The organism is Sphaerisporangium perillae (assembly GCF_023276435.1).
In the GTDB taxonomy this organism is placed as follows: Bacteria; Actinomycetota; Actinomycetes; order Streptosporangiales; family Streptosporangiaceae; genus Sphaerisporangium; species Sphaerisporangium perillae.
Window position 1 is genome coordinate 27,504 of record NZ_JALLPO010000010.1, and the last position, 114,835, is coordinate 142,338.

Annotated in this window: 97 protein-coding genes (1 of these 97 running past the window's edge); 39 read left to right on the forward strand and 58 right to left on the reverse strand. The window is 71.5% G+C overall.

The genetic code is table 11. The annotated features are described in order from the left end of the window. Positions 1-103 precede the first annotated feature (103 nt). Together hflX and MYF83_RS11695 are read right to left on the reverse strand one after the other, a co-directional pair. Complete coding sequence (gene hflX / locus MYF83_RS11690; RefSeq protein ID WP_248960283.1) at positions 104-1,510, reverse strand: GTPase HflX; 1,407 nt, start codon at positions 1,508-1,510, stop codon at positions 104-106. 283 nt (positions 1,511-1,793) lie between these two features. Then, the gene (locus MYF83_RS11695) at positions 1,794-2,492 is read right to left on the reverse strand and encodes a DUF4097 family beta strand repeat-containing protein (RefSeq protein ID WP_248960284.1); all 699 of its coding nucleotides are present in this window, start codon (positions 2,490-2,492) and stop codon (positions 1,794-1,796) included. A gap of 218 nt (positions 2,493-2,710) precedes the next feature. Here MYF83_RS11695 and aceB point away from each other — a divergent pair, with 218 nt between their 5' ends. Genes aceB through MYF83_RS43705 form a run of 5 tightly spaced genes read left to right on the forward strand, consistent with a single transcriptional unit; the run spans position 2,711 to position 9,266 of the window. Next, a complete protein-coding gene (aceB, locus tag MYF83_RS11700; protein ID WP_443729293.1) occupies positions 2,711-4,306 on the forward strand; it encodes a malate synthase A in 1,596 nt (531 codons plus the stop codon). After that, entirely contained in the window at positions 4,303-5,757 is a 1,455-nt protein-coding gene (locus MYF83_RS11705) for an FAD-linked oxidase C-terminal domain-containing protein (RefSeq protein WP_248960286.1), read from the forward strand. Before aceB ends, MYF83_RS11705 begins: the two co-directional genes overlap by 4 nt. Continuing rightward, positions 5,757-7,220, forward strand: a complete 1,464-nt coding sequence (locus MYF83_RS11710; protein WP_248960287.1) for an FAD-binding oxidoreductase — start codon at positions 5,757-5,759, stop codon at positions 7,218-7,220. The genes MYF83_RS11705 and MYF83_RS11710 overlap by 1 nt, the downstream gene beginning before the upstream one ends. A gap of 13 nt (positions 7,221-7,233) precedes the next feature. Next, positions 7,234-8,529, forward strand: coding sequence for a (Fe-S)-binding protein (locus MYF83_RS11715; RefSeq protein WP_248960288.1), 1,296 nt, complete (start codon positions 7,234-7,236; stop codon positions 8,527-8,529). After that, the gene (locus MYF83_RS43705; protein ID WP_248960289.1) at positions 8,526-9,266 is read left to right on the forward strand and encodes an IclR family transcriptional regulator; all 741 of its coding nucleotides are present in this window, start codon (positions 8,526-8,528) and stop codon (positions 9,264-9,266) included. The genes MYF83_RS11715 and MYF83_RS43705 overlap by 4 nt, the downstream gene beginning before the upstream one ends. A 430-nt stretch (positions 9,267-9,696) precedes the next feature. On the opposite strand, the gene MYF83_RS11725 is transcribed toward MYF83_RS43705, so the two are convergent. The 3 genes from MYF83_RS11725 to MYF83_RS11735 form a co-directional block, all read right to left on the reverse strand. Next, positions 9,697-10,506 carry a VOC family protein gene (locus MYF83_RS11725; protein WP_248960290.1) on the reverse strand — a complete coding sequence of 270 codons (810 nt, stop codon included), beginning with the start codon at positions 10,504-10,506 and terminating at the stop codon, positions 9,697-9,699. A gap of 134 nt (positions 10,507-10,640) precedes the next feature. Further along, entirely contained in the window at positions 10,641-11,591 is a 951-nt protein-coding gene (locus MYF83_RS11730; RefSeq protein WP_248960291.1) for an SPFH domain-containing protein, read from the reverse strand. Positions 11,592-11,758: 167 nt separating this feature from the next. Beyond that, positions 11,759-12,256, reverse strand: a complete 498-nt coding sequence (locus tag MYF83_RS11735; protein WP_248960292.1) for a superantigen-like protein SSL4 — start codon at positions 12,254-12,256, stop codon at positions 11,759-11,761. A gap of 93 nt (positions 12,257-12,349) precedes the next feature. On the opposite strand from MYF83_RS11735, the gene MYF83_RS11740 reads away from it, so the two are divergent. The 3 genes from MYF83_RS11740 (at position 12,350) to MYF83_RS11750 (ending at position 14,789) form a co-directional block, all read left to right on the forward strand. After that, entirely contained in the window at positions 12,350-13,030 is a 681-nt protein-coding gene (locus MYF83_RS11740) for a response regulator transcription factor (RefSeq protein WP_248960293.1), read from the forward strand. After that, entirely contained in the window at positions 13,027-14,307 is a 1,281-nt protein-coding gene (locus tag MYF83_RS11745; protein ID WP_248960294.1) for a sensor histidine kinase, read from the forward strand. Before MYF83_RS11740 ends, MYF83_RS11745 begins: the two co-directional genes overlap by 4 nt. A 77-nt stretch (positions 14,308-14,384) precedes the next feature. Further along, complete coding sequence (locus MYF83_RS11750) at positions 14,385-14,789, forward strand: PepSY domain-containing protein (protein ID WP_248960295.1); 405 nt, start codon at positions 14,385-14,387, stop codon at positions 14,787-14,789. A 121-nt stretch (positions 14,790-14,910) separates the two neighbouring features. On the opposite strand, the gene MYF83_RS11755 is transcribed toward MYF83_RS11750, so the two are convergent. The 9 genes from MYF83_RS11755 to miaB form a co-directional block, all read right to left on the reverse strand. After that, a complete protein-coding gene (locus MYF83_RS11755) occupies positions 14,911-15,675 on the reverse strand; it encodes an HNH endonuclease family protein (RefSeq protein ID WP_248960296.1) in 765 nt (254 codons plus the stop codon). A 94-nt stretch (positions 15,676-15,769) separates the two neighbouring features. Next, the gene (locus MYF83_RS11760; RefSeq protein ID WP_248960297.1) at positions 15,770-16,528 is read right to left on the reverse strand and encodes an SDR family NAD(P)-dependent oxidoreductase; all 759 of its coding nucleotides are present in this window, start codon (positions 16,526-16,528) and stop codon (positions 15,770-15,772) included. A gap of 9 nt (positions 16,529-16,537) precedes the next feature. Continuing rightward, positions 16,538-18,826 carry a tetratricopeptide repeat protein gene (locus tag MYF83_RS11765; RefSeq protein WP_248960298.1) on the reverse strand — a complete coding sequence of 763 codons (2,289 nt, stop codon included), beginning with the start codon at positions 18,824-18,826 and terminating at the stop codon, positions 16,538-16,540. Between the two features lie 164 nt (positions 18,827-18,990). Continuing rightward, positions 18,991-19,845, reverse strand: a complete 855-nt coding sequence (dapF, locus tag MYF83_RS11770; protein WP_248960299.1) for a diaminopimelate epimerase — start codon at positions 19,843-19,845, stop codon at positions 18,991-18,993. Positions 19,846-19,856: 11 nt separating this feature from the next. After that, positions 19,857-20,774 carry a tRNA (adenosine(37)-N6)-dimethylallyltransferase MiaA gene (gene miaA / locus MYF83_RS11775; RefSeq protein ID WP_248960429.1) on the reverse strand — a complete coding sequence of 306 codons (918 nt, stop codon included), beginning with the start codon at positions 20,772-20,774 and terminating at the stop codon, positions 19,857-19,859. A 43-nt stretch (positions 20,775-20,817) separates the two neighbouring features. Next, a complete protein-coding gene (locus MYF83_RS11780; RefSeq protein WP_248960300.1) occupies positions 20,818-21,345 on the reverse strand; it encodes a methylated-DNA--[protein]-cysteine S-methyltransferase in 528 nt (175 codons plus the stop codon). Between the two features lie 108 nt (positions 21,346-21,453). After that, positions 21,454-22,233, reverse strand: coding sequence for a class III extradiol dioxygenase subunit B-like domain-containing protein (locus tag MYF83_RS11785; protein ID WP_248960301.1), 780 nt, complete (start codon positions 22,231-22,233; stop codon positions 21,454-21,456). A gap of 53 nt (positions 22,234-22,286) precedes the next feature. After that, on the reverse strand, positions 22,287-23,417 hold the full coding sequence (locus tag MYF83_RS11790; RefSeq protein WP_248960302.1) for a CAP domain-containing protein: 1,131 nt from the start codon (positions 23,415-23,417) through the stop codon (positions 22,287-22,289). 1,146 nt (positions 23,418-24,563) lie between these two features. Further along, positions 24,564-26,060, reverse strand: coding sequence for a tRNA (N6-isopentenyl adenosine(37)-C2)-methylthiotransferase MiaB (miaB, locus tag MYF83_RS11795; protein WP_248960430.1), 1,497 nt, complete (start codon positions 26,058-26,060; stop codon positions 24,564-24,566). A 165-nt stretch (positions 26,061-26,225) separates the two neighbouring features. On the opposite strand from miaB, the gene MYF83_RS11800 reads away from it, so the two are divergent. From MYF83_RS11800 to MYF83_RS11825, 6 genes are all read left to right on the forward strand, one after another. Beyond that, positions 26,226-26,981: an amino acid ABC transporter ATP-binding protein gene (locus MYF83_RS11800; RefSeq protein ID WP_248960303.1), complete on the forward strand. Its 756-nt coding sequence runs from the start codon at positions 26,226-26,228 to the stop codon at positions 26,979-26,981. A 139-nt stretch (positions 26,982-27,120) separates the two neighbouring features. Next, entirely contained in the window at positions 27,121-27,978 is an 858-nt protein-coding gene (locus tag MYF83_RS11805) for a glutamate ABC transporter substrate-binding protein (RefSeq protein WP_248960304.1), read from the forward strand. Between the two features lie 61 nt (positions 27,979-28,039). Then, a complete protein-coding gene (locus MYF83_RS11810) occupies positions 28,040-28,723 on the forward strand; it encodes an amino acid ABC transporter permease (protein WP_248960305.1) in 684 nt (227 codons plus the stop codon). Further along, on the forward strand, positions 28,720-29,595 hold the full coding sequence (locus MYF83_RS11815) for an amino acid ABC transporter permease (RefSeq protein WP_248960306.1): 876 nt from the start codon (positions 28,720-28,722) through the stop codon (positions 29,593-29,595). Before MYF83_RS11810 ends, MYF83_RS11815 begins: the two co-directional genes overlap by 4 nt. Positions 29,596-29,729: 134 nt before the next feature. Next, a complete protein-coding gene (locus MYF83_RS11820) occupies positions 29,730-30,623 on the forward strand; it encodes a substrate-binding periplasmic protein (RefSeq protein ID WP_248960307.1) in 894 nt (297 codons plus the stop codon). A 38-nt stretch (positions 30,624-30,661) separates the two neighbouring features. After that, entirely contained in the window at positions 30,662-32,659 is a 1,998-nt protein-coding gene (locus MYF83_RS11825; RefSeq protein WP_248960308.1) for a S9 family peptidase, read from the forward strand. A 156-nt stretch (positions 32,660-32,815) separates the two neighbouring features. Here the strand turns inward: MYF83_RS11825 and rny are convergent, their stop codons facing one another. Continuing rightward, positions 32,816-34,435: a ribonuclease Y gene (rny, locus tag MYF83_RS11830; protein WP_248960309.1), complete on the reverse strand. Its 1,620-nt coding sequence runs from the start codon at positions 34,433-34,435 to the stop codon at positions 32,816-32,818. A 456-nt stretch (positions 34,436-34,891) separates the two neighbouring features. On the opposite strand from rny, the gene MYF83_RS11835 reads away from it, so the two are divergent. Continuing rightward, positions 34,892-35,857, forward strand: a complete 966-nt coding sequence (locus MYF83_RS11835; protein ID WP_248960310.1) for a TIGR03557 family F420-dependent LLM class oxidoreductase — start codon at positions 34,892-34,894, stop codon at positions 35,855-35,857. 189 nt (positions 35,858-36,046) lie between these two features. Here the strand turns inward: MYF83_RS11835 and recX are convergent, their stop codons facing one another. The 4 genes from recX to MYF83_RS11855 form a co-directional block, all read right to left on the reverse strand. Next, positions 36,047-36,733, reverse strand: a complete 687-nt coding sequence (recX, locus tag MYF83_RS11840; protein WP_372500140.1) for a recombination regulator RecX — start codon at positions 36,731-36,733, stop codon at positions 36,047-36,049. Between the two features lie 16 nt (positions 36,734-36,749). Next, positions 36,750-37,844 carry a recombinase RecA gene (recA, locus tag MYF83_RS11845; protein ID WP_248960311.1) on the reverse strand — a complete coding sequence of 365 codons (1,095 nt, stop codon included), beginning with the start codon at positions 37,842-37,844 and terminating at the stop codon, positions 36,750-36,752. Positions 37,845-38,163: 319 nt separating this feature from the next. Further along, positions 38,164-38,358 (reverse strand): DUF3046 domain-containing protein, encoded by a 195-nt coding sequence (locus MYF83_RS11850; RefSeq protein ID WP_248960432.1) that lies wholly within the window; start codon positions 38,356-38,358, stop codon positions 38,164-38,166. A 137-nt stretch (positions 38,359-38,495) separates the two neighbouring features. Beyond that, positions 38,496-38,984 carry a VOC family protein gene (locus MYF83_RS11855; RefSeq protein ID WP_248960312.1) on the reverse strand — a complete coding sequence of 163 codons (489 nt, stop codon included), beginning with the start codon at positions 38,982-38,984 and terminating at the stop codon, positions 38,496-38,498. A 133-nt stretch (positions 38,985-39,117) separates the two neighbouring features. Between MYF83_RS11855 and MYF83_RS11860 the strand changes: the two genes are divergently transcribed. Then, complete coding sequence (locus tag MYF83_RS11860) at positions 39,118-43,914, forward strand: ATP-dependent helicase (RefSeq protein WP_248960313.1); 4,797 nt, start codon at positions 39,118-39,120, stop codon at positions 43,912-43,914. Positions 43,915-44,256: 342 nt separating this feature from the next. Beyond that, entirely contained in the window at positions 44,257-47,181 is a 2,925-nt protein-coding gene (locus tag MYF83_RS11865) for an AfsR/SARP family transcriptional regulator (RefSeq protein WP_248960314.1), read from the forward strand. On the opposite strand, the gene MYF83_RS11870 is transcribed toward MYF83_RS11865, so the two are convergent. From MYF83_RS11870 to MYF83_RS11880, 3 genes are all read right to left on the reverse strand, one after another. After that, entirely contained in the window at positions 47,143-48,537 is a 1,395-nt protein-coding gene (locus MYF83_RS11870; protein ID WP_248960315.1) for an FAD-dependent oxidoreductase, read from the reverse strand. The two genes, MYF83_RS11865 and MYF83_RS11870, sit on opposite strands and share 39 nt — an antisense overlap. A 231-nt stretch (positions 48,538-48,768) precedes the next feature. Further along, positions 48,769-49,416 (reverse strand): M15 family metallopeptidase, encoded by a 648-nt coding sequence (locus MYF83_RS11875; protein ID WP_248960316.1) that lies wholly within the window; start codon positions 49,414-49,416, stop codon positions 48,769-48,771. Between the two features lie 132 nt (positions 49,417-49,548). Beyond that, positions 49,549-50,757, reverse strand: a complete 1,209-nt coding sequence (locus MYF83_RS11880) for an ROK family transcriptional regulator (protein WP_248960317.1) — start codon at positions 50,755-50,757, stop codon at positions 49,549-49,551. Positions 50,758-50,972: 215 nt separating this feature from the next. On the opposite strand from MYF83_RS11880, the gene MYF83_RS11885 reads away from it, so the two are divergent. The 4 genes from MYF83_RS11885 to MYF83_RS11900 are packed head-to-tail and all read left to right on the forward strand — an operon-like array spanning position 50,973 to position 55,703. Beyond that, on the forward strand, positions 50,973-52,310 hold the full coding sequence (locus tag MYF83_RS11885; protein WP_248960318.1) for a sugar ABC transporter substrate-binding protein: 1,338 nt from the start codon (positions 50,973-50,975) through the stop codon (positions 52,308-52,310). Positions 52,311-52,312: 2 nt separating this feature from the next. Next, entirely contained in the window at positions 52,313-53,326 is a 1,014-nt protein-coding gene (locus MYF83_RS11890) for a carbohydrate ABC transporter permease (protein ID WP_248960319.1), read from the forward strand. Then, positions 53,323-54,174 (forward strand): carbohydrate ABC transporter permease, encoded by an 852-nt coding sequence (locus tag MYF83_RS11895; RefSeq protein WP_248960320.1) that lies wholly within the window; start codon positions 53,323-53,325, stop codon positions 54,172-54,174. Before MYF83_RS11890 ends, MYF83_RS11895 begins: the two co-directional genes overlap by 4 nt. A gap of 47 nt (positions 54,175-54,221) precedes the next feature. After that, the gene (locus MYF83_RS11900; RefSeq protein ID WP_248960321.1) at positions 54,222-55,703 is read left to right on the forward strand and encodes a glycoside hydrolase family 3 protein; all 1,482 of its coding nucleotides are present in this window, start codon (positions 54,222-54,224) and stop codon (positions 55,701-55,703) included. 9 nt (positions 55,704-55,712) lie between these two features. On the opposite strand, the gene MYF83_RS11905 is transcribed toward MYF83_RS11900, so the two are convergent. Both MYF83_RS11905 and MYF83_RS11910 read right to left on the reverse strand, forming a co-directional pair. Beyond that, positions 55,713-57,386, reverse strand: a complete 1,674-nt coding sequence (locus tag MYF83_RS11905) for a PstS family phosphate ABC transporter substrate-binding protein (RefSeq protein WP_248960322.1) — start codon at positions 57,384-57,386, stop codon at positions 55,713-55,715. A gap of 144 nt (positions 57,387-57,530) precedes the next feature. Next, on the reverse strand, positions 57,531-58,709 hold the full coding sequence (locus tag MYF83_RS11910) for an ROK family transcriptional regulator (protein ID WP_248960323.1): 1,179 nt from the start codon (positions 58,707-58,709) through the stop codon (positions 57,531-57,533). 261 nt (positions 58,710-58,970) lie between these two features. Between MYF83_RS11910 and MYF83_RS11915 the strand changes: the two genes are divergently transcribed. The 3 genes from MYF83_RS11915 to MYF83_RS11925 are packed head-to-tail and all read left to right on the forward strand — an operon-like array spanning position 58,971 to position 62,210. After that, on the forward strand, positions 58,971-60,941 hold the full coding sequence (locus MYF83_RS11915; RefSeq protein ID WP_248960324.1) for an endonuclease/exonuclease/phosphatase family protein: 1,971 nt from the start codon (positions 58,971-58,973) through the stop codon (positions 60,939-60,941). A 20-nt stretch (positions 60,942-60,961) separates the two neighbouring features. Next, on the forward strand, positions 60,962-61,411 hold the full coding sequence (locus tag MYF83_RS11920; RefSeq protein ID WP_248960325.1) for an RrF2 family transcriptional regulator: 450 nt from the start codon (positions 60,962-60,964) through the stop codon (positions 61,409-61,411). A 7-nt stretch (positions 61,412-61,418) separates the two neighbouring features. Next, entirely contained in the window at positions 61,419-62,210 is a 792-nt protein-coding gene (locus MYF83_RS11925; protein WP_248960326.1) for a DNA-formamidopyrimidine glycosylase family protein, read from the forward strand. A 90-nt stretch (positions 62,211-62,300) separates the two neighbouring features. On the opposite strand, the gene MYF83_RS11930 is transcribed toward MYF83_RS11925, so the two are convergent. The 7 genes from MYF83_RS11930 to MYF83_RS11960 form a co-directional block, all read right to left on the reverse strand. Continuing rightward, the gene (locus MYF83_RS11930) at positions 62,301-62,666 is read right to left on the reverse strand and encodes a helix-turn-helix domain-containing protein (protein WP_248960327.1); all 366 of its coding nucleotides are present in this window, start codon (positions 62,664-62,666) and stop codon (positions 62,301-62,303) included. A gap of 253 nt (positions 62,667-62,919) precedes the next feature. After that, entirely contained in the window at positions 62,920-63,417 is a 498-nt protein-coding gene (locus MYF83_RS11935; RefSeq protein WP_248960328.1) for a CinA family protein, read from the reverse strand. Further along, positions 63,414-64,019, reverse strand: coding sequence for a CDP-diacylglycerol--glycerol-3-phosphate 3-phosphatidyltransferase (gene pgsA / locus MYF83_RS11940; RefSeq protein WP_248960329.1), 606 nt, complete (start codon positions 64,017-64,019; stop codon positions 63,414-63,416). The genes MYF83_RS11935 and pgsA overlap by 4 nt, the downstream gene beginning before the upstream one ends. Then, entirely contained in the window at positions 64,016-65,428 is a 1,413-nt protein-coding gene (gene rimO / locus MYF83_RS11945; protein ID WP_248960330.1) for a 30S ribosomal protein S12 methylthiotransferase RimO, read from the reverse strand. The genes pgsA and rimO overlap by 4 nt, the downstream gene beginning before the upstream one ends. 122 nt (positions 65,429-65,550) lie before the next feature. Beyond that, positions 65,551-66,300, reverse strand: coding sequence for a helix-turn-helix domain-containing protein (locus MYF83_RS11950; RefSeq protein ID WP_248960331.1), 750 nt, complete (start codon positions 66,298-66,300; stop codon positions 65,551-65,553). A 99-nt stretch (positions 66,301-66,399) separates the two neighbouring features. Then, on the reverse strand, positions 66,400-68,940 hold the full coding sequence (locus tag MYF83_RS11955; RefSeq protein WP_248960433.1) for an FtsK/SpoIIIE family DNA translocase: 2,541 nt from the start codon (positions 68,938-68,940) through the stop codon (positions 66,400-66,402). Between the two features lie 158 nt (positions 68,941-69,098). Beyond that, on the reverse strand, positions 69,099-69,284 hold the full coding sequence (locus MYF83_RS11960) for a tautomerase family protein (RefSeq protein WP_248960332.1): 186 nt from the start codon (positions 69,282-69,284) through the stop codon (positions 69,099-69,101). A gap of 72 nt (positions 69,285-69,356) precedes the next feature. Between MYF83_RS11960 and MYF83_RS11965 the strand changes: the two genes are divergently transcribed. Beyond that, positions 69,357-70,301 carry a sugar kinase gene (locus tag MYF83_RS11965; protein ID WP_248960333.1) on the forward strand — a complete coding sequence of 315 codons (945 nt, stop codon included), beginning with the start codon at positions 69,357-69,359 and terminating at the stop codon, positions 70,299-70,301. A gap of 51 nt (positions 70,302-70,352) precedes the next feature. On the opposite strand, the gene MYF83_RS43710 is transcribed toward MYF83_RS11965, so the two are convergent. The 5 genes from MYF83_RS43710 to dapA all read right to left on the reverse strand — a co-directional run bounded on the left by MYF83_RS43710 (position 70,353) and on the right by dapA (position 76,120). Further along, positions 70,353-71,117, reverse strand: coding sequence for an IclR family transcriptional regulator (locus tag MYF83_RS43710; RefSeq protein WP_248960334.1), 765 nt, complete (start codon positions 71,115-71,117; stop codon positions 70,353-70,355). 215 nt (positions 71,118-71,332) lie between these two features. Continuing rightward, the gene (locus MYF83_RS11980) at positions 71,333-72,115 is read right to left on the reverse strand and encodes an IclR family transcriptional regulator (RefSeq protein ID WP_248960335.1); all 783 of its coding nucleotides are present in this window, start codon (positions 72,113-72,115) and stop codon (positions 71,333-71,335) included. Positions 72,116-72,156: 41 nt separating this feature from the next. Beyond that, positions 72,157-72,924, reverse strand: coding sequence for an NAD-dependent epimerase/dehydratase family protein (locus MYF83_RS11985; RefSeq protein WP_248960336.1), 768 nt, complete (start codon positions 72,922-72,924; stop codon positions 72,157-72,159). Between the two features lie 370 nt (positions 72,925-73,294). Beyond that, positions 73,295-74,980, reverse strand: a complete 1,686-nt coding sequence (locus tag MYF83_RS11990; RefSeq protein WP_248960337.1) for a ribonuclease J — start codon at positions 74,978-74,980, stop codon at positions 73,295-73,297. Positions 74,981-75,205: 225 nt separating this feature from the next. Next, the gene (gene dapA / locus MYF83_RS11995; RefSeq protein ID WP_248960338.1) at positions 75,206-76,120 is read right to left on the reverse strand and encodes a 4-hydroxy-tetrahydrodipicolinate synthase; all 915 of its coding nucleotides are present in this window, start codon (positions 76,118-76,120) and stop codon (positions 75,206-75,208) included. Positions 76,121-76,598: 478 nt separating this feature from the next. Between dapA and MYF83_RS12000 the strand changes: the two genes are divergently transcribed. Then, complete coding sequence (locus MYF83_RS12000) at positions 76,599-77,339, forward strand: GntR family transcriptional regulator (protein ID WP_248960339.1); 741 nt, start codon at positions 76,599-76,601, stop codon at positions 77,337-77,339. A 78-nt stretch (positions 77,340-77,417) separates the two neighbouring features. Here the strand turns inward: MYF83_RS12000 and MYF83_RS12005 are convergent, their stop codons facing one another. Further along, positions 77,418-78,260 (reverse strand): DMT family transporter, encoded by an 843-nt coding sequence (locus MYF83_RS12005; RefSeq protein ID WP_248960340.1) that lies wholly within the window; start codon positions 78,258-78,260, stop codon positions 77,418-77,420. A gap of 130 nt (positions 78,261-78,390) precedes the next feature. On the opposite strand from MYF83_RS12005, the gene MYF83_RS12010 reads away from it, so the two are divergent. From MYF83_RS12010 to MYF83_RS12025, 4 genes are all read left to right on the forward strand, one after another. Further along, positions 78,391-79,809, forward strand: coding sequence for an aminotransferase-like domain-containing protein (locus MYF83_RS12010; protein WP_248960341.1), 1,419 nt, complete (start codon positions 78,391-78,393; stop codon positions 79,807-79,809). A 170-nt stretch (positions 79,810-79,979) separates the two neighbouring features. Beyond that, positions 79,980-80,528: a CGNR zinc finger domain-containing protein gene (locus tag MYF83_RS12015; RefSeq protein ID WP_248960342.1), complete on the forward strand. Its 549-nt coding sequence runs from the start codon at positions 79,980-79,982 to the stop codon at positions 80,526-80,528. Between the two features lie 218 nt (positions 80,529-80,746). Next, positions 80,747-81,331 carry a GNAT family N-acetyltransferase gene (locus MYF83_RS12020; protein WP_248960343.1) on the forward strand — a complete coding sequence of 195 codons (585 nt, stop codon included), beginning with the start codon at positions 80,747-80,749 and terminating at the stop codon, positions 81,329-81,331. Positions 81,332-81,583: 252 nt separating this feature from the next. After that, positions 81,584-82,453: a 1,4-dihydroxy-2-naphthoate polyprenyltransferase gene (locus MYF83_RS12025; protein WP_248960344.1), complete on the forward strand. Its 870-nt coding sequence runs from the start codon at positions 81,584-81,586 to the stop codon at positions 82,451-82,453. Positions 82,454-82,639: 186 nt separating this feature from the next. Here the strand turns inward: MYF83_RS12025 and dapB are convergent, their stop codons facing one another. The 14 genes from dapB to rimP all read right to left on the reverse strand — a co-directional run bounded on the left by dapB (position 82,640) and on the right by rimP (position 98,515). Next, positions 82,640-83,377 carry a 4-hydroxy-tetrahydrodipicolinate reductase gene (gene dapB / locus MYF83_RS12030; protein WP_248960345.1) on the reverse strand — a complete coding sequence of 246 codons (738 nt, stop codon included), beginning with the start codon at positions 83,375-83,377 and terminating at the stop codon, positions 82,640-82,642. An 87-nt stretch (positions 83,378-83,464) separates the two neighbouring features. Then, the gene (locus MYF83_RS12035) at positions 83,465-84,775 is read right to left on the reverse strand and encodes a M16 family metallopeptidase (RefSeq protein ID WP_248960346.1); all 1,311 of its coding nucleotides are present in this window, start codon (positions 84,773-84,775) and stop codon (positions 83,465-83,467) included. Beyond that, positions 84,772-87,105 (reverse strand): polyribonucleotide nucleotidyltransferase, encoded by a 2,334-nt coding sequence (locus MYF83_RS12040; protein WP_248960347.1) that lies wholly within the window; start codon positions 87,103-87,105, stop codon positions 84,772-84,774. Before MYF83_RS12040 ends, MYF83_RS12035 begins: the two co-directional genes overlap by 4 nt. A 413-nt stretch (positions 87,106-87,518) precedes the next feature. Further along, positions 87,519-87,788 carry a 30S ribosomal protein S15 gene (rpsO, locus tag MYF83_RS12045; protein ID WP_248960348.1) on the reverse strand — a complete coding sequence of 90 codons (270 nt, stop codon included), beginning with the start codon at positions 87,786-87,788 and terminating at the stop codon, positions 87,519-87,521. Positions 87,789-87,972: 184 nt separating this feature from the next. Then, positions 87,973-88,923, reverse strand: coding sequence for a bifunctional riboflavin kinase/FAD synthetase (locus MYF83_RS12050; RefSeq protein ID WP_248960434.1), 951 nt, complete (start codon positions 88,921-88,923; stop codon positions 87,973-87,975). Positions 88,924-89,128: 205 nt separating this feature from the next. Continuing rightward, a complete protein-coding gene (locus MYF83_RS12055) occupies positions 89,129-90,235 on the reverse strand; it encodes a threonine synthase (RefSeq protein WP_248960349.1) in 1,107 nt (368 codons plus the stop codon). 45 nt (positions 90,236-90,280) lie between these two features. After that, a complete protein-coding gene (gene truB, locus MYF83_RS12060) occupies positions 90,281-91,264 on the reverse strand; it encodes a tRNA pseudouridine(55) synthase TruB (protein ID WP_248960350.1) in 984 nt (327 codons plus the stop codon). A gap of 48 nt (positions 91,265-91,312) precedes the next feature. After that, positions 91,313-92,350 carry a DHH family phosphoesterase gene (locus tag MYF83_RS12065; protein WP_248960351.1) on the reverse strand — a complete coding sequence of 346 codons (1,038 nt, stop codon included), beginning with the start codon at positions 92,348-92,350 and terminating at the stop codon, positions 91,313-91,315. Further along, positions 92,347-92,847 (reverse strand): 30S ribosome-binding factor RbfA, encoded by a 501-nt coding sequence (gene rbfA, locus MYF83_RS12070; RefSeq protein WP_248960435.1) that lies wholly within the window; start codon positions 92,845-92,847, stop codon positions 92,347-92,349. Before rbfA ends, MYF83_RS12065 begins: the two co-directional genes overlap by 4 nt. A 68-nt stretch (positions 92,848-92,915) precedes the next feature. Then, positions 92,916-93,215, reverse strand: a complete 300-nt coding sequence (locus MYF83_RS12075) for a DUF503 domain-containing protein (protein ID WP_248960352.1) — start codon at positions 93,213-93,215, stop codon at positions 92,916-92,918. Positions 93,216-93,303: 88 nt separating this feature from the next. Further along, positions 93,304-96,543 (reverse strand): translation initiation factor IF-2, encoded by a 3,240-nt coding sequence (infB, locus tag MYF83_RS12080; RefSeq protein WP_248960353.1) that lies wholly within the window; start codon positions 96,541-96,543, stop codon positions 93,304-93,306. Positions 96,544-96,694: 151 nt separating this feature from the next. Then, the gene (locus MYF83_RS12085) at positions 96,695-97,006 is read right to left on the reverse strand and encodes a YlxR family protein (RefSeq protein ID WP_308201435.1); all 312 of its coding nucleotides are present in this window, start codon (positions 97,004-97,006) and stop codon (positions 96,695-96,697) included. Next, positions 96,972-97,973 carry a transcription termination factor NusA gene (gene nusA / locus MYF83_RS12090; protein ID WP_248960355.1) on the reverse strand — a complete coding sequence of 334 codons (1,002 nt, stop codon included), beginning with the start codon at positions 97,971-97,973 and terminating at the stop codon, positions 96,972-96,974. The genes MYF83_RS12085 and nusA overlap by 35 nt, the downstream gene beginning before the upstream one ends. A gap of 23 nt (positions 97,974-97,996) precedes the next feature. Then, positions 97,997-98,515 (reverse strand): ribosome maturation factor RimP, encoded by a 519-nt coding sequence (gene rimP, locus MYF83_RS12095; RefSeq protein ID WP_248960356.1) that lies wholly within the window; start codon positions 98,513-98,515, stop codon positions 97,997-97,999. A 185-nt stretch (positions 98,516-98,700) separates the two neighbouring features. Between rimP and MYF83_RS43715 the strand changes: the two genes are divergently transcribed. From MYF83_RS43715 to MYF83_RS12110, 3 genes are all read left to right on the forward strand, one after another. Next, entirely contained in the window at positions 98,701-99,216 is a 516-nt protein-coding gene (locus MYF83_RS43715) for a twin-arginine translocation signal domain-containing protein (RefSeq protein ID WP_248960357.1), read from the forward strand. Then, on the forward strand, positions 99,213-99,734 hold the full coding sequence (locus tag MYF83_RS43720) for a ferritin-like domain-containing protein (RefSeq protein ID WP_248960358.1): 522 nt from the start codon (positions 99,213-99,215) through the stop codon (positions 99,732-99,734). Before MYF83_RS43715 ends, MYF83_RS43720 begins: the two co-directional genes overlap by 4 nt. A gap of 78 nt (positions 99,735-99,812) precedes the next feature. After that, complete coding sequence (locus MYF83_RS12110) at positions 99,813-100,001, forward strand: DUF4236 domain-containing protein (protein ID WP_248960359.1); 189 nt, start codon at positions 99,813-99,815, stop codon at positions 99,999-100,001. A gap of 140 nt (positions 100,002-100,141) precedes the next feature. Here the strand turns inward: MYF83_RS12110 and MYF83_RS12115 are convergent, their stop codons facing one another. After that, on the reverse strand, positions 100,142-101,908 hold the full coding sequence (locus tag MYF83_RS12115; protein ID WP_248960360.1) for a proline--tRNA ligase: 1,767 nt from the start codon (positions 101,906-101,908) through the stop codon (positions 100,142-100,144). A 245-nt stretch (positions 101,909-102,153) separates the two neighbouring features. Between MYF83_RS12115 and MYF83_RS12120 the strand changes: the two genes are divergently transcribed. Further along, on the forward strand, positions 102,154-103,482 hold the full coding sequence (locus MYF83_RS12120) for an FAD-dependent oxidoreductase (RefSeq protein ID WP_248960361.1): 1,329 nt from the start codon (positions 102,154-102,156) through the stop codon (positions 103,480-103,482). 13 nt (positions 103,483-103,495) lie between these two features. Here the strand turns inward: MYF83_RS12120 and MYF83_RS12125 are convergent, their stop codons facing one another. From MYF83_RS12125 to MYF83_RS12140, 4 genes are all read right to left on the reverse strand, one after another. Beyond that, the gene (locus MYF83_RS12125) at positions 103,496-104,692 is read right to left on the reverse strand and encodes a DUF6986 family protein (protein ID WP_248960362.1); all 1,197 of its coding nucleotides are present in this window, start codon (positions 104,690-104,692) and stop codon (positions 103,496-103,498) included. Positions 104,693-104,702: 10 nt separating this feature from the next. Further along, positions 104,703-105,383 carry a copper homeostasis protein CutC gene (locus MYF83_RS12130; RefSeq protein ID WP_248960363.1) on the reverse strand — a complete coding sequence of 227 codons (681 nt, stop codon included), beginning with the start codon at positions 105,381-105,383 and terminating at the stop codon, positions 104,703-104,705. A gap of 128 nt (positions 105,384-105,511) precedes the next feature. Beyond that, positions 105,512-106,132, reverse strand: coding sequence for a GNAT family N-acetyltransferase (locus MYF83_RS12135; protein ID WP_248960364.1), 621 nt, complete (start codon positions 106,130-106,132; stop codon positions 105,512-105,514). 200 nt (positions 106,133-106,332) lie between these two features. Further along, positions 106,333-107,082, reverse strand: a complete 750-nt coding sequence (locus MYF83_RS12140) for a GntR family transcriptional regulator (protein ID WP_248960365.1) — start codon at positions 107,080-107,082, stop codon at positions 106,333-106,335. Positions 107,083-107,231: 149 nt separating this feature from the next. Between MYF83_RS12140 and MYF83_RS12145 the strand changes: the two genes are divergently transcribed. From MYF83_RS12145 to MYF83_RS12160, 4 genes are all read left to right on the forward strand, one after another. Next, positions 107,232-107,585 (forward strand): hypothetical protein, encoded by a 354-nt coding sequence (locus MYF83_RS12145; RefSeq protein ID WP_248960366.1) that lies wholly within the window; start codon positions 107,232-107,234, stop codon positions 107,583-107,585. Positions 107,586-107,856: 271 nt separating this feature from the next. Beyond that, positions 107,857-108,480: a flavin reductase family protein gene (locus MYF83_RS12150; protein WP_308201436.1), complete on the forward strand. Its 624-nt coding sequence runs from the start codon at positions 107,857-107,859 to the stop codon at positions 108,478-108,480. An 81-nt stretch (positions 108,481-108,561) separates the two neighbouring features. Next, the gene (locus MYF83_RS12155; RefSeq protein WP_248960367.1) at positions 108,562-109,320 is read left to right on the forward strand and encodes an SDR family oxidoreductase; all 759 of its coding nucleotides are present in this window, start codon (positions 108,562-108,564) and stop codon (positions 109,318-109,320) included. A gap of 73 nt (positions 109,321-109,393) precedes the next feature. Beyond that, complete coding sequence (locus MYF83_RS12160; protein WP_248960368.1) at positions 109,394-111,955, forward strand: M14 family zinc carboxypeptidase; 2,562 nt, start codon at positions 109,394-109,396, stop codon at positions 111,953-111,955. A gap of 59 nt (positions 111,956-112,014) precedes the next feature. On the opposite strand, the gene MYF83_RS12165 is transcribed toward MYF83_RS12160, so the two are convergent. Next, positions 112,015-112,791: an alpha/beta fold hydrolase gene (locus MYF83_RS12165; RefSeq protein WP_248960369.1), complete on the reverse strand. Its 777-nt coding sequence runs from the start codon at positions 112,789-112,791 to the stop codon at positions 112,015-112,017. 84 nt (positions 112,792-112,875) lie between these two features. On the opposite strand from MYF83_RS12165, the gene MYF83_RS12170 reads away from it, so the two are divergent. Further along, the gene (locus MYF83_RS12170) at positions 112,876-113,409 is read left to right on the forward strand and encodes a PadR family transcriptional regulator (protein ID WP_248960370.1); all 534 of its coding nucleotides are present in this window, start codon (positions 112,876-112,878) and stop codon (positions 113,407-113,409) included. A 188-nt stretch (positions 113,410-113,597) separates the two neighbouring features. Here the strand turns inward: MYF83_RS12170 and MYF83_RS12175 are convergent, their stop codons facing one another. After that, positions 113,598-114,835: the 3' portion of a tannase/feruloyl esterase family alpha/beta hydrolase gene (locus MYF83_RS12175; RefSeq protein ID WP_248960371.1), read on the reverse strand. 256 nt of this gene lie beyond the right edge of the window; only the last 1,238 of its 1,494 coding nucleotides appear in the window; the start codon falls outside the window, past its right edge; its stop codon occupies positions 113,598-113,600.

The window sequence follows — 114,835 nt, forward strand, 5'->3', positions numbered from 1 at the left end:
GGGGGGGCCGTGCGTGCGCGGGGGCGGGGGGGGGGGGGGGGGCCCGGGGGGGGGCCCCGCCCCCCCGCCGGGGTCACGCGAGACCGGCCCCGCCGGCCGCGGGTCAGACGGTCTCGACCGGCTTGGCGACGCGGTCGAGCTCGGCGTACAGAGCGGCCGGCACGCGCGCGTGCAGGACGGTGCCGTCGGCCGTGTGGTCGAGCGACAGCACCTCCCCCTCCTTGTGCGCTCGGGCGATGAGATCTCCCCGCTCGTACGGGACCAGCAGGTGGACCTCGTGGTCGAGCTGGGGAAGCTCCCGCTCGATGGCGGCGAGCAGGTCGTCGATGCCGGCGCCGGTGCGGGCCGAGACGACGATGCTGTGACGCTCCCGCGTGGCCAGCCGGGCCAGCGCCACCGGGTCGGCGGCATCGGCCTTGTTGACCACCACGATCTCGGGGATGTCGCGCACGCCGTCGATGTCGGCGAACACCTCCCGCACGGCTGCCAGCTGGGACTCGGGATCGGGGTGCGAGCCGTCCACGACGTGCAGGATCAGGTCGGCGTCGCCGACCTCCTCCAGCGTGGAACGGAACGCCTCGACGAGCTGGTGCGGCAGGTGCCGTACGAACCCGACCGTGTCGGCGAGCGTGAACAGCCTGCCGTCGGGCGTACGGGCCTGGCGCACGGTCGGATCGAGCGTGGCGAACAGGGAGTCCTCCACGAGCACGCCGGCACCGGTCAGCCGGTTCAGCAGGGACGACTTGCCGGCGTTGGTGTACCCGGCGATCGCCACCGACGGCACCTCGCGCCGCGTCCTGCGGGACCGCATGGTCTCGCGGGCCGTGGACATGCCGCTGATCTGCCGGCGCAGCTTGGCCATGCGCTCGCGGATGCGGCGACGGTCCAGCTCGATCTTCGTCTCACCGGGGCCGCGGCCTCCGATGCCGACGCCTCCGGCGGCCCGGCCGCCGACCTGGCGGGACAGGTTGCCACCCCAGCCTCGCAGGCGCGGCAGCAAGTAGCTGAGCTGGGCCAGCTCGACCTGTGCCTTGCCCTCGCGGCTCTTGGCGTGCTGGGCGAAGATGTCGAGGATGAGGGCCGTGCGGTCGATGACCTTGACCTTCACGACCTCCTCAAGCTGGCGGAGCTGGCCCGGGGTCAGCTCGCCGTCGCAGATCACGGTGTCGGCGCCGGTGGAGACCACGATGTCGCGCAGCTCCGCGGCCTTGCCCGACCCGATGTAGGTGGCGGTGTCCGGGCGCTGGCGCCGCTGGATGAGCCCTTCGAGGACCTGCGAGCCCGCGGTCTCGGCGAGGAGCTTGAGCTCCGCCAGGGAGTTCTCCGCGTCGATGACGGTGCCGCCGGTCCAGACCCCGACCAGGACGACCCGCTCCAGGCGGAGCTGCCGGTATTCGACTTCGGTGATGTCCTCGAGTTCGGTCGACAGACCGGCCACGCGCCGGAGTGCCTGCCGCTCCTCGAGTTCGTAGTCACCCGTGGCCTGGTCGTCGTAGGACTCGTTGTACATATACGTCTTCTCTGTGGCTATGGTCGCGCTCCTCAGCGCTCGTGGGGCCCATCGCTTTTGGGGCTCACCGTTCATACTGTTCAACACTGAGCCCCCGCCGATGTCTTCCCCGATGGTGCCACGATCGAGCACACGAATTCACCTGGATATCGCCCTCGGAATCCGACACGCCACGGTCCCGCCCCCTCGTACCGTGAGCGCCGCGTCGTGGGCACCTCCCCTCGTACCGTGAGAGCCGCGTCGTGGGCACCTCGTCCGCCCGAGGTCGTGCGCCGTCGCGTCCTCAGGTCTTGAGCACCTTGGCGTCGCCCGATCCGGTCTTGACGACGATGCTGCGGGAGGAGGAGTCGTCGTCGGTGACATCGATCTTCTTCTCGCCGGACCCGGTGCTCAGGTTGACGTCGTAGGCGCCCTGCGGCACGTGCACGACACCGGTTCCCGACCCGGTGCGGACGTCGACGTTGTCGGGGACGGCGGTGAAGCGCAGGTCGACGTCGCCGGAGCCGGTCTTCGCGACCGCCTGCTTGCCGCCCAGCCCGTTGGCGTCGATCGTGCCCGATCCGGTGTCGGCGTCGAACCTTCCGGACAGCGCCCGCAGGGTGATGTCGCCGGACCCGGTCTTCAGCTTGACCTGGACGCCGCGCGGGACCTCGATCGCGTAGTCGACGTCGCACGTCCAGTTCTCATTGGGACAGTCGTAGCCGAGCTTGAGGGTGTCGCCTTCGACGGGGTGCCGGGTGACGGGCTTGTCGCTCTTCCAGTGCAGCGTCTCGGTCACGTGGAAACCGGTGCGGTCGGACTCGGTGACCAGGATCTCTCCTGAGCCGCTCTCGACGTGCAGCACGGGGGTCTTCTCGGTCACGTCGTAGACGTTCTTCTCCTCCTTCGTCGGGGCCGCGATGTCGGTCAGGCCGCAGCCGGTGAGCAGCAGTCCCGCGCCGAGCAGGGCCGCGGCGGCGATCGCCCGTCTGGGCCCCGCCATCTGGCGTGGGGCAACGGTACGAGGGGAGGTATTCACGGGGGGCGTCGTCGGCTTCGTCATGGTCCAAGGTTGCTCCCCGCGGGCGTCCGCGCCCATCGGGGAACGCCCCGAGGCATCCCCTAGGGATCCCTCAGGCCTACCCGGCGTTGACCCCTGAGTTGGGCGTCGAGTAGCGTCGATTCCACAATTCAGAAGCATTTTTCCGCATAGTGGAAAGGATGGCCATGGCAAGCGTTGAGATCACCGGTCCCTCGCTGGACCGCTTCGACGAGATCCTCACCCCGGAGGCCCTGGGCTTCGTGGCCACCCTGCAGCGGGAGTTCGACGGCCGCAGGCGGGAGCTGCTGGAGGCCCGGCAGGCCCGCCAGGCCGAGCTGTCCGCCGGCGGCACGCTCGACTTCCTGCCCGAGACCAAGGCCGTCCGGGAGGACGACTCCTGGCGGGTGGCCGCCCCCGCGCCGGGCCTGGAGGACCGGCGGGTCGAGATCACCGGCCCGGTCGACCGGAAGATGACCATCAACGCCCTCAACTCGGGCGCCAAGGTCTGGCTCGCCGACTTCGAGGACGCCAACTCCCCGCTCTGGGAGAACGTCGTCAACGGCCAGCTCAACCTGCGCGACGCGCTCGACCGCACGATCGACTTCGAGTCCGGGGGCAAGCGGTACGCCCTGCGGCCCGACGAGGAGCTCGCCACGATCGTGGTCCGCCCCCGCGGCTGGCACCTGACCGAGAAGCACGTGCTGGTGGACGGCAGGCCGTTCTCCGCCTCGATCTTCGACTTCGGCCTCTACTTCTTCCACAGCGCCCAGCGGCAGCTCGACAAGGGGCGCGGCCCCTACTTCTACCTGCCCAAGATGGAGTCGCACCTGGAGGCCCGCCTCTGGAACGACGTGTTCACCCGCGCCCAGGAGCTGCTCGGCATCCCGCACGGCACCATCAGGGCGACCGTGCTCATCGAGACCTACCCGGCCGCCTTCGAGATGGACGAGATCCTCTACGAGCTGCGCGACCACTCCGCCGGGCTCAACGCCGGCCGCTGGGACTACCTCTTCAGCGTCATCAAGAAGTTCCGCACCCGCGGCCGGGAGTTCCTGCTGCCCGAGCGCAACGCGGTGACCATGACCGCCCCGTTCATGCGCGCCTACACCGAACTGCTGGTGCGCACCTGTCACCGGCGCGGCGCGCACGCGATCGGCGGTATGGCCGCGTTCATCCCCTCGCGGCGCGACCCCGAGGTGAACAAGGTCGCCCTGGAGAAGGTGCGCGCGGACAAGACGCGCGAGTCCGGCGACGGCTTCGACGGGTCCTGGGTCGCGCACCCCGATCTCGTGCCGATCTGCCAGGAGGTCTTCGACTCCGTCCTCGGCGAGAAGCCGAACCAGCTCGACCGGCTCCGCGAGGACGTCTCGGTCTCGGCCGGCGACCTGCTCTCCGTCTCCAAGACGCCCGGCGACATCACCGAGGCGGGCCTGCGCAACAACGTCGACGTGGCGCTGCGCTACCTGGCCGCGTGGATGGGCGGGAGCGGCGCCGTGGCGATCCACAACCTCATGGAGGACGCCGCCACGGCCGAGATCTCGCGCTCGCAGATCTGGCAGTGGATCCACAACGACATCGAACTCGCCGACACCGGTGAGGTGGTGACCAAGGCGCTGGTGGAGCGCATCATCGCCGAGGAGCTGGAGAAGATCCGCAAGGAGCCGGGCTTCGACGCGTCCCTGTACGAGCAGGCCGCCGAGCTGTTCAAGGAGGTCGCCCTGGACGACGACTTCGCCGACTTCCTCACCACCCCGGCGTACGCTCGGATGCCATGACACCGGCACAGGCCGAGCTGTCCGGCCGCCTCCTGCCGATCCTGGGTCCGAACGGAGTGATCACCGACCCGGTGCGGCTGCGCACCTACGAGTGCGACGGCCTCACCTACCACCGCGCGACCCCCGCCATCGTCGTGCTCCCCGAGACGGCGGAGCAGGTGGCGGCGGTGGTGCGGGTGTGCGACGAGACGGGCACGCCGTTCGTGGCGCGCGGCTCGGGGACCGGCCTGTCCGGCGGGGCCCTGCCGCGCGCGGACGGCGTGCTGATCGTGACCTCCCGCATGCGCCGGATCATCGAGATCGACGTGGACAACCGGCGGGCCGTCGTGGAGCCGGGCGTGACCAACCTCGCCATCAGCGAGGCGGCCCGCCCGTACGGCTACTACTACGCACCCGACCCCTCCAGCCAGCAGGTCTGCTCCATCGGGGGCAACATCGCCGAGAACTCCGGCGGCGCGCACTGCCTGAAGTACGGCTTCACGGTCAACCACGTGCTGGCGCTCGAGCTGGTCACCCCGGACGGCGAGATCGTCCAGCTCGACGCGATGGATCCCGGCTACGACCTGCTCGGCGCCTTCATCGGCTCCGAAGGCACCCTCGGCATCGCCACCAAGATCACTGTACGGCTGTCACGCGCCCCCGAGGTGGTGACCACGCTGCTCGCGGCGTTCAGGGACGTCGAGTCGGGCGGGCGGGCCGTGTCGGCGATCATCGGCGCGGGCATCGTCCCCGCCGCGATCGAGATGATGGACGCGCTGGCCATCGAGGCCGCCGAGGCCGCGGTGCGCTGCGAATACCCCGCCGGGGCGGGAGCCGTGCTGATCGTCGAGCTGGACGGGCCGGAGGCGGAGGTCGCCCACCAGTTCGCGCGGGTCGAGGCCCTCTGCCGCGAGACCGGCGCCTTCGAGCTGCGGATCGCCGACGACCCGGCGGAGCGGGCGGCGATCTGGAAGGGACGCAAGTCGGCGTTCGCGGCCGTGGGGCGGATCAGCCCCGCCTACCTGGTGCAGGACGGGGTCGTGCCGAGGACCGCCCTGCCCAAGGTGCTCGCGGGCATCGAGGAGCTGTCCGCGCGGTACGGCATCCGCGTGGCCAACGTGTTCCACGCGGGAGACGGCAACCTGCACCCCCTGGTGCTGTTCGACGACGCCGAGGAGGGGGCGGGCGAGCGCGCCGAGCGGGTGTCGGGCGAGATCCTCGACCTGTGCATCGCGCACGGCGGGTCGATCACCGGGGAACATGGAGTAGGTGTAGATAAGTCCCGCTATATGCCGAAGATGTTCACCCCGGAGGACCTGGACACCATGCAGCTCGTCCGCTGCGCCTTCGACCCGAAGAACCTGTCCAACCCCGGCAAGATCTTCCCCACGCCCCGGTTGTGCGGCGAGGCCCCCGGCGTGCGCAAGGGCGTGCATCCCCTGGTGGCCTCCGGAGAGGCGGAGCTGTTCTGATGGCCCTTCCCCCCGCGAAGGCCCTGGCCGCCATCGGCGTGACGATCCGCGAGGCCCTCCCCGAGGACGCGGTCGCCGGGGTCGCGCCCCGCTGGGTCGCCCTGCCCGGCTCCACCTCCGAGGTGGCCGCCGTCATGCGGGCCGCCGCCGAGCACGGGCTCACCGTGGTCCCGGCCGGCGGGGGCACCAAACTCGGCTGGGGCCCGCCGCCCCGCCGATGCGACCTGCTCCTGCGCACCCGCCGCCTGGACCGGATCCTCGAGCACGCCGCCGGTGACCTGGTCGCGCGCGTCGAGGCGGGGGTGCGGACCGAGGCGCTCGCCGCCGCCCTCGCCGGCGCCGGGCAGGAGCTCGCCCTCGACATCCCCTTCGAGGGGGCCACCATCGGCGGCACCCTCGCCGCCGCCACCGCCGGTCCCCGCCGCCTGCGGTACGGCACCGCGCGCGACCTGCTGATCGGCATCACGGTCGTCCTCGCCGACGGAACGATCGCCCGGTCCGGCGGCAAGGTCGTCAAGAACGTCGCCGGCTACGACCTCGGGAAGCTGTTCACCGGCTCCCAGGGCACGCTCGGCGTCATCACCGAGGCGACGTTCCGCCTCCACCCGCTGCCGTCCTCGCGCGCGTGGATCGGCCTCACGGCGCCCGGCCTGGACGGCCTCCCCGATCTCGCCGCGCTCGCCGCCTCGCAGGCCGAGCCGAGCGCGGTGGAGATCGACTGGCCCGGCGTAGACGCACCCCTGTCGATCGCCGCCCTGTTCGAGGGCGTCGCCGCCGGCGAGCGCGCCAAGGCCGCCGTCGCGTCGCTGGGCCTTGGCAAGACCGCCGGCGAGCCGGTGGGCGGCACCGGCGGGGAATCGGCGGCCGGCGTCGGCGCGGCCTGCCGGCTCCCTGCCGACGCCGGCGATTCGCGGGGCGGCGCGCCGTCGATCGCCTTCGAGCCGCCCGCCTGGTGGGGGCGGCTGCCCGGCGAGGAGTTCCTGCTGGAGATGCGCGTCCCGCCCGGCGCGGCCGTTCAGGCACTGGCCCAGGTGGCCCGCTCGGCGCGGGAAGCGGGGGACGTCCCCGTCCGCGTCCGGGGGTCGGTCGTCTCGGCGGTCCTGCATGTCGCGCTGCCCGGGGACACCCACGCCCAGCAGGCGGAGCGCTTCGTGTCCGGGCTCCGTTCCGGCCTGGCCGCCCACGGCGGGAGACTGGTGGTGTGGACCGCTCCCCCGGACGCGGCCTCCCGGCTCGACCGCTGGGGGCCGGTCGGGGCCGCCACGCTCATGCGGCGGGTGAAGGAGCGCTTCGACCCCGAGGAGCGCCTGTCACCGGGACGGCTCCCCGGCATACCGCCGTCCAGCGGGAGGCAATCCGGTGGCGGGCCGCCGTCAGCGGGCCGGCCGTCCGCTGGTGAGACGCCGTCAGAGGGCCGGCCGGCCGGTGGCGGGCCGCCGTCCGGGGGCGGAGAACGCGTGTGAGGAGCCGACGGCCATGAACCCCGAGCTGATCAACGACTGCGTGCACTGCGGGTTCTGCCTGCCCGCCTGCCCCACCTACACCCTGTGGGGCGAGGAGATGGACTCCCCCCGGGGCCGCATCCACCTGATGAAGCAGTACGTCGAGGGCACCGCGCTGACCCCGGAGATGGCGGGCCACTTCGACGCGTGCCTGGGCTGCATGGCGTGCGTCAGCGCCTGCCCGTCCGGCGTGCAGTACGACCGGCTGATCGAGTCGGCGAGAGCCGAGGTGGAGCGGGTCCATCGGCGGCCGGTGGCCGACCGCGCCTTCCGCGCGCTGGTCTTCGGGCTGTTCCCCTACCCCCGGCGGCTTCGGGCGCTGCGCCTGCCGCTGCGGCTCGGCGAGAGGCTCACACCGCGCCTGCGCCCCCTGCTGGAACGGCTGGACCCGCGCCTCGCCGCCATGGCCGAGCTGGCCCCGCCGGTCACCCGCAGGGTACGGCTCCCGCGCCGTGTGGCGGCCCGGGGGGAGCGGCGAGCGACCGTCGGGGTGCTCACCGGGTGCGTCCAGGGCGAGTTCTTCCCCGGCGTCAACGCCGCCACGGTGCGGGTGCTGGCGATGGAAGGCTGCGAGGTCGTCATCCCTCCCGGGCAGGGGTGCTGCGGCGCGCTGTCGGTCCACTCCGGGCGGGCGGAGGAGGCGGCGGGTTTCGCCCGCCGGACGATCGAGACCTTCGAGCGCGCGGGCGTGGACACCGTGATCGTCAACGCCGCGGGATGCGGGTCCAGCACCAAGGAGTACGCCGAGTTGCTCGCCGCAGATCCCGCCTGGGCCGCCAGGGCGCGCGCGCTGCGCTTCGCCGACCTCGCCGAGTTCCTCGCGGAGCTGGGTCCGGTCGCCGAGCGGCATCCCCTGCCGGTCACCGTCGCCTACCACGACGCGTGCCACCTGGCCCACGCCCAAGGCATCCGCGCACAGCCTCGGGCACTGCTCGCCACCATCCCCGGTCTCAGGCTCAGAGAGGTGCCGGACGCGGCGATGTGCTGCGGCTCCGCGGGCACCTACAACCTGTTCCAGCCGCTGGCGGCCCGGGACCTGGGCGATCGCAAGGCCGAGCAGGTGCTGAGCGTCGGGGCGGACCTCCTGGTCTCCGCCAACCCCGGCTGCACGATGCAGATCGCCGCCGCCGCGCGCAGGCGGGGCGAGCGGATCCGCGTCGCCCACACCGCCGAAGTCCTCGACGCCTCCCTCCGCGGCCTGCCCCCCACCACCCTCGGCCGCGCCCGGGAGCATACGAGTGGCCCCACGAGCGCGGAGCGAGCGCAGTGAGCACCGTCCAGAGTGTCGACCGGGCGCTGGACGTGCTGGAGGCACTGGCCGATCAGGGTGGTGAGGCGGGCCTGTCGGAGATCGCCGCGCGCACCGGGCTGCCGTACGGGACGATCCACCGGCTGCTGCAGGCCCTGCTGAGCCGCGGGTACGTCCGGCAGGAGTCCGACCGCCGGTACGCGCTGGGCGGTGCCCTGGTCCGGCTCGGCGGCGCCGCGGAGCGCATGGTCGGCGTGTGGGCGCAGCCGCACCTGGAGAAGATGGTCGCGCTGTCCGGGGAGACGGCGAACCTCGCGGTGCTGGAGGGCGATTTCGTGGTCTACGTGGCCCAGGCGGCGTCTCCGCGGCGGCTGCGGATGTTCGCGGAGGTGGGCCGCCGGGTGCTGCCGCACAGCACCGCGGTGGGCAAGGTGCTGCTCGCCGATCGGGTGGACGCGGGGGACATCCTGCGGCGCACGGGCCTGCCTCGCCGTACGGAGCACACCATCACGTCGGTGGAGGCGATGCTCGTCGAACTGGAGACGGTGCGGGCGCAGGGGTACGGCATGGACTTCGGCGAGGAGGAGCTCGGCGTGCACTGCCTGGCCGTGCCCGTCCGCGACGGCAGCCGGGTGATCGCGAGCATGTCGATCTCGGGCCCCGTTGAGCGCATGGAGGCGCTCGACCGGGAGGAGCTGGCCCGGGCGATGCGCAGCATCGCGGCCGACTTCGGCGCCGACGTCTCACCACCCCGCTGACCCAGCCGATCAGACCGCTAGGGGTGCCACGAACGGTCACCAGGTCGCCCACCGTACGACGGCGCCGCCTTCACCACACCACTCCCCGCCGCCCCGGCGCCGAACCCATCAGCCCCACACCAGTCGGAGGAGGAAAGGCACCCCGGTGACGGTGACCGAACAGCGCTAGCTCATGAGCGGCGAGGCACCTACCGGGCGGACTCCCAGGGCGTGAAGGACGCACTAGATCATGAGACCCGGCGAAGGTGACCCAACAGCGCTAGGCCACGAGCGGCGAGGCACCTGCCGGGTGCGCTCCCCGGGCATGCCGACAAATGGCGAACCCGGCGCTGACTTAACCGCACCCCTCCTCGCCGCCGCGGCCCCCGAACATGTCAGCCCACAGCGGGCGGAGAGGGGAAGGCACCCGGATGAAGGTCACCAGACAGCGCTAGAGCATCAGGTGGGAGGTGCCTATGGGGTGGGCGCCGGGGGCGTGTTGGCAGATGGCGAAGTCGGCGCCGAAGGGGTCGGCGACCACGGCGATCGGGCCGTGTGGTGACTCGTGCTCCGAGACGAGCACCGAGCCGCCTCCGCGCACGACGCGGTCGAGTGCCGCGGCGCAGTCGGTCACCCTGAGGTAGAGCTGCCAGTGCGGGGAGAGCCCTTCCGCCTCGTAGGGGACCCGCAGCCGCCCGCAGACCGGCTGGTCGCGGATCACCCACACGACGTAGTCGAAGTCGATGCCGTCGCCGATCTGCACCTGCTGGTACCCGAACAGCGCCCGGTAGAACTGGTCCGTCCCGCGGGCGTTCCTGGCGTTGACCTCGTTCCAGCACATCGCGCCGATGTCCCCGTACAGGCGGGAACCGTAGTGGGTTCCCGCCTGCCACAGCCCGAACAGCGTCCCTTCGGGATCGGCGGCCACGGCGAACCGCCCCTGGTCGGGCATGGTGGTCGGCAGGATGACCAGCTTGCCCTCGTTGGCCTCGACCCGCACGGCCGAGGCCTCGACGTCGGAGGTGGCGAAGTAGGTGTTCCACGCCGGCTCGATGGACTCCAGACCGACCGCGGGAGGGGTGATGGCCGCGACCGCCATGCCGTCCACGAGGCACATCGTGTAGTGCCAGTACCGGGGCCCGAGATCCTGGCAGGTCCAGCCGAAGACGTCTCGGTAGAAGCGGACGGCGCCCGGGACATCTTGAGTGGTCAGCTCGGGCCAGCAGGGTGCCCCATCAGGGTAGCGACCACGTTCCGACATCACAGACCCCCCACCAACGCTGCGATCCCCTATATGGGCATACTTCCACCAGCATGCGCTCCCCGCCCCGGCGGACCCCCAAGCTTGCCGATATCTGGACATATGCCTCTATAACGCCGGGGGGTTGTGCGGGATCAGCGTGACTGCGGAGTGATGTTGATCGCCCCACCCTGCGGCACCGGCACGACCTGGACCCTGCCGTCCTGGATGGCCTTCCAGAGGATCGCCCCCTGCGGCCCGAGCACCTTCACCAGGTCCTTGATGGACTCGAGCTCGGTCTTGACCTTGGTGTTGATCTGCTGCTGCGCGAGGTTCTGCTGCTTGGCGGCCTGCTCGGCGGCGAGCGCGTCGATCAGGGACTGCGGCGGCTCGGGCTTCTGGATGGTCAGCGCCACATCGCCGCACTCACCGGTGCCGCCGTAGTTGGGCTGGCAGAAGTAGTCCTCACCGGCCGTCTCCTTGATGAACTGCCGGGCGAGCTGGCCGACCCGCTGCTCCCACTGCTGCTTGGCGTTCGGGTCGTTGAACAGCTTCTTCCACTCGAACTCCTGCGAGGCCGCGTCCATCGCCCGGTCCAGCGGCTGCTTGAAGTAGAAGTTGAGCATCCGGCGCCAGCCGGTGGACTCCCCGCCGTCGAAATACGCCCCGTACTTCAGCCCGATCTTCTCGTGGAACCGGCGGAGGGTCTCGCAGGAGGTGTTGAGCGTGAACGTCGCCGACCCCGCGACCTGCAGCTCGACGTTGTCCTTGGAGACGATGCTGATCGGCTTGGACTCGGAGTCCTCGGTGCCGGAGAAGTCGAACGTGCGCTGGCCGAAGGGATAGGAGTAGGAGGTGTCGCCCGGGCCGAGGAACGTCGCCCCGCTCGAGGGACTGATGCACTTGGTGAACTTGATCGCCTCGAAGGGGCCGCCGGCGTAGTGCAGCCTGACCTCGTCGGGCGCCGTGCTGACCTTCGTGCAGCCGGTCGCGAGGAAGCCGAGGACCACGATGGCGATGACGGCGAGCAGCACGCCTCTGAGCAGAAGCCGCCCGCCCCGCCTCCCGCCCTGTGCCTGGTCACCGGTGCTCTTGCGTGCGCTCATCGCCATCCGCCTTTACTCGCGCTTTACGGTCGGCCGATCCTAGAGCACACCGCACCATGATCAAGGCCCGTCCGGCGACTCCTGTGGACAGAGCTCCCGAGCCGCCCCAGGCCTGTGGACAGAGAGCGCCCCCTGACCTGTGGACGCAGACCCTGTGGATGGCCAGGTCAGTCGTTCCTGACCGTGGAGACGGGGCGGCCGCCGGAACACCGGATCTCGATCTCGGTCCTGGCGTCGTCCCCCTCAAACCTCACCCGCACCTTGTCGCGGGGCCCCCGCTCCACGTCCTTCACCTCGTACCCCTGGGCGGGCGTCCAGGACTGCAGGGTGACCAGCCCGCCGTCGCAGCGGGCCACCACCACTCCCCCGCGCGCCGGGATGACCTTGCTGCCTCCCGAGCCGGCACCGGTCCCGCCGGACGGGGCCGCCGTGGCGGAAGGGGACCGCGAGGGGGACGCCAGGGAGGACGGTGAGGTGGAGGCCGAAGGTCCCGGGAACGGGGACGCGGCGGCCAGGGCCCGCCGCACCTCGGCGGGCGAGAGCGCGCGGGTCGCCGAGCCGGTGACCACGTCTCCGAGGAAGGTGGTCACGACGACGCCGGCCCCGGTGGCCACGAGCGCGGCGACCAGCCAGCCGGACACGACCAGAAGCGGGCGCCGGTTCATGCGCTGATCCTCTCTGGCCGGACCCTAAAACGGGGTTAAGGGCAAGATAACGGGCTTATGCCGATGTCTCGCGACCCGTTACCCTAACCGCACATGGCCAATGTCCTGCTCGTCGAGGATGACGCGACGATCCGCACCGCTCTCATGCGAGGACTGCGTGACCGCGGTCACGCCGTCTCCTCCGCCCCCACCGCGCTGGAAGGGCTGCGCCTGGCCGTCGCCGAGCGCCCCGACCTGGTCGTCCTCGACCTCGGCCTGCCCGACCTGGACGGCACCGAGATGCTGCGGATGCTCAGGGCCGTCAGCCGCGTCCCGGTGATCGTCGCCACCGCGCGGGACGGCGACACCGAGATGGTGCGCCTGCTGGACGCCGGGGCCGACGACTACGTGGTCAAGCCCTTCAGCGCCGCCCAGCTGGACGCGCGCGTCCGCGCCGTGCTGCGCCGCACCGCCGACAGCCGCACCGACTCCTCGGTGACCGTGGGCCACCTGCGCCTCGACCCGCGCAGCCGCGAGGCCGTCCTCGGCGGGGCGCCGCTGGACCTCACGCCACGCGAGTTCGACCTGCTGCACTACCTGGCCGTCCGCTCCGGCGAGGTGGTGACGAAACGCGAGCTGCTCACCGAGGTGTGGCAGGTTCCCTACGGCGGAGCCGACAAGACCGTCGACGTCCACCTGTCGTGGCTGCGGCGCAAGCTGGGAGAGACCGCCCAGGAGCCGCGTTACCTGCAGACCGTGCGCGGCGTCGGCGTCAAGCTGGTCGAACCGTCATGAGGCGCTGGCTCGCGCTGCTCGTGGCGGCCACCACCTCGCTGGTGCTGATCGCCCTGCTCGTGCCGCTGGGGTTGCTGGTCCGGGCGCTGGCGGAGAGCAGCGCGGTCACCCAGGCCACGGCCGAGGCGCAGTCGGTCGCCGCGTCCGTCGGCACCGCCGACGCCGCCGGGCTCGCGCTGACGGCCGAGCGCACCTCCGCGTCGAGCGGCCACGCGATCACCGTGTTCCTCCCCGGCGGGGAACTCGTCGGGGCCACCGCTCCCCGATCACCGGCGGTGCGGCTGGCCGCGCGCGGGCAGAGCCTCACGGCCGAGACGCCGTCCGGGCTGGAGGTCCTGGTCGCGGTGCAGGGCCTTCCCGGCGGCACGGCCGTGGTCCGCGTGTTCCTCGGCGAGGACGACCTGCGCCACGGGGTGCGCGAGGTATGGCTCGGGATGCTGCTCCTAGGGCTCGCGCTGATCGGGGTGGGCATCCTCGTCGCCGACCGCCTGGCTCTGGCGCTGACCCGGCCGATGAGCGAGCTGGCCCGCGTGTCGCACCGGCTCGCCGCCGGGGACCTGGCCGCGCGGACCACGCCGGGCGGCCCCGCCGAGATACGCGACGTGGGCCTCGCCCTGGACCATCTCGCGGGGCGGATCAGCGACCTGCTGGCCGAGGAGCGTGAGACGGCGGCCGACATCTCCCACCGGCTGCGCACGCCGCTGACCGGGCTGCGGCTGGAGGCCGAGTCGCTGGCCGACCCGGAGGAGGCCGCGCGGCTCGGCGGCCGCGTCGACGCGCTCGAACGCGCGGTGACCTCGGTGATCACGGACGTGCGCCGCCGGTCGCGCGAGCAGGCGAGCTGCGACGCGGCGGAGGTCGTGGCCGAGCGCGTGCGGTTCTGGTCGGTCCTCGCCGAGGACCAGGGCCGGCCGGTGGAGGTCGGCGTCCCGCCGGGACCGCTCAGCGTGGCCGTCAGCGCCGCCGAGCTGTCGGCCTGCGTCGACGCGCTGCTGGGCAACGTCTTCGCCCACACCCCCGAGGGCGCCGCCTTCTCCGTACGGCTGACGCCCGCGGCCGGCGGCGCACGACTGGAGATCGCCGACTCAGGACCGGGCTTCGGGCTCCGCCCGGGGCCTGGGCATCCCCTCGAACGGGGCAGGAGCGGCGCGGGCTCGACCGGGCTCGGCCTGGACATCGCCCGGCGGACCGCGGAGAGCTCGGGTGGCGCCCTGCTGCTGGACACGGCCCCGGGCGGCGGCGCCAAGATCGTGCTGGATCTCGGCCGGCCCAGGTGACCGCGCCTCGGCGATCTTAGGAACCCCTTAACGTCGCCGCAGCGCGCGCTTAGCGGGGCCACGGCGAATCTTGACCCATGACGAACACAAAGCGCATCAGCAAGACGGCCCGGCTCACCATCGCGGGCGCCGGGATCGTCGCCGTCCTCGCCACCGGCACCGTGGCCGCGTCGGCCTCGGCGGCGCTCCAGAGCACGGCGTCGACGACCTCCACCACGTCCACGACGTCCGGCCTCCCCCTGGCCTCCACGGCGACCACGGGCTCCTCGGCCACGTCCGCCACGAGCATCACCTACGGCCAGGCGATCAGGATCGCCAAGAAGCGCGTCCCCGGCGCCCGGGTCACCGAGGTCGAGCGCGAGTGGGAGCACGGCGTACGCGTCTGGAAGGTCGAGCTGCGCAAGCACGGCGCCGAGTACCGCGTCTACATCTCGGTGCGGACCGGCAAGATCGTGAAGTTCCGCCAGAAGCACGACGACTGACAGTGGTGGTCCGGGTCCCGGCGACGGCCGGGACCCGGCGGCCCCCTACGGCGCGGGGACCGGCACCGCCTGCGGGAATGGCCCGCCTATCGACGGCCCGTCCGGGGAACCGGCGGGCCGCTCATTCGCACTGGGTGAGCATGGCCGTCTTGTCGGCGGTCGTGACCGGCAGGTCGTACTTCAGGGAGACCTGGGCGAAGCGCACGGCGTAGGAGCAGCGGATGCCCTTGGACGGGGGCAGCCAGGTCGCGGGCCCGGAGTCGCCCTTGGAGGAGTTGGCCGAGCCGTCGACCGGCATGAGGTTCAGCGGGTCGTTGGCGATCTGGACCCGCTTGGCCTTGCTCCACCGGGACGCGCCCATCTGCCAGTCGTAGGAGAGCGGCATGACATGGTCGATCTGGACCTCGGAGGCGTCCTGCTTGCGCCAGTCGATGGTCTTGGCCGTGTAGGGATCGTGCAGGGTCATCGACACCAGGACGCATTTGGAGCCGGAACGGTACTTCAGGTCCTCGCCGTCACGCGCGAGGATGTCGTTCCTGGTGTCACAGCCGTTGTGCGCGAACGGGATTTCCTCGGCGTTGTCGGCCCACGCGTACCCGAACTCGTCCCGGTCGTAGCCGGTCTTCGGGCCGCGTCCCTTGGTCTGCACCTTCTCGATGATCTTGACCGCCGCGGCGCGATCTTTGGCCGACTTGATCGCGGCCAGGCCCCGCTCGGTGCCCTTCGGATTGTCCAGCGGGCTGACGCCGGTGGAACCGCCGCCACCCCCGTCCGACGCGGTGTCGCCGCCGGCGCCGATGTCCTTGGCCTCGATGGGGCCGCACCCCGCCAGCACGACGGCCGTCATCATCCCGGCCGCGATCGCACGAGATTTACGCAGGCGCACTGCCACCCCCAGGTAAAAGAAAAGTAATACCTAGGTATAGCAACTACCCCAGAAAGCTGCGATTACGGCATAGACCAAAGATCGCCCATTAAGGTCACGAGGTGAGGAATCCGCCGTCCACCGGCAGGACCGCCCCCGTGACGTAGGAGCCGGCGTCGGAGGCGAGGAAGACGGCGGCGGCGACCAGCTCCATGGGATCACCGGCCCGCGCCATGAGCACGCGCTGATCCAGCTGCCGTTCGAGGTAGCCGGGCTGGTAGCTCTCGGTCATCTCCGACTCGAAGAAGCCCGGCTCCAGGCAGTTCACCCGGATGCCGCGCCGCCCGGTCCACTGCTGCGCCAGATCGCGGGTGAGGCCGATGAGGCCCGCCTTGGACGCGCTGTAGGCGGCCTGGGGCAGGCCCGCGGTGGTCTCCCCCAGCACGCTGCCGATGTTCACGATCGACGACCCGGGACGCATGACCTTCGCGCACGCCTGGGCCATCCAGTACGCGCCGTTCAGGTTGATGTCGATGACCTGCCGGAACTCCTCGGGCGTCTCCCGGAGCGCCGGGACCGCGGTGCCGACGCCGGCGTTGTTGATCAGGATGTCGACGCCCCCGAGCCCGTCGACCGCCGCCTCGACCAGGGCCTGGCAGTCCTCCGGCCGGGTGACGTCGGTGGCGACCGCGACACAACGGCGCCCGGTCTTCTCGACCAGACGCCGCGTCTCCGCGAGCTTGTCCTCACGACGGGCGCCGATCGCGATGTCGGCGCCCGCCTCCGCCAGCCCGCGGGCGAAGGCCACGCCCAGCCCCGAGGAGGCCCCGGTGACGATCGCGACCTTGCCGTCGAGCTTGAACCGATCGAGCATCACGACGCCTTAGAGCCCGTACTCCTTCATGATGCGTTCGTGCCGCTCCACCTCGATGCCGGCGCTCCGCGCCAGGTCGAGCCAGGCCAGCGGATGGCTCCACCGCTCGGTGGCGTCGTCTAGCAGGGCGTCGACCTCGACCGGCTCGACGCCGGGCGGCACGGCGATCCAGCCGTAGACGCCCTGGAGCCGCTCGCCGGTGGTGGGGTGGGTCACCGAGTAGTTCTCGTCGCTGTAGACCCACATGGGCCAGCCGCGCTCGGCCATGACCTCGTTGAACTCGGTCCAGTCCTCCTCGCTGGGCGCGGCGCCGTCGAAGAACCAGCTCGTGTAACCGCCCGGGCGGAGCATCGCCACGCCGGCGAACGGGATGACGTAGCTCTCCTGCTCCTCCGCGTTCTCGGGAACCGGCTCGAGCGGGCGGGGGTCGATGACGACGACGTCACCGGCGTTGTAGTCCATGCCCTGGGGCTGCGGGATGAGCAGCCGGGCGGTGGCCGGGCCGGTGCGCACGGCCAGCACCTCGCGCTGGCTGCCGTCGGAGACGGGCAGGACGACGCGGACGAGGTGCCACTCCTCCTCGATCGGACCCTCGGCCGACTCGATCGGCATGCCGAGCTTCTCGGCGCCCTTGCGCACGAGCGGCCAGTCTTCGGCCGCCGTCGCCATGACGATCATGCGCCAGACGTCCTCCTCCTCGCCCTGGTCCGACTCGACCAGGTCGCGCAGGATGGCGGCGCCCTTGGCGTTGTCGCCGATCTGCTGGGCAGCTCCGGCGAGCAGGCGGCGGGCCTCCAGCGCTACGGTGCCCTCCGCGCCGGCGGCGAGCGACCGCTCGGCCTCGGCGGCGGTCTCCGACCAGCGCTCGCGGGCGCGGTGCAGCCTGGACAGCGCCAGGTGGGAGGAGGCGGCGGGCAGCATGGCCGCGAACCGCTCCAGCCGCTCGTCCTGGCCGGCCTCCACCAGCACGCCGGTGAGGTAGGCGACGTCCTCCTCCTCGGCGGTGGCCGGGTCGGCGTCCTCGACGATCGTCTTCCACAGGATGTCGGCGCCCAGCGGCGCGTACCCGAGGAAGCCCAGCGTCGTGGTGTGGCGGCGCGTGGCCTCAAGGTCGGTGCCCGACAGCGGCCAGAGCCAGCCGACCCAGCGCTCGGGGTCGGCGTTGTGGCCGTCGGCGGCGTCGAAGTAGGCGACCAGCTCGTCCTGCGGCCCGGGAGCCGGAAGCGGCGCGGCGGCGTCGGCCGCGGCGCGCAGGGCGGCCACCCGCTCGGGCAGTCCCTCGGTGGTGCGCAGGTCGCCCAGCCACGACTCGGCGAGATCGGCCAGCGCGCGGGCCTGCCAGATGCCCTGCCGCGCGACCGCCAGCTCGCCGGCGATCAGGGCCAGCTCGACCCTGCCGCGGTGGACGCCCATCGTCTCGAAGTACGTCATCCACTGGCGCATGACCCGGCCGAGCTGCCAGGTGTTGCTGATCACCTCGCCGAGCAGCCGGACGGCGCGCGCCCACTCGACCCAGTCGCGCGGGTGGTCGCCGACGACGTCGAGGTCGGGAAGGGCCTCCAGCGCCTCGGCGGGACGGCCGGTCGTGGCGAGCACGAGCGCCCGCAGCACGCCTTCCCTGTGGTCCTTGGCCACCGGGTCGTCCGCCGGGAACTCCTTGGCGGCGTCGAGCTCGGTCAGCGCCTCCTCGGTGCGGCCGGCGGCGAGCAGGGCGCGCACGCCCGAGGCCGCCAGCTCCCAGCTGACCTGCCCTTCCGCACCCCGGCGCCCGGCGACCCCCGACTCGTAGTAGGTGACCGCCTGCTCCACCTCGCCCGCGTCGGACAGGGCGGAGACGTATTGCGTGACGAGCCCGCAGTAGGCGGGAGAGCCGGGCCGCAGGCCGTCGAGCGCGGCGCCGAGGGCGGCCAGCCGCTCGGCGGCGTAGCCGGGGCCGTCGACGTTGGCCTGGCAGACGGCCAGCGCCTCGACGGCCGCGGGCACGGAGGGACACTCCTTGACGTCCTCGCGGCGCGCGAACTCCATCAAAGCCTCGGCGTCGCCGAGGGCGACCGCGCCCTGGGCCCGGTCGCCGATGCGGCTCAGCAGATGCCAGTGGCGGGCGAACAACTCCAGCCAGGGCATCTCCAGCACCTCGGCCTGCTGCGCGACCGCCGGCGCCATCACGTCGAGCTGGGCGTACCGGCCCTCGAAAGCCTGCGCGGGCAGGTCACCCAGCGCGATGGCCAGCCCGGTGTTCCCCGCTTCGTGCAGTTGCCGCTGGGTGTCTGCGACCCAGGCCCAGATGTCCACGTCCATGGCAGGTCAGTCTGCCAGTTCACGGAGCATGACCCAAACATGCGGGCGGTGCGGTGGGGCAGCGGGTGTCCCCGGGTGATCAGAAGTACGGAACGCGACGGATGAGTTCGCGGCGTCCTGACGAGGGGAGACCCTCTGAGCCGGCTCTCCGCCGGCTGGAGGTGTCAGATGAGCGATGTGGCCGGAATGTCGCCGGAGGCGACCAGGACGGCGGGCCCGGTCAGCAGGCTGGTGTGCCTCTCGAGCGTGACCGTCAGCAACCCTCCCGGCACCTCGACCTGCCAGACGCCGGTCTCCTCACCGCCGAGCCGAGCCGCGGCGACCGCGGCGGCGACCGATCCGGTCCCGCAGGAACGCGTCTCACCGGCTCCGCGCTCGTACACCCGCATGACGACCCGGCGCTCGCCCACCGCGTTGAGCAGCTCGATGTTGACGCCCTGCGGGAACACCGCGGGGTCGAAGCCGGGCTGAGAGGTCAGGTCCAACCGGGTCACCGGGTCGCCGGTCACGCAGGCCAGGTGCGGATTGCCCATGTCGATGACGAGGCCGTCGTACTCGTCCGTGCCGACGGTGGCCCGGCTCTCGCCGAGGACCCGCGGCATGCCCATGTCGACCGTGACGTCTCCGTCGCGCCCCAGCCGCACGCGGCGGACGCCGGCGCGGGTCACGACGTCGAACTCGCCGGGGTCGGCCAGCCGGGCGTCCACCAGGTAGCGCGCGAAGACCCGCAGCCCGTTGCCGCACATCTCGGCCACGCTGCCGTCGGCGTTGCGGTAGTCCATGAACCACTCGGCGTCGCCGGGCCGGCCTGCGCCGCCCGCCTCGCGGGCCCGGTCGGCGATCTCGACCGCCTCTGGGCTGAGCTTCGCGGGCACCACGCGCAGAATTCCGTCGGCGCCGATGCCGGTGCGGCGGTCGCACAACGCGGTCACCAGTGACGTGGGGAGGTCCAGGCTCCCGTCACGATCGGGAAGGAGGACGAAGTCGTTATCTGTGCCGTGGCCCTTTACGAAACGCATGTCGCCACATCTTACGCCCCGGCCAGCGCAAGGGCCTGTTCGAGCAGGTCGGGAGCGTCGAACGGCAGCCACCTCACCCTGGGGTCGCGCCGGAACCACGACTCCTGCCGCCGGGCGAACCGGCGCGTGGCCCTGACCGTCTCCTCCCGGGCCTGGTCCTCGGTCCACTCCCCCTGGAGGAACCGCAGCACCTGCGCGTAGCCGAGCGCCCTGCTGGCCGTACGGCCCTGGGGCAGCCCCCGCCCGGCGAGGAGCCGCACCTCGTCGACGAACCCGGCCTCCCACATGCGGTCCACGCGGAGCGCGATGCGCTCGTCGAGCACCGGCCGGGGCACCTGGAGCCCGATCTGCACGCTGTCGTAGATCGCGTCGTAGGACGGCATCGTGGCCGAGAAGGGCCGCCCGGAGAGCTCGATGACCTCCAGGGCGCGGACGATGCGGCGGCCGTTGCTCGCGAGCACGGCCTCGGCCGCCACCGGGTCGCGCTCCTTCAGCCGCTGGTGGAGCACCTCGGGCCCGACCTGCGCCAGCTCGGCCTCCAGCCTGGCCCGGATGCCGGGGTCGGTCCCGGGGAACTCCAGGTCGTCCAGGGCCGCGCGCACGTAAAGGCCGGAGCCGCCCACCAGCACCGGCACCGTGCCCGCGGCCTGCAGGGCGTCGATCAGCGGCCGGGCCATGCGCTGGTACTCGGCGACGCTCGCCGTCTCGCTCATGTCCCACACGTCCAGCAGGTGGTGCGGGACGCCGCGCCGCTCGGCGAGGGACAGCTTGGCCGTGCCGATGTCCATGCCGCGGTAGAGCTGCATGGAGTCGGCGTTGATCGCCTCACCGCCCAGCCGGAGGGCGAGGTCCACGGCCAGATCGGACTTGCCGGCCGCGGTGGGCCCGACCACGGCGACGACCGGCCGCCGGGCTCGCCTCTCGCCCATCGCGCCTTCGCTCACCACGGCTCCCGGCCTTCCCCTCGGTCCACTACAGCTCCCAGTCGAGGGTCGGCGGGAGATAGCCCTCCAGGGTCAGCAGCCAGCGCTTGGAGTCGACGCCGTCGCCGCCGCTGAACCCGCCGAGGCCGTTGCCCGCGACGACGCGGTGGCAGGGCACGATGATCGGGATGGGATTGCTCCCCATGATCGACCCGATGGCGCGCGCCGGCACCCCCGCGCCGCTGCTCGCCGCCAGATCGCCGTACGTCGTCACCTTGCCGTACGGGACCGTGTCGTGCAGCGTGCCGAGCACCCGCCGTTGCAGCGTGGACACCAGCCTCCAGTCGACCGGCACCGTGAACGCCGTGAGCCGCCCGGCGAAGTACTCGGCAAGCTCCTCGCGCGCCTGAGCGGTGCGGCCGGGATCGTCCACGCCCGGAACGCCGAGTCGGTCGAGCAGCTTGCGCCGGACCAGGTCTCCATCTTGGAACGCGGTCGCCACCACGCCGTCCGGGGTGACGGCCGCCAGCACGTCACCGAGCGGTGTCGGCACGCTTCCGAAGGCGACGTCTACCATCTGATCATGTCCATCCGCGCGCTATGGGTCCTCGGCACGGCCGCCGCCGTCCCCCTGCCTTCACCGTAACCACATCTGGAGGCGTCCTCGTCCCGATCGGGCGGGCGGCTAGCCGAGGCTCCAGCGCGCCACAAGGTAGCCGACGCCGTAGGGGGCGTCATCGTAGAGCAGTTCGCCGTGGAACCGGTCCTCCGCCGCGGCGGCGCCGGCGAGGACCTGGAACGCCGCCCGGCCCGCGACCCACAGCTCGGCGGCCTCGGCGGGATCGAGCGCCGCCAGGGCGGGCGCGTCCGCGCCGCCGAGCGCCCGCGCGAGCTCCTCGTCGTATGCCTGGGCGCGCGGATCGTGGTAGCCGGGGGAGTTGGTAGTGAGCTTCGCCGAGCCGTCGCCCATGACCAGCAGCGCGACCCGCCGCCCGCGCACCGCCAGCGCCGCGCCCAGGCGCGCGCAGATCAGGGAGGAGGCATCGGGCGGCACCGCTTCGTACCCCGAGACGGGGCCGGCCCCCGCCAGGTCGGCGAGCCATCGTCCGACGGTCAAAGAGAGCGGGAGCACCGGCCTGCCGGCGCCGACCCGGACGTCGGCGCCCCAGGGCGCGAGGCTGCCGCCCGCGTCGGGTCCGTACCAGACCGCCGCCCGCGACCCCTTCGGCTCGGAGGCCGTCGCCTCAGAAGCGGTCGCCTCCGGCGCCGTCGCGTCCGGCGCCGCCGGGACCTGAGCCGCGTCGGCGGCGCCGATCACGACGAGCACGTCCGGACGCGACCCGGCGAGCGATCGGATGGCCGTCACGCAGGCCTCGCGCAAGCCGTCCAGCTCTGGCGAGGCCGCGCCCGCGAGTTCGGGCACGATCAGCGGAGGATGCGGGCACACGGCCGCGGCGACAAGCACAAGATCAGGCTAACCTCGGCCGGCCGGTCCTCGGGACCGGCCGGCCGCGCGGATCAGTCGGAGCCGAAGTCCTGGGTCCACCAGGGGCCGCCACTGCCGAAGTGCACGCCCACGCCGATGGCCTTGAGCTTGCAGTTCATGATGTTCGCCCGGTGACCGGGACTGTTCAGCCAGCCCTTGACCACCGCTTCGGGGGTCGCCTGGCCGCGTGCGATGTTCTCGGCGAACATCGAGGAGTTGTACCCGGCCGCCTTGATGCGGTCCCACGGGGAACGCCCGTCGGCCGAGGTGTGATCGAAGTACCCCTTGGCCGCCATGTCGTCGGAGTGGCCGCGGGCGGCCTTGCGCAGCTTCTCGTCGATGCGCAGCGGGCCGCAGCCCTGCTCCTGCCTGGCGATGTTCGTCAGGCGCGCCACCTCGTCCTCGGCCGCCACGACGGCCGACGTCTTCGTCGGCTTCGGCGAGGGCTTGGCCGTCGGCTTCGCGCTCGGCTTGGGCTTGGGCTTCGGCGTCGTGGAGGGCGACGGCTTGGCCGTGGGGGTGGCCGGCGGCGCGGCGGTCGGACCGAGGTCCGGCACGAAGTCGGGGCGCAGGCCCGAGAACCGGCCCGGCTGCTGCGGGTAGGGCTCGACGTAGCCGGCCGGCCCGTCCGGCGCGGGGCCGCCCTGTACCTCGGTCTGCATGGTGTCGGTGCCGGCGTTCGGCTTGCGCTTCGCGCTCTCGGAGTCGCCGACGGGCTCGGCCTTGGCGCCGACCGGAGTGCCCGCGCTGTCGCCGGACGCCCCGGAGCCGCCGGAGGAGTCGTTCGACCCGCCCCCCGAGCCGTAGTCGGAGCCGGCGGACCCGGCCGCGGCCTCGGAGGAGGCGTCGTCGCCAGAGGAGGCGTCGTCAGAGGAGGCGTCCTCGGAGCCGGTGGAGGCGTCCTCGGAACCTGCGTCGGCGGCCTCGCCGGAGCCCGTGCCCTGCTCGGAGGACTGCGGCTTAACGGTGTCCGAGCCGCCGGTCAGCGTGATGACCCCTCCGGCGGTGACGGCGGCGGCGAACACGGCGACCGCCGCGCTGATGACAATGGTGCGCTTCCGGGAGCCCGAGGGGGAGGGCGGTTCGGAAGTGAGGTATTCGGGCGGTGGTACGGGGCTGGACTCGTTGTAGCGGCCCGGCGACGGACGGTCGTGCCGATCCATGTAAATGACTCCTGCGGCCTATCGGGGGGAAAGCGCTCCGGCTTCCGCGGGCGGTCGTCACACTAGCCCCACAGGCCGATTTACCGCACCGCAATCACGGAAGAATCACGACTTGTCATCACTTGGACCGATCTCATGTCGAACTGTCGCCGCTCTGGGTGGCGTGACGGCGGTCTTCGCGATTCTGGGGCTCGGCATCGCGCTCGGAAGCGTTCCAGGGGCGGCGGGATCCCCGCCGGCACCGCCCGATCCGGACTCCCGATCACCCCGCCCGGCCGCCCTCGCGGCGACCCACCCGGCGCCCGGGCCCCGCCCAGGAGGACGTCCCGACCCCGGAGAATTATTCGAACAGCGTCAACGCGCAGGTCATCCGGCTTCCAGCCCGTCCGCGGGCCCAGCCGGCCCACCTGGGGGCCGGTGGACGGAGCCGGTGGGACCACCTGATCGCGGGCGGACCGAACGTGATGGGCCCTTCGAGAGCCGGTGGACCGAGCGGGTCCCCGCGCCGGCCGCCCTCGCCTCCGGAGAGGAACCGCACGGGGCCAGGACGGCCGGCGGGCAGCACGCGGGGAGCGGATCCCACGCGGGCGGCCCGTCCTCCCGGAGCCCCCGCACAGGGACGCAAGCTCCCGCGACGCCCTCAGGCAGCCGCGCAGGACACCGGACGCCGGACGGTGAGGACACGCCAGGGGGAAAGGGGAAGCGGCCGCGGCCCGGACAGCCGTCGCAGGCTCCGGACCGGCCACAGGGACCCCCACGGGTCGCCGATCGGCCGCCGGTACCGCGGCAGGACGCGCCACCAGCGCCGCGACGCCCCTCAGGGCCGCCGCGCCAGGTGCCCGACCCCTGCGCGACCTTCACCGACTTCCGCCGCGACTACTGCGACCGCCTCATCCACGGGACGGCCACCCGCCCCCGGAGAGAGTCCACACCGGCGCAGGACCCCGACGCCGAGGACCTGACCGGTCAGGAGCAGCTCAGCGAGTCCGCACCGGCGCGGGACCTCGACGCCGAGGACCTGACGGGTCAGGAGCAGCGCAACAAGGGCATACCGATGGAAGACCTCGACGCCGAGGACGAGACGGGTCAGGAGCAGCGCAGCGAGTCCATGCCGGCGCAAGACCCCGACGCCGAGGACCTGACCGGTCAGGAGCGGCGGAGCGAGGGCATGCCCAGCGACACCGTGGCCGGCTTGCCGGAACCACCGCTCGCGGAGGTGCCGCAGGCGGCGCTCTCTCTGGTCTCCCAGGCGTCACCGGCGCGGGTGCGGCGCAGCGCGAGCGCGGGCCCGTCGGCGACCAGGTGGTGCGGAGCGGCGTAGGTGACCTCGACGGTCGCCATGTCGCCCGGCCGGGGCAGGGCGCCGTCGCCGTCGCGCAGGGCCGGCACGAAGTGGACCAGCCGGTTGTCGGCCGCGCGGCCGGACATGCGGTGGGTCGCCTCGTCCTTGCGGCCCTCGCCCTCGGCGACCAGCACCTCGAGCGTGCGGCCCACCTGGGCCTTGTTCTCGGCCCAGGAGATGTCGTTCTGCAGGGCGACGAGCCGCTCGTACCGCTCCTGGACGACCTCCTTGGGCACCTGGTCGTCCATGGTGGCGGCGGGGGTGCCGGGACGGATGGAGTACTGGAAGGTGAAGGCGTTGGCGAAGCGGGACTCACGGACGACGTCGAGGGTGGCCTGGAAGTCGTCCTCGGTCTCCCCCGGGAAGCCGACGATGATGTCGGTGGAGATGGCGGCGTCGGGCATGGCGGCGCGCACCCGCTCGATGATGCCGAGGTAGCGCTCGGCGCGGTAGGACCGGCGCATGGCCTTCAGAACGCGGTCGGAGCCCGACTGCAGGGGCATGTGAAGCTGGTGCATGACGTTCGGCGTCTCGGCCATGGCGGCGATGACGTCGTCGGTGAAGGCCGCCGGGTGCGGCGAGGTGAAGCGCACCCGTTCCAGGCCGGGGACGTCGCCGCAGGCGCGCAGCAGCTTGCCGAACGCCAGCCGGTCGCCGAACTCGACCCCGTAGGTGTTGACGTTCTGCCCGAGAAGCGTGATCTCCAGGACGCCGAGGTCGACCAGGGAGTGGATCTCGTTGAGGATGTCGCCGGGGCGGCGGTCCTTCTCCTTGCCGCGCAGCGCGGGGACGATGCAGAACGTGCAGGTGTTGTTGCACCCGACCGAGATGGACACCCACGCGGCGTACGGCGACTCGCGCTTGGTGGGGAGCGTGCTCGGGAAGACCTCGAGCGACTCCTTGATCTCGACCTGGGCCTCCTGCGCGACGCGCGCCCGCTCGAGCAGCACCGGCAGCGACCCGATGTTGTGCGTGCCGAAGACCACGTCGACCCAGGGGGCCTTGCGGACGATCTCCCCCTGGTCCTTCTGCGCGAGGCAGCCCCCCACGGCGATCTGCATGCCGGGATTGCGCATCTTGGCCGGGCGCAGGTGGCCGAGGTTGCCGTACAGCCTGTTGTCGGCGTTCTCGCGGACGGCGCAGGTGTTGAACACGACCACGTCGGCCGTCTCCCCGTCGTCGGGGCGGACGTATCCGGCGTCCTCCAGCAGACCGGAGAGCCGTTCGGAGTCGTGGACGTTCATCTGGCACCCGTACGTGATGACCTCGTACGTGCGGGGGCGCTCCTCGGTGGCATTCATCTCAACAGACAAGGGTAGGCGCTCCGCGAGGTGCGCCGCACGCCGCGCCCGCCGGAGAAACCTGCAACGTTCCAGCATGCGGGACGGGTCGTCGTGATCAGGCCGTGATGCGATCGGTACCGCCCGGTTAGTGACCGGTGGCCTCCACCACTTACGTTGTGCAACATGACGGAGAACGGGGACGCGACTCCTCTCGTCAGAGTCGAGAACGTCAATAAGAACTTCGGTGCCCTGCATGTGCTCAAGGACATCAACCTGACGGTCTACCGGGGCGAGGTCGTCGTGGTGATCGGCCCGTCCGGGGGTGGGAAGTCGACGCTGTGCCGCGCCATCAACCGGCTGGAGACGATCGACTCCGGCACCATCACCTTCGACGGGAAGCCTCTGCCCGCCGAGGGGAAGGCGCTGGCCCGGCTTAGGTCGGACGTGGGGATGGTGTTCCAGTCCTTCAACCTGTTCGCGCACAAGACGATCCTCGAGAACGTCACGCTCGGCCCGATCAAGGTCCGCGGCATCTCGCGCGACCAGGCCGAGAAGCGCGGCATGGAGTTGCTGGAGCGTGTGGGCATCGCGACCCAGGCGAGCAAGTATCCCGCCCAGCTCTCGGGTGGCCAGCAGCAGCGGACGGCCATCGCCCGCGCGCTCGCGATGGATCCCAAGATGATCCTCTTCGACGAACCGACCTCGGCGCTGGACCCTGAGATGGTCCAGGAGGTGCTCGACGTCATGATCGGCCTCGCTCGGGACGGCATGACGATGGTGGTGGTGACCCACGAGATGGGGTTCGCCCGCCGGGCGGCGAAGCGTGTCGTGTTCATGGCGGAGGGACAGATCGTCGAGGAGAACACCCCCGACGACTTCTTCACCAATCCTCGCACCGACCGGGCCAAGGACTTCCTGTCCAAGATCCTGACCCACTGATCCGCACGTCCATGTACGAACGCGCGCGGCACGTACGACGCTCTGTACGACGCCACGTGCCGCCGCACACCTTGGCGACCGCTCGCCGCGCCGGTAATGCTCGTCTCGCCCGTTACGAAGAAAGCTGAGGTACACGCATATGCGTTCACGACAGATCGGGGCCCTCGTCCTGTCTGCCGCGGCACTGGCCGGCAGCCTCGCCGCCTGCGGCAACAGCGGCCCGACGACGGCCCTGCAGAAGGCCAAGGACGACAAGAAGCTGACCATCGGCGTCAAGTACGACCAGCCCGGCATGGGCCTGAAGAAGCCCGACGGCACGGTCGAGGGCTTCGACGTCGACGTGGCGACCTACCTCGCGGGCAAGCTCGGCGTCCCGGCGAGCGGCATCACCTGGAAGGAGGCGCGCTCGGCCAACCGCGAGACCTTCCTCCAGCAGGGCCAGGTCGACATGATCGTCGCTACCTACTCCATCACTGAGGCGCGCAAGCCCAAGGTGACCTTCGGCGGGCCGTTCTACGTCGCCCACCAGGACACGCTGGTCCGCGCGGACGACACCTCGATCACCTCCCTGGACAGCCTCAAGGGCAAGCGCATCTGCCAGGTGACCGGCTCCAACTCCTGGAAGAACATCGCCGAGGGCACCAACAAGGAGAGCAAGAAGGTCGACGTCCAGCTCGTGCCGGCCGGCGCCTACGACGAGTGCATCACCAAGCTCAAGGGCGACGCGATCGACGCCGTCACCACCGACGACATGATCCTCGCCGGTTACGCCAAGCGTGAGGGCACCGCCCTCAAGGTGACCGGCGCCCCCTTCACCGACGAGAAGTACGGCGTCGGCCTGAAGAAGGGCGACAAGGAGACCTGCGAGGCCGTCAACAAGGCGATCACCGAGATGTACTCGGACGGGACGATCCAGAAGCTGTTCGACAAGCACTTCAGCGGCACCGGCCTGAAGTTCACTGCGACCGGAGCGCCCCCGGCCGAGGGCTGCAGCTGATCCCCTTCCCCCGCGCCGGTGAGGTCACCTCACCGGCGCTCCCCGTCTCCGGTGGAGCCCGATGGAATCACTTCTCGACTTCAGTCCGCTCGTCGAAGAGTTCGGCACGATCCTCACCGGATTCTGGTCGACGATCCGCCTGACCCTCATGAGCGGCATCCTGGCGCTCATCGCAGGCACGATCCTGGTCGCGATGCGGGTGTCCCCCACGCCCGTGCTCCGCGCCGCCGGGACGATCTACGTCAACACCCTTCGCAACACCCCGCTCACGCTGGTGCTGCTGCTGTGCGCGCTGGGCCTGAGCGACACCCTGCAGCTGCACCTGTCCACCGACTCCCCCACCAACTACTACTGGTGGGCGACGCTCGGCCTGTCGGCGTACACCGCCGCGTTCGTCTGCGAGGCGCTGCGCGCGGGCATCAACACCGTGCCGCCCGGTCAGGCCGAGGCGGCCCGGGCCATCGGGCTCACCTTCCCGCAGTCGCTGCGAATGGTGGTGCTCCCGCAGGCGTTCCGCTCGGTGATCGCCCCCCTGGGCAGCATCTTCATCGCGCTGACCAAGAACACCACCATCGTGATCGTCGCCGGCTACATCGAGGCGTCGTCGGTCATGAAGCAGATGTTCGACGACTACGGAGGCACGCTGCCGATCTTCCTCGGGTTCGCGATCGGGTACATGGTCCTGACGCTGCCCACCGGGTTCCTGTTCGGCCGGCTCGCCAAGCGGATGGCGGTGATCCGATGAGCACGAGCGTCCTGTTCGACGTGCCCGGCCCCCGGGCACGCCTGCGCAACAACGTCCTCACCCTGGTCTCCGCCGTCGTGGTCCTCGGGATCGCCTACCTGCTGATCAAGGGGCTGGCCGACAAGGGGCAGTTCGCCGGCCGGCTGTGGGAACCGTTCCTGCGGCCGGAGGTGTGGACGGGACAGATCATCCCCGGCCTGGTCGCCACGCTCGAGGCCGCCGTCGTCTCCGCCGTGCTCGCGCTGGTCTTCGGCATCGTCTTCGGGCTGGGCAGGCTGTCGGACCACACCTGGATCCGCGTGCCGGCGGGCGCGGTCGTGGAGTTCTTCCGCGCCATCCCGCTGCTCCTGCTCATCTTCTTCGCCCAGGCGGGGCCGGCCACCATCAGCGGCTACACCGTCAGCGTGCCCGCCTTCGCCGCCGTGGTCATCGGCCTGACCCTGTACAACGGCTCAGTGCTCGCGGAGGTGTTCCGCGCGGGCATCCACGCGGTGCCCAAGGGGCAGTCGGAGGCCGGTTACGCCCTCGGGCTGCGCAAGGGCGGCGTGATGCGGCTCATCCTGCTGCCCCAGGCCACCACCGCGATGATGCCCGCCATCGTGAGCCAGATGGTCGTCCTGCTCAAGGACACCGCGCTCGGCTGGGTCATCGCCTACGAGGAGCTGCTGAACTTCGGGCTGAAGCAGATCCCGGCCAACTTCGGCAACCTCATCCCGAGCGCGATCGTCATCTCCCTGGTGTACATCGCGATCAACCTGGCGCTCGGCCACCTCGCGACCGTGCTGGAACGGCGCAGCAGGCGCAGCCGCCGCACGACGGCGACGGTCGTCGGCACCCCGGCGGCCGTGGGGGTCGGCGGCGGCATGGATTGACCTCCTCCCCGGCGTGAACGCCGGGGATTCCCCCACGTCGCCGTGGAGGGCCCTTCTGCGGCTTCCCGGTAAAGGTTCTGCCTGGTAGCGGGCGAGGGCTTCGCGTGGCGGCTTCAATACCAAGAATGAGCAGGATGCCGCCCGCCGGACCCCCGCCCGCGCCACGGAAGCCGTCCCGGCGTGGCGCGAAGGCCCTGGCCGCGGCGGTGTCCGCGGGCGCGTCGCTGCTGCTGGCGGGCGGGGCGGGATGTGAGGGCGGCCACGGCACGCTGGTCGTCGGAGTACGTCCCGGCCGGCCCGGGCTCGTCGAGGGAACCGCGGGCGGCGGCTACACGGGTTTCGAGATCGCGGTGGCCGGCTACGTCGCCCGGCGGCTCGGCTACCGCGACGACCAGGTCACCTACGTGGAACTGGCGTCCCCGCCCGCGAGTGCCGCGCCCCGGCGGATCGACCTGGCCATGGGCGTCCTGATGACGGACGCCGGCGCATCTCCCGGGCCCTATCCCGCCTCCGAGCCGTACCTGCCCTCCGGGCTGTATTCGATCTCCGGGCCCTATCTGGTCTCCGGGCAGGACATCCTGACCAAGGCGGGTGATCTGTCGGTCCGGCGGCTCGGCGACCTGGCCCAGAAGCGGGTGTGCACCGGCTCCCCCGGCCCGCTGGGCGCGCGGTTCGGCACGGCGTGGCAGCGCGTCTTCATGATCGCTTCAACCGTGGAGGACTGCGTGCGGATGCTGGGCTCCCGGCGGGTCGACGCGGTCACCGACGACGCGGCGGCGCTCGCGGGCCTGGCCTCCGCCTCCCCCGGGCGCTTCCGCCTCGTCGGCCACGCCTTCTCCCGCGACCGGTACGGCATAGCCCTGCGCGAGGACGGCGATCTCCACGAGCAGGTGGACGACGCCCTGCGGGCGATGTTCGACGACGGCGCCTGGCGGCGCGCGGTCATCGAGCACCTCGGCCTGCTGGCCACGAAACACACCGCTCCACCTGCTTTGCAGCGGTACGCGAAGACACGATCAGCACCGTAGCCCCTACGCGGGCCGGGGTTTTCCGGCAGGATGCGGCTATGCCCCCCGAGCACACGTCCGGGCACCCCCCTTTGCCCTTCGGTTCCTGGCCCTCTCCGATCTCCACCGCCGACGTCGTCCGCGGCGACCTGCGGCCCGGATACCCGACGGTGCTCGCCGGAGAGATCTGGTGGGAGGAGGACCGCCCCGCCGAGGCAGGGCGGCGCACCATCGTCCACCACGCCGCCGACGGCACGCGGCGGGAGCTGCTGAGGGCCCCCTGGGACGCGCGCACCCGCGTCCACGAGTACGGCGGGCGCTCCTACACCGTGGCACCCGGCGTGGGCGTCGTGTTCGCCAACCACGCCGACCAGCGGCTCTACCTGCTGCCCGCCGACGGCTCCGGCGGGCCGCCGGCCGGCGGCGCCGGGGGCCTGGACCCGAGGGCCATCACGCCCGAGCCCGAGACGCCCAGCGGGCTTCGCTACGCCGATCTGACCGTCCACGGCGACGAGGTGTGGTGCGTCCAGGAGCGCCACGCCGGCGGCGGGAAGGTCATCCGGTCCATCGTGTCGATCCCGCTGCGCGGTGACGCCGAGCCCAGGCAGCGGGCGGCGGGCAGCGACTTCTACGCCTTCCCGTCGGTCTCCCCCGATGGCGAGCACCTCGCCTACATCTGCTGGGACCATCCGAGGCTGCCCTGGGCCGGCACCGATCTCCGGGTCACCCGGCTCGACGGCGGCGGCTCACGGCGGCTCATGGGCGGCGCGTCGGAGTCGGTGCTCGCGCCGGGCTGGAAGGACGCCTCGACCCTCTACGCGATCTCCGACCGGTCCGGGTGGTGGAACCTCCACCAGGTCGGGATCCATGACGCCTCGCCGCGCGCGCTCCACCCCGCCGAGGAGGAGTTCGCGTGGGCGCTCAGCGAGCTGGGCGGCGCGCCGTACGCCGTCCTCGGCGACGGCGGGCTCGCGGTCCTGCACGGCCGCGGAGACCTGCGGCTCTCCGTCCTCGACCCGGAGACGGGCGCCCTCACCGAGCTCGGCCTGCCCTACGACGGCTGGGTCCCCTGCCTCAGTGCCGACGGGTCCACCGTGTGCGGCGTCGCCTACGGGCCGCGCCTCCCCCGGTCGGTCGTACGCGTCGACGCGGCCGCCCGCCGGGAACGGGCCACGCCGGGAGACACCGGCGGCGGGACCGGCCCCCCGCGGCCCGGCGCCTACGGCCGGGCGGAAGTGCTGCGGCGCGGCGCCGGGGCGCTGCCGGACCCCGGCTACCTTCCCGTCCCCCGGCCGGTGGAGATCCGCAGCCGCTTCGGCCGGCGCGTGCACGCCTACGTGTACCCGCCCGCCAACCCATCCGTGACCACCGGGGACGCCGCGCCGCCGTACGTGGTGTCCGTGCACGGCGGCCCCGCGGCGCACAGTGTCGCCGCGCTCGACCTGCGCACGGCGTTCTTCACCAGCCGGGGCATCGGCGTCATCGAGGTGAACCACGGGGGTTCCACCGGCTACGGCCGCGCGTACCGCGACCGCCTGCAGGGCCACTGGGGCGTCATCGACGTGGAGGACACGATCGCCGCCGCCGAGTGGCTGCTGTCCGACGGGCACGCCGACCCCGCGCGCATCGCCATCAGGGGCACCGGCGCCGGCGGCTGGACCGCCATGGCCGCCTGCTGCGCCTCCGGCCTGTTCTGCGGCGGCGTCGCGATCGCGGGAGTCAGCACGCTGTCCGCCCTGGCCGCCTCGACGCACGATTTCGAGTCACGGTACGTCGAATGGCTCGTCGGCCCCGACGATCCGCTGCTGTACGCCTCGCGGGAGCCGCTGGCGAAGACCGGCCAGATCGACTGCCCGATGCTGCTGATGCAGGGTCAGGACGACCCGATCGTGCCCCCGTCGCAGTCTGAGGCGTTCGTGGCGGCCCTGACCGAGCGCGGGGTGCCCTGCACCTACCTGGCCTTCGAGGGCGAGTCGCACGACCTGCGCAGGGCCGAGACCAAGACCGCCATCCTCGCCGCCGAACTCTCGTTCTACCTGCAACTCTTCCGCCCCTGACCCGCCCCGGCCATGCCCCTCGCGCCCTGACCATGCCCCTCGCGCCCCTGACCCCGCCCCGGCCATGCCCCTCCCGCGCCGCCGTGGTCTCTCGGTGCCGGGCGTACTCGCCTTGACCCTTGGTGCCGGTCGATCCCCCGTGCTCTTTCCCCTGGCTCAGCGGGCGAACTCGGTGGCGCGGGACTCGCGGACGACGGTGATGCGGATCTGACCCGGGTAGGTGAGCTCCTCCTCGACCTGCTTGGCGACGTCACGGGCGATCACCTGGGCCTGGATGTCGTCGATGGCCTCCGGCCGCACCATGACGCGGATCTCGCGGCCGGCCTGCATCGCGAAGACCTTCTCGACGCCCTCATAGGACTGCGCGATCTCCTCCAGCCGCTCCAGCCGCTTGACGTAGGCCTCCAGCGACTCCCTGCGCGCGCCCGGACGGCTGCCGCTGATCGCGTCGGCGGCCTGGGTCAGCACCGCCTCGACCGTGCGGACCTCGACCTCGTTGTGGTGGGCCTCGATGGCGTGCACCACGTCCTCGTGCTCGCCGTACCTGCGCGCGATCTCGGCCCCGATGAGGGCGTGGCTGCCCTCCACCTCGTGGGTGAGCGCCTTGCCGATGTCGTGGAGCACCGTGCAGCGCTTGAGCAGCATCGGGTCCAGGCGCAGCTCGGAGGCCATGATGCCCGCGATGTGCGCCGACTCGATGAGGTGCTTGAGCACGTTCTGCCCGTAGGAGGTGCGGTAGCGCAGCTGCCCGAGCAGAGTGACCAGCTCTGGGTGCATGTCGGTGATGCCCAGCTCGACCAGGGCGTCCTCACCGGCCCGGACGCAGAGGTCCTTGACCTCGTCCTTGCTGCGCTCGTAGGCCTCCTCGATGCGCTGCGGGTGGATGCGGCCGTCCAGGACGAGCTTCTCCAGGGTCAGCCGCGCCGTCTCCCGCCGGACCGGGTCGAAGCACGACAGCAGCACGGCCTCGGGGGTGTCGTCGATGATCAGGTTGACGCCGGTCGTCGACTCGAACGCCCTGATGTTGCGGCCCTCGCGGCCGATGATGCGGCCCTTCATCTCGTCGCCGGGGAGGTGGAGCACGCTGACGACCGACTCGGCGGTCTGCTCGGTCGCCACCCGCTGCACGGCCAGGGTGACGATCTTGCAGGCGCGCTTCTCGCCCTCCTTGCGGGCCTCGCTCTCGATCTCCCGGACGATCAGCGCCGCCTCGCGCTTTGCCTGGTTCTCGATGGTCATCACGAGCTCAGACTTGGCCTGCTCCGCCGTCAGCCCGGCGACGCGCTCGAGCACCTCGCGGCGCTTCTCCTCGACCTGGTCGAGCTCCGCGCGCCGGTCGGCGAGCTCGGTCTCGGTCTCGGCGAGCTTCCTGCCTCGCTCGGCATGCCTGCGGGCCTCCTCGTCGAGCCGCTGCTCCCGCTCGGCCAGGCGGTTCTCTCTGCGTTCGAGGTCGGATCTGAGCTCCTTGAGCTCGTTCTTCAGGGCGCGGGTCTCCTCGTCGACCTCCTTGCGCATCTGCAGCGCGCCTTCGGCCGCGACCTCGGCCCGGCGGAGCATCTCTCCGGCGTCGGACTCGGCCTTGACCCTTATCTCGGCGCCCTCACGGCGCGCCTGCTCCAGCTCGGCGTGGACGTCGGCGAGCTCCTCGGCGGTCGGCCCCCGCTCGACGGACCGCTGGCCATCGGTACGGCGTATCAGCACGATGAGCACGACAATCGCGATAATCGCCAGCAGGACAACGGCTACCGCCAGCATGATCACGACTGTCGAATCCATGCGCGCCCACCCCTCCTCGCGTCGCGAGCCCCAGCACGCGAGGTGTTACACGCACAGCACGGATCAGCCCGACCGGGCGATTCTGGTCAGACGAATATGTCCAGCGTCCTGACGCCGGGGCGTCCGTCCACTGGGTGTGATCGGTCCTGATCGTCCGTCGTTCACCGTTATGGCAATCCGCAGTGCGCGGAGTAACTCCTCACTGTGGTCGAGATTAAGCGTCAGAGAGGTAACGAGCAAGCAAAGTCCGCCCGTCAAGCCAGTTTTGTCCGCTCCTGCGATCTAGGAGGTCGCGGCATCGCGCCTGATTAATCCCGCTATGCAGCAGGAAGCGGGGAAAATGATCTTTTGTACGTAGTCGGATAGTTCTCTGTGACCTTGTCTGCTCCTCGCCCGGAATCAGAAGATTTTCGGGGCAGCCGGCACGTTCGCCAGGCGGGCGGGTATGTGGCCGCCATGGCACAGATCGGTTACACGCTAATGTGCGAGCAGAGCCCGCCCAAGCAGCTCGTCGAGGACGCCGTCGGCGCGGAGCGCGCGGGGTTCGACTACGAGACCATCTCCGACCACTACTTTCCGTGGCTGGAGGACATGGGCCACTCGCCGTACGCCTGGTCGGTCCTCGGGGCGGTGGCCCAGGCCACCGATCGCATCCCGCTGATGACCTACGTCACCTGCCCGATCATGCGCTACCACCCCGCCGTGGTGGCGCAGAAGGCGGCGACCATGGGCGCGCTGTCGGACGGGCGCTTCACCCTGGGCCTGGGCTCGGGCGAGAACCTCAACGAGCACGTGGTCGGGCAGGGCTGGCCGCCGGTCAACATCCGCCACGAGAAGTTCGGCGAGGCCATCGAGATCATCCAGGCCCTGTTCGGCGGAGAGTACGTCAGCTATCGCGGCGACCACTTCACGATCGACTCGGCCAAGCTCTACGACCTGCCCGACGAGCCCGTGCCGGTCGGCATCGCCGCCTCCGGGCCGCAGTCGGTGGACCTCGCCGCGGAGTACGGCGACGCGCTCATCGCGACCGAACCCGACCCTGACCTGGTGGCGCGGTTCCGCGCCACCGGCGGCGCGGACAAGCCGGTGTACGGGCAGCTCGTCGTCTCCTACGACAACGACGCCCGCGCCGCCGCAGAACGGGCCCACCGGCTGTGGAAGTGGTTCCCCGCAGGCTGGAAGGTCCTGTCCGAACTGCCGGGACCGGTGAACTTCGCGTCCTACGCCGAGTACGTCCGCCCGGAGGACGTGACCGAGCACGTCCCGTGCGGCTCGAGCGTCGACGCGGTCGTGCGAGCCGTCAAGGAGTTCACCGACGCGGGCTTCACGCACGTGGCACTGGTACAGGTCGGCGCGGACCGCCAGCGGGAGTTCCTCGCCTGGGCCGAAAAGGAACTCCTTCCCGCCCTCCGCGACCTGTGACCTCCCTGCCCGCGCACGGAACACCGCCGATCAGCGAATGTGCCGTCCCAGATCGAGACCGATGTCCACCTCGAGCGGCGTCCCGTCCCGCGGAGGAGAAGGGACCTTCGGCACCTCCAGCGCCAGGCGGGGAGAAAGGACCTTCGGCGTCTCCAGCGCCAGGCGGGGGAGATCGTGTGGGTGGACGGCTCACTCGAAGTCGTCGGGGAGGCCGTCGGCCGGTTGCCCCTCGCTTTCCAGGGCCTCTCTGACGACGCGGTAGGCGAGGCTGCCGGAATATCCCTTGCGGGCGAGCATGCCCGCGAGGCGCCGGACCCGTGCGGCGGGTTCGAGGTGGCGGGTGCCCGGAAGCTTGCGCTCGACCAGCCGGCGGGCGGTCTCCAGCTCCTGGTCGGGGTCGAGCTGGTCGACCGCCTCGCGCACGGTCTCCTCGTCGACGCCGCGCGTGCGAAGCTCGGCGGCGAGAGCGCGCCGCGCGAGGCCCCGCCCGGCATGCCGGGAGCTGACCCACGCCTCGGCGAACGCCTCGTCGTCGATGAGCCCCACGTCGGAGAAACGGGCGAGAACGGTCTCGGCGGCCTCCTCGGGGATGTTCCTCTTGCGAAGCGCCTCGGCGAGCTGGGCCCGCGTACGCGGCGCCAAGGTCAGCAGCCGCAGGCAGACGGCCCGGGCCACCGCCTCTGGATCGGCAGGGGGCCCCTGAGCCGCCAGAGAGCCCTCGACCGGCCCATCGAACCCGCGCGGCTCCCCGGATCGCCTGGACCCGTAGGACCCGCGAGATCTTCGTCTGCCGCGTGACTCCTCGCGCGGAGCGTCTCTCGGTGCTCCCCAGTCCCCTGGCCGCAGGTGGCCAGGGGGGTCATCGCTCGCAGGCATGGGAGATCAGCCCAGATCAGACGTCGCCCGGCTTGGGCGCCTTGCTGCCGCGACCGGCAGCCGCGGCGGCGGCGGGCGCGGCCGGCGGCGCGGCGGCCTCGACGGGGCTGTCGAGGCGAGGCCCGACGCCGAGCTTCTCCTTGATCTTCTTCTCGATCTCGTTGGCGATGTCGGGGTTGTTCTTCAGGAAGTTGCGGGCGTTCTCCTTGCCCTGGCCGAGCTGGTCGCCCTCGTAGGTGTACCAGGCGCCGGCCTTGCGGACGAAGCCCTGCTCGACGCCCATGTCGATCAGGCCGCCTTCGCGGGAGATGCCGAAGCCATAGAGGATGTCGAAGTCGGCCACCCGGAAGGGCGGGGCCATCTTGTTCTTCACGACCTTGACGCGGGTGCGGTTGCCGACCGGCTCGGTGCCGTCCTTGAGCGTCTCGATGCGCCGGACGTCCAGGCGGACCGAGGCGTAGAACTTCAGCGCCTTGCCACCGGTCGTGGTCTCGGGCGAACCGAACATCACGCCGATCTTCTCGCGGAGCTGGTTGATGAAGATGGCGGTCGTGCCGGTGTTGCTCAGAGCGCCGGCCACCTTGCGCAGGGCCTGCGACATGAGCCGGGCCTGCAGGCCCACGTGGCTGTCGCCCATCTCGCCCTCGATCTCGGCCTTGGGCACGAGGGCCGCCACCGAGTCGATGACCACGAGGTCGATGGCGCCGGAACGGATCAGCATGTCGGCGATCTCGAGGGCCTGCTCACCGGTGTCCGGCTGGGAGACCAGCAGGGCGTCGGTGTCGACACCGAGCTTGCCGGCGTACTCGGGGTCGAGGGCGTGCTCGGCGTCGATGAACGCGGCGATGCCGCCCCCGCGCTGGGCGTTCGCGACGGCGTGGAGCGCCACGGTGGTCTTACCGCTGGACTCGGGGCCGTAGATCTCGACGATGCGCCCGCGGGGGAAACCGCCGATGCCGAGAGCCACATCGAGCGAGATGGCCCCGGTGGGGATCACCTCGATGGGAGCTCGCGCGTCATCGCCGAGGCGCATGACAGAGCCCTTGCCGAACTGTCGCTCGATCTGAGCGAGCGCGGTCTCAAGGGCCTTCTCGCGGTCGTTGGCTGCCATGGAGTGCCCCCCTGGAGGGTTGAGTCGAAGTCGTTTCCGTCGCCTGAAAGCTACGGGGTGCCACCGACATTTTCCCGGAGCGGGCCCAGGGCGTCGGCAAGTTCAATATAGCCGAACGACTGTTCGATCGTCTGGCGAACCATGGCGACCTGCCGGGAGCGTTCTGTGGATCTTCCCTGGTCAAGGAAGACGCCCTCCGGCGCACCGAGGCGTCGCGGACGAGCGCGACGACCCGGCCGGCGGGCGCCGCGGGCAGGCCGGTCCGGCCGCCCGCCAAGACTTGACGCCGGAGCGGGTGAGCGCGGTCGGCCGGGGCCGGTCAGCGCAGCCGGGAGTCCACGTCGGTCACCCCGCAGACGGCACGCCACACTTCTTTGGCGGCCACCCCGTCCGCGAGCGCCTGGGTCACGGTGCGACCGCCCAGCTCGGCGATCACATAGTCACGCGCCCAGGACTCGGCGTACCTCTCCCCGAAGTGCCGATTCATCCGGTTCCAGAAGTCCGTCAGGCGCATCACTCCAGTATGGTCCCCGGCCGGACCCGCGGGACCCGAGCCCCTTACCTCCCGGCGACCCACGGGCCTTGAGCGCAAGCGAGCCGAACCCCCGGCGGGAAACCGGGGCGAAGGACGGGCGCCCGCAGGTGTGCGGGTCAGAGGACGCGGGAGCCGTACATCTCGCCGAGAGGGTCCGAGAGCAGCTCGAGACGGGCTCCGTCGGGGTCGCGGAAGTAGATCGACGCGTCGCTTTCGAGCTGGTAGGGCACGCCCGCCGCGTCCAGCTTGCCCTTGAGCATCTCCCACTTCCCGCGCTCGACCGAGATCGCGATGTGGTGCAGGCCGCCCAGCACCTCCTGGTACGGCCCGAGGTCGAGCCCCGGCAGGTCGAAGAAGGCCAGGAGGTTGCCGTTGCCGATGTCGAAGAAGAAGTGGTTGGACCCCTTGTAGTCGCGGTTCTCGAAGATCTCCGTCAGCGGGAATTCCAGGATGCCCTGGTAGAACTCGATGGTCCGCTCGACGTCGGAGCAGATCAACGCGAAGTGGTGAAGGCCACGCGCGCTGCTCTCAGGCCGGCGCGCGTGGAGGTGTTGCCCGCGGATCCGTTCTCGAGTCGCCTCGATGGCCGCGTAGTCGATGTCCATACTTCAGGTGACGTTCCAGGCGTGCCGGATGTCAAGCCCGGACGCCGTGCTGGAGGGCCGTTTCGTCCCATCCGGGCACGTCACCGGGAGGGCGGGGGCGCGTTTTGTCGGTGGCGGGTTGCATGATGAAGCGGTGACCGGATCCGCGCTCGACCATTTCACTCCGGTGACCAGGCAATGGTTCACCGACGCCTTCGCCGCGCCCACGGCCGCGCAGGAGGGGGCGTGGCAGTCGATCGCGCGCGGGGACAACACGCTCGTGGTCGCCCCGACCGGGTCCGGCAAGACGCTCGCCGCGTTCCTGTGGTCGCTCGACCGCCTCGCCGCCGAGCGCATCGCCGCCGGGCCGTCCGAGGCGGCTGCGCCTTCGGGGGGCGCGCGGGCGAGGTCGTCCAAGAGGCGCGCCAAGGACGAGGGCGGCCGGCGGCGGTGCCGGGTCGTGTACGTGTCCCCGCTGAAGGCGCTCGCCGTCGACGTCGAGCGCAACCTGCGGGCGCCGCTCACCGGCCTGAAGCAGACCGCACGCCGCATGGGGCTGCCCGTCCCCGAGATCTCGGTCGCCATCCGCTCGGGCGACACGGCCGCCGAGGACCGCCGGCGCTTCGCCGCCGACCCGGCCGACATCCTGATCACCACACCCGAGTCGCTCTACCTGCTGCTGACGAGCAGGGCGCGCGACGCGCTGCGCGAGGTCGAGACGGTCATCGTCGACGAGGTGCACGCGGTCGCCGCCACCAAGCGCGGCGTGCATCTCGCGCTCACCCTGGAGCGGCTCGACGCGCTGCTCGCCCGGCCGGCCCAGCGCATCGGCCTGTCCGCCACGGTCCGTCCCGTCAGCGAGGTGGCGACGTTCCTCGGGGGCGCGCGTCCGACCACGGTCGTGCAGCCGCCTTCGGAGAAGGTCATCGAGGTCGACGTGATCGTCCCCGTGGAGGACATGACCGAGCTCGACGGCGCCCCCCGGCCGCAGGGCCCCGCCGGCGAGGACGACGCCTGGCAGCCGGAGCCCCCGGCGCGGCGGTCCATCTGGCCACATGTGGAAGAGCATCTGCTCGGCCTGATCGGGGCCCATCGCTCGACGATCGTGTTCGCGAACTCCCGGCGGCTCGCCGAGCGCCTGTGCGCCCGGCTGAACGAGCTGGCCTTCGAGCAGGCGACGGCCCGCGGCGACGGGCCCGCGGCCCGCTCCGGTGACGGGGCGGCGAGCGGTCCCGCGCCGGCGGCCCCGGCGATGATGATGGCGCAGGCCGGCGCCACCGCCGGGGTGATGCCCGAGATCGTCCGCGCCCACCACGGCTCGGTGTCCAAGGAGGAGCGGGCCGAGATCGAGGAGGCCTTGAAGTCCGGGCGCCTGCCGGCCGTGGTGGCGACGTCCAGCCTGGAGCTGGGCATCGACATGGGCGCGGTCGATCTGGTGGCCTGCGTGGAGGCGCCCCCGAGCGTCGCCAGTGGCCTGCAGCGCATCGGCCGGGCGGGCCACCAGGTGGGGGCCGTCTCCAAGGGCGTGATCTTCCCGAAGTACCGCGGCGACCTGGTCCAGACCGCCGTCGTCTCCGAGCGCATGAAGTCGGGCGAGATCGAGGAGATGCGCTATCCGCGCAACCCGCTCGACGTGCTCGCCCAGCAGATCGTGGCCATGTGCGCGCTCGACGAGTGGACCGTCGACGAGGTCGAAGACCTGGTCAGGCGTGCCGCTCCGTACGCCACCCTGCCGAGAAGCGCGCTGGAGGCCACGCTCGACATGCTGGCCGGGCGCTATCCCGGGGAAGAGTTCGCCGAGCTGCGGCCGCGCATCGTGTGGGATCGCGTGACCGGGCGCATCACCGGCCGCCCCGGAGCCCAGCGCCTCGCCGTGACCAACGCCGGCACCATCCCCGACCGCGGCATGTTCGGCGTCTTCCTGGCGGGAGGGGACACGGGGCGCGGCGGCAGGCGGGTCGGCGAGCTCGACGAGGAGATGGTCTACGAGTCCCGGGTGGGCGACGTCTTCGTGCTCGGCGCCACGTCCTGGCGCATCGAGGACATCACGGCCGACCGGGTGCTGGTCTCCCCCGCGCCCGGCCAGCCGGGCAAGCTCCCGTTCTGGCACGGCGACACCCCGGGCCGTCCCGCCGAGCTGGGGCGGGCGCTCGGCGCGTTCACGCGCGAGCTGTCGGCGGGGAAGACCGACCGCCTGACCGAGGCGGGGCTCGACGCGTTCGCCGCGGGCAACCTGCTGGCCTACCTCGCCGAGCAGCGGGAGGCCACCGGCTACGTCCCCGACGACCGCACCCTTGTCATCGAGCGCTTCCACGACGAGCTCGGCGACTGGCGGGTGGTCGTGCACACGCCGTTCGGCGCCCGCGTCCACGCGCCGTGGGCTCTGGCCATCGGCCGTCGGCTGCGCGAGCGGTACGGCGTGGACGTGCAGGCCATGCACTCCGACGACGGCATCGTGCTGCGCATCCCCGACACCCTCGAGGGGGCGCCCACCGACGTGGCGGTGTTCGACGCCGACGAGATCGAGCAGATCGTCACCGAAGAGCTGGGCGGGTCGGCGCTGTTCGCGTCCCGGTTCCGCGAGTGCGCCGGCCGCGCGCTCCTGCTGCCCCGGCGCAGCCCGGGCAGGCGATCCCCTCTGTGGCAGCAGCGCCAGCGGGCCGCCAGCCTGCTGAAGGTCGCAAGCAAGTACGGCTCCTTCCCGGTGGTCCTCGAGACCATGCGCGAGTGCCTGCAGGACGTCTTCGACGTGCCGGGGCTGGTCCAGCTCATGCGCGACATCGCCGCCCGCCGCGTCCGCGTGGTGGAGGTCGAGACCACGCAGGCCTCGCCCTTCGCCGCCTCGCTGCTGTTCGCCTACGTCGGCGCCTTCATGTACGAGGGCGACGCGCCGCTGGCGGAGCGGCGGGCCCAGGCGCTGGCCCTGGACACCCATCTGCTCGCCGAGCTGCTCGGCGAGGCCGACCTGCGGGAGCTGCTCGACCCCGATGTGGTCGTCGACACCGAACGCGAACTGGCGCGCCTCCACCGGCAGCTCCGCGACGCCGAGGATCTCGCCGACCTGCTGAGGACGCACGGCCCACTGCTGCCGGAGGACATCGCCGTGCGAGGCGGTGATCCGTCCTGGGCGGCCGGCCTGGAGGCGGCCCGCCGGGCCATCCGCGTCCGGGTCGCCGGGGTCGAGCAGTGGGCGGCGATCGAGGACGCCGCCCGGCTGCGCGACGCGCTCGGCGCCCCGTTGCCGATGGGCGTGCCCCATGCCTTCCTCGAGCCGGTGGCCGATCCGCTCGGCGACCTGCTCGCCAGGCATGCCCGTACGCGCGGGCCCTTCCCCGCTTCCACGGCGGCGGCCCGGTTCGGGCTCGGCATCGCCGTCGTGGCCGACACGCTGCGGCGGCTGGCGTCCTCGGGCAGGGTCGTCTCCGGCGAGTTCCGGCCGGGCGGCTGGGGTGAGGAGTGGTGCGACGCGGGGGTGCTCCGGCAGCTGCGGCGCAGGTCGCTGGCCCGGCTCCGCAAGGAGGTCGAGCCGGTTCCGCCGGAGGCGCTGGCCGCGTTCTCTCCGGCGTGGCACGGCATCACCGAGGGCCGCTCCGCCCGGGGGATGGACGCCCTGGTCCACGCGATCGAGCGGTTGCAGGGCGCGGCGGTGCCGGCGTCCGCGCTGGAGACGCTGGTCCTGCCCAGCAGGGTGCCGGGCTACGAGCCGGCCCTGCTCGACGAGCTGACCGCCTCAGGAGAGGTCCTGTGGGCCGGCCAGGGCTCGCTGCCGGGCGGTGACGGCTGGGTGGCCCTGTTCTTCGCCGACACCGCGCCGCTGCTGCTGCCTCCACCGGCTGAGATCACGATGACGCCGCTGCACGAGAAGGTGCTGGAGGCGCTCGGCGGCGGCGGGGCGCTGTTCTTCCGCGACCTGTCGGGCCGGGCGGGGTCGCTCGACGACACCGCGCTCGCGGGCGCCCTGTGGGACCTGGTGTGGGCGGGACGCGTCTCCGGCGACACGCTGGCGCCGCTGCGCGCGGCGCTCGGCTCCGGGCGGCCCGCGCATCGGGCGACGACCGCCCGCAGGCGCAGGGCCGTGCTGCCGACCAGGGCGGGGCCGCCGACGGTGAGCGGCCGCTGGTGGCTGCTGCCCGAGGTCTCCGCGGACGCCACCCAGCGCGCCCACGCCCAGGCGGAGGTGCTGCTCGAACGGCACGGCGTGGTGACCAAGGGCGCGGTCGCGGCGGAGCGTCTCACCGGAGGTTTCGCCACCGTCTATCCGGTGCTGCGGGCGTTCGAGGAGACCGGCCGGTGCCGCCGGGGTTACTTCGTGGAAGGGCTGGGCGGCGCTCAGTTCGCGCTGCCCGGCGCCGTCGACCGCATGCGCGCCTCCGCCTCCGCCCTCGCCGAGGCCGGCGCGGGCGCCCGAGCCGGAGCTCCCGATGAGTGGCGGCGTGCGCAGGACGGGTCGGCCGGCCCCGCGGGCCCGTTCGATCCGCCGGCACGGCAGGGCGCCGATGAGGACCAATGGTGGGTCGCGGACATAGAGCCGGCGAAGGTGGTGAGGTCGTACGGCGCGCCCTCGCCGAGCCGCTCCGGTGCGGAGCGGCGGGCGGTGGTGCTGGCGGCCACCGATCCCGCGAGCCAGTACGGGGCGGCCCTGCCGTGGCCGGCGCACCCGGGAGAGGTCACGCACAAGCCGGGGCGCAAGGCGGGGGCGCTGGTGGTGCTGCTGGACGGCCGCCTGGTGCTCTATGTCGAGCGCGGCGGCAAGACGCTGCTGTCCTTCGCCGACGACGACCGGTTGCAACCCGCCGTGGACGCGCTGGCGCTGGCGGTGCGCGACGGAGCCCTGGGGAAGCTCACCGTGGAGAAGGCCGACGGCACGGCGATCGTCGACTCCCCCCTCGCCGCCGCCCTGGAGTCCGCAGGCTTCCACCCGACCCCCCGCGGGCTGCGCCTGCGCGCCTGATCCCAGCCGGCGAACGCGGGGGGGCGCCGCCGGCGCCGGCGAGGAACCGGCGAGGAACGTCTGCCTCCACGGATTGGGTCGGCTCGCGCAAACTGAGCTACCGCCATCGGCCCGGGCCAAGGGGATTCGCCCCACCCGGCACCCATGCCGATGGTGGGCCAGTGGCGCCCCCACCCAGGCCGTGCTCTCCACGAACTCGTCCGGCGTCAGCCGAAATGACCGGCCTTCACCCGGCCAAGGAAGGCGGCCCAATCCCCCGAACCGACCAGAAGCGCGGGGCGACCTCGATCCTTCCTCTGGACGCGGTCCGCGGTGGGTGCGGTTCTCGCGGAGAATGGGGGCGTGCGAGTCCGGATATTGGGGCCGTTGCTGGTGCCGGCGGCGAAGATCGGAGGCGCTCGCCTTAGGGCTCTGCTCATACGGCTGGCACTGAGCCCTGGCCGGATCGTCACGGCTGAACGGCTGATCGAGGACCTGTGGGAGGACCACCCGCCGGTCAACCCGATGGCCGCGTTGCAGTCGCTCATCGCGCGGCTCCGCCGGGAGGTCGGCGACGCGATCGTCTCCCACCCCGCCGGGTACCGCCTGGACGCCGAGGTGGACGCCGCCGAATTCGAGGCGCTGGCGGCGAGCGGCCGCGAGGCGCTGTACGCGGGAGAGCCGGCGCGGGCGTCCGCCCTGCTCCGGGAGGGGCTGGCGCTGTGGCGGGGCGAGGCGCTGGCCGACACCGCCCATCTGTCCTTCGCGGCTGCCCCGGCCGCCCGCCTGGAGGAGGTACGCCTTCGTGCCCTCGCCGACCGCATCCGGGCGGACCTGGCGACCGGCCTGCCGGGGGCCAGGCTCCTGCCGGAGCTGAGCGATCTCATCACCGCGCATCCTCTGCGGGAGCCGTACCACGAACTGCTGATCAGAGCCCTGCTGGCCGACGGGCGGCGCGCCGAGGCGCTGGAGGCCTACGAGCGGGTCCGGCTGCTGCTGGCCGACGAGCTCGGCGTCGACCCCGGAGCCGACCTGCGCGAGGCCCACCTGGCGGCGCTCCGGAACGAGGAACGCCCCGCCAGACGGGACAACCTTCCCGCCCGGTCGACCACCTTCGTCGGCCGGGCGGACGAGGTCGAGCGGGTCACCGGACTGCTGCGGCGGGAACGCCTGGTCACGCTCACCGGTCCCGGCGGGGTGGGCAAGACCCGGCTGGCCGTGGAGGTCGCCGCGGGAATCGAGGCCCCCGACGGCGTGTGGCTGGTCGAGCTGGCCCCGGTTGACGCCCATGGAGTGCCGCCGACCGTGCGGAACACGCTGGGGCCGCTCACCGAGCTGGCCGATCGGCGGCTCATCCTGGTGCTGGACAACTGCGAGCACGTGATCGAAGCGGCGGCGGCGCTCGCCGAGCGGCTCCTGGCGGCGGTGCCAGGGGTGCGGATCCTGGCGACCAGCCGCGAACCACTGGACATCTCCGGCGAGACGCTGCATCCCGTCCACCCGCTGAGCCGGGATTCGGCGATGGCCCTGTTCGCCGACCGGGCGGCCGCCGCCAGCCCGGAGTTCGGGCTCGATGAGGCGACCGCCGGCGACGTGGCACGGATCTGCGAAGGCCTGGACGGGGTGCCGCTGGCGATCGAGCTGGCCGCCGCCCGGCTGCGCTCCCTCCCTGTCCCCCGGCTCGCCGCCATGATGGGCGATCGGCTGCTGGACCGTGGCAGCCGTACGGCACAGCACCGGCATCGCACCCTTCGCGCGGTCATCGACTGGAGCTGGAATCTGCTCACGGACGACGAGCGGACGTCACTGGCGCGGATGTCGGTGTTCGCGGGAGGCGCGACCGCCGAGGCGATCGAACGGGTCTGCGGCACGGACCTGGACCTGCTGATCTCGCTGGTCGACAAGTCACTGGTCCAGGCGGGCGCGGACCGCTACGGGCTGCTGGAGACCGTGCGGCAGTACGCCGCCGAGAAGCTCACCGATCCCGGCCCCGTGCGGCGGGCGCACCTGGCCCACTACCTGGAGTTCGCCGAGAGGACCGACCCCGCACTGCGTACCGGGAGGCAGTTGTCCCTGCTCGCGGCGGTGGACGCCGAGCGAGGGAACCTCGACACGGCGCTGCGCTACGCGGTGCGGACCGACCGGAGGTCGGCGCTTCGGCTGGCGGCGGCGCGAACCTGGGCGTGGATCATGCGCGGGCAGCGGCGCGAGGCCGCCGGGTGGGCGGCCATGCTCGCCGGCGGCGACGTGCCGGAAGGGCTGGAGCTGGAGCACGCTCTCTGTGTGCTGATCGCTCCCACCGACCGGCTGGATCAGGCGCTACGGGTGCTGCGGGACTCCGACCGGCCGGTCGCGCTGGCGGCCTGGAGCCTCGCGGACGCCTACGTGGGGGAGATGGCGGACGGAGAACTGGAGGCCCAGGCGATGGCGCGGTTCGACGACCATCCCGACCCGTGGGCGCGGGCCTCCGCCCGCCTGTTACGGGGCATCATCGCCTTCGAGTTCACCCCCGGCGGCGCGGCGGCCGCCGAGGACCTGCTCCATGAGGCCCTGACCCGGTACCGGAAGATCGGCGAGCGCTGGGGGATGTCGGTGTCCCGGTTCTGGTTGTCACTGGTGCTGGAGAACCGGGGCGACGTCGCGGGGGCACTGGCCGTTCTGGAGCAGGCGGCGGTGAACTCCGAGGAGATCGGAGGGGCGCAGGCGCTGCCCGGCCCGGCGATGCTGACCGTACGGCTGGCGCAGCTGCGGGGCCGCAGCGGCGACCTGGCCGGGGCGGAGGAGGTGCTCGGCCCGGCGAGGAACAGCGCCGAACGCGCCGGGGACGGCCTCGCGCTGGCCCGGGTCGAGCACGCGGCCGGGGAGCTGGCCCGCCGAAGGGGGGATCGAGCGCGTGCGCTGGACCGGCTGACCCGCGCCAAGGAACTGCTGGACGGGCAGCAGGCGCCGCCGCAACTCCGCTCCCTGATCGATGTCGAGCTCTGCCGGGTGCTGCCCTCGGACATCGCCCGCCCGCTCCTGCGGGAAGCCCTGGACCGGGAGCTCGATGACGACGTGGCGCGGGCGAGCGTGCTGGAGGGGGTCGCCGAATGGTGTGCGGCGACCGGAGACGCCGGGCGGGCCACGGTCCTGCTCGGGGAGGCCCGGAGGCTGCGCGGCATCGAGGAGACGGCCGACCCCGCGATGCGCGAGCTGATCGCGCACTGCGGGGAAGAGCTCGGCCCCGAGCTCTTCCACCGGGCGTGGACCTCACACCCTGGCCAGATAGGCGGCCAGTTCATCGGCTGAGGAGGTGGTCAGGGCGATGTACCCGTCGGGGCGGACCAGCACGTGCCTCTCGTCACCGTAGGCGTCCCGGATCCGCTCCCAGTCGCCGATCTCGTGGCTTCGCACGCCGTCGAAGCGCGGAACCGGGCCGGAGGTCAGCACGGTGAAGTGCGGGCCGCGGAACAGGTCGAAGAGCCGCACCGGAGTGCCGTCGGCCAGATGGCAGCGCGCGTCGGGAGCCCGGTCGCCTGCGCGCTCGCCCGAGGCCAGCGAGCCGCCTCGGTAGCCGAGCAGCAGTTGCTGGGTCTCCTCGTCCCGCTTGTGCGATCTCTTGTCGTGCAGCATGGTGCTGAGACCGAGCACGTGGGCGGCCACCGGCTTGCGCTCCTCCTCGTAGGTGTCGAGCAGCGACTCCGGTGCGCCGTCCAGCACCCTGGCGAGCTTCCAGCCCAGGTTGTAGGCGTCCTGGACGCCGGTGTTGAGCCCCTGACCGCCGGCGGGCGAGTGCACGTGGGCGGCGTCCCCGGCGAGGAGGACCCGCCCGGCCCGGTAGCGGTCGGCCATGCGGATGTTGACCTGGTAGAGCGAGGACCACAGGAGCTCGGTCACCTCCACGCTTCCCAGCAGGGATCGTTCGGCGAGAACCCGCCGGTAGCCGTCGAGGGTGAGCGCGTAGCCGGCTCCGGGGGGCAGTGGCGCCACGAACTGGAAGGTGTCGGTGCCCGCCATGGGGAAGAGCACCACTAGGCCCCTCCCCGGGCGGAACCACGCATGGATGTGATCACGGCCGATGCCGGTGACCCGGACATCGCCGATCAGTATCCGCTCCTCCTTGCGGGTCGTCCCCTCGAAGCCGATGCCCAGTGTCTTGCGCACGAGGCTCCTGCCGCCGTCCGTGCCCACCAGATACCGCGCGCGGATCGTCTCCCCCGTGCCGAGCGTGGCGGTCACCCCGTGCCCGTCCTGCTCGAAGGAGATCAGCTCCGCGCCCTGCTCCACCTTGCCGCCGAACTCGGCCAGCCGATCGCGCAGGATCTTCTCGGTGCGCCACTGCGGCTGCATGGTCACCATCGGGTACGGCACCGCGGGGGTGGGGTCCTTCCGTTTGTGCATCCGGCTCTGGAACAGCGGGATCCTGCCGACGCGGACGCGCATCGGCGGGTAGACCTCGCCGGTCGCGAGGATGTCGTCGATCACTCCAAGGTCGTCGAAGATCTCCAGGGTGCGCGGCTGCAGGCCCTTGCCGCGCGAGCCCCGGAACTCCTCGGGCGCCTTGTCCACGATGCGGAAACCGGCCCCGCGACGCGCCAGGTCGAGCGCGAGGGTCAGCCCGGTCGGACCGGCGCCGACGATGAGGACGTCTGTGTGGTTGCTCATGGCGCCACTGTGCGAGCGAGCACTGCCAGATCCCTGTCAGCCGCCCACCTTCCGCTGTCATCACCTCTCGGCACGGAGGATTCGTACGTCGACTCCGACCTTCGCGGCCGCCTTCATCTTGACGTCCGCCGTGACGAGCGGCATGTCGAGATCGCACATGTACGGCTGAGGTGCTGGGCGACCGCATGCGGATGGTCACCGCTTATGAGACGGCGTCTCCCGTGCCGGGGGTCAGGGGTGGGAGCGGGGGCCGTAGATGGCGGTGCGGGCGCCGGTGGTCATGGCCCAGTAGCGGTCGCCGTAGGACCAGTGCCACCACTCTGTCGGGTAGTTGACCAGGCCGGCGGACTCCAGAGCGGCCCCGAGGATCTTGCGGTGCTCGCGCGCGCCTGCGGAGACGTTGGGCGCGGCGGTGTAGCAGGCGCCGTCGCTCTCCTCGGGGTTGGCGTTGACGGGGGTGCCCATGTCCAGCTCGGTGCCGTCCTCGGCGGCGAGGGTCAGATCGACCGCGGCGCCGGCGGTGTGCGGCGCGACCTCGATGGGAGAGACGTACCGGCTGGCCGCCACGTGCAGCTCGTCGGGCGACATTTCCGGAAATGTCGCCCGCAGCTCGTCCTTGTACTCCTCGAAGTAGCGCCGCTGTAGCACCGGAGGCCGGTATCCCTCGACCACGAGCAGGCGGTAGCCGTACGGAAGCTGCCGCTGAGCGTCCTGGAGCCGGCTGAGCAACCCCGCACGCAGGTGGGCGTAGGCGCCCGCCGGGTCCGCCAGCCTGGCGTCGACGCCCAGCACGCCGCGCACGTCGGCCAGCGCCTCACCGCTCTCCTCGACGGGAATGGAGGTCACTCGGGGGTCAGAAATCAGCACGATATTGCGCATGGCCAGCAAGTCTTACATAAAGGATTCACCGGGCATCCGTGAGGTTCACCCCTTGGTCAAGGGCGGCCGGCCCTGAGGCGGACGGCCGGTCACGGATGGTCATCGGCCCCTCGCGGCGTGATGATTCGCTCCTCAGATGTCGACCGTGCTGGAGAAGACCTCCTCGCGGGCCTGCTCCAGCGCCGCCGTCACCGCTCCGCGCAGCACCGGGTTGCCCTCGACCTCGGTCACGGTCACCCGGGGACGGCTCGGGCAGATCCGGGCCACGGCCTTCTCGACCCGCTCCGCGAGCGCCTCGCCTCCGGCCCTGCCCACATCGCCGCTCAGCACGACCAGCCCGGGATCGAGCACGACCGTCACCGCGGCGACCCCGATGGCGAGCCGGCGCGCCAGCTCGTCCAGGAAGCCGTCCATGCCGGTCGCGACGGCCGTGCGGACCAGGTCGGCGGAGCTGTACGGAGCCCCGGGGGAACCGGCGGCGGCCCCGGGCGGGCCGGACGGGATGTTGTGCTCGGCGGCCAGGCCGATGAGGGCCGCGGTGCCGACCAGGCGCTGGAAGGATCCGGACTGCGGCGCGGTGAAGTCGACCGGCAGCGGCTCGCCGGGCACCGGGAGCCAGCCGATCTCCCCCGCTCCCCCGGTGTACCCCCGGTGCAGGCGGGAGCCGAGCATGACCCCGAGCCCCTGCCCGACGCCCGCCCACACCAGGACGAAGTCGTCGACGCCCCGTGCGACTCCGTACGCGTGCTCGGCCAGCGCCGCCAGGTTCACGTCGTTCTCGATCGTCACCGAGGCCCCGAGCGTGGCGCGCAGGTCGGCGAGCACACCCGCGTGCCAGGACGGCAGGTCGAAGGAGAAGCGCACGTCGCCGGAGCGGGGGTCCACCACGCCGCGCGTCCCGATGGCCAGAGCCCGCAGCCTGGAGATGCCGATGCCCGCCGCGTCGCAGGCCCGCAGTACGGCGCCGTGCACGGTCTTGACGGGGTCTCCGGTGTCGCGGGGGTCCACGGCGACCCCGGTGGTGATCTTTCCGGTGATGTCCGCGACCCCGGCGGTGACGCTGTCGGGACGGACGTCCAGCCCGGCGACGTAGGCGCTGGAGGGCACCACGGTGTACAGCGCGGCGTTCGGTCCCCGGCCTCCCGGACGCTCTCCGGAGACCTCCACCAGGCCGCGGTCCTCCAGGCGGGCCAGCAGCTGGCCGGAGGTGACCTTGGACAGTCCCGTGTGCTCTCCGAGCTCGGCCCGGGTGAGCGGGCCGCGGGAGAGCAGGAGTTCCAGCGCCGCCCGGTCGTTGAGCTGACGCAGAAGCCGGGGCGTCCCGGGATGTCGTCTCGGCATGGCGGCGGGCCCTCTCGTCACGATCCGCTAACAGGGTTTTTTTTAAGAAAGTTTCTTGTTAGTTTAGCGACAGTCATCCCGAGGGCAAGTGATCGGCCTCGGGTTGTCGCAGCGCAGAGCGGGAGGACGGCGCCTTCGCCACAGTGTGCGACTCCTGTCGCGCACCGTCCGATGAGCGCGAGCCCGACGCGAAGCCGGGAAGGGAGAACCCAGACGTGAAGATCGGTAAAATCGCCGCCGCGACGGCCACGACCGCCGCTCTCGCCATTGGTGTCGCCGCGTGCGGAACCAGCGAGCCCACCGAGAACGCCGCGCCGACGGCGTCGACCGCCGCCTCGGGACCGGCGTTCGCCGGCCAGAAGCTCACCGTGTGGCGCCTCGGCGCCCCCAACGAAGTGCAAGACAAGTACATGGCCGACCTGGACGCCAAGTTCAAGACGCAGACCGGCGCCGACGTCGACGTCCAGTGGATCCCCTGGCCCGACGCCCAGAAGAAGTGGACCGCCGCGCTCGCGGGCGGCGAGGGGCCGGACGTCACCGAGTTCGGCAACGACCAGGTCGCCGCGTGGGTGGCCCAGGACGCCCTCGCCGACATCACCGACCTGGTCAAGTCCAACCCCGACTTCCAGCAGATCCCCCAGAACCTGTGGGGCTACGAGACCATCGACAGCAAGGTCTACGCCGCGCCGTGGGGCGGCGGCACGCGGGCCGTCCTGTACCGCAAGGACTGGTTCAAGAGCCTCGGCATCGAGATCCCCAAGACCTGGGACGAGCTCGTGGCCGCGGGCAAGAAGATCGTCGAGAAGAAGGGCAAGGACGTCGACGGCTTCGCCTTCAACGGCGGCTCCGACGCCAACATGTCGCTCTCGCCGTTCGTCTGGTCCGCGGGCGGCGACTTCGCCGCCTTCGAGGGCGGCAAGTGGGTCGGCAAGCTGACCGATCCGGCGTTCAAGGAGGGCTTCCAGTTCTACACCGACCTGGTCGCCAAGGACGGCGTGTCCGGCAAGGGCCGCCTCTCGCAGAACTCGGTCGAGATCAGCCAGCGCTTCGCCGCGGGCAAGGTCGGCATGTACGTCACGGGCGGCTGGGACATCGCCACCATCAAGGAGCAGAGCAAGGGCAAGGTCAGCGAGGACCAGATGGCCTTCTTCTCGCTGCCGAAAAAGGACGGCAGCGGCCCGGCGCCGGCCTTCCAGGGCGGCAACGACATCGCCATCTGGAAGGACGCCAAGAACCCGCAGCTGGCCGCCGAGTACCTCAAGCTGGCCGCCGGCAAGGAGTACGGCACCCGGTACGCCAAGGAGGGCGGCCTGCTCCCGCTCTACCCGGACGCGCTGGCCGAGTTCGCCAGTGACCCGGTGCAGGCGCCGTTCGCCGAGACCTTCAAGGTCGCCAAGGGCTTCCCCGCCGACCCTGACTGGGCCCAGGCCAACGACACCAAGGCCGTGCTGCAGAACGCGGCTCGCGCCGTCATCGAGGGCAAGAAGGACATCGACGCCGCCCTCGCGGACGCGAACACCGAACTCGAGACGATCCTGAACCAGCAGCAGTGACGATGGCGCAGACGTCAACGGTCGCCCGGGGCGGAGGTCACTCCGCCCCGGCGCGGCGCCGGTCCCATCGCCCCGCGCGCCGGTCGAGCCGGCTTCCCTCCTGGGTCGTCCCCTACGTCCTGCTCCTGCCGGGCCTGCTGGTCATCGCGATCCTGCTGCTCTACCCGCTGTACCAGATGGTCGACATGTCCTTCCACAAGGTGGGACTGCGGCAGATCCGGCCGAATCCCCAGCCGGCCGAGTTCCTCGGGCTGGGCAACTACACCGCGGTCTTCGAGTCCGAGCTGTTCTGGACCTCGCTCCGCAACACCGTGGTGTTCGCCGCGATCACGGTCGCGCTGACGCTCGTCGCGGGCACGCTGGTCGGGCTGCTGCTCCACCGGCTCGGCAAGAAGATGTCGACGTTCGTCATCGTGGGCATCATGGCCGCCTGGGCGACCCCGCCCACCGCAACGGCGATCATCTGGAAGTGGCTGTTCGACGCCGACGCGGGCGTCGCCAACTGGGCGCTCAACCTGCTGCCCGACGGGCTGTCGTCCCTGCTCTTCGGGCGGTCGGACTGGTCGGGCGAGCCGTGGCTCAACGATCCCTCGACCATCTACCTGGTGCTCGTCGTGGCCGTGGTGTGGGCGTCGTTCCCGTTCATCGCGGTGTCGGTACTCGCGGGCCTGAAGAGCATCCCCTCGGAGCTGTACGAGGCGGCGCGGGTCGACGGGTCGGCTCCCCTGACGACCTTCAGGAAGATCACCTTCCCGCTGCTGAGGCCGGTGTTCTCGGTGCTGCTGGTGCTCTCCGTCATCTGGGACTTCAAGGTCTTCACCCAGCTGTACGTGCTGGCCGGTGGCACCACCAACAGGGAGTCCTTCAACCTGTCGCTGTGGGCGTACACCGAGGCGTTCAGCGCGCCGCCGAAGATGGGGTTCGGCGCGGCCATCGCCGTCGTGCTGACCTTGATCATGCTGCTGATCACCGCCGTATATGTCCGGCAAATCGTGAAAACGGAGGACGTGCGATGAACCCGCGGACCGCCAAGCAGCTCAAGAAGTCCGGGCTGAACGCGGCCGGCGTCATGGTGTTCCTGATCGCGGTGTTCCCCGTCTACTGGATGGTCGCCACCGCGTTCAAGCCCAACGACGAGATCTTCACCACGCGGTTCATCCCCTTCCCGCTGGCGCCCACCATGGACCACGTGTCCCGGGTGCTGACCAAGGGGGTCGCCGGGCACTCCATCTGGCAGTACCTGCTGAACAGCGCCATCGTCGCCCTCGGCACCGTGCTCATCGGCTCGGTGTTCGCCCTGCTCGCCGCCACCGCCGTGGCCCGCTTCAGGTTCCGCTTCCGCACGAGCTTCCTGATCCTGCTGCTGATCGTGCAGATGGTGCCGGCCGAGGCGCTGCTGATCCCGCTGTTCCTGATGGTGAAGCGGCTCGGCTTGTACGATCGGCTGCTCGGCCTGATCATCGTGAATGTGGGATTCACGCTCCCGTTCGCGATCTGGATGCTGCGCACCTTCGTGGCCGCCGTGCCCAAGGAGCTGGAGGAGGCGGCCGCCATCGACGGCGCTGGCCGGTTCGTCACGTTCTGGAAGGTACTGTTCCCCTTGGTGGCTCCCGGGCTGGTGGCCACGAGCATCTTCTCGTTCATCACCGCCTGGAACGAGTTCGTCTTCGCGCTGACGCTGATCAACGACCAGGGCACCTACACGATGCCCGTGGCGTTGCAGTTCTTCACCGGGCAGCGGTCGACGGACTGGGGCGGCATCATGGCCGCCTCGACGCTGATGACCATTCCGGTCATCGCCTTCTTCATGCTGGTGCAGCGACGTATGGTCTCGGGCCTGGTCGCCGGCGCCGTGAAAGGCTGAACATCACAGCCTTTTCGTACTCTGAACTAAGGAGTCGAGTAACAACCATGTCTGAGTTCTCCATGGGCGAGTCCCAGGGCGCGTTCCTCGTGGGCGACGGCGACCGGGGGCTGCGCCGTCTGGCGGCCGGCGCACTTCTCGCCGCCTTCCCCGGGACCACCGCTCCCGACTGGATCCTTCGCGACCTGGAGAACGGCCTGGGCGGCGTCACGCTCTTCGGCTTCAACGTCGCCGGCGCCGAGCAGCTGGCGGCCCTCACCGGGCGGCTGCGCGAGGCGGGCGACCCGGTCGTCAGCCTGGACGAGGAGGGCGGGGACGTCACCCGGCTCGCCTACCACGTCGGCAGCCCCTACCCGGGCAACGCGGCGCTCGGCGCCGTGGACGACGTCGAGCTGACCCGCCGGGTCTACCGGTCGATCGGCGATGACCTGGCCCGCTGCGGCGTCAACCTGGACATGGCGCCCGACGCGGACGTCAACACCGCCGACGACAACCCCGTCATCGGCACGCGCTCGTTCGGCTCCGACGCGGCGCTGGTGGCCCGGCACACCGTGGCGGCCGTCGCGGGCCTGCAGGACGCGGGCGTCGCCGCCTGCGTCAAGCACTTCCCCGGCCATGGCGCCACCCGGCAGGACTCCCACCTGGAGATCCCCGTGGTGGACGTCTCCCGCGAGGTGCTGTGGGAACGCGAGCTCGTCCCCTTCCGCGCCGCCATCGAGGCCGGCGCCAAGTCCATCATGACGGCGCACGTGCGGGTCCCGTTCCTGACCGGCACGGCTCCCGCCACGCTCTCGGCGCCGGCGCTCACCGAGCTCCTCAGGGGCGAGCTCGGCTACGACGGCGTCGTCATCTCCGACGCGCTCGACATGCACGCCATCACCGAGAGCGTCGGGCTCGGCGGCGGCGCCGTGCTGTCGCTGGCCGCCGGTTCGGACCTGCTGTGCCTCGGCCCGCTGCCGACCCGCGAGCAGATCGAGTCCATCAAGGACGAGATCGTGGCGGCGGTTCTCGACGGCAGGCTGCCGCTCGCCCGCCTGGAGGAGGCCGCCGAGCGCGTCGCCCGGCTGCGCGGCTGGTTCGGCGCGCCGCGCGAGGAGGCCAGGGAGGGCAACGTGATCGGCCTGACCGCGGCCCGCCGCGCGGTGAGCCTGTCGGGCACCGCCGCTCCGCTGGTGGACCCGTTCGTCGTCGAGGTGGACACCCCGCCCACGATCGCGGTCGGCGACGTCCCGTGGGGGTTCGCGCCGTGGCTGCCGGACGCCGAGATCGCCCGGGTCAAGCCGGACGCCGCCGACCCGGCCGGCCTGCTGGAACGCGCGCGGGGCCGGTCACTGGTGATCGTGGTCAAGGACGCCCACCGCCATCAGGCCAGCCAGGACATCGTCTCGGCGCTGCTCGCCGGGCGTCCGGACGCGACCGTCGTGGAGATGGGCCTGCCCATCTGGCGTCCCTCGGCGGCGGTCTACATCGCGACCTACGGCGCAGCCCGGGCCAACGCCCAGGCCGCCGCGGAGCTGCTCACCGCCTAGCCGGGGCCTTCAGCGCAGGTCGCAGAGCTCCCGGACGGTCTGCGAGGTCGTGCAGGGCTCGAAGCCCGACTCGTTGAGCCGTGCCTGGGCGCGGGCGTGCCTGCGGACGAACTCGATGAAGGACGCCCTCAGGGAGCCCGGCTCGAGATCGCCCTTGAAGTAGAGGTACTCGACGGTCCAGAAGGGGTAGCCGGATCTGTCCGCGGTGGAGGGGTCGAACGCCTTACCGTCCAGGGTCAGCGCCGTGACGCTGTTGGCCCGGCGCGCCTCGGCGATCGACAGCGCATCGGCGTAGCCTATCGCGCCGGGAATCGTGCTGATCTTCTGGACGATCTCGGCGTTGTCGTCGCGTTCGCAGCGGATGACCGGTGCGGCGGCGTTGCGGTCCTTCTCCAGGCAGGAGTTGGAGGACAGCAGGCTCTCGCCGGCGCCGAGCACCCGCCGCTCGAAGAGCTGACGCGTGCCGGAGTTCTGCCCCCGGCCGACGATCCGGATCGGCAGGGACGCCTTCCCGCCGCCGGGGACCTGGTTCCAGTCGGTGTACCTGCCATCGTTGATCTTGCGGAGGTCCTCGATGCTCAGCGTGGTCAGCTCGACCCGGCTGTTCACCACCACGTGGTACACGACGACCGCGATCTTGTAGGCCTGGAGCCCGCTCCCGGCGTCGTCGCTCCTGCCGTCCGACAGCGCGATGAGCCCGGCCGCCTCGGCGGGGTCGGACTCCGCCACACTGCGGACCCCCTCAAGGGAGCCGTTCGGCTCGGTGGTGATCCGCGCGCCGTCCCCGCACGCCTTGCGGTACTCCTCGGCGATCGCCCGTATCGCCGGCAGGAACACGCTCGACCCCTCGACCCGCAGATCGCCGGACGCGCAGACGACGGTGGCGTCGGTCGGCCGGGACATCAGGCTGAGCACCAGCACGACGGTGAGCACGCCGGCGAGCCCGCCGCTGACCCGCGGGAGCGTGAGGCGGCGCTTCTCCTTCTCGTCCTTGATCAGGCCGGCGTCCTTCAGCTTGCCCGAATGACGGACGAGCTTGGTGATCTCGCCCTCGCCGACCCCGGGTTCGCGCAGGACGACGACGAGCTTGGCCTTCTGCCCCTTCTTCAGCGACAGCCCGTCGATCCGCACCCCCTGCCAGGCCGGCTCGACGACGTCCTGCCCCGTCTGCGGGGCGAGCCAGCGCGTCAGCCGCTCGGTGAGCCGCCGCCGCACGGTGAGGAGGTTGTCCCGGGCGGGCCGGCTGCCTTCGGCGGGGAAGAAGCGCAGGCTCTCCCTGAGCTCCGCGCGCAGCTCAGGGGTGCTCGCCTCGGACACCCGGGCGTTCCACACCACACGCCCGCCGAAGGTGAACGACAGCGGTTTGTCGAAGTCGTCGGGGTCGATGTCGTAGCTGCCGCCGTTGCGGATGCGGATGACGACCATGCTCATCCGGTCGAGCAGCCGCGCCACCTGGCGGAGCTGCGGCGGAGCCGACGCCACCGCGTCGGTGCCGTCGTGCAGCACCTCCGGCCCGACGCCGATCTTGGAGTTGTACAGGACCCGGAAGACGAGGCGTTTGCGCCGTACGACCAGCCGGTCGACGAAGGGCGCCGCGACCAGCAGGGCGATCGAGAGAACGACCGGGCCGGCGCCGCCGAGGAAGGTCACCAGGCGCGCCAGCCCGTCGAGCACGCCCGCCATCGCGTCCCCCTCCCCCACAAACCGGTTCAATTCTCAGGGGCCGAGGGGAGGATGCGGCTCCCGAGCTTGATCAGTTCATCAGGAATTCAGCCGGCCGACACCGACCGGCCCTGCCTGCGGTAACCGGGGAAAGCACGCCTCCGGTCAGGAGGCGAAGATCTCCTCGCGGGCCTGGTCGAGCGCGGCCAGGACGGCGCCGCGCAGCACCGGGCGGACCTTCACCTCGCTGACCACCACCTCGGGCCTGATCGGGCAGATGCGCGCCACCGCCTCCTCGACCCGGTGGGTCAGGGCGGCCCCGCCGGCCCGGCCGACCTCGCCGTTGAGCACGACCAGGGTCGGGTCCAGGACCACGCACACCGAGGCGACGCCGAGGGCGAGCCGGTGGGCCAGCTCGTCCAGGAACGCCGAGCCCGCGTCCCCGCCCTCGACGGCCGCGCGGACGGCGTCGGCCGCCGACCCTCCCGCGAAGCCGTGCGGCCCGGCCAGCTCGGCCACGGCCTCGGCGCTGATCAGGGACTGCAGGCCGCCGGCCAGCGACGGCATCCGCCCCGGGACGGCCTTGACGTCCTCGGCCAGGGGCACCCCGGGGACCGGCAGGTAGCCGATCTCGCCGGCGCTGCCCGAACGCCCTCGGTGCAGCCTGCCGCCGAGCACGACGGCGAGGCCCACGCCGCGCTCCACCCACAGCAGGACGAAGTCGTCGATCCCCTTGGCCGCGCCCTCGGACCGCTCGGCGATCGCCGCGAGGTTCACGTCGTTCTCTATGGCGACCGGCCGCCGCAGGTCGCGGGCGAGGGCCTGGTGGCTGCCCTCGTGCCAGCCGGGCAGGTCGAAGGAGAACCGCACGTCGCCGGTGCGCGGGTCCACCACGCCGGGAGTGCCGATCACGATGCCCTTGAGGCGGGACAGGGCGACCTTGCCCGAGCGGCAGGCCTTCGCGACCGCGCTGTGGACGAGCGCGACGGGATCGTCGTGGCCATTGGTGGAAACCGTCACCTCCGCCACGATTTCGCCATTGATATCGGCGATGGCGGTGGTGACGCTTTCAGGGCCGACATCCAGACCCGCCACATAGGCCGAGGACGGAATCACCCCGTAAAGCGCCGCATTGGGCCCCCGGTTCCCTGCCTGCTCCCCGACCACTTCGACCAGGCCGCGCTCTTCGAGCCGCGACAGCGTCTGGGAGGCGGTGACCTTGGACAAGCCGGTCATCTCCCCGATCTGCCCCCTCGTCAGCGGGCCCGAGGCGAGCAGCAGCTCCAGCGCGGCGCGGTCGTTGATCTCCCGTAGCAACCTGGGCACGCCAGGACGTCGCTCCATCGCAGGCTTTCTTGTCGTCGGTCCCCGTTGGTTTCATCACAATCGCGCTCGCGATGTGACACAACCAGTGCACAGTAAAGCTTCCTGCCAGTTTAGCGGCAGGGTCCCCCGGAAACGGTCGCCCGTCGCGCGGCGTTCTGCACCGCCCCATCTTCGCCGTCCCGCCTGGCTTCCGCAGTCCCTGTGGGACCGTTCGCCGCCGCCCCTTGCCTTTGCCCGGGGTTGACCCGAGGATCGCTCATGTCTTCCTGAGGAGCATCCATGGACGCGCCCGGCACCGGCACCTCCCCATCGCGGGTCTGGCACGGCCCGTTCACCGCCCACCAGCGCGCGGTGATCCCGCTCGCCCTCGGCATCCTGCTGTTCACCGACGCGCTCCGGGTCTTCCTGCCGTCGCTCATCACGCTCTTCGGCCGTGCGGGAGACACTCCCCCCGAGCAGATGGGGCTGTACGCGGCTCTGTGGTTCGTCCTGCCGTTCGCCGCCGTCCCGCTCGCGCGGCCGCGCGGCCCCCGGCCCCTTCTGCTCGGTGGCGCGGTCCTCCTCGCCGTGGACCGCTTGGCGCTCCAGGCGACGGACGGCGGGAGACCCCAGCTCTACCTCGCGAGCGCCGGCGTCTCGTTCGGCCTGGTCTTCCTGTACGGCTGTGCGCTGACCATCCCCCGCAAAGCGGTCGCGAGCGGTCTGGCCGCCGGCCTCGCGGGCTCCGCCGTGATCCATCTGGCCCTCGACCAGGTGGATCTCGTCTGGCGCGACGGCCCGCTCCCCTGGCTCGCCGTCCTGGTCGTCTGCGCGGCCTTCCTGTGGTCCGTACGGCTCGCGCCCGCCTCCGATGACGTCGCCCCGGGCAGGCTCTGGTTCATCTTCGGCCTCGCCCTCGTCCTGAACGGCATGTACCTGGAGACGATCGGCCTCGCGGGGTCTCTGACCGGTGACCACACGGCGCCGCCGGAGGTCGCGATTCTGACCGGAGCACTGGTCGCCGGCCAGCTCGGCATGGTCTCGTTCGCCATCTGGCCACCGCACCAATGGTGGATCTGCGTCATCGTGTTACCCGCGTCGGCACTCTTGATGATCCTGTCGTCCTCTCTGGCTCCCGCTCCGATGACCGCTGTGGTCCTGGGCGCCTGCCTGGCCATGGCAGGCATGCCGCCCGCGTCGTCACCCACGAGGAGCGGCCTCGCAATGCTCGGCGGGATGCTCGTCTTCCTGGTCACCGTGTTCGTCTACTACGCGAGCTATGACATCGACCTGGGATTCGCCAACAGCGGCGCGCCCGGTCTGGCGGCGGGCCTGATCACCGGGGTGGCGCTCACGGCGGTGAAGGGCAGGCGGGTGCTCCTCACCAGGCCGCATCGTTCCTGGAGGTTCGGGCTGATCGCCCTGACGGTCACGGTCGTCGCCGCCGTCTTGGCGTGGCGCCCCCTCCCCGGCGTACAGGCCAAGACCGGGGACGAGTTCACGCTGATCGCCTACAACATCCGGATGGGGTTCGGGCTGAAGGGCACCCTCGACCTCGACCGGATCGCCGCGTGGGCGCGGAGCGAGCGTCCCGATGTGGTGCTGCTCAGCGAGGTCGACCGGGGGTGGCTGCTCAACGGCGGCCACGACGACCTGGCCCGTATCGCCGCGGGGCTCGGCATGCGCTACCACTTCGCCCCCGCGGCCGATCCCCTGTGGGGCGACGCGATCATCACGAACCTCCCGATCAGGCAGAGCGCCTCCCACCCGCTCGGCAGGCACGACCACCCGACCGGAGCGCAGGCCCAGGCGGTCGTCGTCGAGGTCGGCGGGAAGGAGGTCGGGATCGTCGGCACCCATCTGCAGGCTCCGCCCGGGCAGGCGCCCGAGGTCGCGGCCATCGTGCGGGATCTCGCGGCGGGCGGAAGCGCGGAGACGGCGGGAGCGGCGGCGCCGGGCGCGCGGACGCCGGTGGCGGGCACGCCCACGACGACGACGGGGAGCCCGGGAAGCCGCCGGCCGGTACTGCTGGCCGGGGATCTCAACACGACGCCCGCCGACCCGGAGATGCGGGTGCTGGAGGCGGCGGGGCTGTCGGATCCGCTCACGGCGCTGGGCAATCCCCTCACCTCCCCTGCGGACGCCCCGGTCCAGCGCATCGACCACGTGCTGGTGACCGCGGGGCTGGAGGTGCTGGAAGCCCGCGTGCCCGGCGTGACTTTCTCAGATCATCGGCCCACCGTGGTCCGGATGCGCGTAACCGGGGTTTAACAGGCGGGATAATCGACAACATGCGTCTTTCCGCCCGTGTCGACTACGCCCTTCGCGCCGCCGCCGAGTTGGCCGCCTCCGGCAGCGGCCCCACCACTGTGGGCGAGCTGGCCAAGGAACAGGAAATGCCCCCCAAGTACCTGGAGAACATCCTGCTCCAGATGCGCCGCGCGGGCCTGGTCCGCGGCCAGCGGGGCCCCGAGGGGGGCTACGTGCTCGCCAGGCCGGCCAGTGAGATCACCTTGGCGGACGTCATCCGCGCCGTGGACGGGCCGCTGGCCAACGTCCGGGGCGAGCGTCCCGAGCATGTCGGCTACCGGGGAGCGGCCCGCGCGCTGCAGCAGGTGTGGATCGCCCTTCGCGCCAGCGAGCGGGCGATCCTGGAGGAGGTCACGCTCGACCAGATCGCATCCGACGCCCTCCCCGACCGTGTGATGGAGCTCGTGGCCGACCCCGCCGCCTGGGACTGACCTCCCCGTGCCCGAGGGGGACGCCGTCTACCGGGCCGCGGCCAGGCTGCGGGCCGCCCTCGACGGCCGGGTGCTGACCCGCTCGGACTTCCGGGTGCCCCGGTACGCCACGGCGGACCTGACCGGCCGCGCGGTCCGCACGACCGTGTCACGGGGCAAGCACCTGCTCACCAGAGTGGACGGTGGGCTCACGATCCACACCCACCTGCGCATGGACGGAAGCTGGCGCGTCCAGCCGGCGGGGACGCCGCCACGCCGGGGCGACGTCGTGCGGCTACTCCTCGCCAACGAGCGGTGGCAGGCGGTGGGGGTCAGGCTCGGCATGGTCGACCTGCTGCGCACCGATCAGGAAGACCGGGTCGTCGGCCATCTGGGGCCCGACCTGCTCGCCCCCGGCTGGGATGCCGAGCACGCGGCGCGGGCCGCGCGCAACATCGCCGGAAATCCGGACACGACCATCGCGGAAGCCCTGCTCGACCAGCGCAACGTGGCAGGCATCGGCACGATCTGGCGGGCCGAGACGCTGTTCCTGTCCGGGGTCTCACCGTTTCGGCCGGTCCGGGAGGTGGCGGGCCTGGAAAGGATGATGTCGCTGGCGCACCGGCTCATGGACGCCGCCAAGGACGAGCAGGGCGGGCCGGTGACCACGGGTGATCGGCGCCCCGGTCGGCGGCTGTGGGCGTACGGCCGGGCCGGACGCCCCTGTCTTCGCTGCGGCACCACGATGATCGGCGGTGAACTCGGGGCGCAGCCATACGAAAGACAGATCTTCTACTGTCCCGCCTGCCAGCCCCGTTAAAACGGGCCCGGTCACCGGACAGCGTGCGAAACACGGACCATCACCAGGTGGGCATGTGTGACGGTCCGACGATCAGGACGGAAGCCGTAACTACGCGGCGACCATGTCCTTGACTTCGGGAAAACCGTCGAACTCGGGGCCGGAGATCGTGGTGGACACGGTCTCGGCCATGGGCAGACGCTCGTGCTCGGGCACATCTGCCAGCACAGGTGCGTGTTGAAGCTCGGCCAGTGCGAACTGGTCGGAGACCTCTCGGAGCACCTGCGAAAGCGGCACGCCCAGGGCACCGCAGATCGAGGCGAGCAGCTCCGACGACGCCTCCTTCTGGCCACGCTCAACCTCGGACAGGTAGCCAAGGGAGACACGTGCCAGCGTGGAGACCTCACGCAGGGTGCGCGCCTGCCGCACCCGCAGCCGCCGCAGCACGTCACCGAGCAGCTGACGCAGCAGGACCATCTGTCGCTCCCTCCCAGGCGCAGGCGTCTTCACGACGTTCCGCGCGGTCGGTTCGTATCGCCCGTTCTTCGGGTGCGCCTCGTACATGCTCCTCGCCGTCATCGTTGGTTCGCTCGGCCCCTTTGCCGGGCGTACGCCGGACGTGCTCCTCACCGATGGGTCACGAACCTCACTCACAGCTCCACCGTACCTGCATCGGCCAATGGGGGGGCAGAGCGTCGAGAGCATGTTCGCTGGTGACGTAACGCGGTAATCATCCTGAATGTTCCCCCACATAGGCCTCCAGCACACCTCTCAGGAGATCCAAACCCTCCGTCACGGTGCTTTTGCGGATCTCTTCCCGTGAGCCAGGCAAAAGAACATCGCGGTGCCATATCGCGTCCCCAGGGCCGCTGACGGCGATGTGGACGGTCCCCACGGCCTTGCCATCCTGCTCGTCGGGCCCGGCCACGCCGGTCACGGCGAGCCCGTACGTCGAACCGGTGACCCGCCGCACCCCGGCCGCCATGGCGGCGGCGACGTCCGGATGAACGGCACCCTCCCGATCGAGTAGATCTTTTGGCACGCCGAGCATCCGCGCCTTCAGATCGGTCGCGTAGACGATCACTCCGCCGCGGAAGGCGGCCGAGGCGCCGCTCGGCACGGTCAGCGCGGCGCCGATCAGCCCCGCCGTCAGCGACTCCGCCACCGCGATGGTGGCCTCCCGGCGCACCAGGAGGGCCAGCACGCCGGCGGCGAGGTCGGGGCTCATCCGCCGCGGGCCTTCTCGGCGACCTTGCGCAGCCGCACGGCCCGGATGACGTAGTCGAGGCCGGTCACCACGGTCACGGCCAGCGCGAGCCCCATCGCGGCCCACCTGAGCGCCTCGGGCATGCCGGGGAGGATGTAGAGCGCGATCGCCACGATCTGCAGCACGGTCTTGACCTTGCCGCCGTAGCTGGCCGGGATGACGCCGTGGCGGATCACCATGAAGCGCAGCACCGTGACGCCGATCTCCCTGAAGAGGATCGTCCCGGTCACCCACCAGGGCACCTCGGCCAGCAGCGACAGGGCGACCAGCGCGGCGCCGATGAGCGCCTTGTCCGCGATCGGGTCGGCGATCTTGCCGAAGTCGGTGATCAGGCCGTACCGCCGGGCCAGCCAGCCGTCGAGCTGGTCGGTCAGCGAGGCGAGCAGGAACACCAGGAGGGCCGCGTACCGCCAGCCCGTGCCGTCGACGAACATGCAGCCGACGAAGAAGGGGACGACCACCAGCCGGAGGACGGTCAGCACGTTGGCGATGTTCCACGGGCTCACCTGCCGCGCCACCGAGGCGGTCATCGGCTCGGTCCCGGTCTCCGGCGGGTTCGTCATGGCCCGGCCTTGATGCGGGCGATCAGGTCTACCCCCTCGGCGTCGACGACCGTGGCCCGCACGATCTGGCCGGGGACGAGGCCGATGCCCTGCACGGTCACCGAGCCGTCCACCTCGGGGCCCTGGTGGGCGGCACGGCCCTCGTAGCCGCCGTCCCCGAGGTCCTCCTCGATGAGCACCTCGATCTCGGTGCCGATGCGCTCCTCCGCGCGCTGCGCGGTGAGCTCCTCGGCCAGCTCGGTCAGCGCCGCCACCCGCTCGTCGATGGTGTCCTGGTCGAGGTGCCCGCCGAGCTTGGCGGCCTCGGTGCCGTCCTCGTCGGAGTAGCCGAAGACGCCGATGACGTCCAGGCGGGCCTCCTCCAGGAAGCCGGTCAGCTCGGCGAACTCGGCCTCGGTCTCACCCGGGAAGCCGACGATGAAGTTGGAGCGCACGCCCGCCTCCGGGGCGCGGTCACGGACGGTCTCCAGCAGGTCCAGGAACCGCCGGGGGTCGCCGAAACGGCGCATCCGGCGCAGCACCGGCCCGCTGGCGTGCTGGAACGACAGGTCGAAGTAGGGCGCGATGCCCTCGGTGCCCGCGATCACGTCGATGAGGCCGGGACGCAGCTCGGCCGGCTGGAGATAGCTGACCCGGACCCGCTCGATGCCGGCGGTGGCCGCCAGCTCGGGCAGGAGCTTCTCCAGGGCCCGGAGGTCACCGAGGTCCTTGCCGTAGGACGTGGAGTTCTCGCTGACGAGCACGAGCTCCTTGACGCCCTCCCCGGCGAGCCACGCGGCCTCGGCCAGCAGCTCCTCGGGCCGGCGCGAGACGTACGCGCCACGGAAGGCCGGGATGGCGCAGAACGTGCAGCGCCGGTCGCAGCCCGAGGCGAGCTTGAGCGAGGCCACCGGGCCGCCTGAGAGGCGCTTGCGCAGCGTGCGCGGCCCGCTCGCGGGCGCGAGGCCTTCGGGCAGCTCGCCGTGGCCGGGGATGTGGGCGTGCGCCGCGCCCGAGGAACGCTCGACGGGCGTGATGGGCAGCAGCGTGCGCCGGTCGCGGGGGCTGTGGGGCACCAGGGCCCGGCCCTCGAGGACGTCGTCCAGGCGCGCGCCGATGTCGGTGTAGTCGTCGAAGGAGATGACGGCGGAGGCCTCGGGGAGGGCCTCGGCCAGCTCCTTGCCATAGCGCTCGGCCATGCAGCCCGCGGCGACCACCTTGGCGCCGGAGCCCGCGGCCTCGAGCAGCGTGTCGATGGAGTCTTTCTTCGCCGAGTCGATGAAGCCACAGGTGTTGACGATGACGACGTCGGGATCGTCGTCGTCGAGCCGCCACCCGGCAGCCTCCATGCGCGCGGCGAGCTCCTCGGAGTCGACCTCGTTGCGTGCGCAACCCAGTGTGATCAGCGATGCGGTTCGGCGGGAAGACATGATGGCTCTACGGTATCGGGAGTTGGCCACCACGTGACGCACTCCCCCCGGTTCTTCCATGACCGGCATCGCTGGCGGCGCCCCGGGGGATCACCCCGGGCGGCGCCGCCGGGCGATGAGGATCATCTCGAACCGGGCACTTCCGGGCCGAAGGATCTGCGGACGATCTGGCCGGCCTTGCCGGGAACGCCGATGTGCTTGCCGTTGACCTCGAGGTCGACGGCTCCCGCGTTGCCGATCGTGACGCGCACCTCCTTGTGCGCCTTCCAGGTGGAGGTGTGTCCCGCCTGCATGGTGCCGCGGAACATCGCCTTGCCCTTGTGGTCGCTGACCTCCAGCCAGGAGGGCTTGTTCGCCTTCACCTGGAGTGTCACCAGATCGCTCACCGGTTTGGCCGCGTTGGGGTGGGTGGACGGCGAGGCTGAGGTCGCGGGCTTGGACACCGGCGCGGGCGCGGGCTTGAGCTCCGCGCCGGTCGCGATGTTCTCGCTCGACCGGCTCATCACCCGTGTCACCCCGAAGATGGCCACGATGGCGAGGGCGATCGCCATCGCGGTGGACCAGTTGGGGCTGCGGCGCTCGCGCAGCTTGATCGTGCTCTCGGCCTGGAACACCGCCGCGGCCCGCACGGGCAGTGGGACGCCGCCGTGTTCCTCGTCGAACTGGTGCACGATGGCGTCCGGATCGAGTCCGAGCACCTTGGCGATGTTGCGGACATGACCTCTGGCGTAGAAGTCGCCTCCGCAGAGCGAGAAGTCGTCTCGCTCGATGGCGTAGATGACCGTCTCCCTTATCCGCGTGCGGCCGCTCAACTGAGCGACCGTCATGCCCGCCGCGTTCCGTGCCGCGGCCAGCGTCACTCCAATGCTCATGCGTCCCCCTCGCCGTGCACCTGCGCTACGCGCCCGTAATCCGACGATGCGTAGTCATTCACATTCAATCAGTTACCGAGGGGATCGGTCGCGGAGGGGTCACTCTCCCCGCAAGTCGGCGAGCAACGCGGCCAGGTCGTCGGGCTTCACCATCACCTCGCGCGCCTTGGAGCCCTCGCTCGGACCCACGACGTTCCGGCTCTCCAGCAGGTCCATCAGGCGCCCGGCCTTGGCGAAACCGACGCGCAGCTTGCGCTGGAGCATCGACGTGGAGCCGAACTGCGTGGTGACGATCAGCTCGGCGGCCTGGACGAGCAGGTCGAGGTCGTCGCCGATGTCCTCGTCGATCTCGCGCTTGGCGGTCGCCACGGCGGCCACGTCGTCGCGGTACTCCACCTGCATCTGCGTCTTGCAGTGGGAGACGATCTCGTTGATCTCCTTCTCGGAGACGAACGCGTTCTGCAGGCGCATGGGCTTGCTGGCGCCCATCGGCAGGAACAGCGCGTCACCCTGGCCGACGAGCTTCTCCGCGCCCGGCTGGTCGAGAATGACCCGGGAGTCGGCGAGCGAGGAGGTGGCGAACGCCAGCCTGGAGGGCACGTTGGCCTTGATCAGGCCGGTGACGACGTCGACCGAGGGGCGCTGGGTGGCGATGACCAGGTGGATGCCGGCGGCGCGGGCGAGCTGGGTGATGCGGACGATGGAGTCCTCGACGTCGCGCGGGGCGACCATCATCAGGTCCGCGAGCTCGTCGATGATCACGAGCAGGTAGGGGTAGGGCTGGTAGACCCGCTCGCTGCCGGGCGGCGGCACGAGCTTGCCCGCGCGCACCGCCTTGTTGAACTCGTCGACGTGCCGGAAGCCGCTCGCGGCCAGGTCGTCGTAGCGGCGGTCCATCTCCCCGACGACCCATTCGAGGGCTTCGGCGGCCTTCTTGGGGTTGGTGATGATCGGGGTGATCAGGTGAGGGATGCCCTCGTAGGTGTTGAGCTCGACGCGCTTGGGGTCGACGAGCACCATGCGCACCTCGTCCGGCGTGGCGCGCATGAGGATCGAGGAAATGAGCCCGTTGACACAGACGGACTTGCCCGCGCCGGTCGCGCCCGCGATGAGCAGGTGGGGCATCTTGGCCAGGTTCGCGACGATGGTGCGGCCCTCGACGTCCTTGCCGAGCCCGACGATCATCGGGTGGTGGTCGGCCTGAGCCACCTGGGAGCGGAGCACGTCGCCGAGGCTGACCAGATCCTTGTCGGTGTTGGGAATCTCGACCCCGATCGCCGACTTGCCGGGGATCGGGGACAGGATGCGGACGTCCGCCGACTTGACGGCGTAGGCGATGTTCTTGGTGAGGGCGGTGACCTTCTCGACCTTGACCGCCGGCCCGAGCTCGATCTCGTACCGCGTGACCGTCGGCCCGCGGGTGAACCCGATCACCTGGGCGTCGATGGCGAACTGCTCCAGCACGCTGGTGAGCGCGTTCACAAGGACGGTGTTGGCCTTGGTCTGCGGCTTCGGAGCGGTGCCCTGCCGCAGCACCTGCAGGTCGGGCAGGGCGTACGGCCCGGCCTGCGGGGAGAGCACGAGCTGCTCGACCTTGCGCGGGGCCGGGGTGGGCTGGGGCGGCTCGGGCCGCGGCGGGGGCGGCTCCTCCTCGTCGACCAGGCCCGGCACGATCTCCGGGGAGTGGTCGGAGAGCTTTCCCGGCGTGTCGGCGATGACGGGCGTGTCGTAGGGCTTGATGTGCTCGCCGAGCTCGGGGTCGCCGTCCCCGGTCTTGCCGGAGCGCTTGGCGCGGGACTTGCGGGGACGACGCGCGCGTTCCTCGGTCTTGCCGGGGGCCTGCGCCTCGCCCTTCTGGAAGAGCATTTGCTGGATCTCGGCCAGGCGCTCGGGCACCCGGTGGACCGGGGTCGCGGTGATCACCAGGACGCCGAAGCCGGACAGCAGCAGGAGCAGCGGGATCGTGATGAACGCCGGCAGGATGCTGGCCGGAGGGGCCGAGACGATGAACCCGATCATGCCTCCGGCCGCCGACACCTTGTCCATGCCGTCGGTCGCGGCGGGGCCGGAGGGGTACGGCGTCGCGTGCGCGACGTGGATGATGCCGAGCAGCCCGGCCAGCAGGGCGGTCCACCCGATGATCATGCGGCCGGTGTCGGCGTTCTGGTCGGGGTGCCTGAGCAGGCGCCAGGCGACCAGCGCCAGCAGGATGGGCACCGACCAGGCCAGGGAGCCGAGGGCGCCGCGCATGACCGTGTCGACCACGGTCGCGACCGTTCCCCTGGTGGTGCGCCAGGTCATGGCGGCCAGGACGATCGCGCCGCCGAGCACGGCCAGCCCGAGGCCGTCGCGGCGGTGCGCCGGGTCGAGCTCGCGCGCCTGCTGCCCGAAGGCTCGCGCGGCGGTGCCGATGCCGTTGGCGAAGAGCAGCCACACGCCGATGAACAGCTTGCCGATCGCCAGGAAGACCCAGCCGATCGGGTCGGGCTGCGAGGTCGCCGGGCGGCGGGCAGGCGGGCGGCCGCCCGGACGCGCGCCCGCGGGCCGCGTGCCGGCAGGCCGCTTGGCGGAGGACGGACGCGACGACGTGGACCGCTTCGCCGACCCCTTCGGGGTGCTTTTCGACGTACGGGTGGCCATGGTACCGAGGGTACGCATGGGACGACCTCGGCGGCGGGAAGGCGCGCCGAGACGGCCTCCCGAGATCCGGCACCGACAGTGTTGATGGCCCTCGCTCGGTCAGGGCGGCGCTGGGGGAGGGGTGATCCGCTCCCCCAGGTGCTCATAGGCTTTTATCGCTACTTGTCTGACTCCAGGGTCCCGCCGTTGGCCACGTCCGACTTCTCGATCTCGGTGAACACGATGCGCACGGACTCACGGCGCGCCTTGAGGATGCCGATGGCGGCGTCCGTCACCGCCGTGACGAACTCGCGGCGCTGGTCCATGGTCCGCCCCGACAGCAGTTCCACAGTGATGTTGGGCATGATGTCTCCGGTTCCATTTGTTGCAGCACATGAAATCAGATTCCATTACATGAACCAAGAAGGAGATCCGTCGTGGACGTGGTGGTCATCGGTGAGCCGCTGGTGGAGTTCTCGGCGTCCGCTCCCCTGACCGAGGCGGACACCTTCCACCTGTCGTTCTCCGGGGACGCGCTCAACGCCGCCGTGGCGGCCGCCGCCGCGGGCGCGCACGTCGCCCTGGTGACGCTGGTGGGCGAGGACGAGTTCGGCGAGCGCATGATCCGGTTCGCCGCCTCGCGCGGCGTGGACACCCGCTGGATGCGCACGGGCACCGGTTCCACCGGCGCCTACGCCGTGGGGGCCGACCCCGGCGGCGAGCGGGCCTTCGGCTACATGCGGGCGTGCAGCGCGGCCTCCAGGATGGGCCCCTCCGATGTCGCGGACGCGCCGCTCGCCGAGACCTCCGTCCTGCTCGTCAGCGGTGTCACGGCCGCCCTGTCCGCCTCCTGCGCGCACGCGGTGCGCCACGCCGCCGAGATCGTGCACGCGGCCGGCGGCAACGTGGTCTACGACCCGAACTTCCGCTCCCGGCTCACCACCGCCGAGCGGGCGGCCGGCATGCTGGCCGACATAGCGCCGCACACGGCCCTGGTGACCCCCTCGTGCCCGGGCGACAGCCTCGCGCTCCTCGGCACCGCCGACCCCGCCGAGGCCGTACAGGCCTGCCTCAGGCTCGGCGCGCGGTCGGTCGCCGTGACGCGGGGGCCGGAGGGCGTCCTTCTGTGCGAGGGCCAGGGCGGGCCGGCCGTGGAGATCCCCGCCGTCCCGGCCCGGGCGATCGTCGACCAGACAGGCGCGGGCGACGCCTTCGCCGGCACCGTGGCCGCACGGCTGGCCGCCGGAGCCTCCCTGCGCGACGCCGTACGGGCCGGCACGGCCGCCGCGGCCATCAGCCTGGAAGGCCAGGGAGGAACGGGCCGCGTCGCCACCCGCGAGGAGATAGACGGCCTCCTCGCGCGAGCCGGCCTCAACGGCTGAGCGCGGGCATCCCCGGACGTGCGGGCAGCGTCGCGAGGCTGGGCGATGGGGTCAGCGGGTGGGGGTCGTGGCGGGGGCGCCGAGGGCCAGTGAGACTTCGCGGGCGGCGGCGGTGACCACCGGGGCGAGCTCCTCCAGGGCGGCACGTTCCATGTCCATGGCGAGCGTGGAGATGGAGATGCCGCCCAGCACCTGGCCGGTGTGGTCGAAGACGGCCGCGCCTACACAGCGGATGCCGGGCTCGTTCTCCTCGTCGTCCGTGGCGTAGCCGAGCGCCCGCACCTTGCCCAGGTGGGCGAGGAGCTCCTCCATGCCCGTCAGGGTGGCGGGGGTGAGCCGTGGCAGGCCGGTGCGCGCGGCGATGGCGCGGACCTCCTCGTCGTCCAGCTCGGCGAGGGTGGCCTTGCCGATGGCGGTGCTGTGCAGGCTCAGGCTCATGCCCACCCGGGAGGGCATCTGGTAGGGCCTGCGGCCCTCAAGCTTGTCCACGTAGACCGCCTCGTCAGCGCTGCGGATGCCGAAGTGGGTGGTGTAGCCGGTCCTCTCGTGCAGCGCGCGCAGGGCGGCCGAAGCCTGCCGCGACGGGTCGAACCTGCTCATGACCCGGCCCGCCAGGGTGAGGATGCGCGGCCCCGGCTCGTACCCTCCCGCGCCGTCGGCACGGGCGAACCCCCAGTCGACGAGCGACTGCAGGATGCGGTGAACGGTCGACTTGGAGACGCCGGTCGCCGCGGCGATGTCGGTCACGCGGTGGTGCTCGGCGATCGCCTCGAGCACCGCCAGCGCCTTGTCGATGGAGCTGCCTTCCCTGACCACGCCCTGAGCCTACTAACGTCACCGGGCGAGCCAGCCGCCGTCCACGGCCAGGAGGTGGCCGTTGACGTAGTCGGAGGCGGACGAGGCGAGGAATACGGCGGCGCCGGCGAGTCCTCGGGCGTGCCCCAGCGGCCGGCGGGGATCCGTGCCCTGATCGCGGGCTCGCGGTCGGGATCGTCGCGGAGCGGGCCGGCGCGCCCGGCCCCGCGAGCGTCTCAGTAGGTGCGGCGCACGCCGCGGGCGGCCACCTCGATGCGGTCGCGCGCCTCGAGCAGGCAGGCGGCGATCTCCCGGTCGCGGCCCGCCGTCAGACGGGGAACCGGGACCGACACGCTCACCGCGTCACGCGGCGGGTAGGCGATGTCGAGCGCGACACCGAAGCAGCGCAGACCTTCGGTGTTCTCCTCGCGGTCGATGGAGTAACCGCGCTTGCGGATGCGCCGCAGGTCGGCCATGAGCTGGCCCTGGTCGACGATGGTGTTCTTGGTGAGCCGGGGCAGCTCGTCCGGAAGCATCCGCGCCACCTCGGCGTCGTCGCGCGTGGCGAGGATCGCCTTGCCGAGCGAGGTGGTGCTGGCCGGCAGGCGGCGGCCGACCCTGGTGAACGGCCGCAGGTAGTGGTGGGAGGCCCGCGTGGCGAGGTAGACCACGTCGAAGTGGTCGAGCCGCGCCAGGTGGACGGTCTCCCCCGTGACCTCGGCGAGCCAGTCGAGCGCGTCGCGCGCGATCTGGACCACCGGGTCGCCGTCGATGTAGGTCGCGCCCACCAGCAGCGCCCGCATGCCGATGCGGTACAGGGTGCCGGTGACGTCGGTCTCGATCCAGCCGAGCCCGACCAGGGTGCGCAGCAGCGCGTGCAGGCTGCTCTTGGGATAGCCGAGCTTGCCCTGGAGGTCGGAGAGGCTGTGCAGACCGGGGTATTGGGCGAAGAAGTCGAGCAGCTCCACGGTCCGCACGGCGGACTTGACGTGCGGCACCGCGGTTCCCTGCTCCGTCATTTCCGTCCTCCCCTCCGCGCGTTACCTCCATTGTCGCCCGGTCACGACCGGACCACGCGACCGCCCAGCCAGGCGTACTCGGGGTCGGCCGGGTCGAGCTCGGGCATGCCGTCCGCGTACGCCTCGGCGTCGTCCACCGGCTCGTAGCCGAGCGCCCTGCCGGTGGCCAGGTCCCACCAGTTGCGGGTGTTGGCGGAGACGCCCCATACCACGGCGTAGGTCAGGTCCGGCGCGCTGAGGCAGGCGTGCACGAGCCGCACCATGTCACCTGGGCTGATCCACGTGGACAGCGCGCGAGGACCGGGCGGGAGGTCCTCGAACGTGCCGATGCGCAGGGCCGCCACGCCCATGCCGTACCTGTCGGAGTAGTAGCGGCCGAGCGCCTCGCCGTAGGCCTTGGAGACGCCGTAGTGGGAGTCCGGGGCCACCGGCGTGTCGGCGGGGACGAGCTCCTGGCGCGGCGTGAAGCCCGCGGCGTGGTTGCTGCTGGCGTACACGACCCGCTGGACCCCGGCCTGCCGGGCGGCGTCGAAGACACGGTAGGTGCCCTCGATGTTCGCCGCGAGCACCTCCTCGAAGGTCGCGTCGGTGGAGGGGACGCCGGCCAGGTGGACGACGGCGGAGACCCCCTTCATGGCCCGCTCCAGCACCGCCGGATCCAAAATGTCGCCACAAATCGCTTCATATCGGTCTTGGTCGATGGGGGTCCTGTCAAGGAGCCGCAACGAGTGGCCGTACTCGGGAAGCCCGGCGGTCAGGCAGGCACCGATCCGGCCGGCGGCACCGGTCACAAGAACGTTCTTCACCATGTGGCAACCGTATGGGCGGCGATGTGGTCCACGTCAAGATCGTCACCTGGTCCTGGACGGCTCGGTAACGTGACATACCCCGCATCGTCCAAAGGATCGACGATCGAGCGAAGGTGCGGCGGAGGAGTGTCGTAGTCCGAGTGCGGGTGCAGCAGGCCGCGCTCGTGCCCGTCAAGGTCCCCCTGCTCGCCGGCCCCGGCCGCCTGCACTGACGAACCGCCTGCGCTGACACGACGCCGGTTCTCACGCGGCGCCGGCTCTCACGCGAGCCGTGCTCTTACGAGCTCCCGGCAGGCGGGGGCGACCCTGGACCGTCACGCCGTCCTAGCGGCGTGACGGTCCCCGCGGTCCCTCGCCGAGGGACCGCCGGTCACACCTCCACGATCACCGGGACGATCATGGGACGGCGGCGGTAGGTGTCGCTGACCCAGCGCCCGACGATGCGGCGGGTCACCCGGCGCATCTGCTGGAGGTCGGCGACGCCGTCGGCCCCCGCGTCCTGGAGCGCCTTCTCGATCAGCGGGATGACCGCGTCGAAGGCCTCGATCTCGATGCCCGAGCCGCGCGCGTAGACCTCGGGGCCGCCGCTCACCTTGCCCGTGGTCGAGTCGACCACCACGACGACCGAGATGAAGCCCTCGTCCCCGAGGATCCGCCGATCCTTAAGCGCCACGTCGGTGACCGCGCCCACAGAGGAGCCGTCGACGTACACGTAGCCGCACGGCACCGCGCCCACGACACGGGCCCGGCCGTCGACCAGGTCGACCACCACGCCGTCCTCGGCGATGACGATGTGATCGTCGGGCACGCCGGTCAGCGCCGCGAGCTTGGCGTGGGCCCGCAGGTGGCGCCACTCGCCGTGCACCGGCATGAAGTTGGACGGTTTGGTGGCGTTCAGGACGTACAGCAGCTCGCCCGCGGCCGCGTGACCGGAGACGTGGACGGTCGCGTTGCCCTTGTGCACCACGCGAGCACCCCAGCGGGTGAGCCCGTTGATGACCTTGTTGACGGCCGTCTCGTTGCCCGGCACCAGCGACGATGCCAGCACGACGGTGTCGCCCACCGCGACCCGGATCGGGTGGTCGCGGTTGGCCATGCGCGACAGCGCCGCCATGGGCTCGCCCTGGGACCCCGTGCAGATCAGCACGACGTCCTCCGGCGGCCACTCCTCGATCTCGCGGGCGTCCACCAGGATCCCGGCCGGCACCCGCAGGTAGCCGAGCTCGCGCGCGACCCCCATGTTGCGGACCATCGACCGCCCGATCAGCGCGACCTTGCGGCCGTTCTCCTCGGCGGCGTCGAAGATCTGCTGCACGCGGTGCACGTGCGAGGCGAAGCACGCCACGATGATGCGCTTGGTCGCGCTGCGGAACACATCGTCGATCACCGGGCCGATGGTGGTCTCGCTCGGTACGAAACCGGGCACCTCGGAGTTGGTCGAGTCGGACATCAGCAGGTCGACGCCCTCGGAGCCGAGCCTGGCGAACCCGCCGAGGTCGGTGAGGCGGCCGTCGAGCGGCAGCTGGTCCATCTTGAAGTCGCCGGTGTGCAGCACGATGCCGGCGGGTGTCCTGATCGCGACCGCGAGCGCGTCCGGGATCGAGTGGTTGACCGCGAAGAACTCGCACTCGAAAGGCCCGAACCGCTGCCGCTGCCCCTCGGCCACCTCCATCTTGACTGGCTGGATGCGGTGCTCGGTGAGCTTGCTCTCGATCATGCCGAGCGTCAGGCGCGAGCCGACGAGCGGAATGTCGCGGCGCTCGCGCAGGAGGTACGGCACGGCGCCGATGTGGTCCTCGTGCGCGTGGGTCAGCACGACCGCCTCGATGTCGTCGAGACGATCTCTGATGTAGTCGAAGTCGGGCAGGATCAGGTCGACGCCCGGCTGGTCGGGCTCGGGGAACAGCACGCCGCAGTCGACGACCAGCAGCCGGCCGTCGAACTCGAAGACCGCCATGTTGCGGCCGATCTCACCGAGCCCGCCGAGCGCCACGATGCGCAGGCCGTTCTCCGGCAGGACCGGAGGAGGTCCGAGCTCGGGATGCGGATGACTCATGCTCTACCCCCGTGTACGTCGGCCCGCCGCCCGCCGACGGCTCCCTCGCCGAGCCGTCCGGCGGGTCGCGGGCCGGGATCGCTGTATCTGTTTCTCAAACTCTCTGTTCCTCCCCGCCACGATCAGCGCGCGGCGATTCAACCGGATGTTCCTCCGCCGCTCACGATGAACGTGCGACGGTAAAGCCAGACAATCTTCGCGTGTCGGTCGCGACACGCGGGCACGTCAGTCGGACAACTTCACGCCGCCCGCCACCAGGTCCTCGCGCAGGACCGCGAGCTGCTCCTCGGTGGCGTCGACCAGGGGCGGGCGCACCGGGCCGACCGGCCTGCCGAGCAGGCCGAGCGCCGCCTTGGCCATGATCACGCCCTGGGTGCGGTTCATGATGCCGGTCACGACGGGCAGCAGGCGCTGGTGCACCGAACGCGCGCCCTCCACGTGGCCCGACCGGAAAAGCTGGATCATGGAGGCCAGCTCGGCGCCCACCACGTGGCCCACCACGCTGACGAAGCCGGCGCCGCCGACCGAGAGCCAGGGAAGGTTGACCGCGTCGTCCCCCGAGTAGAAGACCAGGTCGGTGGAGGCCATCACCTGGGAGGCCGCGAAGAGGTCGCCCTTGGCGTCCTTCACCGCAACGATACGCGGATGCGCGCCAAGTCGCACCAGCGTCTCCGTGGCGATCGGCGTGCCCGTGCGCCCGGGGATGTCGTACAGCATGACGGGCAGGCCCGTGGAGTCCGCCAGCGCCGTGAAGTGGCGGTAGAGGCCTTCCTGGGGAGGCTTGTTGTAGTAGGGCGTGACCACGAGCAGGCCGTGGGCCCCGGCGCGCTCGGCGGCCCTGGCGAGCTCGGCCGAGTGGCGGGTGTCGTTGGTGCCGGCGCCCGCCACGACGGTGGCCCGGTCGCCGACCGCCTCGAGCACCGCGCGCAGGATGAGCTCTTTCTCGGCATCGCTGGTGGTGGGAGACTCTCCCGTCGTGCCGTTCACGACGATGCCGGCGTTGCGTTGTTCGTCAACGAGGTAGGTGGCCAGGCGCTGGACACCTTCGGTGTCCACGGCGCCGTCGGCGGTGAACGGCGTGACCATGGCGGTCAGCATGCGTCCGAAGGGCGCGTCGGAGGTTCCTGTTGGCGATGCCATAGACGGAACGGTACCTGGATCCGCGAAGACGGTGGACCCCGCCACCCCGGTTCGTTCGAGCGCGATGGTCGATCCAGGTGTATACCGCTTTGCGGAGCAGGGGGCCGGAGATGGATAGAGGCCGCCGATATGTGCTCGGGGGTACACACATCGACGACCTCTATCCGTGCAATCGACCCCACTTACGGGGGCGTTACACGGTTCTGAGAAGAATTTTCCGATCGTCCGCATGGTCGGCGCCGGCGGGGGTTCCGGCGACGCCCGCCGGACGGGCTCCCGGATCTCCCGGCCCGCGTCCGCGCAGGTGGCGGGCATAGCCTCGGCTGCGCCACAGGGTTTTCACGACCGTCCGCCACTGGATGTAACAGCAGAATCACGTTTCGTAAAGTTGGGACTCCAAGTGTTCTTCATTACTCCTAGTTGTCCTCCGATTACGGCAAGATAGGGAAACGATCTCGGACGCCGTGAGGATGGACGGATGACTGGCAACGACCCGGTGTACCTCCGTGTGGTCGAAGAGCTGCGGGCGCAGATAGCCGACGGCACCCTCCCGCCGGGCGCGCCGATCCCGTCCCGCGCGCAACTCACCCAGCGTTTCCGCGTCGGCGAGACCGCCGCCAGGCACGCGCTGCGCGTGCTCGCCGCCGAGGGCCTGATAATCGGCAAGGTCGGCTCGGGACACTACGTCCGCGAGAAGTCCGTGCTCTATCCGCTGCAGCGGTGCCGCAACATCGACCACGACGCCCCGTTCGCCGCCGACATGCAGGCCGGCGGCCACCGCGCCACCTGGGACTGGCGCAGCGAGCCGGTCAAGGCCGGGCGCGAGATCGCCCGGCGGCTCCGGCTCGACGAAGCCGACACCGTCATCCGCACGCGCTACGTCTTCCGCACCGACGGCAAGCCGATGCAGCTCGCGACCTCCTACGAGCCCGCCGAGCTCGGCCGCGCCCAGTTCTTCCCCGAAGAGGGCACCAACGGGCGCAAGAGCCTCCTCGCCCGCATGTCCGCCGCCGGCATCAAGATCACCGACATCCGCGAGAGCGTGCACACCCGCGTCCCCGAGCCGGCCGAGAGCGACCTGCTCGACCTGCCCACCGGCGTGCACGTCCTCCACGTCGAGCGCACCCACTGGTCCGGCGACCGCCCGCTCGAGACCAGCGACATCGTCGTCCCCGGCGACCGCTTCCGCCTCGTCTACTCCGTCCCCCTGGGCGCCTGACGACCCGCGCCGCCCTCTTCCGGAGACGCGCCCGAGGCCGCACGACCAGGTTCAGCACCGCCTTGAGGCCGCTCCCCACTAGCGGGCGCGCTGGGTGGCGGCGACGCAGAGGAGGACGGCCAGCGCACCGGTGACCGTGGCCACCTCCAGCGACTCCGAAAGCAGCAGCCATGCCAGAAGCAGCGCCAGCAGCGGCTGGAGCAGCTGCGTCTGACCGGCGCGGGCGATGCCGCCCCGAGCCAGACCCGCGTACCACGGGATGAACCCCAGGAACATCGAGACCAGCGCGACGTAGGCGAACCCCGCCAGCGCGTCCACCGTCGGCCGCTGCGGTGTCGTCAGCGCGAGAAGCACCGTGACCGGCACGGCGACCGGAGCCGCGATCACCAGGGCGTGGGAGATCACCCGCCATCCCGGAGTGTGCCGGGCGAGCCGGCCTCCCTCTGTGTACCCGACCGCGGCGCACAGTAGCGCCGCCACCATCAGCAGGTCCGCGGCGGCGAACCGGCCCCCTCCCCTGGTCAGCGTGAAGACCGTCACCGAGACGGCTCCTCCCGCGCTCGCCACCCAGAACAGCGGACGGGGCCGCTCACCCGCCCGCAGGACGGCGAAGACCGCGGTGGCGGCGGGCAGCAGCCCGACGACGACGGCCGCGTGCGACACGCCGGCCCCGGCGGCCAGGGCCAGACCGCTGAACAGGGGAAAGCCGAACACGACTCCGAGCGCGATCGCGGCGTACGCCCTCAGGTGGGCGCGCGGCGGCAGCAATGGGGCGCCGGCGACCAGGAGGCAGACCGCCGCCACGAGCGCGGCCACGGCCGCCCTTCCGACCGCCACGAGATAGGGGTCGAACCCTCGCAGCGCGAACGCGGTGGCCGGGAACGTACCGGAGAAGGCCAGCACCCCGAGTCCGGCCAGCAACGTCCCCCGCCAGCGCTCCCCCACCCCCTCGGACGGAAGGGGCGCGCCGGGCGCCGGGCCTTCGGGGACGGGGCTGTGCGGGGGCGAGACCGCTACTGTCGAAACTCTAGTAGCGCTATCCTTATCTCTCATGAATGACGATAGCAGTATCGTCCGCGTCGCGACGTCCCTGCGTGCGGAGGCGGCGAGGCTGCGCCCCGGTGACCGGCTGCCCTCCAGCCGCGAGCTGGTCCGGCGGTACGGCGTCAGCCCGGTCACGGTGTCCCGGGCGCTCGCGGCGCTGACCGCCGAGGGCAAGGTGATCACCCGTCCCGGCAGCGGCGCCTTCGTCGCGCCCTCCACCGCCGCGACGGCCGCCGACCCTTCCGACCTGTCCTGGCAGACGGTGTCCCTGGGAGACCGGTCCGTCGACGACTCGGCGGTCGTCGGGCTGCTCACCCCGCCGCCCGAAGGCGTCATCCCGCTCACGGGCGGCTACCTCCACGCGGGCCTGCGCCCGTCCAAGGCACTGGCGAACGCCGCCACCCGCGCCGTACGCCGCCCGGACGCATGGGCTCTGCCTCCGTTGAACGGGCTGACCGAGCTGCGGCGGTGGTTCGCGGCCGAGGTGGGAGGCGGCGTCACGCAGACGGACGTCCTCATCGTCAGCGGCGGGCAGGCCGCGCTGACCCACGCCTTCCGCGCCCTGGCCGCCCCAGGCGCTGCGGCACTGGTGGAGACCCCTACCTATCCGGGGGCGCTCGCCGCCGCACGGGCCGCCGGCCTGCGCACGGTGGCCGTACCCATGGACGGCGACGGCGTGCGACCCGACCTGCTCGCCGAGGCGTTCGCCGTCACCGGCGCCCGGGTCTTCTACTGCCAGCCCACCCTGCACAACCCCACTGGGGCCGTCCTCACGGCCGAGCGCCGCGAGCAGGTTCTCGCCGTCGCCAGGGCGGCCGGCGCGTTCGTGATCGAGGACGACTACGCCCGGTACCTCACCACGGGTGCCGTGCCGGCGTCGCTGATCACCATGGACACCCACGGCACGGTCGTCCACGTCAACTCGCTCAGCAAGGTCACGGCGCCGAGCATGCGGGTGGCCGCGGTGACCGCCAGAGGCCCCGCGGCGCGGCGGCTGCGCGCCGCTCAGCTCGTGGAGTCGTTCTTCGTCGCGCGTCCCCTCCAGGAGACGGCGCTGGAGTTCCTCGGCTCCCCTGCCTGGCGCCGCCACCGGGCGGCGGTGACGGCGGAGCTCGGGACGCGGCGGGACGCGCTGGCCACCGCCCTGGCCCGGCACCTCCCGGCCGTGCGGGTCCCTTTCCTCCCCGCGGGCGGGCTCCATCTGTGGGTACGGCTTCCGCGCGAGGCCGACGAGACCGCCTTGGTGGAGCGCGCCCAGCGTGCCGGGGTGCTCGTCAGCCCCGGGGCGATCTACCACGCGGCCGAGCAGCCTTCGCCGCACATCCGGGTCACCCACATCGCGGCCGCGCACATCGCCGAGCTCACCGAGGGCGTCCGCCGCCTCGGCGGCGTCCTGGAAGCCCAGCTCGCAGGCAAACCGTCGTAGAAGAGCCCTCCACCACCCATGAACGGCCGGCCGGCGGGGAAGCCCGTCCGCATCGCCCCCGCGCGACCGGGTCATGGGAAGACCGCCGTAAGGAGGGCCGTCCATCGCCGCTGGTCCACGGCAAGGGCGGCGATTCCGGGCGCAACCTGCAACTGCCCTACAGTGGTGACATGGACGGGCCGGCGGAACTGCTCCGCGACTTCGTGAACACCTATGACGTCGAAGGAGACACCGACGAGCTGGCCTCCCCCGCCGAGCTGGCCGTCTGGCTGCGGGAACGCCGGCTGATCTCCGACACCGACCGCGCCGTGGACGACGACTGGGCCCTCGCGGTGAACCTTCGGGAAGGGCTGCGCTCGGTGCTGCGGCACGGCCGCTCGCGGAGCTCCCTGCCGGCGGCCGTGCCCGCCGAGCTGGACGCGGCGCTCGCCGCGCTGCCGATGCGGGTCACGCTGGTGGACGGGACCCCCGCGTCCGAACCGCTCGGCAAAGGGGCGACGAGGGGCATCGGGCTGCTCGCGGCGGCCATCCTCCAGGCGCACGCCGACGGCGGGTGGCCGCGCCTCAAGGTCTGTGCCGAGGACACCTGCCAGTGGGCGTTCATCGACTCCTCCAAGAACCGCTCGCGGTCGTGGTGCTCGATGCGGGTCTGCGGCAACCGCACCAAGACCCGCGCCTACCGCGCGAGGCGCCAGCAGCACTCCCCCGCCCCGTCCTGACGGGAGGAGGCACAGCCCGTCCTGACGGGAGGGACCAAAGCCCTTCCTGACCGGAGGAGGCCACGACCCGGCCTGACAGGAGGGACCCCAGGCGGTCCTGACGGGAAGGGCGGCCCGGTGAAGGCGGCAAGGGCCTGCAGGCTGGGACGAGCCGTCGTGTGACCGTGGGCGGCGAACCCCGATACGGTGTGAGGACAAGACGAGAAGGGGGCGGCCAGATGTCGGACGTTGGGGTGCGCGCGGCGAGGCGCGAGGACGTCCCGGCGGTGACGGCCACCCAGATCCGGGCGTGGAAGACCGCGTACCGCGATGTCCTCCCCGAAGGCCCGCTGGAGCAGATGACGAGCCCCTCGGCACAGGAGATGTGGAGCCGTCAGTGGGATGAGGCCATCGTGGCGCCCCCCACGCGCCATCACCGCCTCCTGCTGGCCGTCGAGACCGACGACCCGCTGACCTCCCTGGCCGCCGGCCATGGCGAGCCGGGCGGCGAGCGCGTGGTCGGGCTGGCCTCGCACGCGCCCGCCGAGGATCCCGACCTCGAGCCCGAGACCACCGCCGAGCTGCTCACCCTGCTGGTCGATCCCGACCACACCCGCCGCGGCCACGGCAGCCGGCTGCTCAACGCCACCGTCGACCATCTCCGCGAGGACGGCTTCGCCACCGTCGTCACCTGGGTCTTCGCCGACGACAAGGCGCTGCTCGGCTTCCTCACCTCGGCCGGCTGGGGCCCCGACGAGGCCGAGCGCATCCTCGACATGGGCCGCACCGTGCGCATGATCCGCCTCACCACCGACATCAGCTGAACCGAACAATCCACACGCCCAGGCAGAGAGCCCCGGGCGGAGGCGGAGGTTCGGCTCGGCCGAAGGCGGGGCCGGGTTCGGCTCGGACGGATGCGGAACCAGGCGTTCGGCTCGGGCTGAGGGGCTGGGGTGGCGGGGGCGCGGGTGGTCATGGGAGGGCTATGAAATAGCCTTCTTAGGCAAATTCCTGGCTGGTCTGCGGGCGGCGTACCGCAGGGGCGGGTCAGGGCCGGACTTGTGGAAGAGGCGACGTTGGCGACACCCGCTCAGTGGCTCGCTGGGGCACGGCCCCGCACCCTCCCCGCGGCGGTGGTTCCCGTCGCCGTCGGTACGGGTGTGGCGATCTCGTACGGCGGAGCGGTCTGGTGGCGGGCTCTGCTGGCCCTGTTCGTATCGCTGGTGCTTCAGGTGGGCGTCAACTACGCCAACGACTACAGCGACGGCGTGCGCGGCACCGACGAGGAGCGGGTCGGCCCGCTGCGGCTCGTCGGCTCGCGCGTCGCGGCCCCGCGGTCGGTACTGCTCGCCGCGCTCGGGTGCTTCCTGGCGGCGGCGGTCGCAGGCCTCGCGCTGGTCGTGGTGACCGGCGCCTGGTGGCTGCTGGCCGTGGGCGCGCTGGCGATCGCCGCCGCGTGGTTCTACACCGGGGGGTCCCGCCCGTACGGCTACCGCGCTCTCGGGGAGATCTCCGTCTTCGTCTTCTTCGGCCTCGTCGCGGTCGCCGGCACGACGTATGTGCAGCTGGAACGCCTGCCGTGGCCCGCGGTCGCGGCGGCCGTGCCGGTGGGGCTGCTGGCGTGCGCGCTGCTCGTGGTGAACAACCTGCGGGACATCGCCACCGACTGCCCGGCGGGCAAGCGCACGCTGGCCGTCGTGCTCGGCGACGCGCGCACCCGTCTCCTCTACGTCGGCTGCCTGCTGGTGCCCTTCGCCATCGCGCTCGCTCTCGCCTTCGTGCGCCCGTTCGCGGCGCTCACCGTGCTGGCGCTGCCGCTCGCGCTCGGCCCGGCCCGGGCGGTGCGCGGCGGCGCGGACGGGCGCGCGCTGATCGCCACGTTGCAGCAGACCGGGCGCCTCCAGCTTGCCTTCGGCCTGCTCTTCACGATCGGTCTCGCCCTCTGAGCCCCATGGGGACTCCGGTCGCCGTCGACCGCGTGCTCTGACAGCCGACCGGCTCCGGCATCGGACGCCCTACGGCCGCCAGGGTCCCTCCAGGGCCGGTCAAAGGTGTCAGCTCACCTCAGGGGCCGGTCGGCTCGCCTCGAGGGTGTACGGCCCGCTCAGGGGCGTCCGGCATCGTTGGCGCCGTCACAGGTCGAGGAGGTGCTCCAGACCGACGGTGAGGCCGGGGAGCTCGCGGACGCGGCGGACGCCGAGGAGGACGCCGGGGGTGAAGGAGGAGCGGCTCATGGTGTCGTGCCGGATGGTGAGGATCTCGCCGTCGCCGCCGAGCAGCACCTCCTGGTGGGCGATCAGACCCGCCAGGCGCACCCCATGGACGCGCACGCCGTCGACGTCGGCGCCGCGGGCTCCCTCCAGCTCGGAGGTGGTGGCGTCGGGCATGGCGCCGAGCCCGGCCTTGCGCCGCGCCTCGGCGACCAGCTCTGCCGTGCGCCGGGCCGTGCCGGAGGGGGCGTCGGCCTTGTTGGGGTGGTGCAGCTCGACGATCTCGACGGAGTCGAAGTAGCGCGCGGCCTGCTGGGCGAAGTGCATCATCAGCACGGCGGCGATGCCGAAGTTGGGGGCGATCAAAGCGTTGACCCCGGGATTGGCGGCGAGCCATTCGCGCACGGTCGCAAGGCGGCCGGCGTCGAAGCCGGTGGTGCCGACCACGGGATGGACGCCGTGCTCGATGCACCATTTGAGGTTGTCCATCACCACGTCGGGGTGGGTGAAGTCGACCACCACCTCGGCGGAGGACAGCGACTCGAGGGGATCGCCGGCGTCGACGGCCGCCACGAGCTCCATGTCGCCGGCCGCGTCGACGGCCTTGCAGACTTCGACACCCACGCGCCCTCGGGCGCCGAGAACTCCAACCCTGATCACGACGCCCAAGCGTACCGCCAAGCGAAGGCCCGGGTCCCGAGGGACCCGGGCCTTCGCGAGGGGCGCACCGGATGTGACCGGAAGAGGTCAGGCGATGAAGGAGGTGAAGTCCTTGTCGCCGTAGGGGCCGATGACCGCGAGGGTCATGGGCTGGGAGAGGATCTCCCTGGCCACCGTGTCGACCTCGCCGGGGGTGACGGCCTCGATGCGGGCCAGCACCTCGTCCACCGGCATCAGCGTGTCGTACACCAGCTCGCTCTTGCCGATGCGCGACATGCGCGAGCCGGTGTCCTCCAGGCCGAGGACGAGACCGCCGCGCATCTGGCCCTTGCCGCGCTCGATCTCCTCCCCGGTGATGCTGTCGGCGACGACCCGGGCGATCTCCTCGCGGCAGATCTTGAGCACGTCGTCGATCTTGGCGGGGAGGCAACCGACGTAGATGCCGAACTGGCCGGTGTCGGCGTACTGGGCCGTGTAGCTGTACGCAGAGTAGGCGAGGCCGCGCTTCTCCCGGATCTCCTGGAAGAGCCGGGACGACATGCCCCCGCCGAGGGCCGCGTTGAGCACGCCCAGGGCGAAGCGCCGGTCGTCGGTGCGCGAGTAGGCGGTGGTGCCGAGGACCAGGTTGGCCTGCTCGGTCGGCCGGTCGACCACGCGCACGCCCGAGCGCGGCTCGGCCCCCGGGCCGGACAGGCGCGGCGCGACCGGCGCCGCGGTGCCGCCCAGGGCGCCCGCCCGCTGGTAGGCGGCGGCCACCAGCTCCACCACCCGCTCGTGGGTGATGTTGCCGCACACCGAGACGACGGTGTGCGGCGGGAGGTAGTACTGCTGGTAGTACTCGGCGATGCGGTCACGCGACAGCTCGTTGATCGACTCAACCGAGCCGAGGATGGGCCGCCCGATGGGGGTGTCGCCGTACAGCTCCGCGGAGAACTGCTCGTGCACGACGTCCGAGGGGTCGTCGTCGTGCATGGCGATCTCCTCGAGGATCACCCCGCGCTCGGACTCGACGTCCTCGGCGGTGACCAGAGAGGAGGTGACGACGTCGGCCAGCACGTCGATGGCCAGCGGGAGATCCTCGTCGAGCACCCGCGCGTAGTAGCAGGTGTACTCCTTGGCGGTGAACGCGTTGATCTCCCCGCCGATGCCCTCGATCGCCGCCGAGATCTCCAGCGCGTCGCGGGTGGGGGTCCCCTTGAACAGCAGGTGCTCGAGGAAGTGGGTGGCCCCCGTGTGCTCGGGGGCCTCGTCACGCGACCCGATGCCGACCCACATGCCGACCGCGACGGAACGCACGGTCGGCATGGTCTCGGTCACCACCCGGAGCCCACCGGGAAGGACGGTGCGCTGCACCACCCCGGCACCGTCCCTGCCGGGGTGCAGAGTGGTGGTCGTCACGAGTTGCGGTCGTCCCGTCCGCCGCGGGTGCGGGAACGGCGCGGCCGGTCGCCGGAACGCTCGCCGCGGTCGCTCCGCTCGCCGCGCTCCTCGCGGGGCTCGGCGTCGGCGCCGGAGTCGTCCTCGTCGTCGGGGCCGCCCTCGGCCTTGGTCGTGGCCTCCTTCTCGATGACCTCGACCGGGACCAGGGACAGCTTGCCGCGCGAGTCGATCTCGGCGATCTCCACCTGGATCTTGTCGCCGACGTTCATGACGTCCTCGACGTTCTCGATGCGCTTGCCGCCGTGCAGCTTGCGGATCTGGGAGACGTGCAGCAGGCCGTCCTTGCCGGGCAGCAGGCTGATGAACGCGCCGAACGCGGCGATCTTGACGACCGTGCCCAGGTAGCGCTCGCCGATCTCCGGCATGTGCGGGTTGGCGATCGAGTTGATCGTGGTCCGCGCGGCCTCGGCCGAAGGGCCGTCCGTCGCGCCGATGTAGATCGTGCCGTCGTCCTCGATCGTGATCTCGGCGCCGGTGTCGTCCTGGATCTGGTTGATCATCTTGCCCTTCGGGCCGATGACCTCGCCGATCTTGTCGACCGGGACCTTGATCGTGATGATGCGCGGCGCGGTCGGGTTCATCTCCGCCGGAGAGTCGATCGCCTCCTGCATCACGTCGAGGATCGCCAGGCGCGCCGCCTTGGCCTGCTTGAGCGCGCCGGCCAGGACCGTCGCGGGGATGCCGTCGAGCTTGGTGTCGAGCTGCAGGGCCGTGATGACGTCACGGGTGCCGGCGACCTTGAAGTCCATGTCGCCCATGGCGTCCTCGGCACCGAGGATGTCGGTCAGCGTGACGAACTGGCCGCCCTCGCCGATGAGGCCCATGGCGATGCCCGCGACCATCTCCTTGAGCGGGACACCCGCGTCCAGGAGCGCCATGGTCGAGGCGCAGACCGAGCCCATGCTCGTCGAGCCGTTGGAGCCGAGCGCCTCCGACACCTGACGGATGGCGTACGGGAACTCCTCGCGGCTCGGCAGCACCGGCACGAGCGCCCGCTCGGCGAGCGCGCCGTGGCCGATCTCGCGGCGCTTGGGCGAGCCCACGCGGCCGGTCTCACCGGTGGAGTAAGGCGGGAAGTTGTAGTTGTGCATGTAACGCTTGGTGCGCTCAGGGTTGAGCGTGTCGATCATCTGCTCCATGCGCAGCATGTTCAGCGTGGTGACGCCCAGGATCTGGGTCTCGCCGCGCTCGAACAGGGCCGAACCGTGCACCCGCGGGACCACCTGGACCTCGGCGCTGAGCTGCCGGATGTCCTTGGTGCCGCGGCCGTCGATGCGGACGCCCTCGCTGATCACGCGCTCGCGCATGAGCTTCTTGGTCAGCGAGCGGAACGCCGCGGAGATCTCCTTCTCACGGCCCTCGAAGTCGGGGCCGAGCTTCTCCAGGGCGAGCGCCTTGACCCGGTCGAGCTCGGTCTCGCGCTCCTTCTTGCCGGCGATCGTGAGCGCGGACGCGAGCTCGCTCTTCACGGCCCCGGCGACGGCCTCGTACACGTCGTCCTGGTAGTCCAGGAAGATCGGGTACTGGGCGGTCTCCTTGGCGGCGACCTGAGCGATCTTGTTCTGCGCCTCGCACAGCACCTTGATGAACGGCTTCGCGGCCTCAAGGCCCTCTGCCACGGTCTCCTCGGTCGGAGCGACCGCGCCATCGGCGACGAGCTTCAGGGTGTCGCGGGTCGACTCGGCCTCGACCATCATGATCGCGACGTCGCCGTCCTCGAGCACCCGGCCCGCGACGACCATGTCGAACGTCGCGCCCTCCAGCTCGGAGTGGGTCGGGAACGCGACCCACTGGCCGTTGATCAGCGCGACGCGCACGCCGCCGATCGGGCCGGAGAACGGCAGGCCCGCGATCTGCGTGGACAGGCTCGCCGCGTTGATCGCCACCACGTCGTACAGGTGGTCGGGGTTGAGCGCCATGATCGTCGCCACGACCTGCACCTCGTTGCGCAGGCCCTTGACGAAGGACGGGCGCAGCGGGCGGTCGATCAGGCGGCAGGTGAGGATGGCGTCCTCGGACGGCCGGCCCTCACGGCGGAAGAACGAGCCGGGGATCCGGCCCGCGGCGTACATCCGCTCCTCGACATCGACGGTGAGCGGGAAGAAGTCCAAGCTCTCCTTGGGATGCTTGGACGCGGTGGTGGCGGACAGGACCATCGTGTCGTCGTCAAGGTAGACGACGGCGCTTCCTGCCGCCTGGCGCGCGAGCCTGCCGGTCTCGAACCGGATGGTACGCGTGCCGAACGAGCCGTTGTCGATCACGGCTTCCGTGCTGTGGACACCCTCCACGGGGGACCTCCTCTTCGGTCGCCCGCGTCCGTGCTGTCATCGCACTCGCTCAGGCACGTGCCGGCCGACCGGGTATCTCGTCGCGGTCGGCTCGCTCGTGCCTGGCTCCGTTATGCCGGCTCCCCGTCATGTGCAGCGCCGGTCTTCGATCGAAGCACCCGGGCTGTGCGGCGTACTCGCCGTCGACATCCGGAAGCCACTACCGAGGACCGGCCCGCAGGCGTCACGGGACGCGCGTTGCTGTGCTGTGCGGACGCGGGGCACTTTCTCGGCTGTTCAGTTGTCGTGCTCGAGGCCAGTTTGCTGAGAAGCGGGGCGCGTCGCGTTAGACGCGCCGACCGGCTTCCTCCATATCTGGGAGGCCTTTGCCCTGATATGGGAGAGGGAGCGGCGCGGAGCCACTCCCTCCCAGACTATCGGCGGAGACCGAGTCGCTCGATCAGGGTGCGATAGCGCGTGATGTCCTTGCTCATGAGGTACTTGAGCAGGCGGCGGCGACGGCCGACCAGCAGCAGCAGCCCTCGGCGGCTGTGGTGGTCGTGCTTGTGGGTCTTGAGGTGCTCGGTGAGCTCGGCGATGCGCTTGCTCAGCAGCGCGATCTGCACCTCGGGGGACCCGGTGTCACCGTCTCCGGTCCCGTACTCGTCGATGATCTGCTTCTTGGCGGCGGTGTCGAGCGACACGGCTCTCCTTTTGCTGTCTACGGGCACACACCAGATGTAGGCCTACGAGCGACCGTGTGTGCCTACAGTCGCCGTAACAGGTCGGCGGGCAGCGCGGAGCGCGCCGGTACCGAGCCGACACGTCAGGCTACCATCGCCGCGGCGGTGGCGGGCTCAATGCGCGAGCGGGCGCCGCTCGCGCCGCTCAGCCGCTCGTGAGGCGGCGGGCCTCGTCGACGTCGCGGCGCATCTGTTCGATCAGCGCCTCGATCGAGTCGAACTTCAGCGTGTCGCGGAGCCGCACCGCGAAGTCGACGACGACGTGGGCCCCGTAGAGGTCGAGGTCGTCCCGGTCGAGGGCGTAGGCCTCGACGGTGCGCTCCACCCCCTCGAACGTCGGGTTGGTGCCGATGGAGATCGCCGCCGGCCACCGGTCACCGTCGTACGGGGAAGGCGACTGGACGCACTCCAGCCAGCCCGCGTAGACGCCGTCGGCGGGGATGGCGGTGCCCGCGGGCGACTCGACGTTGGCCGTGGGGAAGCCCAGGAGGCTCCTGCCGCGCTGGTGGCCGCGCACGACCACGCCCTCGACGCGGTGCGGCCGGCCGAGCGCCACCGAGGCCGCCTCGACGTCACCCGCCGCGAGCTTCTCGCGTATCAGGCTGGAGGAGATCGTCTCGCCATCGCTCACCAGCGGGACCCCTTCGGCCACGAAGTCGTACTTCTCGCCGAGCTGGCGGAGCGTCTCGACGTCGCCCGCCGCCTTGTGGCCGAACCGGAAGTTCTCCCCCACCACGACTCCGGCGGCGTGCAGCCGGTCGACGAGCACCGCCTGGACGAACTCGTCGGGGGTCATGCGGGAGAACTCCAGCGTGAACGGCAGCACGCACACCGCGTCGACGCCCAGCGCGCCCAGCAGCTCGGTGCGGTGGTGCGCCGTGGTCAGCCGGGGAGGATGGCTGCCCGGCCGGACCACCTCGTCCGGGTGGGGGTCGAAAGTGATCACCACGGAGGAAAGGCCCAGGTCCGCCGCCATCGCGACGGCACGTTCGACCATGCGCTGATGACCTTGGTGCACACCGTCGAACACCCCGATCGTGATGACGGACCTGCCCCAGTCTCCGGGCACGTCGTCGAGTCCGTGCCAGCCCTGCACCTCGACCTCGTTCCTGTGCTGATGGTCACGCTCACCCAAGCCTGCCATGCGGGACGGTTTTCCCCGCACGGGGATGAGGGTAGCCCAGCGGGAGCCGTGCCGGGCGACGCCCCCCGGCTCCCGGCGTTCCCGGTCCGGCGCCGGAACGCCTTCCCCGGCGGCTTTCCCGGCCTGGACACCACAGGCCGCGGGGCGCCGGCCGCGGTCACAGGGACGCTTTGAGCCCCGAACCGCAGAGGGGCGCCACGATCTCCCCCTCGGCGTACGGGGAGCCTTCGGAGCGCAGCCGGCGCACGGCGGCGTAGGCGACCGCGCCCGTCGGCTCCACCCACAGCCCTCGCGCGGCCAGGGAGGCGTGGGAGCGCGCCACCTCCTCCTCCGACACGGTGACGACGGTGCCGCCGGTCTCGCGGACGGCCCGCAGCATGTGGGCGCCCCGGGCGGGCGCGGCGATGGCGATGCCCTCGGCGACCGTCGGCTCCGGCGCCACCGGTGCCACCTCCTCACGGCCCGCCGCGAACGCCGCGGCGAGCGGGGCGCACCGCTCGGCCTGGACGGCCACGATGCGCGGGAGCCGGTCGACGAGCCCGGCCGCGCGCAGCCCGGCGAAGCCGAGATAGGCGCCGAGCACCAGCGTGCCGTTGCCCGCGGGCAGCACCAAGGTCGCGGGAGCGGTACCACCGAGCTGCTCGAACACCTCGAGGGCGTAGGTCTTGGTGCCCTCGTAGAAGTAGGGGTTGTAGACGTGGCTGGCATAGAAGGCGCCGGTGGCCTCCACCCGGCCGGCGGCGGCCGCGGCGGTGTCCTTCCGCGAGCCGTCGACCACGGTCACCTCGGCGCCGTGCCCCCTGATCTGGAGGAGCTTCTTCTCGCTCGTGCCGGCCGGCACGAAGATCTCGGCGGGCAGGCCCGCGCGGGCCGCGTACGCCGCGACGGCCGTCCCGGCGTTGCCGCTGCTGTCGGCCACCAGCCGCGAGGCTCCAAGCAGGCGGGCGAGGGCCACCAGCATGACCGCGCCCCGGTCCTTGAAGGAGCCCGTGGGCGAGGCGTACTCCAGCTTGAGACGCACGCCGGGCTCCCCGTCCAGGGACGCGTCGACCAGCGGCGTCATCCCCTCACCGAGGCTCAGCTCGCGGCCGGGCACGGCGATGGCGTCCCGGTAACGCCACAGCGAATGGTCCCCCGCCCGGGGATTCCACACCAGCGGGCCGGCCGGAAGGTCGAGCAGCCCTCCGCAGTCGCACCTCCATCGCTCCGCCGAGGGCGCGTAGGAGCGCCCGCAGGAGCACTGGTAGTTCGGCAGGCCGGACATCGTGGATCCCTTCCAGACACCGAGACGCCGGGGCAGGGCGCCCCGCTAAGGAACGAACACGGCCAGGGGCTTGGCGGTCCTGCCGTGCTCCTCGACCAGGGCCAGCAGGGTGCCGTCGGGGCCGAAGACGCCGATCGGCCCGCTCCCGAGGCCCGCCGAGGGCAGCCGGCCGCCGTGGGCGACCAGCTTGGCCTGGTCCTCCGGCACGTCCATGCGCGGGAACGCCGCCGCGACCGCCTCGGCGATCGGCAGGATGGCGCAGTCCTCCGCGAGCTGGTCGATGGTGCGGGCCCCGGCCAGGTCGTACGGGCCGACGCGCGTGCGGCGCAGGGCGGTGAGGTGGCCGCCGACGCCGAGCGCCGCCCCGAGGTCACGGGCCAGGGAACGGATGTAGGTGCCGCTGGAACACCTCACCGAGGCGTCGAACTCGACGGCGTCGCCCGCACGCCGGATGGCGGTGACGTCGAACGCGTGGACGGTCACCGGCCGGGCCTGGAGCTCGACCTCCTCACCCGCCCTGGCCCGCTTGTAGGCGCGCTCGCCGTTCACCTTGATGGCGCTGACCTGCGGCGGGACCTGCATGATGGGCCCGGTGAGCGCGGCCACGCCCTTGCGGATCGCCTCGTCGGTCACCTGGCCCGCCGGGATCTCGGCGAGCGGCTCGCCCTCGGCGTCGTCGGTGGTGGTCGTCATGCCGAGCCGGATCGTGGCGTCGTAGCCCTTCTCCGTGAGCGCCAGATGGCCGAGCAGCCGGGTGGCCTTCTCGACGCCGATCACCAGCACTCCGGTGGCCATCGGGTCGAGCGTGCCGGCATGGCCCACCCGGCGGGTGCCCGCCAGGCGTCGCATCTTGCCGACCACGTCGTGGGAGGTCCAGCCCGCGGGCTTGTCCACGATGATCAGCCCGCTGGGCGGCGCGGGACGTCTCGCGCGCGCCCCGCCGCCCGCCGGGCCGCCACGAGAGCCGCCGGGCGCGGTGCCGGGCGTGCCACCTGCCGGGCCTTCGGTCTCACTGCCCGCCGTACTCATCGGCACATCCTCGAAGATCTCATCCGCGGGGTCACGGGAACGAACGGGTCAGGTGGAGGGGCCGAGGAGGGCGCTGAGCTTCGCGATGGTCTCCTCCGGGGAGTCGTGCGAGGTGAACCCCGCCGCGCGGACGTGGCCGCCGCCGCCCAGGGCCGTGCAGGCCCGGCCAACGTCCGCCCCGCCCTTGGAGCGCGTGGAGACCTGCCAGGACCCCTCGTCGTCCTCCTTGAGCACGACCGCGATGTCGGGCTCGTCGGTGCGGCGGATCACGTCGATGATCCCCTCGCACTCCTCGTACGGCAGGCAGTACGCGGCGCGGTCGGCGCGGGTCACGTAGGTCCACACCATGCCGAGCCCGCCGGCGGCCCGCTCGTCGAGCGTGACCCTGCCGAGGACCGCGCCGAGGAGCTTCAGGTAGCAGAACGGAGAACGGTCCCACAGCTCGCGGGCGATCTCGTCGGTGCGCAGGCCGGTCGCCACCAGCCTCGCCGCCATCTCGTGCACGGCGGCGGTGGTGGAGGAGTGCTTGAAGGACCCGGTGTCGGTGACCAGGCCGGTGTACAGGCAGGTCGCGATGTCGCGGTCGACCTCGTAGCCCAGCCGCGCCAGCAACTGCTCCACCAGCATGGACGTCGACGCGGCGGACGGGTCGACGATGGGGACGGTGCCGAACCCGGTGTTGGAGGGATGGTGGTCCACGACGATCAGTTCCTTGGCCTTGCCCGCGTTGGGCGTGAGCAGGCCGAGGCGGTCGATCGTGGGGACGTCGAAGCTCACCATCAGGCCGGGCTCCGCCGGGTAGGCCGCAGGCTCGACCAGCAGTTCCTGCCCGGGAAGGAAGCGCAGCAGGCGCGGCACGGCGAAGTGGCGGTCGCCGAACGACGCGACCACCCGCTTGCCCGCCCGGCGCAGCGCCATGCCTAGGCCGAGCATCGAGCCGAGTGCGTCGCCGTCGGGGGTGACGTGGCAGATCAGCGCCACCTCGTCCGCGTCCCGGAGGAGGTCGGCGGCCCGGCGCCAGTCATCCTCCCGCACCGCCGGCGCGGCGGCGGGAGGCTGGGTGTGCGGTCGTGGGTCGGACGTCACTGCGCGAAACGCCCCGCCCGGTCGTGCGCCTCGGCGCCGATCTCTCCCACCGCCTCGTCCTCGCCCTCGTGGTCCTCCTCGCCGGGCTTGCGGTAGGGGTCGGGCTCGCCGGCATGGACGGCGTTCTCGGCCTTCTTCGCGATCTCCTCGTCACGGGCCCTGGCCTCGGCGAGCAGCCCGTCGAGGTGGCGCGCGCTGTCGGGCAGGGGGTCGTGGCTGAAGGTCAGCGTCGGGGTGAACCGGACACCCGTCTGGCGTCCCACCTCCGCGCGGATGATGCCCTTGGCACTCTCCAGGGCGGCGGCGGTGTCGGCTCGCTCGGCCTCGGAGCCGAACACGGTGTAGAAGACCGTCGCGTCACGGAGATCACCGGTGATCTTCGTGTCGGTGACCGTCACGAAGCCGAGGCGGGGATCCTTGATCCGCCGTTCCAGCATCTCGGCGACAATCTGCTGAATGCGGTCCGCAAGTTTACGGGCGCGTGCTGCGTCCACGATCGCGCTCCCCCTCTTTGCTCGCTTTACTCGCTTAACGGTCTGCGGGAAGCCCGGCTTCCCGCAGGCCCCTAATCTTCGTCCTCGTTGAAGAGTCGTCGCCTCGCGGACAGCAGCTCGATTTCCGGATGGAAGGCGACCAGCCGCTCGCAGGCCTCGAGCACCTCACCGCAGTTGACGGCGGTCGCCGACACCACGGCGACGCCGATCTCGGTGCGGCGGTGGAGGTCGAGATGGCCGGTCTCGGCCACCGCGACCGCTGGGAACCGGCGGCGCACCTCGGCGATGAGAGGGCGCACCACAGAGCGCTTCTGCTTCAGCGAATGCACGTCGCCCAGCAGGATGTCCAGAGTCAGAGCACCTATGTACATGGCTGTCGCCACGGGCCGGGGGTGAAGGAAGGCGGGGGTGTTCGTGGGACGGACCCACGAACACCCGCCGCCGTGCTTCCTCGCACCGTCAGGCGCGCGGCTTCTCCCGCATCTCGAACGTCTCGATGACGTCGTCGATCTTGATGTCGCTGTATCCGAGACCGATACCACACTCGAAGCCCTCGCGGACCTCGGTCGCGTCGTCCTTGAAGCGGCGCAGCGACGAAACAGTGAGGTTGTCGGCCACGACGACACCGTCGCGGATGATCCGGGCCTTGCTGTTGCGGGTGATCGTGCCCGAGCGGACCAGACAGCCCGCCACGTTGCCGATCTTCGGGACCTTGAAGACCTCGCGGACTTCGGCGGTGCCCGTCTGGGCCTCCTCGAACTCCGGCTTCAGCATGCCCTTGAGGGCCGCCTCGATCTCCTCGATCGCCTGGTAGATGACCGAGTAGTAGCGGATGTCGACGCCCTCGCGCTCGGCCAGGTCGCGCGCCCGGACCTCGGGTCGCACGTTGAAGCCGATGATGACGGCGTTGTCGTCCGCGATCGCCAGGTTGACGTCGTACTCGGTGATCGCGCCGACCGCACGGTGGAGCACCCGCAGGCGCACCTCCTCGCCGACATCGATCTTGAGCAGCGCATCCTCGAGGGCCTCCACGGAACCGGAGACGTCACCCTTGATGATGAGCTTGAGCTCGTCGACCTTGCCCTTCTCCATGTCGCTGAAGAGCTCTTCGAGCGTGCGACGGCGGCTGGACCTCGCCATGTCGGCGATGCGCTGCCGGGCCGCCCGCTGCTGGGCGATCTGGCGGGCCATCCGGTCGTCGGTGACGACGATGAAGTTGTCACCGGCGCTCGGCACGGCCGTGAGACCCAGCACCAGGACCGGACGCGACGGGTCGGCCTCGGTGACCTGCTCGCCGCTGTCGTCCAGCATCGCCCGGACGCGGCCGAAGGCCTCGCCACAGACGATCGAGTCGCCGACCCGGAGCGTGCCGCGCTGCACGAGCACGGTCGCCACGGGGCCACGGCCCTTGTCCAGGTGGGCTTCGATCGCGATGCCCTGGGCGTCCATCGTCGGGTTCGCCCGAAGGTCGAGCTCGGCGTCGGCCGTCAGCAGGATCGCCTCGAGCAGGTCGTCGATGCCGAGACCCTCCTTGGCGGAGATGTCGACGAACATCGTCGAGCCGCCGTACTCCTCGGCCACCAGACCGTACTCGGTGAGCTGGGCCCGCACCTTCGTCGGGTCCGCGCCCTCCTTGTCGATCTTGTTGACCGCGACCACCACGGGGACCTCCGCCGCGTGGGCGTGGTTGAGGGCCTCGATGGTCTGCGGCTTCACACCGTCGTCGGCGGCGACCACCAGCACGGCGATGTCGGTCGCCTGGGCACCACGGGCACGCATGGCGGTGAACGCCTCGTGACCCGGGGTGTCGATGAAGGTGATCTTCCGATCCTGGCCTTCGTGCTCGGTGGCGACCTGGTAGGCACCGATGTGCTGGGTGATGCCACCGGCCTCACGGGCCACGACGTTGGTGTTGCGGATCGCGTCGAGCAGCTTGGTCTTACCGTGGTCGACGTGACCCATGACGGTCACGACCGGCGGACGCGGCGCGAGATCGCTCTCGTCGCCCTCGTCCTCGCCGAACTCGATGTCGAAGGCCTCGAGAAGCTCGCGGTCCTCCTCCTCCGGGCTGACGACCTGGATGGCGTAGTTGAGCTCGGCACCCAGCAGCTGCAGGGTCTCCTCGTTCACCGACTGGGTGGCGGTCACCATCTCGCCGAGGTGCAGCATGATCTGCACCAGCGACGCGGGGTTCGCACCGATCTTGTCGGCGAAGTCGGACAGCGAGGCTCCACGCGGGAGGCGCAGGGTCTGGCCCGTGCCACGGGGGACCTGCACGCCGCCGATCGAAGGCGCCTGCATGTTGTCGAACTCTTGACGCCTCTGGCGCTTGGACTTGCGGCCACGCGTCGGACGGCCGCCGGGACGCCCGAAGGCACCCGCCGTGCCACCACGGCCACGAGCGCCGCCGCCACCGGGACGACCGGCGAAACCACCGCCGCCGCCGCCACCACCGGCACCCGCGCCGGCGCCGCCGGGACGGCCACCGGTGCCCGTGCGGGGGCCGCTGAAGCCGCCGCCGCCACCGGGACGGCCCGCGCCGCCACCGCCGCCACCGGGACGGCCACCGCCACCGCCGGGACGGCCACCGCCGCCACCGGGACGACCGGCGCCGCCACCGCCACCCTGGCCGGGACCGGCCGGGCGGGAAGGCATCATCATCGGGTTCGGACGCGGACCACCGGGACGGGGGCCACCCGCACCGGGACCGGGACGCGGACCGCCGGCGCCGGGACCCGGACGCGGACCGGCCGCACCGGGAGGCCCGGAACGCGCACCGGGGGGACGCGGCATCGCGCCATCGCGGGGACCCTCACGGCGAGGCTCGCGAGGACCGGCGCCGTCACGGCGCGGCTCGCGGGGACCGGCGTCACGAGGAGCGCCGTCACGGCCGGGAGGGGCACCGCCCTCGCGGCCCGGACGCGCCGGACGCTGGCCCATGCCGCTCGCGTTGGACGAGAACGGGTTGTTGCCCGGACGCGGGCCACGCGGGCCCGGCTTGGGACCTCCGGGACGCGGGGCGCCGCCCGACGCCGGAGCGCCGGAACGCGGACCCGCCGGAGCGCCACCGGGCGCACCGGCGCCGGGCGCCGAAGAGGCCGCCGGACGCTGGGCCGGACCGGGCCGGGGCCCCGGCCTCGGGCCGGAACCGGGACGCGCACCAGGCGAGGCCGGGCGTGTGTCGGAACGAGGGGCCTCGAACCGGGGCGCCTCGGACCGCGGCAGGTCAGGACGCGGCGTCACGGGGCGCTCGGCCTCGGGACGGGCGGCCTCAGGCTGGGCGGCCTCGGCGCGAGCGGCCTCGGGACGCGGAGCCGCCGGACGGGTGTCCTCCTGCGGAGGCTGGTTGACATGGGGCATCGGAACGGGCGGACGCGGCGCGACGTTCGCGGGACCGGGTCGTGGACCCGGCTTCGGGCCGGGACCCGGCCTCGGAACCGTCTGGCCTGGCGCCGCCGCGCCGTTGCCGGCCTGGCTCTGTGCCGGCCGGGGGGACGCCTTCGGCGCCCTGGACGACCTGTCGCCGCCCCTGGAATCGGAGGACCCCTTGAGGGCCTCCGTAAGCTTGCGGACCACCGGCGCTTCTATCGTTGAAGACGCCGATCGCACGAACTCGCCCATTTCTTGGAGCTTGGCCATCACGACCTTGCTCTCTACTCCGAACTCCTTGGCGAGCTCGTAGACTCGGACCTTCGCCACTGCACTCCCTAACTCGGCCCGGGAGGCTGTGCCGCCGGACCGTCGCTACCTAGACGTACTCATCGCCGCATGCTCATCAGGCGCTCATCGCTATCTGACCCGCCTATCGACTCGGCGTCCTACATGACAGTTGGTAACCATTCACCCGGTCCTACTCGGCGTCAAGCCCCGCAAGATGAGCTCGAAGACGCGCCACGTCGAGCGGTCCCGCGACACGGAACGAGCGCGGAAACGCCCGGCGACGCTCGGCGAGCTCCAGGCAACTCAGGGCCGGATGTACATAAGCACCACGACCCTGCAGCCGTCCTCGCTGGTCAGGAATGATCTCACTCCCGACCACCACCAGGCGGAGCAGCTCGGACTTTACCGTGCGAACCCGGCAGCCCACGCATGTTCTCAGCGGGACCGCCCGGCCACCGTAATCCAGCTTACCTTGTGGAGGCATCGGCGGGACCGACCGCATCCCCCGCCGCGGTCGTCTGCGTATCGGGACGGATGTCAATGCGCCATCCGGTGAGACGAGCGGCGAGCCGGGCGTTCTGCCCTTCCTTGCCGATCGCGAGGGAGAGCTGGTAGTCGGGCACGGTGACCCGGGCGACACGACCTTCGAGGTCGATCACCTCGACATGTGAAACCCGCGCGGGCGACAAAGCATTCCCGACGAACTCCGCGGGATCGTCCGACCAGTCGATGATGTCGATCTTCTCGCCGTGCAGCTCGGTCATCACGTTGCGCACCCGCGACCCCATCGGGCCGATGCACGCGCCCTTGGCGTTGACGCCGCCTCGGCGCGAGCGGACCGCGATCTTGGTACGGTGACCCGCCTCGCGCGCGATGGCGGCGATCTCCACCGTGCCGTCGGCGATCTCGGGGACCTCCAGGGCGAAGAGCTTCTTCACCAGGTTCGGATGGGTGCGCGACAGGGTGACCGACGGCCCCTTGTGCCCCTTCTTCACCTGCACGACGTAGCAGCGCAGCCGCTCGCCGTGGATGTACTCCTCGCCGGGCACCTGCTCGTTGTGCGGCAGGATGGCCTCGATCTTGCCGAGGTCGACCAGCACGACCCGGGGATCCTTGCCCTGCTGGATCACCCCGGCGACCAGCTCGCCCTCGCGGCTGGCGAACTCGCCGAAGTTGATCTCGTCCTCGGCGTCCCTGAGCTGCTGGAGGATCACCTGCTTGGCCGTGGTCGCCGCGATGCGGCTGAAGTTGCCGGGGGTGTCCTCGTACTCCCTGACGACGCGTCCCTCGTCGTCGAGCTCGGCTGCGTAGATCATCACGTGCCCGGAGGTGCGGTCGAGCTCCGCACGCGCCTTGGCGGCCGCACCCTCGGTGCGGAAGTACGCGATCAGCAATGCGTCCTCGATCGCCTTGACGACCAGGTCGAAGGAGATGTCCTTCTCCCGCTCCAGGCTGCGCAGGACGCTCATGTCAATGTCCACAAGGCTCCCCCCTAGCCCTCGTCGCCGTCGTCGTCGCCGGCGTCTTCTTCATCGTCGAGCACGTCTTCGTCCAACCGGCGGAACTCCACCTGCACCCGCCCCTTGACGAGCTCGTCCCAAGCCAGCGGACGCGAGGCGTCACCCAGCGAGATCTCGACGCCGGACTCGCCGACGGCCAGCACGCGGCCCTCCAGCGAGGTGCCGTCGTGCAGGTCGGCCTTCACCAGTCTGCCCTTGGCGCGGCGCCAGTGGCGCGGCTCGGTCAGCGGGCGGTCGACCCCGGGCGAGGTGACCTCCAGGACGTATGGGCTGCCGCCCATCACGTCGCTGTCGTCGAGCGCCTGCGACACCCGCTGGCTGACGTCGGCGACCTTGTCCAGGCTCACCCCGTCGTCGCCGTCCACGATGATGCGCAGGAGCCGCCGCTTGCCCGCAGGAGTGATCGTGACGTCCTCGAGGTCAAGACCCTCCGCGGCCGCGACGGGTTCAAGAAGTTTGATCAGGCGGTCACGTCGAGCGTCTGCGCCCATGCTGACCTCCCAGTTGTTTCATCGGCCGTCGTCAAAGACGGCCGAAGGCGTACCTCGCCCAACGGTTCACCAGCCTATCGACACCGGGGCACGGAAAGAGCGCCACTCGGTTACCCACCGGGTGACGCGCCGTACGATGCTATGTGCCAAGCCAGGAAAAGCCGTCATCCACAGGAGGCCGCACCGTGCGTCAGCGTGCCCTGACCCGGCGCGCGGTGCTACGCGGCACCGCCGCCGGGGCGCTCGCCGCGGCCGTCGCCGGCTGCTCAGGAGAGCAGCAGGCCCCGCCGAGCACTCCCAAGCCGCCCGACCCGGAGACCGTGCTGCTCACCAGCGTGATCGCCGACAAGGAGCAGATGGTGGCCCTCTACCGGCAGGCCGCGGGCCCGGGCGGCAAGACGGCCGCCAGGCTGCGCCCGTTCCAGCAACGTCACGAGGCCCACCTTGCGGAGCTGCGGCGGCGCCTGCCGGCGGCCGCGACGCCCTCCGCCTCCTCGCCCGCCCCGTCGGGCTCGGCGAGCTCCGGGGGCTCCGCGTCCCCGGCGGCGGTCTCGGTCGGCAGGCTGCGCGAGATGGAGCGCAAGGCGGCGGCCGCCCGCCCCCGCCAGATGGGGACGGTCTCGCCGGCGCTGGCGCAGTTGCTCGCCTCCATCGGCGCCTGCGAGGCCGCGCACGCCGCGGCGCTGGCGAGGGCGTCGTGACCCGCGCCCTCCGGGCGCTCGACGCCGACGCCCTCCAGACGCTCAACAAGGTGCTCGACGCCGAGCACGCGGCGGTGTACGCCTACGGCGTCGTCGGCGCACGCACGATCGGCGGACGGCGATCCTCCGCGACCGCGGGCTTCAACGCCCACCGGGCCAGGCGCGACCAGATCCGCGGGCTGATCACCGCCAGGGGCGGCACGCCCTCGGAGTCCGGCACGGCCTACGAGCTGCCGTTCCCCGTGACGGCGGCCGCGGACGCGGCACGCCTGGCCGCGCTGGTCGAAGACCGCGTGACGGCGGCCTACCTCGAGCTGGCCGCCGTGCGCGACCCCGCGCTGCGGCGGCTCGCCGCGCTGGCGATGCAGGAGTGCGCGGTCCGGTCGTACGGCTGGCGCCCGGCGATCGCCACCCTGCCGGGCCTGCCGGCGCCCGAGCCGAGCGCGCCGCCCGCGACGGGCGAGCCGCCCGCGACGGGCGAGCCGAGCATGTCTCCGCCGGTCTCCCTGGACCAGTGAGCCGGTTTTCCCTTTGTGTCCACGTTTGCGGGCGATGCCCGGGGTAGTTGCCCGTCCATCGGACGCACGGAGGAGCACATGGGCTGGAGTTACCGTAAATCGATCAAGATGGGGCCGTTCAGGCTCAACCTTTCGCGGAGCGGTGTCGGGCACAGCTACGGCGGACGTGGATTCCGTGTCACCAAGGGCGCCGACGGACGACGCACCATCACCGTGAACCTGCCGGGCGGCTTTCACTGGCGCAAGACGCGCGGCAACCGGGACTAGGCCCGGCCGGTCCGAGCCGGTCCCCCGGCACCTGGAGCCGCGCGCCGTTCAGTTCGACTCTGCACGGCGCGTGACGAGGGCTCGCCACCTCAGGCCGAGAGGCGGCGGGCCCTTTGCCATGCCGGGTGCGGCGAGGCCGGTCAGGCTCCGGAGGTGAGCGGCGTGGGCTCGGAGGCGGCGGCGAGCACGCGGCTCGCGGCCTCGGCGAGCGGGATCTCCTCCTTGACGCCGGTCGCCCGGTCGCGCAGCTCCACGACGCCCTGCGCGAGCCCGCGGCCGACGATCAGGATCGTCGGGACGCCGAGCAGCTCGGCGTCCTTGAACTTCACGCCCGGCGAGACCCCGGCGCGGTCGTCGACGAGGACGCGCAGGCCCTTGGCCTCCAGCTCCTCGGCGAGCTGCAGCGCCACCTCGACCTGGTTGTCCTTGCCGGTGCCGACGATGTGGACGTCGGCGGGCGCGACCTCGCGCGGCCAGACCAGGCCCAGCTCGTCGTGCTTCTGCTCGGCGAGCACGGCCACGGCGCGCGAGACGCCGACCCCGTAGGACCCCATGGTGACGCGGATGGGCTTGCCGTCGGGGCCGAGGGCGTCGAGGCCGGCGGCGTCGGCGTACTTGCGGCCGAGCTGGAAGATGTGGCCGATCTCGATGCCGCGGTCGATGGACAGCGGGTGGGCGCACCGGGGGCAGGAGTCGCCGGCGCGCACCTCGGCGGCCTCGATCGTGCCGTCGGGCTCGAAGTCGCGGCCCGCCACGACGTGCGCCGCGTGCCGGCCCTGCTCGTTGGCGCCGGTGACCCACGAGGACCCCGTGACGACGCGGGGGTCCACCAGGTAGCGGATGCCGAGCTCCTTGAGCACCTGGGGACCGATGTAGCCGCGTACGAGGCCGGGGTGCTTCGCGAAGTCGGCCGCCTCGAAGATCTCCGGGACGCCGGGCGAGAGCGTGGCCTCCAGCCGCTTGAAGTCGACCTCCCGGTCTCCGGGGATGCCGACGATCAGGGTCTCGATCTCGTCGGACCCGGGGGTGCGCACCTTGACCACGATGTTCTTGAGGGTGTCTGCGGCGGTCACGCCCAGGCCGTACCGCTCGTTGACCAAGGAGACCAGCGAGTCGATGGTCGGGGTGTCGGGGGTGTCGAGGACCTCGAGGGCGGGGTGCTCGGTGGTCACGGCCGGCGGCGCGGGCGTGACGAACGCCTCGGCGTTGGCGGCGTACCCGCAGTTGTGGCAGGCCACGAAGGTGTCCTCGCCGGTGGGGGTGGGGGCGAGGAACTCCTCGGAGGCCGAGCCGCCCATCGCGCCGGACATCGCGAAGCAGATCTTGTAGTGGATGCCGAGCCGGTCGAACATCTTGATGTAGGCCTCGCGGTGCAGCTCGTAGGAGCGCTTGAGGCCGTCGTCGTCGAGGTCGAAGGAGTAGGAGTCCTTCATGATGAACTCGCGCCCGCGCAGGATGCCGGCCCGGGGACGCGCCTCGTCGCGATACTTCGTCTGGATTTGATAGAGGATGACCGGATAGTCCTTGTAGGAGGAGTACTCCCCCTTCACCATGTCGGTGAACATCTCTTCGTGCGTGGGCCCGAGCAGGTAGTCGGCGCCCTTGCGGTCCTTGAGCCGGAACAGCGTGTCGCCGTACTCGGTCCAGCGCCCGGTCGCCTCGTAGTAGTCACGGGGCAGCAGCGCGGGGAAGAGGACCTCCTGGCCGCCCATGGCGTTCATCTCCTCGCGCACGACGCGGGCGACGTTCTCCATGACGATCTTTCCGAGGGGCAGCCACGAGTAGATGCCCGGGGCGACGCGGCGGACGTAGCCGGCGCGGACGAGCAGCTTGTGGCTCGGCACTTCCGCGTCCGCCGGATCCTCACGCAGGGTGCGCAGGAACAGGGTGGACATACGCAGCAGCACGGCTACTCCTCGGTCGCGGGGATTGACAGGTATACAGGCTATCGAGTCCGGCGGGGACGTCGCCCGATTTACCTCCCCGCCGCCGCCGGCCGACCCCGAGCCGACGGCGCCCGCGGCGGCGGAGCCGGTAACGGAACCGGATTATTGCGATCGCCTCCGGCGTGCGACTCTGGTCGGGAGGACCGCGTTCCGCGAGAATCGGCGCATGACACCGTGGGGCCGGCAGGTCCCGCTAAGGAGGTCACATGTCGCTCCGCGTGGCGATCGTGGGATCGGGTCCCGCCGGGATCTACACGGCCGAGGCACTGACGAAGCAGGCGGGAGAGCCCGTCGAGATCGACGTGCTGGACCGGCTGCCCACGCCGTACGGCCTGGTGAGGTACGGCGTCGCGCCCGACCACACCTCTATCAAGTCGATCGCCGGCTACCTGCGGAAGGTGCTGGAGCTGCCCTCTGTGCGCTTCCTCGGCGGTGTGGAGCTCGGTTCCGACGTCTCGGCCGGCGATCTGGCCGACTCCTACGACGCGGTCGTCTACTGCACGGGCGCCATGGTCGACCGGCATCTCGGCATCCCGGGCGAGGACCTCCCCGGCAGCGTGGCCGCCACCGACTTCGTCAACTGGTACTGCGGCCACCCCGACATGCCGCCCGACGCCTTCTCCCTCGACAGCACCGAGGTGGCCGTGATCGGCGTCGGCAACGTCGCGGTCGACGTGGTGCGCATCCTGGCCAAGACCGCCGACGAGCTGCGGTCCACCGACGTGCCGGAGGAGGTGCTCGACCGGCTCGCCAAGAGCCAGGTGACGGGCATCCACATGATCGGCAGGCGTGGCCCCGAGCACGCCAAGTTCACGCTCAAGGAGCTCAGAGAGCTGGGCGAGCTGGCGAACTGCGACGTTCTCGTCCGTCCCGAGGAGGCCGGGTCCGGCGACCTCGGGGAGCTGTCCAGGCAGATCCGGGGCAACGTGGAGGTGCTGAGGTCCTGGTCGCTGCGGGCGTCCGCGGGGCGCCCGCGCCGCCTGGACGTGCGGTTCTGGCTGCGCCCGGTGGAGATCCTCGGGTCCTCGCGCGTCGAGGCGCTGCGACTGGAGCGCACCCGCCTGGCCGACGGCCGGGTGGTGGGCACCGGGGAGTACGAGACCATCCCGGTCGGCATGGTGCTGCGCTCGGTCGGCTACCAGAGCGTGCCGCTGCCGGGCGTGCCGTTCGACACCGCGACGATGACCGTGCCGAACGTCGCGGGGCGGGTGAGCGAGGGGCAGTACGTCGCGGGCTGGCTGAAGCGCGGCCCGACCGGGGTGATCGGCACCAACAAGTCCGACGCCGCCGAGACCGTGCGCACGCTGCTGGCCGACCTCGCCGGGCGTACCGGCCGCCCCGGGCCGCGCACCCGGCTGGACGACCTGCTCGCGTCGCGCGGCGTGCGGCCCGTGACCTACGACCAGTGGCTGGGCATCGAGGCGGCCGAGGCCGCGCTCGCCGCGTCACTCGGCCGCGGCGAGCACGTCAAGCTCGTCGGCCGCCCCGCCATGCTCACCGCCTGCGGCCATCTCCCCGCCGAACCCCGCCTCTGATCGCGGCGCGCCCTCAGGAGACCTCGGGCCCGGGGTCGCCGAGGGCGAGCGTGGCGCGGTGGAGGGCGGCGGTCAGGGTTTTGATCGTCGCCGGCTCGTCCATCACGCCGCCGCCCGCGTCGCGCCGGGCCTCCCAGGCGCGCACCCGCCCGGCGTAGGCCTCCCGGGTCGCCAGGTGGAAGGCGTACACGGTGGCGTACCGGCTGACCAGGTGCGAGGGATGCATGTCCCAGCCCTGGTAGAACCCGTTGCGCAGCGAGTGGCGCACCATCGAGGAGTGCGCCCGCCACAGTTCGTGCACGTCGCCGGTGGAGTCCGAGGCAGGTGAGGCGGCCAGCGAGCCGTCCGACAGTTCGACCCCGGTGCCCGCGAGCGCCACGCGCATGATCTCGCGGGCGTGGTCGCACACCGGGTGGTCCAGGCGCTGCTCCGCCGGTGGGAGGCCGCAGGCGGCGGTGTAGTCGAACACCCCGAAGTGCGCCGCCGCCAGGCGACCGCGCAGCGAGGGCACGAGGTCGGGCGAGCGCATGAGGAACATGACGGTCTGCGGCGCCTCGACCTGCATCTCGAACCGCAGCGTCCCCGCGGCCTGTCCCAGAGTCTCCTCCAGCGACGCGAGGCATGCGGCGAACTGCCCGAGATAGGCCTCCATCAGGACTTTCGGAAAGGTGACCGTGAACCCTCCGGGAAGCTTCCCTGCCCGGTCGACGACCCCGGTGAGGAAGCCGTCCAGCGTGCGCAGGCTCCGCGCCGGATCCCCATCGGCGAAGGACTTGACGCGCAGGCCCCAGCGTCGCGGCAGCGTGCCGGCGGCGTGCATCGCGGCGACCGCCTCGGCCGCCCCGGCGGCGTGGGCGTCCTCCTCGGCGCCCGGGCGGGCGCCGTACCCGTCCTCGAAGTCGATCCGCAGGTCCTCGACGGGCTCCTCGGCGAGCTTGCGCGCCACCCGGCGACGTACGTCCAGCGCCAGGTCGCGGGGCATCGGGCCGAACACCGGCGACAGGCCGGAGTCCTCCGGCAGGTGGCGCTCCAGGGATGCCAGGGCCGTGTCTCCCCACGTCCTGACGGTGTGGGCGTCGAAGCGGTCCGCGGGGACGTACACGGTGTGCACGGGCTGCCAGGCCGCCGTGGGGCCCGGGTAGCGCTCCGCCTGCTCCGCGTAGGCCGCGTCGAAGCCGGCCACCGTGCCACCTCCGAGGGTGACGGGCATGCCCCGCATGTCAGATCGAGTCCACGATCCGCCGCCATCGCCGGACGCGGTCGATGTCGACGGGGTCCGACCACGATGCCCGTACGGCCCCGCCGACATGGAAGGCGCGCACGCCGTAGTCGAGCAGCGGAGGGACGAGGTGCGGCTTGAGCCCGCCGCCGGCGAGGATGAGCGGGGCGTCGCCCGCCTCGGCGCGTGACCGCAGCATGGGCAGCCCGGCCGCGATGCCTGAGGGGTTGCCGGAGGTGAGCACGGTGGCCAGGTTCGGCAGCAGCCGCACGGCCCGCCAGCCGGCCTGGAGGTCGGCGGCGTTGTCCACGGCCCGGTGAAAGGTCCAGGGCAGCGGGGTGACGGCGTGGATCAGCGCCTCGGTGGCCGCCAGGTCGACCTTGCCGTCGTCGTCGAGGAAGCCGAAGACGAAGCCCGCAGCCCCGGCGTCGGCGAGGACGCGCGCGTCGCGTTCCAGCCCTTCGAGCTCCTCGGGCGTCACGGTGTAGCCGGCGTTGGAGCGCAGCATCACCATCTGGGGCAGCGCGGACTTCTTGGCGATCGCCGCGACCGTCTCCGGGGCGGGGGTCAGCCCGCCGGTCGACATGTCGGCCACGATCTCCAGGCGGTCCGCGCCGCCCTCCTCTGCGGCCACGGCGTCGCGCACGTCCAGCGCGATCACCTCGAGCAGCGATCCGGTCATGGGTCCTGAGGTTATCGGACCCTCCTGTCCCGAGATGGACCGCTACCACCCGCAGGCCGTCACTTATCCGGGTTGGACGGCTACCTCATGATCTACCCGGCATGTGAGTGGGCTGTTCAGGCCCGGTCTCACCTCGTGCCCACGTGCGCGGACCTGCGCCGCCGCACGTGCGGGACGGCGGGAGAGGCCAGGTCGGCGGCCCGCTGGAACAGCGCGCCGGAGGCGCGGTGCGGGAGGTCCACCGTGCGGACGTGCCGGAAGCCGAGCTTGCGGTAGTACCCCTGGAGGCCGGGGTTGTCCTTGGAGCAGTCCAGCCGCAGCCACCGGCGCCCGGTGGCGGCCACGCGCAGCGCCGCCCAGTCGAGCAGCGTCTCGCCCAGGCCGTGCCCGGAGAACACCCGCTTGACGGCGAGCTTGTGGACGTACAGGCCGGTCTCCGGGTGGTCGCCGCGCCGCCAGAACTCGGGGTCGGCGTGGTCGTCGAGGGCGAGGGTCGCCGCCGGGGTGTGCGCGGCGTCACCGCCCAGGACGTCGCGGCCTTCCTCGTCGTCCAGCACGTACAGGCTCCCCTCGGCGATCAGCGGCTCGATCCGCGCGGCGGGGAAGCCGCCGGCCGGCCACTGCCGGATGCCCCGGCCGTTCAGCCAGTCCGCCGTCTCCGCCAGGAGCGCGAGGACGCCCGGAAGATCGTCGGGGGTGGCGTTACGCAGGGTCAGGGAACCGGCCTGCTGGAGGGTGTGGGAGTACATGAATCGTCCTTTCGTCGCCGTTAGTAGCGCCTCGAACACCGAAAGTGCTCGACCGGGGGCGTACGGCCCTATCAGTGAAGGCCTGCGGGAACGGCGTTCGCCTCGGGCCGACGGGCATCAGGGGCCGGAGTGACGGCCCCGGCCCGCGCCGGAGGCAGGACGGCGCGGCCGCACCACTGCGCGGAGCGGCGCGCGCGAGGTCAGCTCAGTTCGAGCTCGTACCTGATCAGATGCTTGTCGGCGGGTAGCACCGACACGGCGACCCGGACCGGGGTGTCCTCACGGTCATAACCAACTCGGACATATACGACAACAGGGGTACCAGGTTCGAGTTGCAAACGCGAGGATTCCTCAGGAGTCGGCATGCGAGCCGAGATGTCATCCACCACGCGGACTTGGCGGTGACCCAGCTCCTCCAGAACGCGGTTGGCCCCCCGGGTGATGTCCGCGGGACGCGCGATCTCTGAGTCGCGCACCAGCGCGTGCGGGAAGTAGGAGTCGTTGGTGTTGTAGGGCTGGTCGTCGACGTAGCGCAGCCGGCGCCGCACCACGGCGAGCGCGTGCTCCTCCAGCTCCAGCCTGGCCGCGATCTCCTCGGCCGGCTCCACGATGGAGACCTCGATCTCCTGGCCTGGCTTGCGGCCCTCCTTGGTGACCGCTTCGGCGAAGGCCTCCCGCCGCAGCACGCCGGGCGGGGTGTTCAGCTCGGCCTGGGGACGCATCAGCAGCGCGCGCCGGTCGCGGACGAAGCTCCCGCGGCGGCGCATCCGGGTGATCAGGCCTTCGTTCTCCAGCTCGGCCAGGGCGAGGCGTACCGTGTTGCGGCTGACCTCATGGCTGTCCATGAGGTCCATTTCCGTCGGCAGCTGAGCGCCCGGCCCGAGCTCGCCGGAGTAAATCGCCCTGCGCAGCTCGCCGGCCACCTGCTGGTACAGCGTCGACCGTGTCAAATCACACCTACGGTTGCGTCCTTTTGTACCTACGAATTTAGACGATCTCGTTCTGACGGCAAACAACCCCTTGACCCGAGCGCCTCCACCCCGCATTATCCAAACGTTGGTACAAATCCATCAAAGAGTCGGCGAGGGGGTGAGGGCTTGTGCTGACCGTACGTGCGGGCACGCCGTATCTGCCCTGGCACGATCCCCGCGAGGCGACGCGTCTACTGCGCTACGCGTTGCATCGAGAGGGGTTCACGCACACCTACCAGAGCAGCGCGAACGCGATGTCCGTGCTCTCGGTGACTCCCGAACTGACCGTGTGGTGCCGAAGCGGCTCGTTCGTCTGGAATGAGGACGGTCTCACCGTCACTCACCCGGCGGCCGATCCCACCGGCGCCGCACAACTCGTCAAGCGCCATCTCCGCAGGCCGGCCGTGGAGGAGACCGAGGAGCCCGAAGATCCCTGGGCTCACGGCTCCGGCGACCGGCCTCCCACCGACTCCGTGCGGTAAACGACTTCCAGGACCCCAACCCTCGCCGGGGTCCTGGAAGTCGCGCCGGAGCGGAACGTGGGCGGGGGGGGCCCCCCCCCCCCCCCCGGCACGGGTGCGGTTTAAACCGCCGGCCCCCCCGCGTCAAGGCGCCCCTTCTCGACGTGTCCCCTGTCACATCCGGCCGCTCTTGACCTCAACCATGGTTGAAGTTGCATGCTGTTCGTGGCGCACTCGCCGGGCGGACCGACCGCGCGGACGCGAGCGCGGCCGGCACGGAGGGACGGGAGCGTTGACATACAGGTTTTCCGCCCCGCCTCCCCTGCCGCCCCTCCCGTACGTGGCGAGCGGCCGCATCCCCCGCCCCGGGAACGGACAACGTCCGGCGAGCGCCAACGGGCATGCCCACCTGGCGCAGCAGGGCGGACGGCCGCACGCCACCGACGCGATGCACTTCAGGAACGTGCTGGGGCGCTTCGCCACGGGCGTGGTCGCCGTCACGGCGATCGACCCGGCCGGCGGCGAGCCCCGCGGTCTCGTGGCCAACTCCTTCACCTCGGTGTCACTCGACCCGCCGCTCGTGTCCTTCTGCGTCGCGCACACCAGCGCGACCTGGCCACGGCTCAGGACGGCGCCGCGCCTTTGCGTGAACGTCCTCTCAGAGCAGCAGGAGCACGTCAGCAGGCGGCTCGCGGCCAAGGGGGGCGACAAGTTCGCCGGCCTGACCTGGACGCTCTCCCCCGGCGGCGGCCCCGTCCTCGACGGCACGCTGGCCTGGATCGACTGCTCGCTGGAGTCCGAGCACGTCGCGGGGGACCATCTCATCGTCGTGGCGCGCGTGCACGACCTGGACGCGCACGCCGACCAGGGACCTCTGCTCTTCTTCCGCGGCGACTACGGCCGCTTCCACACCTGAGCGGAGGACCCGGCCGGCGCGCGTACTGAACCGACCGGCCGGTATGGACGGGTCGGGAGGAGTACGGCATCATCGGGTGGCATGACTCTGTTCTCGGTTGACGGCAAGACGGTCGTGGTCACGGGTGGTTCCCGGGGCATCGGGAAGATGATCGCCTCCGGTTTCGTGACGGCGGGGGCGACCGTCTACATCTCCGCGCGGAAGGCCGCCGAGGCGGAGAAGACGGCCGCCGAGCTGGGGTGCGTCGCCGTCCCCGCCGACCTGTCTACGCCCGAGGGCATCGAGGCGCTGGTCGGAGCGGTGTCGGAGCGCGAGGGCCGCCTGGACGTGCTGGTGAACAACGCGGGCGCGACCTGGGGCGCGCCGCTTGAGGAGTACCCCGAGCACGCCTTCGACAAGCTCTGGGGGATCAACGTCAAGGGCGTCTTCTTCCTGACCCAGCGCTTCCTTCCGCTGCTCCGCGCGTCCGCCTCGGCCGACGACCCGGCCCGTGTGATCAACATCGGCTCCATCGACGGCCTGCGGACGCCCCGCATGGACAGCTACGCCTACTCGGCCACCAAGGCGGGGGTGCACATGCTGACCCGCCACCTCGCGCAGAAGCTCGCCGCCGAGTTCATCACGGTCAACGCCATCGCGCCCGGCCCGTTCGAGTCCAAGATGATGGCCTTCGCGCTGGACGATCCGCGGACGCGCTCGGCGATCGAGACCGAGATCCCGCTGGGCCGCATCGGCCGGCCCGACGACATGGCCGGAGCGGCGATCTTCCTGTCGTCCCGCGCGGGCGCGTACCTCACGGGGGCCGTCATCCCTGTCGACGGCGGCATCTCCACCGCCTGAAATCACCTCAGATGTAACGTAAAGCTAAAAAATCACCCTTGTCACGGATAAATGCCGATGACACGGTGATCACATGTTCAACCGCCTCAAGGTGGTCGCGCCTGCCGTCCTGGTCTGCGCGCTCGCCCTCCCAGCCGGGGCCGCCCAAGCGGACCCCACCCCCGTGCAGGCACCGACCACGTGCGATCCCACCCAGACCGCACCCGTGTACTTGAACAAGGTCCCGACGCCCAAGAGCGTGCTCGGGTTCGACCTCGGCGAGCGCGAGGTCACCTCGGCCGAGTCCGACACGCTCCTGGAGTCGATCGCCAAGGCCAGCGACCGCGTCGTCTCCGGCACCCTCGCCACGACCGCCCAGGGCCGCCCCCTGAAGTACGCGATCGTCGGCAAGGCCGCCAACGTCACCAAGGTCGGGCTCGCCGCCACCGAAGTGGCGATCAAGGCGCTGCGCAGCCCGCTCACCCCCACGGCCCTCGCCAAGCAGATCGCCAAGCACAACCCGGCCGTCCTGTGGGTCACCGGGAACGTCCACGGCAACGAGGAGAGCGGCGCCGACGCGGCCCTGAAGACCCTGTACGACCTGTCGGACCGCGACGACTGCGCCGCCAGGCGGATCCTGGACAACGCGACCGTCGTCATCCTGCCGATCCAGAACCCCGACGGGCGCGAGGCCGACACCCGCCGCAACGCCTACGGCTTCGACATGAACCGCGACTGGTTCGCCCGCACCCAGCCGGAGACCGACGGCAAGCTCGAACTGCTGCGCAAGTACCCCCCGCAGCTCTACATCGACGCCCACGAGCAGGGCGGCACGGCGTACTTCTTCCCGCCGAACGCCGACCCGATCTACCACGACATCGCCGAGCCTGCCTACGACTGGATCAGCAACCTGTACGGCCAGGCCATGATCGACGAGTTCACCCGTCGCGGCCTGCCCTTCACCAACCGGGACGTCTACGACCTGTTCTACATGGGCTACGGCGACACGGTGCCGACGACCGGCTTCAACGCCGCGGGCATGACCTTCGAGAAGGGCGGCAGCTCCCCCATCGCCACCCGCGCCTTCGAGCAGTACCTCACGCAGTGGGTGTCGCTGTCGGCCGCCGCCTCGCACAAGGAGAGCATCCTGACCACCTGGCACGGCATGTACGCCGAGGCCTACAAGCAGGGCCTCGCCGGCGAGCTGGAGCCGAACCAGGTCTACAACCCCGGCCACGAGGTCATCACCCAGGTGCCCGACCGGCTCGTCCGCAACTACTTCCTGCGGTCCGATGACCCGGCCAAGAAGGCGGCCGTCGAGTCGGTGGTGCGGCGCCTGCAGCGCATGGACGTCCAGGTCTACAAGCTGGCCAAGGCGACCACCGTCCCGGACTTCAAGGAGTACGGCGGCCCGCCGGCCCGCACCACGCTGCCCAAGGGCACCTACTGGATCCCCATGGCGCAGGGCCAGAAGCACTGGATCCAGGCCATGCTCGGCGAGGACGGCTACACCCCGTTCCCCTACTTCTACGACGTGACCGCGTGGAGCCTGCCGCTGCTGGCCAACGTGTCCGGCGGCTCGTCCGGCACCGCGCTGCCGCCGATCGCCACCCCCGCCGAGCGGATCCCCGACGTGGTCTCACCCCCGGCTCCCGCCAAGCGGCCCAACGTCGGCGTCCTCGAGCTGTCGGCCACCTCGGGCACGACGGTCGAGTCCCTCGGCTGGCTGCGGCAGCGCCTCGACCGCGAGTGGAAGCTGCCCTACACCAAGCTCACCCCGGCGGACGTGGCGGCCGGCAAGCTGTCGGGCCTGGACGTCCTGCTGGTCCCGGCGGGTCCCGCGGCCTCGGCCTCCAATGCCCTCGGCCAGGCGGGGCGTGACACGCTCAAGGCCTGGGTGGGCGGCGGCGGCCGGTACATCGGCTGGAGCGGCGGCGCGCAGCTCGCCTCCCTGGCGGGCGTCAGCACGGCGAGCTTCACCGAGCCGACCTCCGACGTCCCGGGCTCCCTGTTCCGCGTCAACGTGGCCAAGGGCCCGCTGGCCGGCGGCGTCGGGTCCACGGCCTGGCAGTTCTACTCCTACGACCCGCTGATGCGCGCCTCGGACCCCTCCCAGGTGGTCGCCTCCTACCCGGCCGCCGACTCGCCCGACTGGTTCGTCTCCGGCTTCCAGCTCGGCGCCGAGGAGCTCGGCGGCACCGCCGCGGTGCTGGACGAGCCCGTCGGCCAGGGCCACGCGATCCTGTTCGCGGGCGAGCCGAACTTCCGCGCCTTCACCGACGGCACCACCCGCCTGATCACCAACGCCATCGCCGCGGACCTCCCCAATTCCCCCTCGGTCCGCACCGCCACCCCGGAGACATCCCCTGAGAGGACCGTCACCCCCGAGACCACGGAGGCTCCCAGCGCCACGGCGATCCCCGACCGTGAGTCGCCCATCCGGATCACCGTCAACCCCGCCGACCGGGCCAAGGTGACCTCCGCCCTGACCGGCTTCGGCGCCAAGTGGACCGAGCGGCCCGGACCCGGCGGCACGGTCCGCTTCGTCGTCGACAACCCCGGCGGCCTCGCCCTCGACGAACACCCCTGGGCCGCCAAGCTCCCCGCCGCCCTCCGCACCGCCGGAGTGACCCCCCTCGCGGTGGTCCTCCCCTAGCCCCCCGAATACCTGCGGCTCGCACCCTCCGGACACCGAGGGCGCGAGCCGCAGGCATGTCACGCGGGGGAACCGGCGAGCAGGTCCGAGGTCGCGCGGGCGAAGGCGCCGGGATTGTCGAGCATGATGTTGTGTCCGCTGTCGGGGATCGGGACGAGCCGGACACCGGCGGCCTGGAGCGCGTCTGCGCCCTTCGGCGAGCCGTCCTGGGCGGGGTGGAGGTAGGCGCGGGGGATCTCCAGCCCGAGCAGGTGCTTGCGCATCGTCGGGGTGGTGCCGCGCGCCAGGTTCACAGCGGTGCGGTACAGCGCCACCGGATCGGCCAGCCGCATCGTCGCCCACCAATTCGGGCCGACACGGTCCCGGACCTCGTCCCTGCCGTAGCGCAGGAACTCCTCCTCGGTGTAGGCGGCGATGCCACTGCCGCCGGCGCGGGCGGGAACCGGTGAGATCGGGTCGAGGTTGGCGTCGACCAGCACCAGGTTGGAGACCAGGCCGGGGTGCCGGGCGGCCAGGACGATGGCCACGGCTCCTCCCATGCTGTGGCCGATGAGCTGTGCTCCACCCGCTCCGGCGGCCGCGATGACCTCCGCCAGCGCGTCGGCGTGCTCCTCCAGGGTGTAGCCGAAATCGGCCGGGCGATCGCTGAGACCGAAGCCGAGCAGGTCCACGAACAGCGATCGATGCCCTGCGAGCAGCGGGTCGGCGGCCACCCCCGCGAAGTAGGGAGCCGACATGGCGCCGAGGCCGTGGACGTAGACCCGGGCGGGCTCGCTCCCGGGCAGCTCGATCCAGCGCATCCTGGCGCCACTCGCGTGGACCTGCGTGTCGTGCATGACGGCCTTCTCCCTCAAATCCGTACGTTGCCCACAAGGTATATCGGCTCCGAGGTATAACGGCAAGGGGATATGCTCTCATCCATGCTCGAACTGGCGATCCTCGGCTTCCTCCACGAGCGGCCACTGCACGGCTACGAACTGCGTAAACGAGTGGCGGCGCTGACCGGCCACGTACGCCCGATCGCCGACGGCACCCTGTATCCGGCGATCAAACGGATGGAAACGGCCGGCCGGCTGACCCGCGAGACCCAGCAGGGCGCCGCCGCCGCCCCGCGCCACGTGCTGCACCTCACCCCCACCGGCGAGCAAGAGCTCCTGCGGCGCCTGAGAGAGCCCGACCACCTGGACATCAGCGACGAGAACCGCTGGTTCACACTGCTGGCGTTCCTGCGTCACCTCGAAGAACCCCAGGCACAGGCGGCGGTGCTGCGGCGGCGGCTGGCGTTCCTCGAGCAACCCAGCAGCTTCTTCTACGAGGACGGCCGCCCCATCCGCGCCGAGGACGTGGACGACCCGTTCCGCCAGGGCCTGCTCACCATCGCCAGAGCCACCAGCGAGGCCGAACTCCACTGGCTGCACGCGACCCTGACCCGGCTCGAAGGCGCCCCCTCATGACCCCGGCGTCCCCGCACCGCTGACCGCCCAGAGGTCGGCCTCGATGCCGTCGGTCGCCGGTTCCGGGGCGAGCGGCGGATCTGGCGCACATCGTTGGCGTGTACTGGAACGACTGGAAGGCCGCTGAAATGAGAGGACCGGGGCCCTCTGCTGGGGAGGGCCCCGGTCCTGATCATGTCAGCTGGGGATCAGGCCAAGGGATTGACCAGGCAGCGGAAGCTGGAGGCGTCGTTGGAGTCGCCGTACCCCTTGTAGCGGGCGACCTCCGGCCAGGTGCACAGCGGACGGGTGATGGTGGAATTGGTGGTGGCCGCCGGGAGGGTCTGCGGGGCTTGGCCCTTCTCGACCCAGTTCACGACGGCGGACAGCGGGTCGGTCGGCGCGGCTCCCGATCCGCCGCCGCAGTGGTCGACGCCGGGGGCCAGGAACAGCCGCGCGAAGTTCTCGGTCCGGCTGAGCCCGCCCATCTGCTGGACGACGCGCTGGTAGTAGTCGATGGAGCCCTGCGGGAAGATCAGGCTGTCGGCCTCACCGTGCCAGATGATGATCTTTCCTCTGGAATCCCGGAAACCGCTAAGGTCCGGGTTGTCGGTGCCCAGCACGCTGTTGTACTCCTCGCGGGACTGTTCGAAGTACTGGGCGAAGTTGTCTGTGGTGACGGTCGTCCAGTCGAACCCGGGGTCCTTGGCGAGCCACCACTGGAACCAACTGGTCACGATTGGGAAGGGGGTCTGGACGCCGTTGACGCTGCCGGCCAGGCTGCTCAACCCGGTTCCCGGCGTCAGCCCGTACCAGAGGAATGATCCGTCCTTGCTGCGGGGACCCTGCCAGATCTTCTTCATCACCGCGGCGTCCGTAGCGGTGATGGTCCCGCAGCCGGTCTGCCGGCCGATGAGCCAGGCGGGATCGAACCGGCACGCGGTGTTGGCGACGATCCCGTCGACGACGCCGTCAGCGCCGTCACAGGCGGTGACGGCGGCCTGGGTGAACGCCTCCTGCTTGCACGACGGAAGGACGTCGCCCATCTCCCGCATGACGACCTGAGGCCACAGACCGGACGGGACGAAGCGGTCCCAGTTGATCGCGGGAGCGCCGGACACGATCCCGTCGTAGTCGTCGGGGTATCGCTGGGCCTCCATGAGGCCCTGCCGACCGCCGGTGGAGCAGCCGTTCCAGTACGAGTAGGCGGGCGAGCGACCGTAGAACGCCTGGGTCACCGCCTTGCCCTTGACGGTCATCTCGTGCAAGGACCGGTAGGCGAAGTCCTGGATCAGGTTGGTCCTCATGCCGGTAGCAGACCATGCCCACGATCCGTCAAGGAGCGAGCCGGTGTGCCCGGTGTCGGTCACCGCGGCGGCGTAGCCGGACAGGGCGGCGAGGTCGCCGGCCTGAGTCACCGAGCCGACGTACCCGCCGCCGCCGACGC

What these genes read in the sequence shown, in the direction of transcription:
- hflX (WP_248960283.1), bottom strand. Translation starts at nt 1,510, where the DNA reads ATGTACAACGAGTCCTACGACGACCAGGCCACGGGTGACTACGAACTC.
- MYF83_RS11695 (WP_248960284.1), bottom strand. Translation starts at nt 2,492, where the DNA reads ATGGCGGGGCCCAGACGGGCGATCGCCGCCGCGGCCCTGCTCGGCGCG.
- aceB (WP_443729293.1), top strand. Translation starts at nt 2,711, where the DNA reads ATGGCCATGGCAAGCGTTGAGATCACCGGTCCCTCGCTGGACCGCTTC.
- MYF83_RS11705 (WP_248960286.1), top strand. Translation starts at nt 4,303, where the DNA reads ATGACACCGGCACAGGCCGAGCTGTCCGGCCGCCTCCTGCCGATCCTG.
- MYF83_RS11710 (WP_248960287.1), top strand. Translation starts at nt 5,757, where the DNA reads ATGGCCCTTCCCCCCGCGAAGGCCCTGGCCGCCATCGGCGTGACGATC.
- MYF83_RS11715 (WP_248960288.1), top strand. Translation starts at nt 7,234, where the DNA reads ATGAACCCCGAGCTGATCAACGACTGCGTGCACTGCGGGTTCTGCCTG.
- MYF83_RS11725 (WP_248960290.1), bottom strand. Translation starts at nt 10,506, where the DNA reads ATGTCGGAACGTGGTCGCTACCCTGATGGGGCACCCTGCTGGCCCGAG.
- MYF83_RS11730 (WP_248960291.1), bottom strand. Translation starts at nt 11,591, where the DNA reads ATGAGCGCACGCAAGAGCACCGGTGACCAGGCACAGGGCGGGAGGCGG.
- MYF83_RS11735 (WP_248960292.1), bottom strand. Translation starts at nt 12,256, where the DNA reads ATGAACCGGCGCCCGCTTCTGGTCGTGTCCGGCTGGCTGGTCGCCGCG.
- MYF83_RS11740 (WP_248960293.1), top strand. Translation starts at nt 12,350, where the DNA reads ATGGCCAATGTCCTGCTCGTCGAGGATGACGCGACGATCCGCACCGCT.
- MYF83_RS11745 (WP_248960294.1), top strand. Translation starts at nt 13,027, where the DNA reads ATGAGGCGCTGGCTCGCGCTGCTCGTGGCGGCCACCACCTCGCTGGTG.
- MYF83_RS11750 (WP_248960295.1), top strand. Translation starts at nt 14,385, where the DNA reads ATGACGAACACAAAGCGCATCAGCAAGACGGCCCGGCTCACCATCGCG.
- MYF83_RS11760 (WP_248960297.1), bottom strand. Translation starts at nt 16,528, where the DNA reads ATGCTCGATCGGTTCAAGCTCGACGGCAAGGTCGCGATCGTCACCGGG.
- MYF83_RS11765 (WP_248960298.1), bottom strand. Translation starts at nt 18,826, where the DNA reads ATGGACGTGGACATCTGGGCCTGGGTCGCAGACACCCAGCGGCAACTG.
- dapF (WP_248960299.1), bottom strand. Translation starts at nt 19,845, where the DNA reads ATGCGTTTCGTAAAGGGCCACGGCACAGATAACGACTTCGTCCTCCTT.
- miaA (WP_248960429.1), bottom strand. Translation starts at nt 20,774, where the DNA reads ATGGGCGAGAGGCGAGCCCGGCGGCCGGTCGTCGCCGTGGTCGGGCCC.
- MYF83_RS11780 (WP_248960300.1), bottom strand. Translation starts at nt 21,345, where the DNA reads ATGGTAGACGTCGCCTTCGGAAGCGTGCCGACACCGCTCGGTGACGTG.
- MYF83_RS11790 (WP_248960302.1), bottom strand. Translation starts at nt 23,417, where the DNA reads ATGGATCGGCACGACCGTCCGTCGCCGGGCCGCTACAACGAGTCCAGC.
- miaB (WP_248960430.1), bottom strand. Translation starts at nt 26,060, where the DNA reads ATGAATGCCACCGAGGAGCGCCCCCGCACGTACGAGGTCATCACGTAC.
- MYF83_RS11800 (WP_248960303.1), top strand. Translation starts at nt 26,226, where the DNA reads ATGACGGAGAACGGGGACGCGACTCCTCTCGTCAGAGTCGAGAACGTC.
- MYF83_RS11805 (WP_248960304.1), top strand. Translation starts at nt 27,121, where the DNA reads ATGCGTTCACGACAGATCGGGGCCCTCGTCCTGTCTGCCGCGGCACTG.
- MYF83_RS11810 (WP_248960305.1), top strand. Translation starts at nt 28,040, where the DNA reads ATGGAATCACTTCTCGACTTCAGTCCGCTCGTCGAAGAGTTCGGCACG.
- MYF83_RS11815 (WP_248960306.1), top strand. Translation starts at nt 28,720, where the DNA reads ATGAGCACGAGCGTCCTGTTCGACGTGCCCGGCCCCCGGGCACGCCTG.
- MYF83_RS11820 (WP_248960307.1), top strand. Translation starts at nt 29,730, where the DNA reads ATGCCGCCCGCCGGACCCCCGCCCGCGCCACGGAAGCCGTCCCGGCGT.
- MYF83_RS11825 (WP_248960308.1), top strand. Translation starts at nt 30,662, where the DNA reads ATGCCCCCCGAGCACACGTCCGGGCACCCCCCTTTGCCCTTCGGTTCC.
- rny (WP_248960309.1), bottom strand. Translation starts at nt 34,435, where the DNA reads ATGGATTCGACAGTCGTGATCATGCTGGCGGTAGCCGTTGTCCTGCTG.
- MYF83_RS11835 (WP_248960310.1), top strand. Translation starts at nt 34,892, where the DNA reads ATGGCACAGATCGGTTACACGCTAATGTGCGAGCAGAGCCCGCCCAAG.
- recX (WP_372500140.1), bottom strand. Translation starts at nt 36,733, where the DNA reads ATGCCTGCGAGCGATGACCCCCCTGGCCACCTGCGGCCAGGGGACTGG.
- recA (WP_248960311.1), bottom strand. Translation starts at nt 37,844, where the DNA reads ATGGCAGCCAACGACCGCGAGAAGGCCCTTGAGACCGCGCTCGCTCAG.
- MYF83_RS11850 (WP_248960432.1), bottom strand. Translation starts at nt 38,358, where the DNA reads ATGCGCCTGACGGACTTCTGGAACCGGATGAATCGGCACTTCGGGGAG.
- MYF83_RS11855 (WP_248960312.1), bottom strand. Translation starts at nt 38,984, where the DNA reads ATGGACATCGACTACGCGGCCATCGAGGCGACTCGAGAACGGATCCGC.
- MYF83_RS11870 (WP_248960315.1), bottom strand. Translation starts at nt 48,537, where the DNA reads ATGAGCAACCACACAGACGTCCTCATCGTCGGCGCCGGTCCGACCGGG.
- MYF83_RS11875 (WP_248960316.1), bottom strand. Translation starts at nt 49,416, where the DNA reads ATGCGCAATATCGTGCTGATTTCTGACCCCCGAGTGACCTCCATTCCC.
- MYF83_RS11880 (WP_248960317.1), bottom strand. Translation starts at nt 50,757, where the DNA reads ATGCCGAGACGACATCCCGGGACGCCCCGGCTTCTGCGTCAGCTCAAC.
- MYF83_RS11890 (WP_248960319.1), top strand. Translation starts at nt 52,313, where the DNA reads ATGGCGCAGACGTCAACGGTCGCCCGGGGCGGAGGTCACTCCGCCCCG.
- MYF83_RS11895 (WP_248960320.1), top strand. Translation starts at nt 53,323, where the DNA reads ATGAACCCGCGGACCGCCAAGCAGCTCAAGAAGTCCGGGCTGAACGCG.
- MYF83_RS11900 (WP_248960321.1), top strand. Translation starts at nt 54,222, where the DNA reads ATGTCTGAGTTCTCCATGGGCGAGTCCCAGGGCGCGTTCCTCGTGGGC.
- MYF83_RS11905 (WP_248960322.1), bottom strand. Translation starts at nt 57,386, where the DNA reads ATGGCGGGCGTGCTCGACGGGCTGGCGCGCCTGGTGACCTTCCTCGGC.
- MYF83_RS11910 (WP_248960323.1), bottom strand. Translation starts at nt 58,709, where the DNA reads ATGGAGCGACGTCCTGGCGTGCCCAGGTTGCTACGGGAGATCAACGAC.
- MYF83_RS11915 (WP_248960324.1), top strand. Translation starts at nt 58,971, where the DNA reads ATGGACGCGCCCGGCACCGGCACCTCCCCATCGCGGGTCTGGCACGGC.
- MYF83_RS11920 (WP_248960325.1), top strand. Translation starts at nt 60,962, where the DNA reads ATGCGTCTTTCCGCCCGTGTCGACTACGCCCTTCGCGCCGCCGCCGAG.
- MYF83_RS11930 (WP_248960327.1), bottom strand. Translation starts at nt 62,666, where the DNA reads ATGGTCCTGCTGCGTCAGCTGCTCGGTGACGTGCTGCGGCGGCTGCGG.
- MYF83_RS11935 (WP_248960328.1), bottom strand. Translation starts at nt 63,417, where the DNA reads ATGAGCCCCGACCTCGCCGCCGGCGTGCTGGCCCTCCTGGTGCGCCGG.
- pgsA (WP_248960329.1), bottom strand. Translation starts at nt 64,019, where the DNA reads ATGACGAACCCGCCGGAGACCGGGACCGAGCCGATGACCGCCTCGGTG.
- rimO (WP_248960330.1), bottom strand. Translation starts at nt 65,428, where the DNA reads ATGTCTTCCCGCCGAACCGCATCGCTGATCACACTGGGTTGCGCACGC.
- MYF83_RS11950 (WP_248960331.1), bottom strand. Translation starts at nt 66,300, where the DNA reads ATGAGCATTGGAGTGACGCTGGCCGCGGCACGGAACGCGGCGGGCATG.
- MYF83_RS11955 (WP_248960433.1), bottom strand. Translation starts at nt 68,940, where the DNA reads ATGGCCACCCGTACGTCGAAAAGCACCCCGAAGGGGTCGGCGAAGCGG.
- MYF83_RS11960 (WP_248960332.1), bottom strand. Translation starts at nt 69,284, where the DNA reads ATGCCCAACATCACTGTGGAACTGCTGTCGGGGCGGACCATGGACCAG.
- MYF83_RS11980 (WP_248960335.1), bottom strand. Translation starts at nt 72,115, where the DNA reads ATGACGGAGCAGGGAACCGCGGTGCCGCACGTCAAGTCCGCCGTGCGG.
- MYF83_RS11985 (WP_248960336.1), bottom strand. Translation starts at nt 72,924, where the DNA reads ATGGTGAAGAACGTTCTTGTGACCGGTGCCGCCGGCCGGATCGGTGCC.
- MYF83_RS11990 (WP_248960337.1), bottom strand. Translation starts at nt 74,980, where the DNA reads ATGAGTCATCCGCATCCCGAGCTCGGACCTCCTCCGGTCCTGCCGGAG.
- dapA (WP_248960338.1), bottom strand. Translation starts at nt 76,120, where the DNA reads ATGGCATCGCCAACAGGAACCTCCGACGCGCCCTTCGGACGCATGCTG.
- MYF83_RS12000 (WP_248960339.1), top strand. Translation starts at nt 76,599, where the DNA reads ATGACTGGCAACGACCCGGTGTACCTCCGTGTGGTCGAAGAGCTGCGG.
- MYF83_RS12010 (WP_248960341.1), top strand. Translation starts at nt 78,391, where the DNA reads ATGAATGACGATAGCAGTATCGTCCGCGTCGCGACGTCCCTGCGTGCG.
- MYF83_RS12015 (WP_248960342.1), top strand. Translation starts at nt 79,980, where the DNA reads ATGGACGGGCCGGCGGAACTGCTCCGCGACTTCGTGAACACCTATGAC.
- MYF83_RS12020 (WP_248960343.1), top strand. Translation starts at nt 80,747, where the DNA reads ATGTCGGACGTTGGGGTGCGCGCGGCGAGGCGCGAGGACGTCCCGGCG.
- MYF83_RS12055 (WP_248960349.1), bottom strand. Translation starts at nt 90,235, where the DNA reads ATGTCCGGCCTGCCGAACTACCAGTGCTCCTGCGGGCGCTCCTACGCG.
- truB (WP_248960350.1), bottom strand. Translation starts at nt 91,264, where the DNA reads ATGAGTACGGCGGGCAGTGAGACCGAAGGCCCGGCAGGTGGCACGCCC.
- MYF83_RS12075 (WP_248960352.1), bottom strand. Translation starts at nt 93,215, where the DNA reads ATGTACATAGGTGCTCTGACTCTGGACATCCTGCTGGGCGACGTGCAT.
- MYF83_RS12085 (WP_308201435.1), bottom strand. Translation starts at nt 97,006, where the DNA reads ATGCGGTCGGTCCCGCCGATGCCTCCACAAGGTAAGCTGGATTACGGT.
- nusA (WP_248960355.1), bottom strand. Translation starts at nt 97,973, where the DNA reads ATGAGCGTCCTGCGCAGCCTGGAGCGGGAGAAGGACATCTCCTTCGAC.
- rimP (WP_248960356.1), bottom strand. Translation starts at nt 98,515, where the DNA reads ATGGGCGCAGACGCTCGACGTGACCGCCTGATCAAACTTCTTGAACCC.
- MYF83_RS12110 (WP_248960359.1), top strand. Translation starts at nt 99,813, where the DNA reads ATGGGCTGGAGTTACCGTAAATCGATCAAGATGGGGCCGTTCAGGCTC.
- MYF83_RS12120 (WP_248960361.1), top strand. Translation starts at nt 102,154, where the DNA reads ATGTCGCTCCGCGTGGCGATCGTGGGATCGGGTCCCGCCGGGATCTAC.
- MYF83_RS12125 (WP_248960362.1), bottom strand. Translation starts at nt 104,692, where the DNA reads ATGCCCGTCACCCTCGGAGGTGGCACGGTGGCCGGCTTCGACGCGGCC.
- MYF83_RS12130 (WP_248960363.1), bottom strand. Translation starts at nt 105,383, where the DNA reads ATGACCGGATCGCTGCTCGAGGTGATCGCGCTGGACGTGCGCGACGCC.
- MYF83_RS12135 (WP_248960364.1), bottom strand. Translation starts at nt 106,132, where the DNA reads ATGTACTCCCACACCCTCCAGCAGGCCGGTTCCCTGACCCTGCGTAAC.
- MYF83_RS12155 (WP_248960367.1), top strand. Translation starts at nt 108,562, where the DNA reads ATGACTCTGTTCTCGGTTGACGGCAAGACGGTCGTGGTCACGGGTGGT.
- MYF83_RS12160 (WP_248960368.1), top strand. Translation starts at nt 109,394, where the DNA reads ATGTTCAACCGCCTCAAGGTGGTCGCGCCTGCCGTCCTGGTCTGCGCG.
- MYF83_RS12165 (WP_248960369.1), bottom strand. Translation starts at nt 112,791, where the DNA reads ATGCACGACACGCAGGTCCACGCGAGTGGCGCCAGGATGCGCTGGATC.
- MYF83_RS12170 (WP_248960370.1), top strand. Translation starts at nt 112,876, where the DNA reads ATGCTCGAACTGGCGATCCTCGGCTTCCTCCACGAGCGGCCACTGCAC.